Raw genomic sequence first — 113,853 nt, forward strand, 5'->3', positions numbered from 1 at the left:
GCCGCCCCACGCCACCCAGCGGCCCAGCGCCAGGCGCTTGCCGGAGGGATGCCACGCGATCTGGGTGGGCAGCAGCCCATGCGGCATGTGCTCCGCGATGAGCTTCCAGGTCTTCGCATCCCAGATGGACAGGCGGCCCTCTTCCCGCAGCGCCACGCGGGAGCCGTCCGGGCTCCAGTGGACGTAGACGTTCTCGAACCAGCCTTCCTCCCACTTCTTCGGGAGCGGCTCGCCCGGGCTCCAGGGCCTCAGCTCCCAGCGCTTGCTCGAAGGGTTCCGCACAGGGAGCGCGGCCTGCCGCAGCTGGGGATGGAAGACGCCCCAGATGAGGCGCCCCTCCGCGGGCAGCGGCAGCTTCACGCCCTGCGCCGGCCAGTGGAAGTCTTCCGGGCTCTTGCCGTGAGGCTTCCGGGCGGTGAACTCCTTCCAGGAGCACCGCACGGGCCCTCCCTCCGTGGGAGCCCACACGCGCGTGCTCCCGTCGACGCTGGCGGTGGCGACGTGCTTCCCATCCGGGCTCCAGCCCGCCTGGAGGATGAGGCCGGAGTGTCCCCCGAGCCACGCGAGCTGCCGGCTGCTGGCGATGTCCCAGACGCAGGCCGCATCCCCGCCCCAGGTCAGCGCCAGCTCCGGCTGCTTCGGGTTGGGAAGGATCTGCTGCATCGCCCCCTCTCCCTCCACGCGAAGCACCGTCATCAACCGCCCCAAGGCGTCCCAGACGTGCAGCTCGCCCCGGTCGGGCAGCGTGCCCAGCAGCTGGCCGTTCCGGGTCCACGCCACCTGGCCAACGCCCAGCCCGTGCGTCTCGAGCACGAGCGGCTCGGAGCCCGCGCCCGGGCGGAGGATGCGCGCCCCCTGCGTCCCACCCACCAGCAGCGCGCTCGCGTCCGGGCTCCAGGCGAGCACCCTCGCCCCTGGGAACGGGAAGCTTTGGAGCTTCTCCAGGCCCGCCTTGCCGACCTTCCAGACGTGGACCTCGTCACGGCCCACCGTGGCGAAGCGCAGTCCCGCAGGCTCCGGCGCCCAGGCCGCCTTCTCGACGTGGCCGACCCCTTCGAGCCCCGCCGCCATCCCATACTGGGACGCCTTCTTCCCCAAGGGGAACGCCGCCGCGGAGCGGTTCTCCTCCGGGCCATACGTATGGCCGGCCGCGAGCAGATGCGCGCCCGTCGGAGAGAACGCGAGCCCCCACTGATCCCACGTCCCCACGCTCCCGTGGTTCCGCGGGGTGAGCCCTTCGGGCGAGGTCTCCCAGAGGATGAGGCCGGAGTCGCTCCCGCTGCTGGCCAGCAGGCGCCCATCCGGGGACCACGCCAGGTGGCTGACCTGGGGATCGCTCCCTCCGGGATGGGCATCGACGGTGCAGAGCGGCTCCTGCCGCGTCACGTCGTACAGCACCAGCGAGCCGTCCTTGTACCCCACCGCGATGCGCTGGCCCTCCAGGCTCCAGGCGAGCGCCGTCGCGGCGACCTTGGAGTCGAAGCGGCGCACCAGCAGGCCCCGGTGATCGAGCACCGCTCTCAGGAGCCGATCCGTCTCGCTGGAGCGATCGAGCCGCGCGATCTCCAGCGCGAGCAGCCGCAGAAGCTCGGGATCGCCCTTGCCTCGCAGGCGCTCGAGCTCCAGCTGCAGCCGGCGGACCTGGGCATCCACCAGGGCCTTGCGCAGCACATCCTTGCGCTCGCGCAGGGCGTTATCGAGCCAGATGGCATACGCCGCCTCCACCTCCGCGGTCTCCACCTGCTCCAGCGACACGCGGCTGGCGGCGCCCTTGAACCCCTCCATGACCCTGCCCGCGGAGGTCAGCGTGGAGGACTGGGGCACACCCGCGGCGATGAGGTGCTCGAGGGCGAGCCGGGCCCGCGCCTGCGCCTCCTCCCGCGTTCCCGCCGTGGCGACGACCTGGAACGAGGTGATGTCCTTGCGCTGCTGGAGGAAGTCCACGAGCTCGGCGAGCACGGTGCGCTGGCACAGGGGCTCGATCCCGGTCTCCGTGAAGAACACCAGCTCGTTCAGGTCGACGCGGCGCTGCTCCTCGCGCCACTGCACGAGCGAGACGGGGTTGTTCAGGCGCGAGCGCCACAGCGCCCGCACCTCGAGCAGGGCCTGGCCGAGCTCGAGGCTGTCCTCGGCCTCGTCGACGATCTCGCGAGCCCGGTCGAGGCCGAACATGGTGGCGGAGTTGTACTTGGGGCTGTAGACGACCACCTGATCCGCCTGGGAGATCTGGGACTCGCCAGCCGCGCGGCCGATCAGCGTGAGCATCCGGAAGGAGTCCTCCACGCGCAGCCGAGGATCCACCTGGTTCCAGAAGGAGCGCATCAGCGGGAAGCGCGAGAAGCGGCGACCGCGAGGCCTCAGCCGGGGGATCGGGTTGGAGGCGATGAGCAGGTCCGCGCCCTCGGCCCGGAGGACGTTCACCGGCACGTTGGCCACGAAGCCGCCGTCCAGCAGGCGCCGGTTGCCCAGGAGCGTGGGGCCCATGACGGGCGGGAAGGAGCCGCTGGCGCGGATGCCATAGCCGATGGTGCCCTGGCGCACGTCCCACTCCACGCCCGCATCCGAGTCCACCACGACGGGGAACAGGGGCACCTCGAGCTGGTCCAGCTTCACCGGGCCGAGGATGGCATCCAGCCACCACTGGACGCCCAGGCTCGACACGACGGCGAGCGGGAAGGCGGCGGCCACCAGGGGCCAGTAGGTCTGCATCAGCTCCAGCCCTCGGGTGCCGGCGGCGCTGTAGAAGGCGCCCACCACCGTGCCGAAGCTGGAGCCGGACACCATGTCCACGGGGATGCGCTGCGAGGGGTCCACCTGCGTGCCGTGCTCGCCCTTCGTGATGGAGCCCTCGAGCATCCGCGCCAGCAGGGCCAGGTGCACGTAGCCGAAGGCGCCTCCACCGCCGAGCGCCAGGCCGATGCGGCGGTCGGTGACGGCCCGCGCCCAGCGATCGAACGTCTCGCGCAGCTCCGGCTGCTCGTCCGACAGCTCGCCCATGGGGCCCACGCCCTCGTTCCAGTCGGCTGGGAAGCGGACGCGGGCGGTGCCCATGGGCCAGGTGGGCCGCTGCTCGACGGGCCGCATCAGCTGGCCCAGGTGGCTGCGCATGGCCCTGGCCATCTCTCGCGCGCTCGCGGCGACCTGCCGGGCCGCCTTCACCCGCTCCGCGATGGAGCGTCGGCGCGTCACCTCGCGAAGAGACGTCCCGAGCCCCACGGGAACCTCGGGAGAGAGGATGCCCGTCGGGACGAGCTGCACCCGATCCGGCAGGGTGTTGGTGGGGGGAAAGCCCTCGGGTGCGCTGGCCAGGTACACCAGCTTGAGCGGCTCGTCGGGCCAGGGGGCCAGCTCCTGGGCGAGGATGTCGAGCACCTGCCTGCGCTCCGACGCCGGGAGCTCCGACACATCCACCAGCGTCACGTTGGTGCTCCCGGCGAGCCTGTCTCCCGCCCGTCTCCAGGCGAAGGCCTCGGGCCGCGGCAGCAGCCGTGAGCCCTGGGACTCGCCAGGGGACACCAGCGGACGGGAGAGCTCGGCCACCCAGCCATTCACGGTCCCCGTGGGCCGCCGGAAGCTCGGAGGCTCCCGGAGATCCACCTCCCTCTTCGTGACGCGAAGCACGAGCACGTGCTCCTGGAGGTGCACGGCGAGCCGCTCCGCGAGGCGCTCGCCCAGCAGCCGCAGCGCGAGCGGCTCCCGGCTGTCGAGCACGAGGATCTGGTGGGCCGCTGGCGGCGCCGGTGGCGGTGACAGCTCGGGGTTGCCCCGGTAGACGGAGCGTCGGAAGTCCGGATCCTTCTGGAGGAGCTGCCGGAAGTGCGTGCCGTCGATGCGGACGACGACGGTGCGCGAGCCCTTCCTGTCCAGCACCGCATCGCCCGCCATGGGCTTGCCCAGCAGGTAGTGCTTGTGCCCGATGGCCGCGGAGCCTCGCAGCACCGCGAGGCACTCTCCGGAGCGCAGGATCTGGCAGGTGCCCGAGAGCAGCAGGTAGAAGTCGGTGGGCACCCTGCCCCGCTGCATCAGCGTCTGGGCGTCCCCGTCCACGACGGAGGCGCTCTCGACGAGCCGGAAGAGGAACTGCCCGGGGACGTTCGCGAACCGAGGCTCCTCTCCCAGCGCGAGGACGATGTCCTCCGCCAGCAGCCCGGCCCGGTGCACCCGGCCCAGCCACTCCAGGAGGGGCCGCGGCACCTTGCCGAAGTCCCGCTCGCGCAGCTCGAGGAATTGCGTGGGAGCCACCACGAGCGCCGCGGAGCTTCCCGCCGGAGCGCGGGGATCGAGCCACCTGGCCACGGCCTCCAGGCCGTGAACACTGCCCATGCCGAGGTCCTGCGCGTTCCCGGGCAGCAGCCGCCCCTGCCGCCGCACCTGCACGAGGCCCGAGACGAGGAAGCGCACCGCGGGCGCGCGGGTCTCCAGCGCGGTGCCCGCCTCGACGTCGGACGGCACCAGCCGCTCCGCGAGCGCCTGGAGCGCGGCCTCGCTGCCCTGCTCCCGAAGAAAGCCCGCCAGCGCCGGCGCGGCCTTGAGGACATCCACCTTCCCCGCCACATCGAACAGCGACATCTCACGCCTCCGTGAATGAGGAAGCGCAGTAAAGCAGGTTTTTCCGGTAGGATGCCCGCCATGACCCGCCAGACACCCGTGCTCCTGGGATGCGCCGCACTGCTCACCTTGAGCGCCTGCGCTTCGACCCGATCGGCACAGCCAGACGAGACCCCTGCCCCCGCTCCCCAGCCCGCCCCGGAGGCTCCCGCCACGCCCGGCACCCAGCCCGTGGCGACACCGGGCGCCACGCTCCAGGTGACCGGAGCGGTGCGCTACCGCGAGCGGATCGCCCTGTCGCCCGAGGCCGTCGTGCAGGTCGAGGTGGTGGAGCTGATGCCCGACGGCACCGCGGGCACCGTGCTCGGAGAGCAGACCCTGCGCAACGCCGGGCAGGTCCCCATCGCCTTCTCGGTGGCCATCCCCCAGGAGCGGATCCGCCCCGAGGCCACCTACGGCGTGCGCGCCCGCATCACGGATGCGGGGCGCAGCTTCTCCACGCCCGCGCCCGTCCCGGCCATCACCCAGGGCAGCGTGAGCAGCGACGTGCAGGTCCTCCTGCGCGTGGGCGGCTGAGCCGAGCGCGTCACCTCGAGAAGGCTCAGGCGGCGGGCGAGCCGAAGCGCGCTCGGAAGGTCCGCAGGTTGGGCCCGTCGCCAGCGCGCTCGTAGACGGCGAACACCACCCGGTCGAAGGCTCCGGGCAGCGCGCTCAGCGCCGCGGCGAAGGCGTCGGCCGCGTCCGTGGGATCGTTGCCGAACGCGCCGCAGCCCCACGCTCCGAGCACGAGGGTACGGTGGCCCCGCTCCGCGGCGACCCGCAGCACCTTGAGCGCCCGGGAATGCAGCACCTCTCGGATGCGAGGCCGAAGGCCGGGCTCCCTGCGGAGGAGCTGGCCCGCGTTCGGCGCTGGAGCGGTGACGATGGAGACGTGGAAGGGTCGCTCCAGAAACCGCAGCTTCTCATCCCGGAAGAAGGGCACGCGCGGCGAGTAGATGAGGTGATCCGTATACAGGAGCGACCGCTCCTCCCGGTTCACCGTGTAGTAGTCCGGCTGGGTGATGAGGCAGGTGTAGAGCGCCGAGCACCGAGCGAGATCCTCCTCCTGGGCCTTCGCTCCGCGGAGGAAGCCGCCCCCTGGGTTGCGCGCGGAGGCGAAGTTGAGCGCGAGCACGTCCTCCACGCCCTCCTTCTCGATGAGCCTGCGGCTCGCATGTCCCGTCTTCTCGGAGGTCACCTCGACGCGCAAGGCACTCCCCGTGGAAGCAGGGGGCGCCAGCCGCTCGAAGTCCGAAGGCCGGTAGAGGACGGTGCCTGACACCGCGTGCTCCACCGACTCCTTCAGGGAGACCGTCCGCCCCGAGGGGGCCACGTACTCTCCCTGTTCCACGATGCGTACCGTCTCCTGCGCGACTCCCGCCATCGACATGACTGCGTCCCTTCTGGATGACACCCCGCGAGCACGTCCCGCGAGGGCTTGGTGTCACCTCAACACGAAGGTTCGCATCCGCCCCTGACGGCAACGGGGAGGCAGCCAGCGCATGCCGCCTCCCCGTCCGCTCCGAGCTACTGGTTGCAGCAGAGCAGCGCGTTGGGCTGGCCAGCCGGCGTGCGGCTCACACCGGCCACGTAGCGGCCCACGCCGCACTCACCCTTGGTGCCCGCGGCGTCCCAGTTGCCGGAGTCATCCGTCTCCCGGTTGTCCGCGCTCCCGAAGGCGACCGTAGTGCAGGACGTCGCCGACACGGTGGCCGGGCAGCAGAGGATGTGGCTGAACTTGTTGTCCGTCGTCTGCGCCACGCCCGCGACGTACTCGGTGGGCGAGCACTCGGCCAGGTAGTTGCCGGGATCCCAGTCGCCAGGCTTGGTGGGCGTCGCCCCGCGATCGCTGCCATTGAGCACCGTGCGGATGGTGCACAGCGGGAAGGTCGGCGTGGGGTGCTTGTAGCGGCCCGAGTCGAGCGGATCCTTGTAGCAGATGCCCATGCGCGCCCAGCCGTTGGCCACGGACTTGGACAGGCCCATGATGCGCTCGCCGGGGGCGCACTCGCCCTTGTAGTAGCCGTAGGCCCAGTCACCCGCGGACGTGGAGCGCAGGGTGTCGCCGGTCTCGAAGGGCACGTTGAAGTAGTCGCCCTTCACCCAGCAGGCCTCGGGGTTGGTGCTGCCCATGCCGCCCGCCATGCTGCGGAACTTGTTCCAGGCCGCCGTCTTCACCAGGTACTTCTCCGTGGTGGAGTCCCACACGGAGCGCAGGCCGAAGCCCTCGACGGCGTCGTCCCGGTAGTCATACCAGATGGCGTTGGGGGTGACGTTGCTTTGCACGAGCGCATCCCCCGCGGCCGCCATGGCCGCCGCGAGTTGCAGGTACGGCGGGCTGCCGGTGGGCAGGCTGTTGACCAGCGTGCAGTTGTCCACGCCCGTGCAGGAGTTGCCCGAGACGACCTGGAAGCCGAACTCGGTGGCGAACAGCTTCGAGCCCGTGGTGCCCGTGGCGGTGTTCACCCGGTTGGCCACGGTGACCAGCCCGTTCTTCACGCTGTTCTTCCAGCCGGTGAAGCACGTGGTGTAGCCCGCGTTGATGCAGTTCACATCCATGTTGGCCGGGTTGTACGGATGGATGCCGAAGAAGTCGAACGGCCGGCTCCCCGGGAAGCCCGTGAAGGCCGCCGACGTGAAGAACGGCGTCCAGAACGGCTCGGTGGTGTACGTGTTCAGCACGCCGCCGCTGATGAGCAGCTCCGCGCGCCCGTTGCCCGTCTTCCAGTTCCACGCCTGGCGCTGCAGCCACGCGAACGCGTTGGGCGCCACGCGGAAGCGGCTCACCCCATCCGGGCAGAGGTTCTCGGTGACGTTCGGCTCGTTGCCGATCTCGTACGCGTCCGCCGCCGCCGTGCCCGTGAAGATGGTGGTCGCCAGCTCATTGAGGTGCGTCACGTAGCCGCTGGTGAACGCGTCGATCTCCGCCTGGGTCGTCCCGCCGCAGTAGCGCGCCGGCACCACCACCACCACCTTGATGTTCTTGGCGTGCGCCTTCTGCACGATGCGCCGGTAGGTGTCCGCGTCCACCCCGGGCACGTCCGCCTCGATGCGGATCCACTTCGCCCCGAGGTTGCTGAACTCGCAGATCGCCTGCTCGGAGAAGTTGCTCAGCGGCTGGTCGCCGGAGACGTAGAAGTTGCCGGTGGCAATGCCCAGGGACACCCCCGTCAGGGCACCCTGCTCGGAGGTGCCCCACTCCCCGTCCTCGCCCAAGTCCTCCTGCACGGGCCCACACGCCCCCAGGACGGCGGCCGCGACCACCGAGGCCTGCCACCATTTTCTCGTCCTGCTGAACTCTGTCTTCACTCTGCGCTCCTTGGCTCCGGGTGGAGCCTTTACGGGGGAAGGGACGGTCGGCTCACGGGGTGTGAGGGCCGCTGCCCTGGATCGCGTGCCTCCGATACCTCAGGCCGTTGTTCCCCTTGGGAAAGGAAGATGCCTGACGCAGCCCTGGCACAGCGGCACCATGGTATTCAGCAAAGCGAGACACCACAAGACCAAATCCGGGAATTTCCAGGAAGTCCACGTAAATACAGGGTTTGCGTGTTATCGCTGATGACGCGGCTTCGCGCCCCCCTCTCGGGGACAGGGCTGGGTACGCGCTGACTCAGCGAGGAGGCCGTACACGGCGGGCGCGCACGGCCTCGGCGCCTCCCAGCGAGTCGAGCACCCGGGCCAGCAGCTTGCGAGCGTCCTCGATGGCCTTGCGCCCATGGCTGCGCTCGAAGCGCCTCTCCAGCTCGGCCCGCACCGCCCGCCCCTGCTCCACCGCCGCCAGGCCACGCGCCGACAGCTTCACCCGCCGCACGCGCGCGTCTGGCGAGGGGGTGTCCTCGATGAAGCCCAGCTGCTCCAGCTCCGCCACCGTCTTCGAGGCTGCCTGCTGTGTCACCTCGAGCAGCGTGGCCAGCTCGCTGACGGAGCGCGCGCCTGCGAGCAGGTGCTGGAAGACGAAGCCGTGCGAGTGGCGCAGGCCCGTGAAGCCCGCGGCATGCAGCTCCTCGAGCGTCAGCTCGTTCACTCGCATCCCCACGAAGAGGGCCAGGTAGCCCAGATCCAACGCCTCCAGCCTCACGGCCGAGCCTTCCGTCTCACGTGCCATGCCCGAACCTCTTGCATGCACAACCACGGTTGTGCAACCTTGGTTGTGTATCAACCCGAGGAGGACGCCATGAGTTCGCCGAACGTCGAGACCGCGCTGCGCTTCGTGAAGGCCGTGGAGCAGGGAGCCACGGGCAGCACCCTGATGGAGTTCTGCCACCCGGATGTCTCCCAGCACGAGTACCCCAACCGGCTCTTCCCGAACGGGGCCCATCGGGACGCCCAGGCGCTGCGCGCGTCCTCGGAGCGCGGGCAGCAGGTGCTCTCCTCGCAGCGCTACGAGGTCCGCAACGCCGTGGCCGCGGGGGACCATGTGGCGCTCGAGATCGACTGGACGGGCACGCTCGCCATCGCCCTGGGAAACAAGCCGGCGGGCAGCACGCTGCACGCGATGATCGGCCAGTTCATCACCTTCCGAGACGGCCGCATCGCGTCGATCCGCAACTACGACTGCTACGATCCGTTCTGAGGGCTCCGGCCGCGAGGCCCGCTCCGCGTTGTACTCGAGTCGGAGACGTCCGTCCGCCAGAATACAATCGCGCCGAAATGTTCCGCTCTGAGTGTCCGCCGCATTTCCATCTCCTTACAATGCGAGGCACGGAGGGGGGGCCGTACAGGTGGCGCCATTCCATACCACCGCCTCTGGGACATCGAGAGACCTACACCTCCTCCCTGGAGCGGAGCCATGAGCACGTTGCATGAGCCGGTACTGCCCGCGAACGAGCGCCTGTGGCAGGCACTGAGCGGGGTCCAGACAGCCTTCCTCCAAGAACAGCCAGCGCCGCGGCTCCTCGATCCGCTGCTGTCGGCGCTGCTGGAGCTGACCGGCAGCCAGAGCGGCTTCATCGCCGAGGTGGTGCGCGGTCCCCAGGGGAAGGCGTCGGTGCAGCCTCTCACGCTGACGAACCTGCACTGGGCGTCGGGTCCGCGGGAGCTGTACACGGGCGAGGCCTCTCGGGGCCTGAGGTTCTCCGCGCTTCAGAGCCTCGTTGGCGCCGTGCTGCTGACCGGTCAGCCCGTGGTGTCCAACCACCGGCTCACGGAGGAGGCGCCGGGAGGCCCCTCGGAGGAGCCCTGGGCGCTGCGCTCCTTCGTGGGCCTGCCCATCCACGCGGGCCAGGAGCTGGTGGGCATGGTGGGGCTGGCCAACCGCCCGGGGGGCTATGACGACGCCGTGCGCGCCTTCCTCCAGCCGTGCCTGGCCACGTGCGGCGTGCTGCTGGTGGGGCTGCGCTGCGAGCGACGCAGGCGCCACGCCGAGGAGGATCAGCTGCTCTCCGAGGCGGGCTTCCGCAACCTCATGGAGCATGCTCCGGACGCCATCGTCATCCATCGCGAGGGCAGCGTGATCTTCGCCAACCCGGCGGCCGTCACGCTGCTGGGCCTCGCCAGCCCGCTGGAGCTGCTGGGCCGGCCGGTGACGGAGTGCGTCCAGCCGGGAGAGGAGGCGCTGCTCACCGAGCTGTCCACCTCCCCTGCCCCGAGAGAGGTCCGGCTGCGGCACCGCCAGGGTCGGCCGGCGGTGGGCGAGCTGGTGACGGTCTCCCTGCTGTTCGAGGGAGCGCCCGCCGTCGCGTGCATCGTCCGGGATCTCAGCGAGCGGCGGCAGGTGCACGAGCGACTGCTCACGACGGAGCGGCTGGTGTCGCTGGGCACGCTGACGGCGGGGATGGCGCACGAGATCAACAACCCGCTGGCCTACATGCTCAGCAACCTCAACTACCTGAACGACGAGCTGCATGCCCTCGTCGAGACCGGGGAGTTCCTCACGGGCGAGCGCGCCCGGGAGCTCCTGGAGGCGCTGGAGGAGACGCTCAACGGGAGCCGCCGGGTGCGGGACATCGTGCGCAACCTGCGGCTCTTCTCGCGCAGCACGCCGGACCAGCAGGGCCTGGTGGATCTCTCGGCCCTGCTCGACTCGTGCGTGAACATGGCGTGGGGAGACATCAAGCACCGCGCGCGGGTGGTGAAGGACTACGCGCCGGTGCCCCCGCTCTACGGGAACGAGTCCCAGCTGGCGCAGGTGTTCCTCCACCTGATCCTCAACGCCGTGCAGGCGCTGCCGCCCCAGGGCGGAGAGTCGGGAGAGATCCGCCTCTCCACCCGGCACGAGGAGGGGGTGCTGATGGTGTCGGTGCACGACACCGGGGAGGGCATCCCGGAAGAGGAGCTGGATCGGCTGTTCGATCCGTTCTTCACCACGAGGTCCCCGCGCCAGGGCACGGGGCTGGGCCTGTCCATCTGCCACGACATTGTCAAGACGCTGCGAGGCCACATCACGGTGGAGAGCCACCCGGGCCGCGGGAGCACCTTCCGGGTCTTCCTGCCGACCAACGTCCTCACCCAGCGCCCCACTCCTCCGGAGCCTCCAGCGCGCCATGCCGCCACGGGCTGAGCCCGAGCCGGAGCGCTGGGGCAGCCCGCCGGGGAACCGTCAGGGCAGCCGATCGTAGTCGAGCTCGGCGCCCACCGCGCCGGGGAGGAGCTCGACCTCGCGCTGCCGCATGTGATGGACGAGGGCCGGGAAGAGCTCCAGCAGGTTGTCGGAGCGCACCACGGGCGGCAGCTCGCGCTCCTCGGAGAGCAGGGCCGCCACGCTGCCCAGCCGATCCATCGCGCCGTGGCTGCCTCCCGTACCCACGCCGTTGAGGCTGGCGATGGGCGCCTGGTAGCCCACGGACATGAACGGGTGGCGATAGGACACGATGATGTCCGAGGGGTACTGCACGCTGATGGGCTCGAAGGCGGTGCGGGCCCGGAAGAAGAAGTCCGGGTAGGTGCGATCGACCGTCAGCGAGAAGAGCGCGTCGTCGCCGAAGAGGCCGTAGGGCGCCCCCTCGTTGAAGGTGACGGGGATGTCGAGCGCCGCCCAGTCCAGGTTGCTCGGCAGCACGTAGGAGTCCGTGGCGACGTCATAGCCGAAGCGCGCCACGAGGTTGCCCTCGCGCCAGACGCTCACCCAGTCCAGGCCCTGCGGAAACTCGGGCCCCGGCACCTCGCCGCGCGCGAAGACGAGATCGGCCGCCGAGCACGTGGAGGCCCGGCGCGCCACCTCGGCCACCCAGTGCGGGCGGGCGTGGATGGCCACGTAGGTGACGCGGGTGTGGAGGATGGCGATCGCGGCGGGGCCCTCCTCCTTGTCCGCGTCCTCCATGGACTCCACGGTGACGACGCCCGCGTCCTCGAGCTGATCGCGGAAGTCCACCACCGTCTCCTCCGGCTTGGGGATGCCGTCGATGCCATGGTCGCCGAAGAAGGTGAAGATGAAGGTGCGCTCGGGGTGATCGCGCTTGAACTTCTCGATGCGCTCGCTCAGGGCGACGAGCACCTCGACCATGTCATCCTCGGAGCGGATGTGGCCGATGACGTCCGTCTCCAGCAGGTAGGCGGTGAAGGTGTCCTGGACCTGGCTGCGGCCGGCCAGGGCGGCGAAGACGTTGTCGACGCCCTTGTAGTAGCCGTAGACGGGGCGATCGTAGCTCCAGAGCGCGTCCAGGTAGGCGCTCGCGTGGTAGTCGAACGCCCGGTAGTACGCGGGCGTCTGGGCATAGGTCGGCAGCGTGAAGGGCAGCTCCTCCAGCGGCGGGACGAGGTGCACCAGCAGCCCGCCCAGGGCCTTGTTGTAGACCTTGTCCTTCACCGGATCGTAGTGGCCGAACTCGTACCCGGCGAAGCGCTGGGTGTGGAAGATGCGCGTCCAGCTGGAGTCGCTGGTGGCGGGGAACATGGCGACGAAGCGCGAGAGGTTCGCGTGGGGGAAGGCGCCCCGCTCGCGCGCGCGCACGACGGCGCTGTGGGAGAGCCCATCCATGCCCAGGTACACGCGCACCACGGGGTTGAGCGACGGCTCTCCCCGAGCGGGGATGCTGTTCATCATCGCGTAGTGCTCCCAGTCACACGCGGACATGGAGAGCACCAGCAGGCAGAGCGCGAAGCGGGAGCGCCTCACAGGTAGATCCCCAGGGCGAGCAGCGGGCTGGTCTGCCGGCCATCCTCGAAGAAGCGATAGAAGTAGCCGACCTGCGCCTCGAACCAGCCCCGCCGGTAGCAGTAGGAAGCGCCGAGCATGTTGAAGTCATGGTCCCAGAAGCCCACCTCGCTAGCGTGGGCGCGGACGGAGTGGTGCTTGAAGGCCAGGAACTCGGCGACCAGGTTGGTGCCAACCACCAGGCGATTGCGGTAGGGCCCATTGTCGAACATGCCCATGACCGTGGCGGTGCCGTGGAGGTAGAGCCAGGGGAAGACCTGGTACGAGGCCGTGGTCCCCACGGGCACCACGGTGAGGAGGATGTCCCGGGTGTCCAGGCGGGAGATGTAGTTGCTCGAGGTGAAGGCCTCCCCCGACCCGGGCAGGAAGACGAGCACCTCCGCATGGGCGGCCACCGCGAGCCGCTCGGTGGCCAGCAGGCGCAGCTTCGCGTGGATGTTGGGCGCGCGGAAGACGAAGGACAGCGGATGGACGCCGAGCTGCGCCACGCCGAAGAGGCCGAACTCCGCGTTGCTGGTGCCCAGATACAGGCCCTTGTGGGGCAGCACCCGGCCGGTGTTCTCCCAGAGGGGGTAGAGCGAGGTGAGGATGGGGGGCTGCTCCTCGGCGGGCGCGGCGGATGCGCTGGCCGGAGTCGCGGCCTCGGGAGTCTGTGGAGAAGGAGGCTCCGCCCGGGAGACGCCCGTGGAGAGGAGAAGGCCCAGGATGACCAGGGATGGGTGCACGCGACGGGACGGGTTCTTCACGGCGTCGCATACAAGCGTGCGCTTTTCTCGAAGGCAATGACGGAGCGCGTCGACCCACACGGTGGCACGGCCACTGCCATGCGGGCCACGGCTCCCCTGCCCTTCATGGGCGGGAACCCAGGCCAGCAATTGATTAGTGTCTCCTTCGTGATCGGCCCATCACCGAAGACCTGTGTCGCCTGCGGGCGCCACCTTGCCGCGAGCGAGGTGTACTACCGCTTCACCCTCACCCTGCAAGGCGAGCAGGACATGCTGGACGGTCCCGGGCGAGGGAGCACCGTCGAGCTCGCCGCGATCATGAAGCAGCTCGAAGAGGGGCCGGAGGATGCGCGCGAGTTGGAGGAGCAGGTCCACTGGGAGCGCACGGGGGTCATCTGCAGTGCGTGCCGCTCCGTGGTGGTGCGCTCGCTCGAGCGACCGCCGGGGGAAGCCGGGCCGCACTGAGCCATCACGAACCGTTGGGTGTAGGCTCCCTTCTCATGAAGCGACTCCTGCTGACCGCCACGCTCGTCCTGTCCTCGGTTGCCTGGGCCGACGTCCCTCCCGCCGATACGGCCGGATGCTCGGGGAAACAGGAGAGCGCGAGCTGCCAGACCGATGCCTCCAAGGACGGCACCTGCCAGACGTCGAAGTGCTGGCGGAACGACTACAGCAACGGCCCTCCGCCGAAGTCCGTGGAGTACGACTGCCTCAAGTGTGTGGTCTCGCCTCCAGGCGCCAAGAGCGGCGGCTGCGCGGCGGCTCCGGGGGCGCCTCTCGCCCTGGCCGCGCTCCTGGCCGGGTGGTGGACTCGCAACCCGCGTCGGCGCGCATGAGCGCGGTGGAGACACTCCTCGCGCCCGCGGATGCGCTGCGCGCGAGGCTGTATCGACTCCTCGCCCCGTGGGCCGGGCCTCTCTTCGCGGACCGGGAGCGCCGCGTGGCATGGCTCGGAGTGGTGTACGTGGCCCTGGCGTTCCTGGTCACCCTCACCGCGCCGCTCTGGAGCCTGGCGCTCGGTCCGCTGTTATTGGGCGTGCCCCACCTGGTCTCGGACGTGCGGTACCTCGTCGTGCGCCCGGGGCTGCACCGCAGGAGGCTCCTCGCCGGGCTGTGCGCGGTGCCCCTGCTGGCGATCGGTCTCGGCGCGGGACCTGCGTTCGGCCTGCTCGCGATGCTGGTCGCCATCCTGGGAGCGCGAGGCTCGTGGCTGCGCAAGGGGCCGATGCTCGTGGGCTGGGCGGTGCTCAGTGGAGTGGCCCTCGGCTTCGGGGCGGGCTTCCAGCTGGCCTTCGCCCACCTGCACAACGTGATCGCCGTGGCGCTCTGGTGGTGGGCCTGGAGAGCCCGGCATGGGCGGGCGTGGGCCGTGCCGCTGCTGGCCTTTCTCGGGACGGTGGCGCTGCTGCTGGGAGCCGCGGAGCCGGTGCTGACGGCGCTGGGAGCCTGGACGGCGCCCGGGACAGGCTCCTCCTTCACGGAGCACGCGCAGGTCCTGGCGCCGGGAAGCGGGCCTGTGCTGGCACTGCGGCTGGTGCTGGCGTTCGCGTTCCTGCAGTCGGTCCATTACGGCGTGTGGCTGCGGCTGGTTCCAGAGGATGACCGGACCCGCGCGGCACCCAGGCCCTGGCGAGCTTCGTGGCGAGCCCTGGAGACGGACTTCGGCGTGGTGCCGCTGGTGCTGTTCACGACGCTGGCGCTCGGGATCGCGGCGTGGGGAGCGGTGGATCTCGCGCAAGCCCGCATGGGCTATTTGCGGCTGGCGGGGTTCCACGGCTACCTCGAGCTTGCGGTCGGAGCGCTCTGGCTCATCGAGGGGCGGCGGGTGTGAAGGCCTGGCTGATTGCCTTCGCCTTCACGCAGGTGGTCGAGGTGCCCATCTACCTGCGGGCCGGCGCTGGCTGGCGAGCGGCCATCCTCGCCAGCACCTTCACGCATCCGGTGGTGTGGTTCGGGTTCCCGGCACTGCGCGTGCTGGGCCTGGGCTACTGGGGGACGGTGCTCCTGGTGGAGTGCTTCGCGATCGGCGCCGAGGCCCTCTGGCTCACCACGCGCGGCGTGCGGCGCGCACTCCTGTGGAGCCTGGTGGCCAACGGCGCGAGCGTCGCCCTGGGCCTGCTGTCACGAGCGGTCCTCGGCTGGCCCTGAACCGGTACCGAACTGGTATGACAAGCAGACCAGTTCGGACAGATTGTCCGCGGAGAGGGGGGCCGCTCGGTCCCCTGCCCTGCCAACCGGCCCCCGAGCGAAGGCCGCCCCGGCGCGAAGTGGGCGACACACGCTCGCCTCCTCCGTGGAATTCGTGACAAGTCCGTGCTACCGAGCGCCCGTGACCGCGAAAGATTCTGTGTCCCCTTCTTGCCCACCCGCGTGTCCAAGCAGGAAGAGATGAGCCAGGGGCTGAGCGCCGCGGAGCTCGAGGAGCTCTACGACCGGTACGCCCCTGGCATGTACCGGAGGGCCCTGGGCATGCTCCAGCGGGAAGCGGACGCGTGGGATGCCGTCCAGGAGACGTTCATCCGCATCATCCAGAACGCCCCGGCGTTCCGGCGAGAAGCCCGGCCGATGACCTACATCTACCGGGTGACGACCAACGTCTGCCTCAACATGCTGCGCTCCCGGAGCCTGCGGGACGTCTCCGAGCAGGACGAAGGCCCCGAGCCCGAGGTGGACGCGCTCGCGCCCTCCGAGTGCCGCGACTTCCTGCTCAAGCTCTCGAGGGATCTCGACGAGCGCAGCCTCACCGTGGCGGCCCTCTACTACGTCGACGGGCTCTCCCAGGAGGAGATCGCCCAGGTGCTGGGGCTCTCCCGGAAGACGATCGTCCGAGAGGTGAAGCACATCACCACCCTGGCGCAGACCATCGGCGAGCCGCGCCGGCTGAAGGGAGCCTTGGAATGAGCGACCACCTTTCGGCGCTCGCCCTGGATGAGGTGGCCGTCGGGGGCCCTCGCCCGCCGCACCTGGAGTCCTGTGTCGCCTGCCAGGGTCGCCTGGAGCGCCTGCGGACGCATGCCGACGCCACCCGTGCGGACCCACGCTTCCTCCGGGTCCGCAACCAGGTGCGCTCTGAGCAGGCCCGGACCAAGGAGTCGCGGGCTCCTCGCTGGCGCCTCGGCTGGGTGGTCGTACCGGCCCTGGCCGCGGCCGTGGCCGTGCTGGTGGTCCGGCGTCCCACCGGCGAGCCGTGGACGATCGGTGACGGCCCGCCCGGAGTCCGGGTGAAGGGCCAGCCCGCGGTGGAGCTGATCCGGCTGGCCGATGGAGCGGTGAACCCCGTCCTGAGCGAGGGCGATCAGGTCGAGCTGAAGCTCCGGGGCGGTGGCCACCGGTTCGCGCTCGTCGTCTCGGTGGACGGCAGCGGCCAGCCCGAGCAGCTCTGGCCCGGCTCGGGCAATACGAGCGGAGCGCTGAGCGAGGCCCAGACGACACCGCGCTTCCAGGTCACCGAGGGTGACTTCGTGGTGCACGCCTTCTACTCGGACCGGCCGCTCGGGCTGGACGAGGTCCGCGGCTGGCTCCCGGCACCGAAGCAGCTTCCCGCCGGGGTGACACACACCTCGGTATCCCTGAAGGTGGGGACACGGAGATGATCGGGCCCCTCCTGCTGGCGCTCCTGGCGGCCAGCCCGCCACCCGACGCCTCCCCTCGAAGGTTCGCCATCGCCGTCGGCGCCAACCAGGGGATCGGTCGCGACACGCCGCTGCGGTACGCGGAGCGGGATGCCCGCTCGGTGCTGAGCGTGCTGGGCGAGGCCGGCGGAGTGCGGCCGGGAGACAGCCTGCTCCTGCTCGGGATCACCGCCAACGAGCTCCTCGCCGAGCTCGCGCGCTTTGGCGAGCGCCTCCGGACTCAGGCACGCCCGGGCGACCAGCTCTTCGTCTACGTCTCGAGCCACGCGGAGGCGGACGCGCTGCACCTGTCCGGAACACGCCTGCCCATGCGCGAGGTGGTCCGGTTCGTGGAGCAGGCCCCCGTGGGCGTCGCGCTGCTGGTGGTGGACTCGTGCCAGTCCGGGCAGGCGGCGCGGCTCAAGGGGCTCAAGCCGCTCCCGGACATCCGCATGAGCGTGGAGCAGCCGCAGATCGCTGGCCGCGTCATCATCACCGCGTCCGCCGCGGACGAGTCCGCCCAGGAGTCGGATGCGCTCGCGGGCTCCATCTTCACCCACCACCTGGTCGCGGCGCTTCGCGGGGCGGCGGACCTGTCGGGCGATGGCCGCATCACCCTGGCCGAGGCCTACGCCTACTCCTACGCGCGGACCATCGAGTCCTCGCTCCTGTCTCACGCGGGCGTGCAGCACCCCCACTTCCGCTTCGATCTCCAGGGACAGGGAGAGCTCGTCCTCACCTCCCCCGCCACGGCCTCCTCGCTGCTGACGCTCGCCATCCCCGAGCCGGGAGACTGGACGGTGACCACGCCGTCCGGAGAGCCCTTCCTGGGACTGGTGCGCAAGGGCGAGGGCGTGGCGACGCTGGCCCTGCCCGCGGGCAACTACCTGCTGACGACCCGCAAGGAGCGCAGCGCCCTGACAGCGCGGGTGCAGGTGCCGCCCGCGGGCCGCGTCGAGGTGACGCGGGACCAGCTCGTGCCGAGCCGGCTGGTGTCCCACTCGCTCAAGGGCTCCTCCTCCGAGCGGTGGATGCTGCACCTGGGGCCCTCCTTCGGCCGTCCCCTCGTCCCTACCTTCGGGCCGATGGTGGGAGGCATCACCCAGCTCCAGTACGCCTGGCTGGGTGACACGGTGAATGTGGCCACGGCCGCGCTGGGCCTGAAGCACGGACGGCACGAGCAGGATGCACTCCAGCAGAACGACTTCGAGCTGCGGCTGGGCGTGGGCCGACTGATGAGCCCCCCGGACGGCCTCCAGCTTCAGCTCACCGCGGAGCTGGGAGGCTTCCTCGCCCGGCAGTGGGAGCCGGAAACCGGGAACGCCAGCCTCGGGTTCCAGCCGTATGCCGGGCTCGGCAGCGGCGTGTGGGTGCCACTCGTGGGCCCGCTCCAGTTGACCTTCCTGGGCAATGCCGGCGCCGCCTGGGTCCGGACGCTGTCCGGGAGGAACCTCGCCTGGACCTACGGAGGAAGCGTGGGAATGGGGCTGGTGCGATGAATCGGCCCCAGCCTCCAATGACCCGCCGCCGCGCCCCGCTCCTCATGGGAGCCCTGTTGTTGCTCGCGTGCGAGCCGCTTCGGGTGGATCCCCCTGAGCCGCCCCCGCCGCCGCCTTCTGAACTCACCATCACTCTGGACACGACCGATGCGGCCTTCTGCCCGGCGGGTCGGAAAGTGACGCTCTCCGCCACCGTGACGGGAGCGACACCGGACGAGGTCTCCCTCTACGCAGACACGCTCCCGGTCAAGACGCTCTCGGCGCCATACAGCTACACCCTGAACTGCGACACCTACCAGGAAGGGAGGTTCTCCTTCTGGATGAAGGCCACCCTCGGCGACCAGTCCTTCGTGAGCCTCTCCAGAACCGTGACCGTGGACCGGACTCCCCCACAGATCAACAACCTGAATCCACAGACGCGCTTCCCTTCCATGAACGAGCCGCTGGAGTTCGTCTTCTCGGAGGCCATGGATCCGAAGTCGCTCCAGGGCGCCCCCATCCGAGTGCTCGACGAGAACGGCACACCGGTCCCCAGCCAGGTGAGCCTGTCGCAGGACGGACTCCACCTCCGGCTCATCCCGAACGCACCACTGGCGCTCCCGAAGACCCTGACGCCCGAGCTGCCCCCCTTGATGCTCACCGATCGGGCCGGCAATCCGCTCCCCGCCAACGCCTGGATCCCGCAGAGCGTCACCTACTGGCCCTTCACTCGCGCGGGCGCTGCCCTCAGCGGGGAGATGATTGAAGAGGCGGACTTCGCCCTCGACCACTGGAAGACCCGTCGTGTCCTGACCTGGACCGAGACCCACGCGTGGAGGGATCAGCCGCGGCTCGTGGTCGCGCGTTGGACGGAGGCGGGCTGGAAGGAGCTTCCAACGCCGCGGCAGGAGGACGAGGACAGCAAAGCCCCTTTCTCGCCCAGGGTCGCCATGGACAGGACCGGCCGGATCGTCCTCGCCTGGGCTGAAGGGGCGCCGGACGCTTTCGTCTACGTGAAGCGCTACGACGGAACGAGCTGGCAATCCCTGGGCACTCCGAGTTCCGTGAAGGGAGGAGAAGTGTCGGGGCTCGTCATGACGCTCGAGTCCGACGGAGATCCGGTCCTCGCCTGGGCGGACCAGAACGATACCATCAACGTGGCTCGCTGGGAGCACACCGGCTGGAACACCTTGGGAGGGCCGTTCGAGGCCAACCCGGGGCCAGGCACCCCCGCGCGGTTCCCGGCGATCGCCGCTGAAGCCGACCAGGTGATGGTGGCCTGGTCCGAGATTCCGATCGGGCAGGACCAGCCGCATGTCATTGTCTGGGAATACCTGAACCACGGCTGGGCCCCGGTGGGAATCCCGCTCCTGGTAGACGCTACGTCGGGTTGCTCCGCGACGGGGATTGCTCTCGTGCTGAAGAACAGCCTGCCCCTCGTGGCCTGGACCGAGGAGCCAGAGAAGTCCCTGCGCTCCGCCATCTACTTCTCGCGCATGGAACCCAGCATCGGATGGACCCCGCCGGAGGCTGTGCTGAAACCGACGGAGGGCTATTCCGCGAGCGCACCCAGGCTCGTGCTGGGCACGGATGAAGCTCCCTGGGTCGCCTGGCAGCGCCAGGACGGGCCGTCCATCTCCGAGCACATCCTCTATCGAAAGAGAAGCGAGAGCGGCTGGGGACCCGAGCAGGTCGCCATCGGAGGCGGCCTCGTCAACTTCCAGTTGGACGCGCAGGACATCCCCTGGGTCGCCGTGAGGAGGCGCGTGCCTCCAGAGGGATTGATGCTGACGCGCCCACAGTGAGCTTGCCGTCCCACTCCCGGGTAAGCTCCCATGGCATGACTCCAGCGGGGTCCCACGGAGAAAGGCAGGGAGAGGGTTATGAAGGAGCTCGTGGTCGGCATCGGCAACAGCGTGCACGACGGCGCCATCGCGCTCTGCACGAACGAGGGGGTGTTCGCCGAAGCCTTCGAGCGGCACATGCAGGTGAAGCGAGCGCTCGGCTGCAATGGCCTGTTCTCGTCGTGGCGACCGCTCCGAGCGGCCTTGAACCGCGTCGGCATCAGCCCCGCCTCCCTTCAGCGCGCCTCGATCCGGACCACCTGGAACTACAACGACGAGGACTTCGCCGCCATGCGTCGCCCGATAGCGCATGAGGGCTCCGACGATGGCTACCTGGCGATGATCACCAGCACCTCCGCCTGGGACTCCGCGATCGCGGTGCAGCTCGGCTGGCTCCTGCGGGGCGAGTTCCCTCATGTCCACCCGTCACTCGGGGAGGTGCTGCCCTCCGGACCAGGCTCGCTGCTGCGCTTCGCCGTGCCTCGCACCGCGCCGGTCGAGATCGACCGGAGCTCCGTGCCGCATCACCTGGCGCACGCCGCCCACGCGGTCTACACCTCGCCGTTCGACCGCTGCGTGGCGCTCGTCATCGACGGCGCGGACGAGCGCACGAGCATCGACGTGTTCTCGTTCGCCGACGACACCTTCCGGCCCATCTCGTCGACGGGCTCCGAGCACAGCCTCGGCCACCTCTACGGCGTCGTCACCCAGCAGTGTGGCTTCCAGTACTGGGAAGGCGAGGAGTGGAAGGTGATGGGCATGGCGGCGCACGGAGAGCGTGTGCCGGAGCTGTACCGGTTCTTCCATGATCGCACCCACGTGGACGGGCTCCAGGTGAAGCTCTCCCTGGGCATGTCGTGGCTCGACGAGCTGCTCGCGCTGCTTCGTCCCGGGAGCGGCAAGACGGGCGTGCTCCAGGCGGCGAACCTGGCGCGCTCGTTCCAGGACTACTTCGCCGACACCGTCGTGGCGCTCGTGAAGAACGTGCATGCCCTGGGGATCTCCGACAACCTGGCCTACGCTGGCGGCTGCGCCCTCAACTCGGCGGCGAACGGACGCATCGTGCGCGAGACGGGGTTCCGCCGGCTCCACGTGCCCAGCGCCCCGGCCGACGACGGCAACGCGCTCGGCGCCGCGCTGTACGAGCGCCATTCGGTGCGGCGCATCCCTCGGACGCCGACGATTGCCTCACCCTACCTGGGCAGCACGATCGATCTCGAGGAGCTGGAGCGCGCGCTGTCGTTCGCGACGTTCGACGCCGTCCGCATCGACGACGAGCAGGAGCTGTGCGACCGCACGGCCGCCGCCCTCGCGCGAGGCGAGATCGTCGGCTGGGTGCAGGGGCGTGCCGAGTTCGGGCCGCGTGCCCTCGGGAACCGATCGATCCTGGCCGACCCCCGGCGCGGCGACATGCGCGACATCATCAACGAGCGGGTGAAGTTCCGCGAGCAGTACCGTCCGCTCGCGCCGGCGATCCTGCACGAGCACGGCGAGCGGTTCTTCCAGGGCTACGAGGAGAGCCCGTACATGGAGCGGGCGCTCCCCTTCCGCGACGAGGTGAAGGCGCTGGTCCCCGCGGTGGTGCACCTGGACGGCACCGGGCGGCTGCAGTCCGTCACGAGGGAGCGCAACGCCCTCTTCCACGGGCTGCTCAGCGCGTTCGAGCGCCAGACGGGCATTCCGATGCTCGTCAACACCTCCTACAACGTCATGGGCAAGCCGATCTCCCACAGCGCGAACGATGTGTTGACGGTCTTCGCCACGACGGGCCTCCACCTCCTCGTCGTGGGGCCTTGGATGATCCGCAAGCGCTCCTGACACCGCGACGACTGCGTGGACCGGTCCCTCCCTGCGGCTGCCTCGGCCGGTACATCTCGCGTGGGCCTCGTGATGGGCGCCAACGCGGTGATGATGGGCTCGGTTCCCAGCTCAGGGCGTATACAACTCCGCCGTCGTGGTCTCGCCAATGCCCACCCCCGCGGCGAGCACCTTGCCGTTGGGCAGCAGCGTCGCCGTGTGCCACGCGCGAGCAGAGGCCATGGTGTCCGTCGAACTCCACGTGCCGGCGACCGGGTCGTAAACCTCCGCCGTCGCCAGCCCGATGGTGCTGTTACTGCCTCCCGCGATGAGCACCTTGCCGTCGGGCAGGAGTGTCGCGGTGTGAGCAAGGCGGCGTTGGGTCATGAGGCCCGCCGCGCTCCACGTCCCGAAGGCCGGGTCATACACCTCCGCGGTCATGAGGGCGTCGTCGCTGACTCCGCCGGTGATGAGCACCCTGCCGTCGGGCAGTCGTGTCGCCCGATGGTAGGCGCGAGGTTCGCTCATGGCGCCTGTCGTGCTCCAGGTACCCGAGGATGGATCATAGAGCTCCGCTGTCGCGAGATCGCCCGTCCCGTTGCGCCCTCCCGTGACGAGCACCTTGCCGTCGAGCAGGAGCGTCTCCGTGTGCACGGAGCGCTGCTGGGCCATGGCGCCCGTCATGCTCCAGGTGCCCGAGGACGGGTCGTAGAGCTCCGCCGTCGCGAGGTCGCCAGTTCCGCTGGATCCCCCGACGACGAGCACCCTGCCGTCGGGCAGCAGTGTCGCCGTGTGCATGTAGTGAGGTGAAGCCATGGCACCAGTCATGCTCCAGATACTGGTCGCCGGGTCGTACACCTCCGCGCTCGCAAGGAAGTTGCCGCCAGATCCCCCCGCGACGAGCACCCTGCCGTCAGGCAGCAGTGTCGCCGTGTGACTTTCACGACTGGAGTTCAGGGAACCTGTCGCGGACCAGGTGTCGGTCGCCGGGTCGTACAACTCCGCGGTCCCGAGCAGGTTGAACCCCATTCCTCCCGCGGCGAGCACCCTTCCGTTGGGCAGGAGCGTCGCCGTGTGCAGCCAACGACCCGAGACCATGGGGCCCGTCGTCGTCCAACCCGTGAAGGAACACGCCGGAAGCCCCATCACCTCGAAGCCTCGCGTGGCAGTGAGGCCGAAGAGATTCGTGACGGTGACGGTCACGACAGGGGGCGTGCCGGCGATGGCGCAGGACGGGGCCCTCCAGGTGATGCGGCTGTGCGTGGAGTCGCCGGTCGGCGTGCCCAACGTGCCGGCAGTGGTCTCCCAGGAGAAGGTGAGCGCGGAGCCCTGCGGGTCGCTGGCGGCCATCTCGTAGGTGAGCACATCGCCTGGATTGGCGGTGTCCGAGGAGCGGTAGGTGCGGAGGATGACGGGCGCGAGGTGCTGGACGGGGGGCGTGTTGCTGACACACAGGGCGACAGTGCCCGTGTTGTGCCCTCCGTGCCCGTCGGACACGGAGATGCTCAGCCGGCAGTTGTTGCAGGCCTCGGCCGGCGCGAGCGAGGGCGTGAATTGAGCGATGCTGGAACTTGCGTTGCTCCAGGTGCCTGCGCACGAGGCGCTCCAGGAGTAGGAGAGGCCGTCCCCGTCTGAATCCGAAGCCGTGACGGACACCGACGTCGGCTGCCCGACGACGAGCTGCGTGGGCGAGGCCACGAGCAAGGTCACTTCAGGGGTGCTGTTGAAGGAGATGGACAGCTCGGCCTCACCCTCGCTCTCGGGCAGAACATTGACGACCAGCAGGGCGCTGGAGGCCAGGCCACGTGAATCCGTCACCGTGAGTGTCAGCGTTTGAATCCCGGTGGAGGCCGGCGCCGTCCACGAGGTGAAGCGCCCGGAGGTCGAGGAGAAGGTGCCCGCGGTGGCGCTCCACGCGTAGCCAAGCGTGTCATCGGGGTTCGGGTCATGCGCGGAGGCGTGGAGGGAGACGGTGCCACCGGCCGCCACGGTGCTGGGGGAGGCTGTGACGAAGTCGATGATTGGCGCTTCGTTCTCGAAGGGCGGAGGTGGGTTGATTTGCTGGAGGGTGATGGCGACGAGGGTCGTCTGGTTGGCGAAGATGGAGACGCCGGAGGCGGAGCCCAAGAAGATCAGGGTGCCGGAAGCGTCATAGGCCCGAGCGGCGAAAGCTCGGTCGGTGCCGGCGGGGATGTTGCCGATGGTGCCGCCCCACACGCCATTCGTGGCAGCGAGGTCAACCCACACGGAAGGAATGTCCGGTCCACCCGAGGCGACCGCGACGCGGGCGATGGTGGATGAGAGAGATTGTGGCACCGATACGGCGAACCGCGCCGTCCCCGTGTCCCCGGACGTGGCTCCACAACCCGCGAACAGCGCCGCCGCGAGCGTCAGCACCAGCTGAATGCCTGCTCTTTTCATGAATGTCCCCCTCTTGCCGCGAGTGTGAGCCTCGCGAAGCAGTCGCAGCGCATGAGAGAACTTCGAGCAGGGCGCGAGAACGTCCCACCGGCGAGTGCCCTTCCTGCTGGCGATGAAGACGATCATCCAGGATGGCAGGCATCACCGTCCATGACCCGGGCAGGCGGCTCGCCGTCATCTACTGGACCGCGCCCGCCTCCTCCGCGCCTGTTCTCACGTGAGATGTCGCGCTCTGGGTTGACTCTTGCGCCGGGGTTTCCGAGCTCCCAGGGCGTCCGTCGAAGGTCATGGAGCCTCCCCGCAGGGCGGTTGTTGGGTCGGACGGAGCCCTCCACCTTGTGCCGGAAAATGCATGCCTGGGGTGCACCCAGCCATGTGGAGGAACCGGCCATGGGAGATCGAGTACGCATCGCCACGTTCAACCTGGAGAACTTCGACGAGAAGCCCGGGTCGAAGCCCCCGCTTGCCGAGCGTATCGCGTTGATGCGCCCCCAGTTGCTGCGGGTGGACGCTGACATCCTGTGCCTCCAGGAGGTGCACGGGCAGATGGTGGACGGGCACCTGGAGCTGCGTGCCCTGGAGCGCCTCCTCCATGACACGCGGTACGCCGGCTACCACCAGGTCTCCACCCACGTCCCTGGGGGCACTGGGCCGATGACGCAGCGCAACCTCGTCATCCTCTCGCGCTTCGAGATCCTCGAATACGCGCAACACCTCAATGATCTGGTGCCCGCCCCGCTCTACCGGATGGTGACGGCTGACCCTCCGGAGCAGAACGCGGCGGAGATCCGCTGGGAGCGCCCCCTGCTGCACGCCCGGGTGCGGCTGCCGGGTGGGGCCTCGCTCCACATCATCAACCTGCACCTCAAGTCACGCATCCCCACGGACATCCCCAACCAGAAGGTGAACGACTTCACCTGGAAGAGCGCCTCGGCGTGGGCGGAGGGGGCCTTCATCTCCATGATGAGGCGGGTGGGGCAAGCCCTGGAGGCGCGCCGCCTCGTGGACCAACTCTTCGACGCGGACGAGAGCGCCCTCATCGCCGTCTGCGGCGACCTCAACGCGGACTCCGACGAGGTGCCCGTCGAGGCGCTACGCGGGGACGTGGAGAACACGAGCAACCCCAAGCTGGTCAGGCGCGTGCTCGTCTCGTGCGAGCGCAGCGTCCCCGAGCCCGCTCGCTACTCGCTGCTGCACCGGGGCAAAGGCCAGATGTTCGACCACATCCTCGCTTCGCGCGCGCTGCTTGCGGCCTACCAGCACACGGAGATCCACAACGAGTTGCTGCACGACGAGTCCATTGCCTTCGCCACCGACGAGCTGTACCCCGAGTCGGACCACTCACCCGTCATCGCTGAGTTCCAGATGATGGGCGCATAGGCGGGGGCCTGTTTCGAGTGGGCTTGCCCCGGTTTGGTGGACACGGGGGTTATGCTGCCAACTTAGCAGGTAGGGCGGTCCGCTCATACTCCCAAGGACTCAAGTAGCCCAGGCCCGAGTGCCGCCGGCGTCGGTTGTAGAAGACCTCGATGTACTCGAAGAGCGCCGAGCGGGCTTGGTGCCGGGTGGTGAAGTCGGTGAGGTAGACCGGCTCCATCTTCAGGGTGCTGAAGAAGCTCTCCACGACGGCGTTGTCCCAGCAGTTGCCCTTCCTGGACATGCTGCACTGGATGCCTCGGCAAGCCAGTGCCTGCCGGTACTCGGCGCTGGCATACTGGCTACCGCGATCGGAGTGGTGGATGAGCCCTTGGGGCGGCTGTCGCCCCTCCAGAGCCATCTCGAGGGCTCCGAGCACCAGCTGGGTGTCGATGTGCTCGCTCATGGACCAGCCGACCACCCTGCGTGAGAACAAGTCGAGCACCACGGCCAGGTACAGCCAGCCTTCGCCCGTCCACACGTAGGTGATGTCCGTGGCCCAGGTGCTGTTGGGCTGGTCGGGGGAGAAGTCGCGCTCCAGCACGTTGGGAGCCACCGGGTTTTCGTGGTTGGAATCGGGGGTGCGCACCGCGCGACGCTTCCTGCGGGCCGCCAGCTGCTGCTTCTTCATCAGCCGAGCCACCCGCTTGCGGCTCACCTTGCGGCCCCGGGCTCGCATCTCCGCATGCACCCGGGGGCTGCCGTAGGTGCCTCGGCTCTCCTGGTGCACCTTCGCCACCTCCTCGGCCAGCTGCTGGTCCTCCTGCTGGCGTGCGGACTCCGGGCGCTGTTTCCAGGCGTAGAAACCCGAACGGGACACTCCCAGCTGCTCGCACATGAACTCGATGGGGAAGTGGGCCTTCTGCGCGTCGATGAACTCGAACCTCACTTCGAGTCCTTCGCGAAGAAGGCCGCTGCTTTTTTTAGGAAGTCGCGCTCCATTAGCAGCTGCCGGTTCTCTCGCCGCAGCTGCACCAACTCCTCCCGCTCGGCCTGGCTGAGCGCTCCGGGGGCTGCCTTGCCCTCGGCTGCCTCAGCCTGATTCACCCAGTTCCTCAGCGCCGACTCGGTCAAGTCCAGGTCCTTGGCCACCTGGGGCAATGACTTCGTCCCCTCACGCACCAGCCGGACTGCCTCCGCCCTGAACTCCGGCGTGAAACTCCGTCTCTTCCTTCGTTCCATGGACACATCCTCTCGTCTTTCCACTCATCAGGGGTGTCCACAAAATCGGGGCAGGCTCACTTCGAGTCCTTCGCGAAGAAGGCCGCCGCTTTTTTTAGGAAGTCACGCTCCATCAGCAACTGCCGGTTCTCTCGCCGCAGCTGCAGCAACTCCTCCCTCTCGGCCTGGCTGAGCGCTCCGGGGGCTGCCTTGCCCTCAGCCACGTCAGCCTGCTTCACCCACAGCCTCAGGGCCGACTCGGTCAGGTCCAGATCCTTGGCCACCTGGGGCAGTGACTTCGTCCCCTCTCTCACCAGCCGGATTGCCTCCGCCCTGAACTCGGGCGTGAAGCTCCGTCTCTTCCTTCGTTCCATGGGACACATCCTCTCGTGTTTCGACTCATCAGGGGTGTCCACAAAATCGGGGCAGGCTCACGTTCGGCCAGGCCGCGAAGGCAACTGTAGGGCGATCGCGGTCGGCGCGGGCCGCACGCCGGATCCCGACTGGATGAAGGGGCGCTCCGGGGGATGGGAGAACGAGATGCTCGTCGCGTACCTGTTGCCCACGGGCCAGGTCGCGGCCTACAGCGTACCGCTCGTTGGGGGCGCGTTTCTCTGGGGGGTAAGGTCTACCGCTGAGCCGCGGTCGAGAAAGCGTCTCGCAGTCAAGTCGTGACGAAGCTAACGGCCCGGTGGGGCTTCCTGAGCTGGTCTGCGGTGCCCCTGCGCGCGCGCAGAACCTGCTAGCGTTCGCCCAATTCAGGAGGTCACCCACCTTTGAGCCAACCTGCTAGATTGGCCCTTGTGCTCGCGGTCTTGTGGGGAGCTGCGGCACGGGGAGAGACGCCTTTGAGCGGTCGTGCGAAGCGAGAGCGGCCCGTCGCGGTCGTCGGCAACCCCGACGAGCCCCTGCCCGAGATCCGCGTCGCCCCGGATTCGCTCACGCTCCTATGGTTTCCCGCCGACATCCAGCCGACGACGCTGACGGTCGACGAGTCGCGGATCCGGGTGCTGGACACGGGCAAGCGCTCGATCATCGTCCAAGCTGCCGCCGACTTCCGGGCCGACGAGCGGCACGAGATCGCGGTCTTCTTCGCTGACGGGCAGGCGCCCGCTCGGGCGGCGTTCGTGCTCGTGATGGACCCGGCCGAAGTCGACTCGCGGATCGACGTGCAGCGCCCCGAGCCGCCGACCGGCCCCTGTCCGGCCGACGTGCAGCGCGCCGACCCCCGGCCCGAAGACTTCGTCTTGCTCGGCTACGTGAGCGACCGGGGCGTTCAGACCACCGTCATCGGGAAGGCGATCGACAGCGAGCAGGGTTTCTCTTCTGACCCGGGTGTTTCTTATCGCGGGAACGGGTGGGTGCTTGCCGACTTGTGGATCCTCAACCTGCCCGGTCGGCCCCCGTGGACACCGCGCGACGTGGTGCTGAGAGGCAAGGGGGGCACCGTCCTGCACGGGCGCGTCGTGACGAATGCGCAAGGCGCGGTTGCTCCCGGGGACACAGTGCGCGTGCTCGGCGTCTTCAAGGAACCGCCCGCGAGTGCTGGGCTTGTCGTCGCCCTGGAAGTGCTCGGGGATGACGGTCGCAGCTTCGTGATTCCGCGTGTGACGCTTCCGATGGAGGGCAAGCAATGACCGCACCTCTGATCAGGCTGCCGTCAGGCGCCGTTATCGACGGCTGGCGCGTCTTAAAGGAACTCGGCAGCGGTGGTTTTGCGGTCGTCTACCACGTACAGAAGAATGGGCAGGATCGCGCGCTCAAGGTGGCGCTGCACCGTGACGCAAGCGGGGACGACAAACAGACCCATGCCCGCGTGATGCGTGAGCTGACGGTTCTCCTCATGCTGGATCATCCGAACATCATCCGGCATCGCGGCTACGGGTACGCCGAAAGCGGGAACGTTTATCTCGCGCTCGACTACGTCGACGGTTGGACGCTCGCCGAGTGGAAAGAGCGAAAGCACCCTACTTTTCACGAAGTCCTGCGCGTCTTCGTGAAGATCGCCGACGCGCTCGTCTACATGCACAGCCGGGGCATCCTTCACCGAGACTTGAAGCTCGTGAACGTGCTGATCCGGAAGAGTGACGGCGAGCCGATCATTATCGACTTTAGCTGTGCGACCTACACGCAAGCGGCAGACCTAACCGATAGCGGGCACCTTCCCCCGGGAACCGATCGGTTCCGAGCACCCGAGCAATTCAAGTTCCTGCGCGAGCACAAAGAAGAGCACCGGGGGCGCTATGCCTTCCAGGTCGCCGACGAGATTTTCGCGGTCGGAGCGATGCTCTACGAGCTGCTAACGGATCCCCGACCGACGGAAGCGCGCACGCGCGAGTCGCTCAATAACCCGGCCGCGATGCCTCCACCTGCCCGGGGGCTCAATCCGCGCGTTCCTGAACCGCTCAGCGACCTAGCCGAAAGCATCCTTTCGCGCGACCCCAAGCGGCGACCCGTCGACACCGAAGCGCTTCGGCGCGAGATCGCCGAGCTGCTCGCGGATCCGGGGGCTGATTACCAAGCGCCCGCGCATGTCCCGTCAGAGCAGCGTCAACCCGAGATGCTCGACGGTGCTGCGCCTGCCGAGCTGCACGCTCGACGTCGGAAGGGATGGAGGATCGCGGCGGGCGCGGTGGGTGCTGTCGTGCTCGCCGCTGTCGCAGCTCTCTGGATGCTTCCCGGTGCGCCGACGCTTCCAGCCGCCGCCCCCTCGCTGCCGCCCGTCACGCCTGCCCCTGATATGTCACCCGCCCCCGCGCCTGTCGCAGGGACAGGTCCGGCACTCGCCCCCGAACAAAAGGAAGGTGACCTCTTGAAGACACAGCCCACCGAACCCACGAAGCAAGCACGCAGCTCGCGCGAGCGCGGGCAGAAGACCTCGCCAAGCGCGGAAGTGTGCAAGGGGCTGTCGCTTGCCGCTGCCGTCGCTCTCGGATGCACCGGCGTTCCCGTCAGGCCCGAGCCCTTCACCTGCCCCGAAGGGTCTCAGAGTGCGATGCGTGAGCTGCACTGGCGCGACGGTGATCGATTCCGCCTTGTGCTGGACGACCGACACGACCCCGAAGCGCTCGGCGTTTGGTTCCGGCCGGGCGACACGATTGTCGCGGTCGTGCCACCGGATGCGCGTGATCAGCGGACAGCTCCCCCGGGGACACGATTTCTCGGGGGGAAGGTCTACGTCATGCCCGACAAGACCGACAGCGGCAAACCGGGCCGGATCGTCGTGAGGTTTGAGCGCGCGAAGCTGCCGCGACAGGACGAGGTTCCCGTGTGCGTCGTCGTGGACACGACGGCCGACGAGCTGAAAGACGGGGCCGGTAAGACCTCCAATCGTGACGTTGGGAAAGCGGTCGATTACTGGCCGTGAGTCCCGCCGCAAAGCGACGTGTCAGGTAGGCGGTCAATTTTCGCGGGGCAGGCGAGGGACGACCTCCGACTTCGTAGGGCGTTCCAACCGGCCCCTTGCACTGAGTAACTGGGACTTGTCTCGCGCTGGCATGGTGCCTGCGCAAGCGAGAGGAGGATCGAGCATGGCAGCAATCGAGTTCAGGCTCCCCAAGGGGGCAATTCTGTTCACCGACGGGGACGGCACTGCTTACGAATTCCGCGAAGACTTGGGCGAGGCGCATCACGGCCTAAGTCTGTTTCAGATGCGGCGTCGCTCGCCGGAAGGTCACCCGCGGGGGAAGGTGTTGGTCAAGGCGGTCGGGAATCCGCGTGGAGGGGTTAAGGAGGGCGCGCGCTTCGTCAAGGCGAGGGCGAAGCTTGAAGAGCAAGTGCGGCTTGCGAAGTACCTTGATCACCCGGGCATCCTGCGCGTTCACTGTCTGCACAAGACGAATGCGGCTTGGTACGTCATCACCGACCATCCGACCGGGGAGGATCTCGATTATCTGATGGGGCTCGCGACCGAAGTCGATCAGTGGTTCTCGCCCGAATTCGCGCTGTACGTCGGCGCGGCGGTCGCGAGCGCCCTTGATCATGCGCACACGGCGAAGGATGCGAAGGGAAACCCCTTGGGCATCGTCCACCGGGCGATCGACTTGGGGCACGTCTTCGTCAACTGGGAGGGCCGGGTTCAGGTCTCCGACTTCGGTCTCGCGTTCTCCCACCTGCCGAACCGCGTCGTCTCGACCCGTCGCCGCCCGCAAGGGGATGCCTAAAAAGGACCAAACCGGAGACGGAAACGACATGAGCAAGACGTGGATCGGCAAGTGGAAGCGAGGCGTATAGGCGGGATAGAGGCCATGTTGCGGGTGAGGGCAGGAGCGGAGGTGCCGAGGAGGAGCGCTGACAGGCGCCGCCCGAGCAGTGAGCCAAGCGGGTGGACAGGCCGCGCAGCCCCTTGAGGTACACGACTGCCCAGGCCGCCCTCCCATGGGGTGCGCGGAAGGGGACTGGCCTTTTGGCTCTGGGGAGGCGTCAGCCTCAACACCCCGCGGCCTGGGTTGATTCTTGCGCCGGGGCCAGGCGCACACCTGCCGTGGGCAAGCCCAGGTGCTCCAGTATCGCTCGCACTCCCCTGCCTGCCTTCACGTACGCCAAGACCCGCCTCCTGCCTCCACACCTCACGCAGGCGAACACCTCGAAGTCGAACGTCCTCTTCAGCAACTCTGCCCAATCCACTCGCGGCCTCCTCTCCTTCATCCCCTCCTTTCTCACCGCTGCCTCACTTCCCGCTCTCGCCTCCTCTGCTGGGGGGACCAGAAATGGCCGCAGTTTGGCGCCTACGTGTGGACAACCATTCCATCGCAATGGAACTGGCCCGCGATAGATAGAGACCATGACTCCGCTCAGACTTGTCGTCGTCCTGGCCCTTCTGCTCTCGGCGGGCTGCGAACCCGTCGCTTGGAGGATCAAGGCCTTCCCGGTGAAGAGCAACCAGGTGCCGCGCCTCGATCAGACCGTGGTGCTGGAACTGCCACCATGCGGGACGGTCGTCCAGGCCAGGCTCGGGGATGGAACCCCTCTCTGGGTGTCCCGAGAACTCGATGACACTGTGACGGTCATCTCCGCGATCGATCCCCACAGCCTCGAGACTCGACGGATCTCCTTGGTGGAATGGAGCCCGACAGTCCGGCGCTTCAATGGCAGCTTCATCTGGGATGAGCGAGGTCGCGTCGTGGGCAATTCCGGGTGGGACTCGTGCGTGTGGGATTGTCCGCCCGAATCGTCACTGCCCAATTGGGCACCCAACCTGGACACGTTCCAGTTCGTGAGGCTGGAAGGAGAACCCGAGCGCATCCGGGTCATCCAGCGCGTGTCAGGAGGCTGGCGGGGCATTCCCAGGAAACCCCTCCCCTCCTGGTCGAAAGAACCGTGGGAGCGGATCAACCAGATTTCATTGCAGGAGGCGCTGAGGCAGCCAGAAGGCACCGTCGTGAGAGTGGATGCGGATGTCGTCCTCGTCAGTGGCGAAGTGCCGCAGGTCTGCAAGCGCGGCGAATACAATGAGCGCGAGTGCTGTCCGAAGGGCTCTCCCCGGCTCTACGACGTGGACGGAGCCCCCATGGACAAGGAGGGCCCCGGAGTCGATTCATACGGGCCGGGCCTGCTCCGGCGATATCGAGACGGCTTCGTCCAGTACATCCTGGGAGCCCCACTCGTTGGAGCGCACGCTACTGGCTACATGCGGATCCCGAAGCCGCGGGGCTGGGAGACCTGGAACTTCAACGCGCCCCCGCCGCGAGCTCCCTGTGACCCAGGCTTCTCCTCACTCGACGAATAGGTCAGCTCAGGGGGCCCAGGAGCAGCGCTTCATCTCCAGCAGACACACGCCTGCCCAGCCCAGGCCGCCTTCCCTGGCGGGGCGCGACCGGGCAGCGGGAAGGACGTGAGCGGCGCTGCGAGCTACTCCGAGTACTCCTGCTTGGCGACGAGGCGCCAGTTGCGGTTGTAGCAGGTGATGCCGCGCTCGGCCAGCCGTGCTCGGTAGTCCTCGCTGGCGTACTGACTGCCCCTGTCGGAGTGGTGCAGCGCAGGGGCCGCCCGCCCCGTGAGCGCCATGTCGAGCGCGGCGAGGACCAGTTGCCGGTCGATTCTCTGACTCATGCTCCAGCCCACGACGCGGCGGCTGAACAAGTCGAGCACGACGGCCAGGTAGAGCCAGCCCTCGGCCGTCCAGACGTAGGTGATGTCGCCCGCCCAGGTGCAATCGGGCCCGGGAGGTAGGAAGTCGCGAGCCACCACGTTGGGCGCGACCGGATGGGCGTGCTTGCTGTCGGTGGTCCGCACGAAGGGGCGTCTTCTGCGTGCCGCCAGGCCCTCCTGCCGCATGAGGCGAGCGACCCGCTTCTCGGAGACGCGGCGGCCCCGTGCACGCAGTTCCGCATGGACCCGCGGGCTGCCGTAGGTGCCGCGGCTCTCGCGGTGCACGGCAGCCACCTCCGCCAGATCTCGGCTCTCTGCTCCGCAGAAAAGCCTCGACGCCTTCTCGGCATTCACTCCTCCAATCGACGAGCAGCCCCTGTTGCATCGACCGATTGAGTGTGCCGCCGCATTTTTTAGCAGCTCCTTCTCCATCTCGAGCTGGCGCACGCGCTTGCGCAGCTGGGACAACTCCGCCCGCTCCTCGCTGGTGAGCGCTCCCGGCTTGCCCTGGCCTCGGTCCGCCCTGGCCTGCTCCACCCACCTGCGAAAGGTCGTCTCGCTCAGGTCCAAGTCTTTCGCCACTTCCGCGACGGACTTGCCCTCCTCCAGCACCAGCTTCACCGCCCCGGCTTTGAACTCCGGGCTGAAGCTACGCCGCTGCCTCCTCTGCTTCTTCGCACTCTCCGACATCGAACACCCTTCCATCACATCGGGGGTGTCCACGGAAGCGGGGGACTCTCACCTGGCCCACCGGGACGGCGCGGTAGACGGCGCCGTGGGCGCCCTGGCCTCCCCAGGCCACGACACGCCAGCGCCCCACCACCGTGCCGGCCGGCAGCAGGGCAGGGTGCAGCACGGGGACGGATGCGCGCTCCATGGCAGGGACTCGTGAGGTGGAGCAGACGCTCCTGGAGACGCGTGCAGCCTATGCCACGGACAGGCTCACGTCAGGCGTGCTGTCTGCAGGATGGCCAAGTGCTGGCGGGGCACCTGGGGATCCAGGTCAGGAGCCGCGCGCGGGCGGTGCCCTTGGGGCGGGTTGCGCATGCGAACTGCTGACTGATAGCGGGGTTCGATGCTGTGCCAGTCACCCTTGCTTTCTTTCCGTATCCGTCCGATGAGCACCGTCGGTCGCTGGAGAGATGGGGTGAGGCATACGCCCAGCATCTGCTCGAGCTGTGCAGGGAGCACGGCCTCCACCACGCCGTGCCCGGCGCCTTCAACCAGCTCTGCGAGGCGGCCGTGAAGGCGGGACACGTCCACGATGACTTTGCCATCCTCCATCAGTTTATGAGGTAGGCTGGTGGGCAGGGAGCGGCTCCAGCCTGGACGGGGCCAGGGTGTTCACCTGCGTTGCGGACCAGGTGGACGAAGGCCTCCTTCCAGCACGCCGCTGGGGATGTCACCGCGCGAGGTACTCCAGAAGGTAGGGGCCGGTCACGCGAATCACGATCTCTCCCCGCGCATCGCTCTCCGTCAGACGGCGCCCCCACCACGCGATGGCCGCATCCACGTCGGCGTAGGAGACGACGTCAACTTCGGCGGCATACGGCGCATGGCAGCCGGGCTTGCCGAGGACGGCGAGGCCTTCCGTTCCCTTCTTTCCAATCAGCACGGCCCAGTTGCTCCGCCGTTCAATGTCCGCGGGCTGCCCCGGGAGGAAGGGCTCGAAGTCGCGAGAACCCTGCCCCGTGAGCACGATGAGACGCCGGTGCTCATCCTTCGCCCCCTTGCACCAGTCCACCGTATAGCCCTCGTGCTGACCAAACCGCGTCTGAATGTCCTCGGGCGTGCCCAGATGCTGCCACACGTCGATCCGGAGGGTTCCAGCGTAGTCTCCCTCCGTCAGCCATTGCCCCAGGTACGCGATGAGCGGGTCCACGGTCCGGAAGCTCGGTGTCGCGAGGTACTCTCTTCCCTGGGGAGCACAGAATGAGTAAGGGCTCCGGTCGCAGCGTTGGAAGAGCCACCCCTGCGCCACCATGAAGTCGTAGTTGAGCCCCTGGATACGCTCCGCCTGGGAGTCGGGCAACCGGGGGTCATCCGGGTACATCATGATGGGAGTGATGATGCGCAGGGTCGGAGCGCCTGGGAGCAGCATGCCGTCGCCACGCTGCGTTCGCTGCGTCACGATGATGGGCCTGGTGCCATGCCCGGTGAGCCAGATGGTTCCCTGATGGCCCTGGTGGACAGCGGCATGATCGAGGTCCACCCTCACCGAATACCCGTCGTACCGGCCACTGGTCGTGCGGATATCCTCGCGCAGCCCCAGCTTTGGCAGGGGATGCGCGGAGCCAAGAGAAGCACAGGCACTCAACACCATGCTGACGATGAAGCCCACCGCGAGGAAAAGTCGTCCCATGTCGGTGAAGTGTTCCGCCTGTCTCTTCTCAAGGCAAATCCCGGTTGTTCAGCAGCTCCCCCAAGCGGAGGACGCGAGAGCGGGGAGTGAGGCAGCGGCCAGGAAGGAGCGGATGAAGGAGAGGACGCCGCGAGTGGATTGGGCAGAGTTGCTGAAGAGGATGTTCGACTTCGACGTGTTCGCCTGCGTGAGGTGTGGAGGCAGGCGGCGGGTGTTGGCGTACGTGAAGGCAGGGGGGGAGTGCGAGCGATACTGGAGCACCTGGGCTTGCCCACGGCAGGTGTGAGCCTGACCCCGGCGCAAGAGTCAACCCAGGCCGCGGGGTGTTGAGGCTGACGCCTCCCCAGAGCCGAAAGGCCCAGTCCCCTCCCGCGCACCCCTATGGGAGGGCGGCCTGGGCAGGCGTGTACCTCAAGGGGCTGCGCGGCCTGTCCACCGACCGGGCTCACTGCTCGGGCGGCCCCTGTCAGCGGTCCTCCTCGGCACCTCCGCTCCTGCCCTCACCCTCAACCGGCCTCCTATTCGCCCTATGCGCTGAGGCTCGATGTGACGCTCATGGGTCACTTGCACTCCAAAGGGAGTGCGCTCAGGGCTGGCCGATCACGGTCCATCGCTCGGTGTTCACGTCGAAGCAAGCCCCACCCCAGCCGGCGGGGATCCTGGCGCAGAGGAGCTTTCCCGTTCCGCCATGGATCCACTCGACAGGGCCGCCGACGTCCTTCCAGCCCGCCAACGTTCCGTCCCGGTTCATGTACACCCTGCCGTTCGCTCCGAGCCCGAAGAGGATGTCGCCCACCATGGCAAAGGTCTTGCCCGGGCCACCGACATGCGTCCACGCAAAGGGGCGCCCCTCGAACCCCTACCGCGGGGCGCTCTCCTTCTACGTCCTGTCGATCGCCGGACCCGTCATGGCCGCCACGCTCCTGCCGAGGGACGGCACGCTGGACTGGCACTTCATGTTCGGCGGCTTCGGCCTGGCAGCGGTGCCGCTGACGATCGGCACGGCGTTGCTCCGGCACGACACGAAGCTGCGCGAGCAGTACGAGAAGGCCGCGAACAACGTGGCCACCCTCGAGAGGTACGAGCTCGCCCTGGACTACGCCCGGATCGGCGCGCAGCCCAGCTACGACGCGACGCTGCAGCAGGTCATCACCCAGCTGCTCACGCTGCCGCCGGCCACTCCAGGCGCTGCCGCTGCGGCTCCGGGAGGGAAGGAGGATGGGGGCGAGGCAACCAGCGCCGCCGTCGCGACGAAGCTCATCGAGACCGCCGCCGGACTCCTCGGGCAGAAGAAGTGAAGTAGCGAGCCGTCGCCTCGGTGCGTCACCGACTTCGATATCGCCAGATCTGCCCCAGGAGGAGTTGCCGTGGGGGACGAGGACGTGCCCGGATTCCCTGCCGAGTTGACGTCCGATTTCTAAAGCCAACGTGGCTTGCTAGGTTGGGTGGCGGGGAGAGCCATGGCGACGGCCCGCAGACGCAGACCTGGACAGGTGAGCGATCGTTTGGCGAGCGCGCCGAAGGCTGCCGCCCATGAACAGGGCCGGAGATCCTATGCGCCGCAGACGCTAGCCCGGATCGGTCACACCGGGTACGGACGTAGGAAGGATGCCGCAACGTAGCCCAGCGGAGGAGCCGCGCGATGGCTTGCGCCGGTTCTGATGTCGGCAACAGGCAAGACACGGCCCTCTCCGGCCGGAGTGAGGCCCGCAGGAGGTTGTCAAAGAGCAGCGGACGTCAGGAGGAGGCGGCGGGTACGGTGAGCAGTTGCTGGGCGATGCGCGCGAAGATCTCGCGTACCGGGGCGGCGGCGCTCAGCGAGAGGACGACGCGGCGGACGCTCACGCGGACGATGGCGGCAAGTTTCAGCAGCTTCAGCCGAAGGGTACCAGCCTGGGCGCACTCGAGTTCGGTGCGTATAGGCGGGATAGAGGCCATGTTGCGGGTGAGGGCAGGAGCGGAGGTGCCGAGGAGGAGCGCTGACAGGCGCCGCCCGAGCAGTGAGCCAAGCGGGTGGACAGGCCGCGCAGCCCCTTGAGGTACACGACTGCCCAGGCCGCCCTCCCATGGGGTGCGCGGAAGGGGACTGGCCTTTTGGCTCTGGGGAGGCGTCAGCCTCAACACCCCGCGGCCTGGGTTGATTCTTGCGCCGGGGCCAGGCGCACACCTGCCGTGGGCAAGCCCAGGTGCTCCAGTATCGCTCGCACTCCCCTGCCTGCCTTCACGTACGCCAAGACCCGCCTCCTGCCTCCACACCTCACGCAGGCGAACACCTCGAAGTCGAACGTCCTCTTCAGCAACTCTGCCCAATCCACTCGCGGCCTCCTCTCCTTCATCCCCTCCTTTCTCACCGCTGCCTCACTTCCCGCTCTCGCCTCCTCTGCTGGGGGGACCAGAAATGGCCGCAGTTTGGCGCCTGGCGCAAAGACGCCGTGGAACCTCGTGAGGTTTGCCCGAGGCGGAGGCACCAGGGACGCCACACGCCGTAACAGTTCCAGCCCGGTGAAGAGCAGGTGCGTGGCGCCGTCCGGCAGCGGGCGCTTCATGCGATAGGCGATGCGACCGTCCTCCGCTCGTGACAAACGCTCCAGCGCCAGTGCGCCACGCGCCCCGTAGCGGCATAGCCGCTCCAGTCCCTGCCTGTCGTTGGCATGCAAATGCGTGTTGGCGTGCAAGGAGAATCCCTCCATCAAGGCGCATCGGGGCTGCTTGCTGGGAGGGGGCCGGACGTCCACCTCCGTCCAGCGCAGCCGTTGCTGCAGGGAGTGCGCCTGGTACGCCTGCAGCGCGTCCTCGGGGCCTTGCGCGGGCAGGGCTCCTCTTTTCTCCAGCAGGCGCAGCACCCGGTGGCGTACCCCCCTCAGCAGCCGCTCCACCTCGCCTTGCGTGGGCGGCGGCAACGGCTCGAAGCGCACGCCGCTCTCCCGCGGCACGAAGACGCCGTCCGGCACCAGCGAGTGGAAGTGCGGAGTCACCTGCAAGGCGGAGCCGAAGAACGGGATGAACGACACGGCCCCGACCTGCCCACCCCGCAGGCCCTGCCGCCGTGCCCTTCGGCGCTGCAGGGCAAACACCGCGCGTAGGAAGACGGTGAGGACGTCCGAGAGCAGTCCCACGTCCTTGAGCAGCACCCACCGGATCCGGTGCGGAAAGGACAGCGTCCACTGCCGGTAGGGCACGTGCGGCAGCACCTGCTCCACCAGATGCACCGCCGTCACATGCGCCCGCTTCGCGTTGCAGGACGGGCACACCCCTCGTCCCTTGCACGAGAAGGCGACGAGCAGCTCGTCCTTGCAACTCTCGCAGCGCACCCGCGCGAAGCCGTGCGCCAGCACTCCGCATTCCAGGTACCTGGCGAAGTCCCGCTCCACGTACCGGGGCAGGCCGCGCCCTACCTCGCTGGCTTCCGCCAGCAATGTGGCCAGGTTCTCCCGCACCGCCTCGTACAGCACCGTCCTCTCCGGCTGCCTTCGCCGGTACGCCCACCCGTGCGTTCTCACCAGCCCCTCCCCAGCCACACCTCGCCAGGGCACACGCTACCGTCCGCCTCCCACGGGCCCCGTGGAGCCCCTGCCTGCTTGTGGGGATCGGGGCCTATGAGAACAAGCTACAGCAGACCCGCACTGGAGGCGGCAGGTTCGATTCCCGTCGCCTCTACCCCGAGAAGACCAGCAATCTTGGCCTTCTTCCCGGGCGGGATTCCGTGCAGGCTGAGCCGTCACCGCCTCGAACGAGGGAGTCGACCGATGCAACTGCCACCCATCATTTACGGAACGGCGTGGAAGAAGGAGCGCACGGAGATGCTCGTTGCGCAGGCTTTGCGCGCGGGCTTCCGTGGCATCGACACGGCATGCCAGCCGAAGCACTACCACGAGCCCGGCGTCGGCGCGGCGCTCGCGTCCTGGCTGCAGGAGGGCATGCGCCGCGAGGACGTCTACGTACAGACCAAGTTCACGTCCCTCTCCGGCCACGACCCTCAGCGGATTCCGTATGACCCGCGGGCGAGCCTGCCCGAGCAGGTGGCGCAATCCTTCGCCACGTCGCTGCGCAATCTCCAGACGAGTTACGTGGACGCGCTGATCCTCCATTCGCCGCTTCCCCGTGAGGAGCAGACGATGCAGGTCTGGCGCGCGATGGAATCGCTGATGGACTCGGGTGGCGCGCACCGCATCGGCATCAGCAACTGTTACAGCCTCGGCGCTCTCGAGCGCCTCCATGGCGCCAGCCGCATCAAGCCGGCCATCGTGCAGAACCGCTTCTATGCGGAGACCGGGTACGACCGGGACATTCGCGAGTTCTGCACGCGCCACGGCATCGCGTACCAGAGCTTCTGGACGCTGACGGCCAATCCGCATCTGCTCGCCGATGACACGGTGCGCCGGCTGTCGCTCCAGTACGGCCGGACACCGGCGCAGATCCTGTTCCGTTACCTGACGCAGATCGGCGTCACGCCGCTCACCGGTACCACGTCGAAAACGCACATGGGCGAGGATCTCGCCATCTTCGAGATCGAGCTGACCGCGAGCGAGCTCAGGGCCGTTTCGGCATTGCTCTGATCGGAGGCGTCGCGGGCGAGCTAGCGGGTGGTCTTTTCGGCCGGGTGGAGCTGACCGCGGATGTCTCCGTAGTAGGTCTGCCCCGTCGTGTGGAGGTTGAAGTACAGCTCGCCCGCCTGGGCCAGCTGGGCCATCCCCGCCACCGTCAGCACCTTGGTCGGCTTCACTCCGGACAGCGACGGGCTCGGAATGATGCACCCCATGGTGAAGGCGCCGATCACGCTGCCGTGGCCGTGCTCCGTCGTCTTGACGATGTGCTCGTTGCGGATCTCCACCGAGAACATACCGTCGGCGATGTTGCTCTTGAGGTCGGTGGCGATGGAGAAGTCGACGAGGATCGGCCCGAGGATGCCCGGCTTGCCGCAGTGGATGTGGAACATGTTGATCTCGGCCGTGTTGACGCCTTCAATCTTCACGTCGACCCAGGCGCGGCTCAGATCCTTGCTGAAGCGCAGCTGCCCGTGGCCGCGATGGCCTGCCGCCTCGCGCTCCGCCCGGCTCAGCGACGGTGTCTGCGAGCGGAACTGCTTCGGCACCGACGACGGCGTGTTCGCCTCCTCGTCGCCTTCCTGGTGCGGCGTCAGCCACGACTCGAACACCATCCCCACCTCCGTCCCCTTCGATGGGTCGAGCGCTGGCGCCGCGGGCGCCGGCGAGGTAGCCGGCCTGGCCGTCGCGGGGGGAGCGGCTGACTCCGGCGGCGGCTTCGCCCAAGCCATGCCGCTGCTTCCGATCAGTGCCGCACACAAGAACGCATTCCGCACGATACGCATGGGGCCTCCTGTCTGCTCCGTTGCTGATCTTCGACCCTATCAGTGTGGAGACACTGCCGAAAGCAACTGCCAGGGCGACGAGGGCTCACGGACGAGCACCTACTGCACCGTGAATGACTCTGAAACCCCTTCATAAGGGTGGACTGCCCCGGTCCATCCCGACTTCCAGTGGCCCTTGTGACGGATGCGGTAGGTCCCAGCCTCGGCGTTCCTCGTGTCCCAGGTGATCGTGATCCTGGAGTAGGAGATGCCGCTCCGTTCCCACCGGTACGTCGTCTCCGGGTCCCAGTCCCACGCGATCGCGACCCACGCGCCGTTCACCCGTCTCTCCACTGTCAGAAACGACCCCTGCGTCTGGAGATCGTTGTTCGGGTGCCCGCCCCAGTACTGCACGACCACCATGCTCCCCTTCGCATAGCTCGCGGCCGGCTGGGTGATCACGCTCCCGAAGTCCTGGTCGAGCGGCTTGTCGTCCAGCATCACCTTCGGAGTCAGATCGATCGTCTGCTCCGTCACGTCCTCGGGCGTGGGGCCGGCCGCGACCTCGGCACCACCGGCGATCGCCTGGCTGAGCTTGCGGTACTCCTGCTGAAAGCCGGCCAATTCGTTCGGACCGAACTGCGTGCAGGCTCCCTCGTACCACTGCCGCGCGTACTCCTCCCGCGTGGCCAGGTATGACGCGTACGAGTTGGAGAGCCCGGCGATGACCGCCGTGTCGACGCCAACGCTCGCAAGCTCCGTCTTCACCGTGTCCTTCAAGCGGCGACCCGACATGGTGGTCACCTCGGCGGGCACGGCGACGATGGCCAGGTTCCCTATCTTCAGCACCTGGAGGGGCATGATCTGCGGCGTCATGGTCGGCCCCAGGATGTTGGGACGCGCCACGCCGGTCGGGATCAGCACCGGCTTCTCCGCATGGCACTGCTGGTATGCCGCATCGTGGGTTGCCGGCCACACCAGGGCGAAGGCGCCGCCCAGGATTTTGAAGAGCGCCGCCTTGCCGGCGTCCTCGCTCCACTGCACGCTGTCGACGGTGGTCCCGTTCGGGAAGAGCGGCACGGGGCTCGGATTGTCGTACGGGCTGCCGGCCGAGAAGGACGCCCCCATGCCGGCCGCGCAGGTCAGGGCTCCCGCGGACGCGACGTAGAGCGTCCGCATGTCCACCCACTCGTGGCGGAAGTCCACCGAGCCGGTCAGCTCCCTCGTCGCGCCGTTGTAGAGCTCCCTGGCTTTGCCGTACTGCTTGAGGACGGCGTTCTCCAGGCTTCGATTCTTCTCGAAGGTCAGATCCGGGGGAGCCTGGCCGAACCCGATGTTCGGCGTCACATCGCCGGCACTCGACTGGGCGAACGCCGCCACGAACGTCCTGGCTGCCAGGTAATCGGTCCCCTTGTCCTTCTCGAAGAGGTACGACGCCCAGCCCTTGTTGTCGCCGCTGATCAGCGTGTTCTCGGGGCCGATGCTGTCCGGGTGCAGCGCGTACCAGTTCACCATGCCGATCTCCTCACCATCGAGGCCGACGAGCTTCAGCAGCGTCATGGTCTTGTCCGTGTTGCTGTCGTACCGGGCCCGCTCCGCCGCGGGGTTGCTGTCGTAGGGTTCCACCGCGCGGTTCCCGCCGCAGCCCTCGAGGGTTCCTTCGTTGACGAGGATCCTGCCGGGCTTCACGTTCTCATGGGCGCGCAGGATGGACTGGTAGATGCCATCCACGATCGCGTTGAAGTTCTGTCTCACGAACCCGTTGGTGGTCGCGTCATACAGGAAGTACCCCGAGTAACCTCCGGGACCGCTGTGGGTGTGCGTCGCCGACAGGAGGATGTTCTTCGTGCTGTAGTACCTGGCGAGCTCCGCATGGGCCGCGATCTTCTCGCTCACCTTCACCTTGACCATCTGGAAGATGTGGCCCAGGTCGGCGCTGACGAAGACGACCCGCCTGTCACCATCGCCGATGACGAAGGCCCGTGAGCGCAGCCGCATGTGGATGCCAGCGGTCTTCTGCTCCGCTACGGCGAAGCCCATCATCCCGATCTCTCCGGCCGGACCGGTGATGTCGTAGATGCCGCTTCCGATGAGGAAGACGCTGCCTCCGGATCGGGCGGTGATGCCGCTGACCTCGTTGCCCTGGTTGTACCGGTTGTAGCTCGTCCCTTCCGAGGACGCCCCGTCGTTCCGGGCGCCGTCCAGGCACCCGGCGGCGCAGACGACGTACCCCCAGAGCAACAAGGAAAGCGTCCGATGGACTCTGGCGATGGTGGTGCGCACGACCCTCCTCCCAGGTGCGGCACGCGAAATAGTCCCAGAAAAAAGGGTCTGCGTGTCCAACAGGACGTCACGAGAAATGCGTGCACTCGGGACTGCAACGGCGATCCGGAGTGCATCCTGGACTGTGACAGCTTCAACGAGTGTCAGTACGGCTGTTATTGAGTACCTCTGCTGATTGTTGTCACGAATTGCTGTCCCCCTCACCCATAAGGAATGAACATGTTCAAGAAGGCAATGACTGGTCTCGTCGTGGCGCTGGTGCTCTCTCCCGTCGCGGCGCTGGCGAACTCCGCGCGCTCCAACTGCACCCCTGGTGACACGCGCCAGTGCCCGCGCACCACGGACCCGTACTGCTACCAGGAGTGCACCGCCTTCGGGAACTGGACGACCTCGTGCTGGTGCGACTACCCGGCGCAGGAGGACCAGGAGCAGGCCTCCCGCGGTGGCGAGGCCTCCAAGCGCCTGTGCAGCGAGCTGAAGCCGGCTCCCGAGCAGACGCAGACCCAGTCGAAGTAATCGCCGCTGAGTCAGCGTTGAACGTCACGGCGATCCGGCAGGGGGAAATCCGGGTCGCCGTGGCGGTCTTTTCGCTCACCGCACTCCCTATGGCCTATGGCGTCAGGGTGATGATGGCGAGCTCCGGTCGGCACATGAAGCGGATGTCCAGGATGGGTCGGGTTCGACCTGGGGGCTTCCGGGCGGAGGGCTCGAGGCTCACGGCCTGGAAGGCAGCAGATCCCTGCCCGCCGGGCAAGGGCTCAGCGCCACGCCCCGCGAGCCGCTGCCTCGGCGGCATACGTCTCGAAAGACTTGGGCTCTCGACCGGTGAGCCGTCGTACGACGTCGGTCGGCTTCCCGTCCCCCTGCTCTCTCAGCGCGGTGAACGCCTTGACCTCGTTCAGCGTCTGCTCCCGGGGGAGCCCCAGCGCGCCCATCGCCGCCAGGTAGTCCTCGGCCCTCCCCAGGAAGCGGACGGCCCGGCCCGACGCCCGGCTGATGATCTCGACGGCCTCCGCGAAGGACAGCGCCCGAGGCCCGGTGACTTCGTAGCTCTGCCCGGCATGGCCGTCCCCGGTGAGCACCGCCGCGGCCACGGCCGCGATGTCGTCGGCGTCCACGAAGGTCTGGCGGAGATTGCCCAGGGGAACCGCGACCTCTCCCGCCATCACCGCATCTCGGAACACGCCCTCGTCGAAGTTCTGGTTGAACCAGTCCGGGCGCACGATCGTCCAGTCCACACCGGACTCCCGCACCATCCGCTCGGCCCCCATCAGCCGCTCGTCGCCCATGGGCTCGATGGCCCGGCTGGACAGCAGCACGATGTGCTTGATGCCCTGCTCCACCGCGCACCGGACGAACGACGGGTCCAGGGGCAGCTCGTGCGGCATCATCAGGTACATCCGCCCGGCGCCAGCCACCGCGGGCTTCCAGGTCCCTGGCTCCGACCAGTCGAACCGAACCTCTCCCTTCCGGGAGGCGGCCCGGACCTTGACGCCCGCCGCGCGCAGCAGGCCCGTCAGCCTCCGACCGGTCGTTCCCGTGGCTCCGAGTACGAGGATCTCATTCTTCGCCAAGTGCGCCGTCACGCATGCACCCCCGACAGAGATGTGGATCTGCAGCTGTTCGCTCGAGAAACAGCGGGGCCGCTGGATATGCTCGAACCGAGCCGCTGACAAGCTGCTTGTTCCGCATCCGTGCAGGCGTCAATGCTGAGCCCGGAGCGAGCCATCGTCCCGCATCAGCGGTGCCTCTCGCGCATCTGAATCCACATGCCTCAATTTCTCTCCCACTTCGTTGACTCCACCCCCGGAGATCCCCTCCGCGACCGACGCCCTCGCCAGGTTCACGGCGCGCTCTGGTCGAAGGTCGAGCCGACGCCCGTCTCCGCGCCGCGGATGGTCGCCTGGTCACCCGAGGTGGCAGGGATGCTCGGGCTCGATGAAGCCACGATGCGGTCCGCCGAGACGACCCAGGTGCTGGCCGGCAACGCGCTCTGGCCGGGCATGGTGCCGTACGCCGCCAACTACGGAGGGCACCAGTTCGGCCACTGGGCCGGGCAGCTCGGGGACGGCCGCGCCATCGTCCTGGGCGAGCTGGTGGCTCCGGACGGGTCGCGCCATGAGCTGCAGCTGAAGGGCGCCGGGCCCACGCCCTACTCCCGCCGCGCCGATGGGCGCGCGGTGCTGCGCTCGTCCATCCGTGAGTTCCTGTGCAGCGAGGCCATGCACCACCTGGGCGTGCCCACCACCCGTGCGCTGTCGCTGGTCGCCACGGGCGACTCCGTCATCCGGGACATGTTCTATGACGGCAACCCCCAGGCCGAGCCGGGCGCCATCGTTTGCCGCGTCGCGCCGACCTTCCTCCGCTTCGGCAACTTCGAGCTCTGCACGAGCCGCGATGACCTGGCGCTGCTGAAGCTGCTCGCCGACGACACGGTGAAGCGCTTCTTCCCGGAGCTCGGCGCTCCGGCGAAGGAGACGTACGCGGCCTTCTATCGCGAGGTGGCCCGGCGCACCGCCCAGCTCATCGCGCACTGGCAGGCGGTGGGCTTCGTACACGGCGTGATGAACACCGACAACATGTCGATCCTCGGCCTCACGATCGACTACGGCCCCTACGGCTGGATCGACGACTTCGATCCGGGTTGGACTCCCAACACGACCGATGCGGACCAGCGGCGCTACCGGTTCGGCAACCAGCCCACGATCGGGCTGTGGAACATCGAGCGGCTGGGCATCGCGCTGATGCCCCTCTTCGAGGATGACGAGTCCCTGGTCACCGCCGGGCTGCTCGAGTACCAGCGCACCTTCGAGCAGGAGGCCACGCGCCGCTTCGCCGCGAAGCTCGGGCTGTCCTCCGTCCAGAGCGAGGAGGACGTCGCGCTCATCAACGGCTGCTTCGCGTGGCTGGCGGCGGAGGAGACGGACATGACCCTCTTCTTCCGCGGCCTGGCCCAGGTCGTGACGACGGAGACGGCTCCCGCCGAGCTGCCCCAGGTGGTGCGAGAGGCCTTCTACGGCGAAGTCCCGGACTCCCATGTGGCCCGGGGCGTCGAGTGGCTCCAGGCCTGGTGGCATCGCACGCGGCGCGAGGACGCTCCCCCGGCGGAGCTGGCGCGGCGCATGAACGCGGTGAATCCGAAGTACGTCCTGCGCAACTGGCTCGCGCAGCAGGCCATCGACGCCGCTCACGCGGGCGATGACTCCGAGGTGCACACGCTCCTGGACGTGATGCGCAGGCCGTTCGACGAGCAGCCTGGACGGGAGCGGTTCGCGGCGAAGCGCCCGGACTGGGCCCGCTCAAAGCCGGGATGCTCGGCGCTCTCTTGCAGCTCGTAGGCGGCGCGGCTCCTGTATTCCTGGAGGTAGCCGGACAGAGGCTGCCTCCCTGCTGACCAGTCGCCCCTCCCACCGAGGCCCAGGCCCTGGGAAGGGCTGGCCCCGCTCCCTTCCCTGCTCCACCTTGAATGGTGCTCCCCACGAGGGCAGCCCTCGGCTCGGGAGCGTCCAACCTTCACAGGAGCGACATCATGGCGAGTCTTGGGAGTCTGCTTGGAGGCCTCATCCAGCCCCGACGCCGCAACTACGGCATGTGGAACCGCGGCTATGGACGGAGCCGCAGCCACTGGGGGCGCGGCTATGGACGTGCCCAGTCCTCTGGCGTCTTTGGCAGCCCGATAGGCCGAATGGCGATGGGAGGCCTGGCCGTCTGGCTGGCGCGCGGATTCATGAACAGGCGCGCCATCCACGATTGACCCTCACGAGACGGAGGGCGCTTACAGCAGCCGCGCCAGCTCCGTCACGTGCTCGTCGTGCTGGCCCGCCTGGGCGAGCGCCTCCGCCAGCAGCCGCACGTAGTCGCGATTCGCGCCGCTGGGGCCGTGGGCGGAGCGCACCACCGCGGCGATCTGCTCCAGCGTCTCCGGCCCCACGTAGTGAGGGTTGGAGGGGCCGGCGACGTAGACCAGGGCCTCCAGGAACGGAGGCTCACGCGTCTCCAGGATCACCGGGTGCCGCTCGTAGCCACCCTGCTCGCGGAAGTCGAGGTGGGTCAGCACCTCCTCCACGCGCTCGGTGGCGATCCGGTACGCCATGCCCCAGCAGCGCGCGCCAGGCTCCGGCACCAGCGTCACCACCCGTCCCGGGGCCTCCGGCACACCGCGGTGATCCGTCGAACTCTGCCAGAAGCGGCGCGACCAGCCCCTCAGCCACGCCTCACGGCGCTCCTCGTACGGAAAGGAGGGGCGGAAGATGAGCGAGCCGTAGCCGAAGATCCACATGACAGGGGCCATTCTAGGTCGCACCAGTCCGAACTGGTCTGCCTGTCATACCAGTTCGCTACCGGTCCGCTAGCCGACCAGGTAGCGCTGGAGGGTCGGGCCGATCCACGCCATGAGGGTGGCTCGATCCATCGCCACGATGGGCGGCAGGCCCAGCACGTAGCGGCATAGCGCCACGCCGAGCACCTGCGTGGCCGCCAGCCCGGCCCGCGTGGCGGCCTCCGCGGGCGCGTGGCCCATGGCGGCGACGGCGGGCGCCAGCTGCTCGGCGAAGATCTGCCGCATCCGCTCGGCCGCCGCCGGGTTCGTGACGCCCGCGCGCAGCAGCGCCGTCAGCGTCTCGTCGCCCTCCCACCGATCGAGGAAGTGTCCGATGATCGCGGCGCCGACTCCGTCCCGAGGCACCTCTTTCAGGTCCGGCAGGCGCAGATCGAACTCGGCCGCCGCGGCGAACAGCCGCTCCTTGCTCCCGTAGTAGCGCATCACCATCGACGCATCGATGCCGGCGTCCGCCGCGATGGCCCGGATCGTCGCCCGCTCGTACCCGTCCGCCGCGAACCGCTCGCGCGCTGCCCGCAGGATCGCTGCCCGCGTCGCATCCGAGCGTCGCGGTCGAGTCTCCTCACCCATGCCAACGAGCGTATGCCAACAAGCGTTGACTTTACAGGCGCACGTCTCTAGGTTTTGCCAACAATTGTTGGCCAAGAGGCGTTGGCTCGAGGTGCGCCCATGATTCCCGCTCGTACGGATGTCCTCGTCGTCGGTGCCGGGCCCGTCGGCCTGGCGACCGCTGCCACGCTCGCCGGGCATCAGGTCGACGTGACGGTCCTCGACGCCCAGCCAGAGGCGGCCAACACCTCTCGGGCCGCCGTGGTCCACGCGCACACCCTCGAGGTCCTCGAGTCTATCGGTGCCGCCGAGCCGCTCGCCGCCGCCGGAATCCACGCGTCGCGCTTCACCATCCGCGATCGCGATCGCACGCTCGTGCCGGTGCGCTTCGATGATCTGCCGACGCGCTACCCGTACGCCCTCATGGTGCCGCAGTCGACCACCGAGGCCATCCTGCTCGAGCGGCTCCAGGCTCGCGGTGGCCGGGTGCTGCGGCCGCACACGGTGGTCGCTCTGAAGAGGGATGGAGCGGGCACCCTCGTCACCCTCGCGGGCGGCGAGTCCATCCGCGCTCGCTACGTGGTGGCCGCGGACGGCATGCACAGCACCGTCCGCAAGCTCGCCGGGATCGGCTTCGGCAGGGACACGAACGCCGGCGAGTCCTTCACCCTCGCCGACATCCGGCTCGACAGCGACCTGCCGCGAGACGAGGTGATCCTCTACTTCTCCCGCTCGGGCATGCTCGTGTGGGCGCCGCTGCCGGACGGCTCGGTCCGGGTGGTGGCCGCCGTCGATGAGGCGCCGGAGCACCCGACGGTGGAATTCGTGCAGGCGCTGCTCGACACCCGGGGCCCGGTCAGCTCTCGCACGCGCGTCACGGAGGTCGTCTGGGGCTCCCGGTTCCGGGTCCATCACCGCGTCGCCGACTCGTTCCGGTCCGGGCCGGTGCTGCTCGCCGGAGACGCGGGGCACGTGCACAGCCCCGCTGGCGGTCAGGGCATGAACCTCGGCCTCAAGGATGCCGTGGCGCTCGGTGAGGCGCTCGCCGCCGCGCTGTCCGGGGCCGGCGAGGAGCGCCTCGATGCGTATGCCGCGGCCCGACGCCCGGTGGCGGTCGACGTGGTCCGGTTCGCCTCGGTGCTGACCCGGCTCGCGACCACGCCGGGGCTGCTGCGGCCCGTGCGGAACCTGGCCCTCGGCGCCCTGTCCCGCGTCCCCACCTTCCGCCGCCGCCTGGCCTGGCGGCTGTCCGGGCTCGTCTACCGCTGAGCGTCGCTCGAAGCCGGAGGGACTTCAGGGGCAGCCACACCACGCGCGGGCGAGCTGCTCCGGCGTGCCCGGACCGGGCTGGTAGACGTACGGCCCCGCCGAGAGGTAGTGGCACACGGGCTCCGAGGCCGTGTCGTAGCTCGCCGGGCCGGTGCCCACGCGCAGGTGCCGGACCGCGAACTCCGAGCAGGCCTCACACGCCGCGGCATGCGCGTCCACGCCCAGCGTGGTGTCCGTGGCCCTCGCCCTGAGCGCCCCGAGCCCCTCCGCCGCGAACGCCCGGCACCAGTCCCCCGCGTGGCCCTGATGGAACACTCGCGCCAGCGCCTGGGCCCGCGTCTTCGCCTCGGGCGCCGCGTCCGCCGTCCCGGGCCACGGCAGGGCCGGGTCCACGTACGACGCCAGCACCCCGCCGCTCGCGTACACCCCGTTGGGCCGAGCCCCGAGGAAGGTGCCGAACCGGCCCTCCGCCAGCTCCGTGCCCTCGGGACGCTCCTTCGCCATCAGCCGCGTGAGCGAGACGACGCGCTGCAGCCCCAGGCGGAACTCGTTCTTCAGCCGCGCCGGCACCGGCACCTCGCCCGTCTCGCGCGCCACCGTGGGCACCATCCAGCCCACCACCCGCGAGTCCACGTCGAGCCGCACCTGCTTGCCCAGGAGGCGGAACTGGATCGCCGCTCCTTCCAGCAGCGCCCGGTTCGTCACCCGCTGGCCGAAGCACTCCGGCCCCGTCGGGTCCACCGAGCGCAGGCCCTCGGCCACCGGCGCCAGCGGCCCGTGGTTCTCCCCCGCCGCCGCGTACACCGCGCGCATGCCGGAGGTCGCGCAGGACAGCAGGCGCTCGGACTGAGGCGCGTACGTGTCGCCCGAGCCCAGCGGTGGCAGCACCTCCAGGTAGTCGTCTCCAATGGCCGGGAAGCGCTCTCCGCTGGGGGTGACGAACTCGACCGCCGGGTGCGGCGCGCAGAGCGCGTCGTTGACGTCGTAGCTCGTCCACTCCGGCACCCGCTGCAGCACCCCGCGAGCCCCATGCAGCAGCCCCGACGCGAGCGCGACGAGCACCGCCCGGTCACGCTGATCCCCCGTGTCGCTCGGGAAGTCCGCCAGCTCCGGCGAGCCCCACCGCTGCCACATGTGCCCCACGCTCCAGGCGTCCTGCAGGTAGTGGTGGGCCACCGCCTCCAGCGACAGCGCCTCGGCCTCGCACCCACGCAGGTAGGTGCCGAAGCGCCCGGCCGCCGCGCCCAGCGCGTCCTTCATCGCCTTGCACTCCCGGGCCCGCGCGAGCGCCAACGCGTGGTAGTGCGCATAGAAGCGCCCGCCCTGGGGCAGGAAGTGGTTCGAGTTCACCGGCCCCATATGCGAGGCGAAGTCATGGCACAGCGTCGCGTCCGGCCCCGCGCCCGGCAGCGGACACGTCTCGTGGCCGGTGGCCCAGTCCCAGAGCGCGTACGAGAAGTCCGGCAGCTGCGCCAGCTCGCCCGGCGTGAAGGCGCGCACCTGCACGCGCACGGCCTCGGCGAAGGGGACCGGCTGCAGCGAGAGGAGCTGCTGACCGTCCACCGAGACCGGAGCATCCGAGGTGAACACGCGCAGCCGCACCGTGGCGGAGGACTCGGCCGGCAGCCCTGCCTTCTCGCGCGTCAGCTCCCAGAGCCGGCGGTGCTCGTCCAGCGTCCCCACCCAGCGGTGGCGCGCCGTGTTGGGGCCGGCCGGCGGCGAGCAGTAGGAGGCGGAGCCTTGCGGGTACTCGCTGGGCTCCTTCGTCGGGTCCGGCCGCTCGTAGCAGACGGACTCCCACGCGGCGGCGGGCCGCGACACCAGCGTCATCAGCACCAGGGCGGACAGGAGGAAGCGACGCATCACTTGCCCTCCAGCAGCGCGCGGACGCCAGGGAAGCAGTCCGGCTCGAGGAAGAAGACCTTTTCAAAGGAGGCGATCGGCTCCTGGCCCTGGTCGCGCGCCTTCACATACGCGTCGACACACGCGGACGGGCAGCACTCATCCTCGTCCCAGGGCTTGGACGTGGTGCACCGGGGGACCGAGTCCATGCACTCGTCCAGCGAGCGCGCCCCGGGCTCGAAGCAGTAGGTGACCAGGTCCGTGCACGCCCCCAGCGCGGTGAGGGCATCATCGCCGCGGGGATCGAGCTGAAGGCCTCCCAGGGGCGACTTGATGACGTCGAGGTTCACGTCGCCCTTCTTCGGCAGCGGGACGTTCGGCAGATCCACCTTCGGCAGATCCGGAAAATCGATCTTCACCTTCTCGCACGCGACGCCCACTGGGAGCATCGTCACGAGCAGCAGCGCACGGATTCCGCGGAGCAAGCTCACTTCCCCTTTCGGCCAGGGAGCCGACGGACTCCCCTCCTCCGAGTCACGCACACGACTGGAAGCGGGAGCAAGGGCCCGGGCCTGGTGGTTCGACTTCCAGGCGCGGTGGAGATAGGCTCGCCTGTCGCTGAAACGACCGGAAGGTCCAAGGACGGCTCCCATTCCACCGAAAATCAGTCCAGAGCTTCAGCAGCGCATCACTGAAGCCAAGGCGCTTCTCACCGTCGCGGAGCAGGAGCTGGAGGTGGCCCTCGGAGAGCTCGAGTCCTCGGAGCGCGCCGACAAGAAGATGATCAGCCAGCGGCTCGAGCGTGCCTTCGAGAAGGTCACCGGCGGCAGGCGCAACCTGGAGCTGGTCCTGCAGGAAGGCAGCTGAAGCCTTCCGCATGACACTGCGGGTGGACTCCGGTCGCGAGTCACGACACCAGGGGCCGCGGGCTCACGGGCCGTCGTGGCCGTGCAGGCCGTGCTTCTTCAGCAGCTTGCGGAGATAGACCCGGTCGATGCCGGCCTCTCGCGAGGCGCGCGAGACGTTGCCCTCGCACCGCTCGAGCAGGCCCTTGAGGTAGTCCCGCTCGAAGCCCTCGATGAGCCGCTCCTTGGCTTCCTTGAAGGGCAGATCCAGCTCGAGCATCGCGTTCGGGGCACCGGCGGCGCTCGCGGCGCTGGGCTGGCGCGGCTTGCCGGCGGGGGCGGGGCCCATGTCCGGCAGGGCCTCCTCTCCCAGGTTCACCACGCGCTCCACCACGTTGCGCAGCTCGCGCACGTTGCCCGGCCACGGGTACTGCGCCAGCAGCGCGCGCGTCTGCTCCGACAGCGCGCTCGGCGGCCGGCCCATCCGCTCCAGCACCGTGTCCACCAGCAGGGGAATGTCGTCGGGCCGCTCGCGCAGGGGCGGCAGCGTCACCCGCAGCACCGCGAGCCGGTGGAACAGGTCCTCGCGGAACCGGCCCGCCTTCACCGCGCCCTCCAGATCCACGTGCGTGGCCGCCACCACCCGCACGTCCACCGTCCGGTAGTCGTTGGCCCCCACCCGCTTCACCTGGCGGCGCTCCAGCACACGCAGCAGGCGAGGCTGGATGTCCGGCGGCAGCTCTCCCACCTCATCCAGGAAGACGGTGCCCCCGTTGGCCCGCTCGAAGGCTCCCGCACGATCCGTGTGCGCCCCGGTGAAGGCGCCCTTCACGTGCCCGAACAGCTCCGACTCGATCAGCGAGGGGGCAATGCCAGCCAGGTCCACGATGACGAAGGGCCCCTGCGACCGCTTGCTGGCCACGTGGATGCCCTCGGCGCAGCCCTCCTTGCCCGTGCCCGTCTCTCCCTGGATGAGCACGTCCGCGTCCCCAGAGGCCAGGCGCTCCAGCACGGTGAACGCCTCGCGCATCTTCCGGCTGCCACCCACCAGCGCGCCGAACCGGGTGCTCGAGGAGGGCGGAATGACGCGCTCGCGCGAGTCCTCCGGGACGATCTTCAGCTCGGTGGTCCCCAGCTTGAGTACGGCTCCAGGGCGGAGCTCCAGCTCCGTGAAGCGCATCCCCTCGCAGAACGAGCCGTTGCGCGAGCCCATGTCCCGCGCCAGCACCCCCTTCTCGCCGACCTCCAGGGAGAGGTGCTGCCGGGAGACCGCGCGATCCTTCAGGATGAAGTCACACGCGGGAGCGGTGCCGAGCACGTACTTCCCGGCCACCAGGGCATGGCTCCTGCCCGCGTCCGGCCCCGAGAGGAACACCAGCTTGACCCGCACCGAGCCCGTCCGATGGACCGGGATGCTGGCGGTCTCGAACTGTTCGGAGTCCTCATCCTCTTCATGGGGTGCCACGGCGGGGGACCATAGCACTCTCCTTCCGGCGCGCGCAGGGCAAGATGGGGGTGGCCATGACGGATCCCACGCCTCCCGCACCGGGAGCGAAAAGCGACGATGAGCTGGAGGAGTACGATCTCCCCTTCTTCCAACGGCTCGCCCTGCAGCTGCAGGGGCAGGTCTTCGCCTTCATCATCCGCTTCACCGACCTGCTGCTGCTGCTCTGGCGCCCCCGGCTGCTGCGGCCCTACCTGGCCATCTGGTGGCAGGAGCTCATCCACACGCCTTACAGGGCCCGGCGCACCTTCGAGGTGGTCCGCGCGCTGAAGGCCACCGGCCAGCGCTTCCGCGAGCTCATCTATGGAGAGACGCCGCTCCTCACCGCCATCCCCATCTTCAAGCGGGCAGGCGTGGGCCCCGGGAGCCGGCTGGTGGACCTGGGCGCGGGCCGCGGGCGGGTGCTGATCGCTGCCAGGTGGCTGGGCGCCGAGGCGCGCGGGGTGGAGCTGATCGCCGACCACGTGACGCGCGTGGCACCGAGGCTCCAGGCCGCGGGCATCACCCTCACCGTGGGAGACATGACCCGCGAGGAGCTGGGAGACGCCACCCACCTGTTCACCAACTGGCTGGCGCTCACGCCGGAGACGAAGGCCCGGCTGATCGAGCGCTTCCGCACCTGCCGCCCCGGGACTCGAATCATCACCGTGACGCGGCCCATCGAGGCCGAGGGCTTCGTCCGCCTCTCCCGCCACTGGCGGCTCTTCACGTGGGGCGTCGAGGTGGTGTGGGTCCACGAGTACCGGCCCGAGGCGGCTCCACCGGCCTGAGAGGCTCGGGTCCGCCTACAGGCCAGGCAGCCGGACGAGCGCCGTGCCGGGCGCCCGTCGTCGCGCCCACCGACAGGTGCCATCTACGAGGCAGCCATGGAGATCGGCACAAAGCGCATGCTCGGGGAGATCCTCCTGGAACGCGGGGTGGTCAACCGCGCCCAGCTCCGCCTGGGGCTCGTGCACCACCACGAGGCCCGGATTCCTCTGGGCCGCGCGCTCATCCGAGAGCAGGTCTGCACCGAGTCAGAGCTGCTGGAGGCGCTCTCCACCCAGCTGGGCATCGACGCCGTCGATCTGGATCGCGAGCGACTGGACCGCTCGCTCGCCCGGCTCATCCCCTCCCGGATCGCCCGGCAGTACCGCGTCGTCCCGCTCCGGCTGGAGCAGAAGGATCGGGAGATCCTCCACGTCGCCCTGCCTGCTCCCGCCTCGATCGAGGCGCTGGATGCCGTGCGCGCCACCTCGGGAAAGCCCCGGGTGGAGCCGCACCTGGCCTCGGATCCCTCCCTGTCCCGCGCGCTCAACGAGCTGTACGGCATCCGGGAGCCCATCGAGAAGTTCTCCACCCCCCACCTGTCCGAGTCGGCTCCCGAGGAGGCCCCGCTGCTGCTCTACGGCTGGCCCCCCGTCACCGTCGTCCTGCTCTCGCGGATCCTCTCCCGGCACGGCTTCACGGCGAGGGTGGCCACCCCGCTGGAGGTGCTGCACACGAGCGCCTCGGATGTCGTGCTCGCGCCCATGCAGGCCATGGAGGGGCTGCTCATGGGCGAGGTCCGCATCGCTGGCGCGCTGATCGTCCACGGCGCCTCGGAGGACGAGGGCTTCGAGCGCGCCCACAAACTGGGAGCGAAGGGCTTCCTCGTCAATCCGCTGGATGAGGAGTTCCTGCTGCGCGCCATCCGCCGCCTGCGCCCCTCCGCCTCTCGGCGCATGGGCGTCCCCCGCGGCATCTCGGATGAGGAGCACGAAGGCACGCAGCAGTGAGAAGAGCCGCACCCAGGGTCTCCGAAGGCTCGCTATTCCCAGCGCTCTCACGCTCCGCCCCTCGGTCATCAGCCCCGCGTCCCGAGGGGGACGTGCCTTGCCCTCGTCCGCGCGCGTGCGGACCGTTGGTGCAAACACCTGCCCCCTGAAAGGAGCCGGCCTCATGGACGCGCTCGCAATGCTGAAGCAGCAGCACCAGGAAGTGGATGAGCTGTTCGCTCGCCTCCAGCAGGCCGACGAGGAGGAGCGCATCACCCTCCTGGGGCAGATCTCGGAGAAGCTCACCATCCACGCCGAGATCGAGGAGCGGCACTTCTATCCCTTCGCTCGCCGCATGGGCATCCAGGACATGGTGGACCGCTCGCTGCAGGAGCACGCCGAGGTCCGGATGCTGATCTCGGAGATCCTCCAGCTCAAGCGGCACGATCCGCGCATCATGCAGGACGCGATGACGCTCATGACGTCCGTGCAGTCGCACGTGAAGGAGGAGGAGGAGACGCTCTTCCCGCGCCTGGCGGGCCTGGCCTCGGCGGAGGACCTGCGCAACGTGGGCATGGAGATGCGGCGCACCATGGATGAGCTGTCCCAGCAGGAGCTGCTCAAGATGGCCGAGCACGAGGGCAGCAACCTGATGCCCGAGTAGGCGGGCAGCAGCGTCACGGAGCCCTCCCCGAGCCGGCGAGGGAGAGGGCTCTCGGCCGTCCGGGCGGGCTCGGCTTCTCAAGCGCGCGCCCGCGCTCCACCTTCCCTGCGGGAACCGTCCAGCCGCAGGAGTCCGCCATGAAGCACCCTGCCTCGCCGCGTGTCGTCGCTCTCGTGGGTCCTCAGGGAGCAGGCAAGACGACGCTGTTGGAGTCCCTGCTGCGCGTCACGGGCGCGGGGCCGCTGCGCCCTCCAGGCGGAGATGGCGCAGCGAGCGGACGCGCCATGACGCTGGAGATGGCGGCGGCCACCACGGAGTTCATGGGCGAGCGCTGGACGTTCATCGACTGCCCGGGCGCCCCCGAGTTCCTCCAGGAGGCCCGACACGCCCTGATGATCTGCGACGCGGCCCTGGTGGTGTGTGACATGGGGCCCGAGCGCGCGGCGGCCCTGTCCCCGCTCTTCCAGTTCCTGGATGCGCGCCAGATCCCCCACCTGCTCTTCCTCAATGCGCTCCACGAGAGCGGTCCGTCGCTGCGAGCCCTGCTCGACTCCCTGCAGGTCGTCTCCGCCCGTCCGCTGGTGCTCCGGGAGATCCCGCTCCGAGAGGGAGATCGGATGGTGGGCATCGTGGATCTCGTGAGCGAGCGGGCCTGGGGCACGACGGCCGAGCAGGAGGCCGCGCTCATCCCCCTGCCAGAGACCGACCGCCCCCTGGAGGAGGCCGCGCGCCGCCAGATGCTCGAGCGGCTGGCGGACCAGGATGACGCGCTCCTGGAGCAGCTCATCGAGGAAGTGGTGCCGCCGCCCGGCGTGCTCTACGAGCAGATGGCCCGAGCGCTGCGCGAGGATCGGCTGGTGCCCGTCTTCATCGGCTCGGCCGAGCGGGGGCTGGGGCTCTTGCGGCTGCTCAAGGGGCTGCGCCACGAAGTCCCCGGCGTCGAGGAGACACGCACCCGCCTGGGGCTCTCCGCCAGCGGTGGCTCGCTGGTCCAGCCCTTCAAGATCTGGCACCTGCCGCACGTGGGGAAGCAGTCGCTGGCTCGCGTGTGGCGAGGCACGGTGGTGGACGGGGGCACGCTGTGCGGAGGCCGCGTGAGCGGTGTGCTCCAGCCTCATGGAGCGAAGCACACCCCCGTGGGCACGGCGCACGAGGGGGAGGTGGCGATCATCGGCCGGCTGGATGCGGCGCACTGTGGAGATCGCGTGGAGATGGACGGAGCCCGGCGCACGACGGGCTGGCCCGTGGCGCCCCCGCCGATGCACCAGGTGGCGATCACCGCCGAGAAGCGCACGGACGACGTGAAGCTGCCGGGCGCGCTCGCTCGACTGGTGGAGGAGGATACCTCCCTCTCGGTGGATCAGGAGCCGGACACCCAGCGGCTGCTGCTGGGGGGCCAGGGTGAGCTGCACCTGCGCGAGGCGCTCGAGCGGCTGAACACCCGCCTCCGGGTGCCAGTGGTGGTGCACCCGGTGCCCATCCCCTATCGGGAGACGGTGCGTCGGCGTGGCACGCACCATGCCCGGTACAAGCGGCAGTCCGGCGGACACGGGCAGTTCGGCGACGTGGTGGTGGAGGTACGGCCGCTGCCGCGCGGGCAGGGCTTCTCCTTTGACTCAGCCGTGGTGGGCGGCGCCGTGCCCCGGCAGTACATCCCCGCCGTCGAGGAGGGGGTGCTGGAGGGGCTGCGCCGGGGGCCGCTCGGCTTCCCGGTGGTGGACGTGGCCGTCACGCTCACCGGGGGCACCTACCACTCGGTGGACAGCTCGGATCAGGCCTTCCGCACCGCCGCGCGGCTGGCGCTGGCGGAGGTGCTGCCCAAGCTGGAGCCGGTGCTCCTGGAGCCCATCCTCCGGGTGGAGCTCCACGTCCCCCGCGACGCGATGCCTCGAGCGCAGCGGCTCGTCACCGGCCGGCGGGGACAGCTCCTGGGCTTCGACGCCGACCTGGAGCTGCCCGGCTGGGAGATCCTCACGGCGTACATGCCCCAGGCGGAGCTGAAGGGCTTCATCGTGGAGCTGCGCTCGGCGTCCGCCGGGCTCGGCTCCTACGTGGCCCACCATGACCACTACGCGGAGCTGATGGGCCGCCAGGCCGAGCGCGTCGTGAGCCACCAGCCGATGGCGGAGCGGTAGCCTCCGCGAGCACACCTCGCCACACCCACGGCGTGGGCCTCCGAACACCCGCGCCGTGTCCCACCCTGGCGTGGGAGCCGCGCACCGGGGCATGATCGCCCGGGTGCCCGGTACTCACGCGGAGGTACACTCATGACTCGGTGGATGGTGGCAGCGCTCCTCACGCTCTCGGTCCCCGCGCTGGCCCAGACGGAGGCCGCCCAGCGCTCGAAGCAGCGGGAAGCCCCTCAGCGGGTGACGGAGCTGACCTTCGGCGAGGGGGATCTCATCGACGCGGAGGCAGAGGGACCGGACCACGAGCTGATCGACACGCTGCCCCGGTTGCAGCACTCGAGCCTCATCCGCGTGCGGGCCGACTTCGATGCCGAGGTGATGCGCTCGGCCGCGCAGCTGTAGCCCCGTCAGGCTCAGGCGCCGAGCGCTTCCGAGATCAGCTCGGCCGTCCGGCTGCCCGAGAAGTTCTGCTGGCCCGTGATGAGGTTGCCGTCACGGATGGCGAACTCCCGCCAGAGGCCCGCCTGGATGTAGTTGGCGCCGAGCCGCCGCAGCTCGTCCTCGATGCGCCACGGCATCAGGTGCTTGCCGCGAGGCAGCAGGTTCATGCTCCACACCGCGTTGTCCGCGAAGTCCTCCTCCACGTTGGCGAAGCCCGTCACCGTCTTGCCCTTCACCAGCAGTTCCCCGTTGCTCAGGCGGGCGTAGCGCAGCACGGCCACGCCGTGGCACAGCGCGGCGGCGATCTTCCCCGCCTCGTAGAACTCCACGAACTTCTTGTGCAGGTCCGTGGCCCCCTCGAAGGAGAACATGGGCGCCTGGCCGCCAGCCACCACGATGGCGTCGAACTTCGACACGTCGATCTCGGCCACCTTCCGCGTCTCCTGGACGAGCTTCGCCAGCGCCGGGGTGGAGATGAACCCCATGCTGATGAGATCGCTCGCGGAGTAGCCACTGGCATCCCGCGGATCGCTCATCCCGTCTCCCTCGCACCGGCCGCCGTTGGGGCTGAAGAGCTCGACCTCGTAGCCCTTCTCCGTGAAGGCGAAGTACGGGTGCGTGAGCTCGCTCCACCAGAAGCCCACGGGCCAGCCGGTGGTGACCGAGGTCGCCGGGTTGGCGATCACGATGGCGACGCGCTTCTTCTGCTTCGGGTTGACGACGTTCGGATTCTTCAGGCTCATGGTCGTTCCTCCACGCTCGGTGAGCGGTTCGAAGTGCGGAGAGAACTATTCGCCCGGGCACCCGCTACCGACAACGCAAGGCGCCGAAACAACACGTTTCGCCGGATGAAACTACGAGCGCTGGCGCGGAGGGCGCTTGCGTGACTCGCCGCTCGTGGGATCCGTGGGATCGAGCCGGGTCCGCGGATTCGGATGCACGTCGCTGGCGATCTCCTGCGAGACGCGCAGGAGCACGTCCCGGAGCCAGCGGTGGGCCTCGTCTCCGTCCAGGCGGGGATGCCAGACGAGTTGGAGCGCATACGGCCGCAGCGGCAGCGGCGACTCGAGGATGCGCAGGCCGAGCCGCGGCGCCATCAGCCGGGCGATCCGCTCGGAGATTGTCAGCACATAGTCCGTCTCGGAGACGAGCATCAGCCCCGTCATGAAGTACGGCACCGCGCGCACCACGCGCCGCTCCTGGCCTCGCTCGCGCAGCACGTCGTCGATGTAGCCGCCGGGCTTTCCTCGCGGCGCCACCTGCACGTGCTCGAGCTGGAGGAACTGGTCGAGGCTCAGCCGCTGCTTCACCGTCGGATGATCCTTGCGGACGACGCAGACGAAGCGGTCGGTGATGAGCTGCCGGATCCGCATCTCCGGCGGAAGCTCCCCATAGATGCCGATGGACAGATCCGCGGCCCCCTCGCGCAGCGGGGCCGAGTCATCCGTGGTGATGGGGACGAAGCGGAGGGCGACACTCGGCGCCTCGGCGTGGACCACCCGGTCCAGCGCGGGCCCGAGCAGCGTGAGGACGTAGTCGCTGGTGTAGACGACGAAGGTGCGCTCGAGCTCCCGCGCCGCGAACGGGCGCTCCGCCTCGAGCGCCCGCGCGGCCTCTTCCACCAGGCTCCTCACCCTCGGCCGGAGGGCCTCGGCCCGCGGGGTGAGCACCATGGAGCGCCCGGCGCGGACGAGCAGCGGATCCCCCAGCCGCTCGCGGATCCGTGCCAGCGCGTGGCTCATGCCTGGCGTCGAGAGCCCGAGGCGCCGCGCCGCCTTGGTGACGCTGCCCTCCTGAAGGAGCGCATCCAGCGTCGCGAGCAGACTGAGGTCCGAAGGTTCCATCCCCCCTCAATAGAGCACAGCCCCTCGCCGCCCATGCGCCTTGCCGCCCAGGCAGAGCCCTATACGGGTAAACCGCTATTACATGTTTATCTCGTTTCCGATAGTTTCACTCGGCGTTCCAGGGGCGGTGAGGCCCGGGGACTGCCGAGGAGACACCGCGTGAAGAGTCTGAATCCGAAGACGTGGGCGGCCCTGCTGGGGGCCACGATGCTGAGCCTGACGAGCGGCTGCGGCTCCTCCGCCTCGGAGCCCGAGGAGCCCACGCCCTCGGCCCCCGTCGTGGAGGAGCAGTCGGAGAACCTCCACCCCGAGCGCCGAGGCATCGGCGCCCTGCCCCTCCCGGCGCGCCAGGGCCCCTCGGCGATGCTCGTCCCGGTGGACCCGCGGCGTTCACTGGTGGTGACGGATCAGATCATCCTCGCCAGGTTCCCCTTCAAGGATGTGATGGACAAGCTGGTCCTCACCAGCGGCGTGCCGACGACGTCGCTGGACGTCTTCCACCAGTGGTGGGACACGGCGCGGGTGGCACCCGGCCTGGGCCTGGGCCCCAACTGCAACAGCCCGGGCGTGGCCAACATGAATGGCTTCCCGTACGCCTGCCCGCGCGCCGAGGGCATCCAGGCCACGGTGGATCCGTTCTTCAACCCCACCTCGAACCCGGACTCCTACCTTCCCATCGGCCTGTTCAACCGCTTCGATCTGGCGCCCGCCAACGGCTCCAACTGTGGCGAGTACCGCATTGCCTTCGCCAAGCGCTCGGGCATCTCGGGCGGAATCAACCGCAACCTCATCATCTTCGAGGCGATGCTGCCCAACCCCTCGCCGGCCCTGGGGCTCGAGGGGTGCCGCCCCGTGGCGGACTTCTGGAGCAACCTCACCGCGCAGCCGAGCGCGAGCACGCGAGCCGCCATGCTGCGCGACTTCTACTTCAACGGCCTGCCGAACCCCAACGGCCCGACGAACTTCATGCCGGTGCTCCACATCGACAACCTGGGCAACCGCCCTCGCGAGTCCGGGCAGGTGCGCTCCAACCAGTTCATGCAGAACAACTGGAACCTGCGCGAGTTCAAGATCCAGCGTGAGTGCGGCACGACCGGCTGCGCGCTCCGCTTCATCCCCGTCACGGTGAAGACCAACCCGGGCGGCACGCTGTTCAACCCGCTCTCCGCGCACCCGCTGGCGCCGGGCTTCCAGAGCGTGGACTTCATCTCGCAGGTGCCCAGCCTGGCCGTCAACGACATCAACCTGTTCAACATGGTGCTCCCGGACAACCGCAACAGCGGCCAGAGCGACGCGCAGAGCCCCACGGAGAACCACTACGTGAACCAGTTCGGCACGGGGCCGAGCGCCTTCCGGACGAACATCCAGAGCTCGCTGAGCACCATCCCCAGCACCCTCACGCCGGACCAGGTGGTGGCGCGGGCCATGGCGCTGTCGTGCGCGGGCTGCCACCAGCTCAGCGTCGGGCGGGACCTGGGCGGCGGCATCACCTGGCCGTTCTCGCTGCGCTTCGTCCACGTCTCCGAGCAGACGGAGCCGGGCCCGGACGGCCCGCGTCACCAGATCTCTCCGGCGCTCATCAACGTCTTCATCCCGCACCGCAAGGCCGTCCTCGAGACGTTCCTCAACTCCTCGTGCGGCGACGCGGTGTGTGCCGCCTGGGAGACGCACGCCTCCTGCAGCGCGGACTGCCCGTAGCACTCCCGCGGGGCGCCCCACGGTGCGAGGCCGTGGGGCACCTCAGCTCGCCGGGGCGACCTTCCAGTAGCGCCGGCCGTCGGGCGAGCGGTCCACCCGCTTCGCGTCGTAGAGATCGCGGCGGAGCAGCGCCCAGTCATTGAAGTCTGGGTGACCGGTGTGGAGGTGGATGGTAGGTTGCGCCGCCGTGCCGCGCATCACGTTCACGTCCTCCCTCCAGCGCCATGTCTCGTGTCCCACGGAGTCGGTGAGCGGAGCCACCGTTCGCGAGGCCCTCGAGGCGTACTTTGCCCGCCATCCCCAGGTGCGCGGCTACGTGCTCGACGAACAGGATGCGCTGCGCCATCACGTCGTCGTCTTCGTGAACGGCAGCCAGCTCCGCGATCGCTCGAACCAGGGAGAGGCGATCGGCGAGGCGGCGGAGATCTACGTCATGCAGGCGCTCTCAGGGGGTTGACCATGTCGGACCGCATCTTCGTCGCCACACGCAAGGGGCTCTTCGAGCTTCGCCGCTCCAACGGTCGCTGGAGCATCGCCCACGCCTCCTTCCTGGGAGACGCGGTCTCGCTGGTGGCCGGGTCGCCTTCGGAGGGGACCGTCTACGCCGCGCTCGGCCTGGGCCACTTCGGCGTGAAGCTGCGCGCCTCCTCCGACGGAGGCCAGCGCTGGGAGGAGCTGCCCGCCCCCGCCTTCCCGAAGAAGCCGGAGGGCCTGGAGGAGACGCTCCCGGATGGCAAGCCGTGGCCCTGGCGCGTGGAGCAGATCTGGGCGCTCGAGGCGGCGCACGGCGCGCTCTGGTGCGGCACCGTCGGCGGAGGCCTCTTCTGCTCCCAGGATCGCGGGCGCTCCTGGGAGCTGGTGCGTGGCCTCTGGGAGCATCCGCTGCGCAAGAAGTGGTTCGGCGGCGGCACGGACCTGCCCGGCATCCACTCCATCTGCCCGCACCCGAAGAACGCGAACGAGCTCGTCATCGGCGTCTCGTGCGGCGGCGTCTGGCGCACGCAGGACGGCGGCCAGCGCTGGGAGGTGAGCCAGGGCATGTTTGCCGAGTACATGCCTCCGGAGCTGCGCGAGGACCCCGCGATCCAGGATCCGCACCGCCTGGCGCGCTGCGCCGCGCAGCCGGACCGCATCTGGTCCCAGCACCACAACGGCGTCTTCCGCTCGGACGACGCGGGCAACCGGTGGGTGAACATCGCCGAGAGCGCGCCGAGCGTCTTCGGGTTCGCCATGGCGGTCCACCCGAAGAACCCGGACGTCGCCTGGCGCGTGCCGGCCATCAAGGACGAGCAGCGGGTGCCCGTGGATGCCCGCGTCGTCGTCTCGCGCACGCGCGACGCCGGCAAGAGCTGGGAGGTGCTGCGCGAGGGGCTGCCCCAGGAGCACGCGTACGATCTCACGCTGCGGCACGCCCTGGACGTGGACGCCACCGGAGACCGGCTGGCGTTCGGCAGCACGACGGGCTCGCTCTGGGTGTCCGAGAACGGCGGGGACTCCTGGGCGCACATCTCCGCGCACCTGCCCCCCGTCTACGCGGTCCGCTTCGCTTGACGGGCTGGCCGGTTCCCTTCACTCCCTGTTCCAGGCGCGGCCCTGGCTCTCGAGCAGGCTCCGGGCCTCGGCCGGCCCCCACGTCCCGGCGGCGTAGTTGGGCTCGGCCTTCGTCGCGCCCCAGGCCTCCAGGACGGGCATGACCAGCTCCCAGCTCCGCTCCACCATGTCCCGTCGCGTGTAGAGCGTGGAGTTCCCCAGCAGGCCCTCCAGCAGCAGCGGCTCGTAGGCCTCGGGCAGGCGCTCGCCGAAGCCCTGGGCGTACAGGAAGCTCAGGTCCACCTCGCGCATGCGCAACCCGCGCCCGGGCACCTTGGTGTTGATGCGCAGCGCCAGCCCCTCCTCGGGCTGGATGCGGATCACCAGCCGGTTGCCCTCCGTCTGCTCCTGTCCGTCCAGCCCTGGGAAGTGGAAGGGCCCTGGCTTGAACCGCACCACCACCTCCGTCACCCGCTCCTTCAGGCGCTTGCCGGAGCGGACATAGAAGGGCACTCCCGCCCAGCGCATGCTGTCAAAGCGCATCGTCAGCAGGGCGTAGGTCTCCACGCCGGAGTCGGCCGCCACGCCCCGCTCCTGCCGATAGCCGGGCACGAGGCTCCCGCCCGACTGCCCCGGACCGTACTGCCCCCGGACACACTCGGTGCGGATGCGCTCGGGCGAGAAGGCGCGCGCCGTCTGCAGGGCCTCCACCTTGGCGCTGCGCACGGACTCCGGGGACAAGTCCTGGGGCGGCTCCATGGCCAGCAGCGAGAGCACCTGAAAGACGTGCCCCTGGATCATGTCTCGCACCGCGCCCGACTGCTCGTAGGAGCCGCCACGCCCCTCCATCCCCAGCGCCTCCGCGTTGGTGATCTGCACGTGGTCGATGTGCTGGCGGTTCCACAGCGGCTCGAACAGCCCGTTGGCGAAGCGCAGCACGAGCAGGTTCTGGACCATCTCCTTCCCCAGGTAGTGGTCCATCCGGTAGATGCTCGACTCGTCGAAGTGGCGGTGCAGGCGCGCGTTGAGCTGCCGGGCGCTGGAGAGATCCGTGCCGAAGGGCTTCTCGACGATGATGCGGACCCAGCTGCCGCTCCGAGCGCGAGCCAGCCCGGCCGCTCCGAGGTGGTCCACCACCGGGCCGAACAGCTTCGGCGCCACCGAGAGATAGAAGAGGCGATTGCCCCGCGTCCCCCACTCCCGGTCCACCTGGCTCAGGCGCTCGCCGAGACGCGTGTAGTCCTCGGCACGGGAGAGATCCATCGCCACGTAGTCGAGCCGCCGGGCGAAGGCCTGCCAGGCGGTGCCATCCTGCTCGCCCAGCGACTGCTCGAGGCTGGACCGGATGCTCGCCTGGAAGCCCTCCCGGCCTAGCGGAGAGAGCGAGGCGCCCACCAGGGCGAAGCTCTCGGGCAGCAAGCCTCGCTGGTAGAGCTGGAAGAGAGCCGGCAGGAGCTTGCGCCGAGCCAGGTCCCCCGAGGCCCCGAACAGGACGAAGACACAGGGCTCGGGGGCAGCCTCGGCGGTGGCTCCGGTTGAATTCCACTGCTCCCCTCTTGCGGTTGCGGTCTGCGACATCGCGGCACCCTGAAAGTTGTCTCTCTGGGTTCGAGCCACGATCGGGACTTTGTGACCGCGCATCACAAAGTCCTCCATGCCTCTCTACCGCGCCGATTCCAAGGCCCGCGTCGACGTGTCCGACGCGTCCAGCCTGGACACCCGCCACAAGCCCCAGCGCCGCACCACGAGGCCGCCGTCCGAAGTGCCTAACGTGTCCAGACTGGACAGGCACCACGAGGCCCCAGTTCCCCGAGGCCCGCGTCTGCCCCGCGTGGATGCACCACAAACCCCAACGCTCACCACGAGGCCCGTGTCGACTGGCCAGCCTGCAGGCTCGCCACACGTCCCAAGTGCTCACCACGAGTCCCAGCGCTCACCACGTCGCCATGTTGCACCTATGTCGCAGGAGCCTGCGGAATGGGATGGAACAGGACGGGACGACACGGGAGGCGGCGGGATATCGACTCCGAATCATGCCTGGCAGTTGCGAGGTAAGGGCGCGATTCCGCTGGGAGTTTCGCACCGTTCGGAGGGGGTCGATTCCCGCCGCCTCCCCTTGGGAAGGATGACCACGGCACGGGGGCTACGGACTTGACGGTATGGGGCGGGTGGCACAGGGTCCAGCGATGCTCCGACGCATCCCTATCCCCTCCCGGGTCAGCAAGAGCGCGACAGCTGTGAAGATACGTGGAGTCCCGCGCCCCGCCTTTTGCCGTGGCCCACTTCGAGTCCCTGGCCGAGGCCGAGGCCTGGCTCCACAGCCACCCGCATCCACCGGATCCCGCCAGGGTCTTGATTGGGAACGCCTTTCACGACGTGGTTCATGATCGGGTGACGAACATCCGCCGTCTGCCGCGGAACCTGGACTCAAGCCGGCAGATCGGTGACCTCGACTACGAGTGGGGCGTGAGCGACGGCACCTGAGCCCCAGAGCATCCTTCCGGAGGCATGCCTCTCGCCCTACCCCGGGTGGCTGCTCGACGAGGCGGAAAGGCTCTCCGAGCGCTTCGACGCTCGAAAGGCAGCCCACGCGCCTGTCGACCAGAGTGCCCAGGCGACCAGGACCGGCTGGAAGAAGAGCCGGATGAACCGCGCCCTGTCGGTGTCGAGCCCGAACGCGCTGATGCCATTGGCGTACTGCGAGATGTTGCCCGGAAAGATGGCGACGAAGAACGCCGCCACCACCCACCCGACTTGCGTGCGCCAGCGGCGCGCGAAGATGAGCGCCGCGCCGAGCACCAGCTCCACCACGCCCGACGCGAGGACGACGAAGTCGGCGTCCAGGGGGACCCACTTCGGAACCTGGGCCAGGAACTCGGTGCGGGCCCACGTCAGGTGGCCCGCTCCCGCGAACAGCAAGGAGGCTCCCAGCCAGATGCGTGCAATCGTCTTCAGGAGACTGGGGCGCTCCACAGGAACGTCTCGAGACATGATGTCCTCCAGGGGAATGTCGTGGATGCCTGCCGGCAGACAGTGCTCACTCGCGGTGACAATATTGCGCCCAATCTAATTGCGTTCAACGCATTTTGACTCGGAGTGAGGGCGTCCCCTGGAGTTCCTCCTCTCGCCTTTCCGTGGTTCTCAGGCGCTCGCGGGCTTCACCTCGAAGGTCATCCCCGCCCGGCGCAGCCGCTCCACCAGCTTCATCCCCATGCTGGAGGCGGGGGTGAGCACTCCTCCCTCCGAGGCAATCGAGTCGAAGGCCAGGCACAGCGCCGACTCGGCCAGCATCCGCGCCGTCGCCGCGTACCCCGGGTCTCCCTGGGCCGCCACCCTCCCCTCCAGCTTCACCCTGCCTCCCCCCTGCGCCTTGCCCTCGCCCAGCAGGAGGATGTCGAAGCAGCCCCGCTCGCGATCCTCCGCCGAGGGGCCCGTGCCAGGAGCTGGCAGCACATGCTTCTCGAGCTGGCGCCGCACCGCCGGCACGCTCGCGGCCACGAAGAAGGCCCCCACGCCCCCCGCCATGCTCAACGCGGTCAGCAGTCCCTTGGGGCCACGCGAGAAGCTCGCGGCCTCGGAGTAGAGGAAGTCCTGGCCCCATGGATGGCCGAGCAGCGCGTTGGAGCGCCGCACCACTCGCGTGTTGACGGGCGCCATGAAGAAGGGGCCCGTCCATCGGCCCAGCTCCTTGCTGTAGTGCACGCCCATCTGGTCCCGCTCCTCGGGCCGGCCGCGCCTCGGCTCCGGGTCCAGTCCGTGCGGATTGCTCAGCACGCGGCGCAACGAGGGGTCCGCCCGCACGTCCTCCATCACCTGCAGCGCGCTCGCGACGGTGCCTCCACTGATCCCTCCGCGCATCTTCGTCACGAACAGTCGGATGCGATCACAGTGGCTCGCGTGGTGCTCGCGCATGAACTCCTGGAGCATGAGCACGCCCAGGTCCGACGGGATGGAGTCGAAGCCGCAGGTGTGCACGATGCGCGCGCCGCTCTCCCGCGCCCCGGCATGGTGGGCGTCGATCATCTTGCGCATCCACTGCACCTCGCCCGTCAGATCGCAGTAGTCGGTGCCGTTGCGCACGCAGGCGGCCACCAGCTCGCTGCCATGGCGCGCATAGGGCCCCACGGTGGTCACGATGACACGCGTCCTGGACACCATGGCATCCAGCGAGGCCGCGTCCTTCGCGTCCGCCAGCAGCAGCGGCAGCTCGGCGCAGGCGGCGTTGAGCCCTACGAGCGAACCGCGAATCTGCTCGAGCTTCCCTCGGTCACGACCCGCCAGCGCCCAGCGGGCACCATGCTTGTCCTGGGTACGGGCGAGGTACTCGGCGACGAGGCGACCGGTGAACCCGGTAGCGCCCCAGACGATGACGTCAAACTCGGTTTTCGATGGTTTGGACATGGGCGGAAGGCACGGTTTGCCCGGAAATGACGCCCAGCGTCAACGCCGACCTGCACCGCCTCGAGGTAGTCCTCGTCCGTCACCAGCAGAACGGAGATGCCGCTTCTTCGCGCCATCGCGACACGCCTCAGATGGCGTCGAGATCGATGTCGCAGCCGATCTGCTCGCCCAGGGCCGCCAGCTCCTCACGCATCTTGCGGGCGCTCGTGCCCTGCGGGAGGGTGACGACCCCCTCGAGCACGAAGAGCGGCGTCCCCGCGAAGGGCGCCGACTCGATCCGCGTCTCCAGTTCCTCGACATTGACGGAGTGCTGGCGCAGCAGCCCTGTCACACGCGCGGCGATGCCTGGCTGATCGTTGCTGTAGACCTTCAGCCGGTACGGGATGCTGCCGGGAGCTCGGGAGCCGGCGGCGCCCGCCTCATACATCTCCAGGCGCAGCCCCAGCCCGGCGCCTTCGCTCTCGAGCTTGCTGCGGAGCGAGGCGAGCGCCTCGGCGGAGCCCACGATGAGCGCCAGCAGGGCGAAGTGGCCGCGAAGATTGACCATGCGGCTGTCGGCGAGGCTGCCGCCGACGTCATACACGTGACGGGTGAGCTCGGCGACGAGCCCAGGGCGATCAGGACCCACTGCGGTAACGATGAGCTGAGGCATGGCCGGACCATAACAACCTGCCTCGGCGGCGTGAACGCGCATGCTTCGCGGAGGGGCTCGACCTGTCGGAAGCGGACGTTCCGTCGTGCCCCCCGCTCCACGTCAGGCCACGCCGTAGTCCGGCAAGGCGATGGCGTCGGAGGGAGGCGTCAGCAACCGGCCGAGGACTCGGCGCACCCCGGGCGCGGAGGCGAGGCGCAGCAGGGTGTGGCTCATGGCAATGCCCGCCCGCGTCTTCGGCGTGGCGATCCTCGGTGCCAGCGAGGGGACATTCTGGGCCCGCGCGAGTTAGCTAACTTAGTTAGTAACCAGCTTGGATATAGTCACCGTTAGCTCGGGCGCAACGGAATCCACTCAGCGGGCGGCGGAGCAACCCGCCGCTCCGAGCCCCTCCCCTCTCAAGCCCGAGGCGGAATGGGGGCCCGGTACCGTCGCCCCCAGAAGACGAAGAGCGAGAGCGCGACGAGCAGGAAGTTGAAGGGGGTATTCGCGGCCTCTCCGCGCGAGAAGTGGAAGATGATCGCGGGGAGCTGGAGCGCCGCGCAGCCCAGCGCGGCCAGCACCGTCAAGCCCGGCTTGATGCGCGTGAGCGCGGGCAGGACGATGCCGAGCCCTCCGCACAGATCGCTCACCGCCGTCGCGTACAGGAACGCCTCCGGCACCTGTCCCGCCCACGGGATCATCTCGGCGAGCCGAGGGATCGGCGTCAGGAGCTTCCAGACGCCCGTGCCGGCGAAGACGAGCCCCAGGAGCGCCTGGACGACCCACAGGCCGATGGAAAGAGCTTGGGTGGGCCGCATGCCGTCACTGACCCGAGTCGTCATGGTATTCCTCGTGGTGTCTTGGTTACTTTGATGTGCCTGGTCACGGAAGGTGACCATGACTCTCTCGCATACCGTACGAACACCGGACAAGGAGGCACATTGAAGTCACTAGGGAACGGAAAGATGACCAGGAGCTACGACGACGACTGCGTCGCGACGCGTGAGATCCTCAGCCTCGTCGGGGACAAGTGGAGCGTGATGGTCATCGTCAACCTGGGCGAAGGCGCGATGCGCTTCAGCGATCTCAAGCGCGCCATCGAGGGGATCTCCCAGCGCATGCTGACCCTCACGCTGCGCGGCCTCGAGCGTGACGGGCTGGTGACGCGGACCGTCCTTCCGACGACTCCGCCGCGCGTGGACTATGAGCTCACGCGGCTCGGACGAACACTGCTCGAGCCAGTGACCGCGCTCGCCACCTGGGCGCAACACCACAGGCCGGAGATCCAGCGCGCCCGCGAGGCATTCCAACGCATGGCCAGGGCGAAGTGAGCGCGCTCACTTCCAACCTGCACTCCTGCCCCCAGCTCAGGGAGCGACCTAAGTACTTCCCCCAATTCCCTGGCATGAATGGATGGCTTTAACGTCTGCCCTTGCACGCCAACCACATCATTTCGAATGTGGGCGTGCCGAAAGGACAGATGATGAAAGGGTTGCAGACAGCGTTGAGGGCGGTGGCTCTGGTGGTCTCCGGACTCGTGGTGGCCGGCTGCGGAGGAGCGGAGAGCGAGGCGACGCCGGGAAGCGAGGCGGCCCCTGGGGCGAAGCCCAGCGCGCTCGAGGCGATCAGAAGCGGGAAATGGATGAAGAGCCCTCGGGGAGTCTCCGCCCAGCGCTCTGGAGACAGCGAGCCCCGCTCCGCGATGGCCGTCCTTTTCAACACCACCTACCACGAAACTATCGAGGTTTGTACGGTCGTCAGCGGCGTACCGTATTGCGAGAACGTCGAAGGATACCCTGACACGTACTTCGACCATTCTGGCACCGTCACGGTGTTGACCCGCACGCGCTATGGAGATGGGTCCTACTTCGCGTCGTTTGGTGGCTCGTCCGTCTCCATGGACGGCGTTGCCAGCACCTGGGAGACGGGTTATCCCGGGCCGACCGTGTGGCGCCACTTCACCCTGTCGAACGTGACAGCACCCGGCGAATTCCTGTCGCAGGGCCAGTCCACCAACACCAACATCTACCGGGACCTCTGCTACATCTGGTGATCTGAAGCCTCGTGTGAACCGCGCCCCTCCATGCGGGGGGGCGCACCACGAGCCCGCCAGCTCCGCTCGCTTCGAGGCTGCTTGCAGCTTCAGCGAAAAGGTGCAGCTCAGGGGAATAAGGAAAATCTCCTGCATAGCCCAGCCTCCGCACGTCTCCTTCATTTCGCGCAGGGAGCGTCGGAGGCTTCCGCACTCAGCGTCGCCTCCTTCACGCCCTGCTCAGCGGCAGCGCAAGAGTGCTGCCGCTCCTTTTGAACGCAGCGAAGTCAGTGAAAGGAACCCGGGCTGATGAAAACGTCGACGATCAAGCGCTTCTCCCCCCTCCCCGCCTCCCTGCTCCTGTCCCTCTTCCTCGCGCAGAGCGCCGCGGCCCAGAGCGCCGAAGGGCCCTTCTTCGGCAAGCAGGCCCTGATCAACTACTGGGCGACGGCGAGCCAGGGCTCGACCTGGGCGACTCGGGTCTACCTGAACGGGTATCAAACCTTCTTCGCCTCGGGATTTGGTCCCGCCAGCGAGCACTTCTACTTCCAGTGCCAGGACGGCTTGATCCGGAGCAACTGCAACTCGCTCACCGGACCCTTCTTCCCCACGTACACCGCGCAGGACTCCATCAACAGCTTCGTTGGGGCCAGCAACACCCCCTACACCTTCATCTACCAGGACGGATCGCTCATCCAAGTTGGCTTCGGTCCGGCCTTCGGGCGCTTCTACTTGAAGACCTGCTACGCGGACCGCAACTACGTCGTCCTGGACTCGGCCTGGACGGTCTACGGCTCCATCAGCGGCATTGCCTGTCTGCCTCGGCTGTAAGCCCGCGGGCCCCGCTCGGCTGGGAGCAGGGTGCCCGGCTGGTGCCGGCGGTCTCCGGCACTCCGTCGCTCCATGTGCTCAGCCAAGCTCCAGCGCGGTAGGCTCGCCGCGACTCGACTTCTCGATGAGGCTCTGACGGATGAATGGTGCGAAGCGGCCGTACGTGATCTGCCACATGGTCCCCTCCATCGACGGGCGGATTGTCCCCACGCGCTGGAAGCTACCGCCGGGCACCCTGGCCGAGTACGACCAAACGGCCCAGACCTTTGACGCCGACGCGTGGATGGTCGGCCGGATCTCCATGGAACCCTACGCCGGGAAGACGAAGGTCCCGGCGCGCAAGGTGTCCACCCCCATTCCCAGAACGGACTTCATCGCGAGGCGCGATGCGGAGTCCTACGCCATCGCCCTGGACCCCTCCGGCAAGCTCACCTGGAGGTCGAGCTCCATCGACGAGGAGCATGTGATCACCGTCCTCACCGAGCAGGTCTCGGACGACTACCTGGCCTTCCTTCAGTCCAAGGGCGTCTCCTACCTGTTCGGCGGCAAGACGGACCTGAACCTGAAGCGGGTGCTCGCGAAGCTCCGGAAGGAGTTCGGCATCCAGAAGCTGCTCCTCGAGGGCGGAGGGAAGATCAACGGCTCGTTCCTCGCCGCGGACCTCATCGACGAGCTGAGCGTGCTGGTGGCGCCCATCGCGGACGGGGCCATCGGCACCCCGTCGCTCTTCGATGCGAGAGAGGGAAAGGGACCCGTTCGCCCCCTCAAGCTGGTCTCCTTCGAGAAGCGCAAAGGCGACCTGGTGTGGCTGCGCTACAAGCTGAAGCGCTGACGCTCAGCGGGGCTCCAGGGCCGAGAAGTCAGGGTTCGGCCAGATCTCTCCGGTGACGAGCTCGGTGCGAGTGCGGATCTGGGGCTTCTGCCCCAGCAGCTTCCCGAACCATCCAGGTTCGATCGTCTCGTTGGTCTGCCGCCGGGCGTTGTAGTGCAGCGTCCAGTTCCCATCCTCTCCCTTGATGCCGAAGACGGAGATCGCGCTCACCCCCGAGCCCTCCTTCAGGTACTTGCTCGGATCGAACACCACCTTGTTCTCCGGGGGGATGTGGCCGCCCGCCACAGCCTGATCGGAGATCTTCTTGTAGGCCTCCGTGTACACGGCGAGCTGGTCCGCGTGCTTCACGCTCGAGCGCAGGGTGTCGCTGTCGTAGTTGGCGTGCATCACCGTGGGGCCGTCGCCGGGGCCTCCCACGATGAGGGCGCATCCGTTCATGGGAGCCGTGACGAAGAGGCGCGTGTTCTCGGAGGCCTGCCCCAGGTTCATCAGCTCGCCCTTGCCGCTCTTCCAACCCAGGAAGACACCCGCCTGCTCGTTGGGCGCGAGCGGCTCCCGGGGATCGAGCGGGGACTTGTTGAAGCTCACGTCCTGCGCCACTCCCGGTTGCTGGGAGAACTTCACCTCGTTCACCTTGGTGTTGAAGCGGGTGAGCTCGAACTTCTCGCCGTGGCCCAGATCGAGCTCCGCCTTGGTGTCCCCGACATAGGCCTGGCTCGAGAAGTTGGGCATTCGCAGCCAGGTCGCTCCGGCGAGCGCGACGGGATTCTGCCAGCCGGGCGTGTTGGCGGAGCCCGTGCTGCCCGTGGCGGCCCGGGTCTGGGGGGTGTTCGGGGTGGTGCCGCTCGGGGACATCGTGCGGTGAGGCGTGTTCTCGGAGCCGATCCTCATGATGACAGAGACCTCGTGGGGTGAGGGACGATGACGGGGCGGCAGCCTAGATCAGCCCCAATCCCGGTGAGCCTGGAAGAGTTGGGAAGCGCGGGAGACGGGCACCGGTTCAGGGCTCGCCACTGCCGGAGGTGCTTACGGCAGTCCGACCGTTCGGCCCGACGCAATTCCGAACGGTCCCTTACGACAGTCCGACCGGTCGGACCGATGTAAATCCGACCGAACTCTTACGACAGTCCGACCGGTCGGACCGATGTAAATCCGACCGAACTCTTACGACAGTCCGACCGTTCGGCCCGACGCGGTACGCCTCTGCTCCCCCAGCCCGGTAGGGACGAGTAGGCTCCTTCCGCAGACCCTTCTCCACTCAAACCGCAGGCCATGACCTCACCGTCCCACCTCGCATGCTCTCCCGCCCTGCTCCCTCCGGGCACAGTGGTGGGCACATGGCGCGTGCAGGCCTGGGCCGGCTGCGGCGTGCATGGCGCTGTCTACCGGGCGGTTCCCCTGCTGCGTCCGCTCGCCGCTCCGGTGGCCCTCAAGCTCGCCTTGCATCCTGGAGACCCTCGCTTCGCCCGCGAGGCGGAGCTCCTCTCCCGCTGCCTCCACCCCAGCATCCCTTGCCTGCTGGACCAGGGCTCCTGGCGCTCTCCCTCCGGAGCTCTTCATCCCTTCCTCGTCATGCAGTGGGTCGACGGCCTCTCCTTGTATGATCAGGCCCGACTCCACCCTCCCGCTCCAACCCAGGTGCGGCGCTGGCTGGCCCAGGTGGCCCAGGCCCTGGCTGTCCTCCATGCCCAGGGTGCCCTCCACCGAGACCTCAAGGGCGACAACATCCGGGTGAGTTACGCTGACGGCAGGGCCATGCTCCTGGACTTCGGCACGGGCCTCTATCCGGGTGCCGCGCCCCTCACTCCAGCCCTGGCATTTCCAGGAACTCCCGTCTACCGCTCCCCGGAGTCCTGGCTCTTCGAGGTACGGAACTACGGCTCCTCCACGGCCCGCTACGCTCCCTCTGCCGCCGATGACCTCTATGCCCTGGGCGTCACGGCCTGCCGGCTCCTCAGCGATGAGTACCCGCAGCCCCCCGAGCCCTTCCGAGACGAGCACGGCACCTGGCACCTGCGGGACTTGCCCCTTCCCCCCACCCTCCTGCGCCATCCCCACGTCGATCCCTCTTTGCGCGCCATCACGCTGCGCCTGCTCTCGGTGCACCCTGAGCAACGGGGGACCGCGGCGCAACTGGCGGAGGAGCTGGAACAGACCCTCCGCCCCTTTCGGTCAGGCCGTTCCAGACATCTGACGGAGACCACCAGGATGCGGGCGCTCCCGTGGCCTGACTGGCGCTGGGTGGCTGTGGCAGCAGCTGGCATGGCGGCAGCCGTGTGGGGCTGGTGGTCCCTTCCAGGCAAGCCCCTGGAGGAGACTGCCGTTGCACAGGTGCAACATTCGGAGGCTGCGTCAGCGGATGTTGGGACAGCAGGGTTGGGCGATGCCGCAACGACCGTGGCCTCGGAGCTACCACCCTCGGCAGCCACTGAGGAGGCGATGAGCGCGAGCCCACTACCCCAGCCCGTTCCCGGTCAGGTGCGGACGGATGAGAAGGGCCGCTGCCCTCGCAAGGGACTGGTGGCGCTCAACGGAGCGTGCTGGGCGGAGACCACTGGTGATCCTGAGGTATGCCAGACCCTCGGCGGTCAGCTGTTCAAGGACACCTGCTATCTGCCTTTCATCCCTCCCGAGCGCAGGCATCCTCCGACGTCAGGCCCCAAGCAAAATCCATGACGGGCGCCCCAACTCGAGGGGAGCACCGGGACCGAGGAGATATGCACGCGTTCGTACTGGACAACGCCATCGACGATCGGGAGGCGGACCTCTGGCTGGACACCGTCAAGCGGGGTGCCCTTGCGACTGCTGAGCAAGGTCGGCGGTCGGTGGGAGGCGGAGCTGGCCCTCGACTCCGAGTGACGTGAGCTGCGCTAGTTCCTCCGGGAGTACCACGTCATGAGCGGCGTCGCCGAGACGCCATGCAGGACCGCGGAGATGGCCACCGCGGCGAGGACGAAGCGCGTCAGCCGCTCTCCCAGCGTGGGCTCCATGCCGTGCGTGAGGGCGTAGAACAGGTAGTACAGCGAGCCAATCCCCCGGATACCGAACCAGGCGATGAGCGCGCGCTGTCGGGTGGAGATACCCGTGCCCATGGTGAGGAGCGCTACCGAGACGGGGCGTACCCCGAACAGCAGCAGACACGTCAGGGCTATTCCTTCCCACGCGAAGCCCACGGTGGCCAGCATGATGCCGACCATGAGCATGAGGGCCACCTCGCCCATCCGCTCGAGCTGCTCGGTGAAGCCCAGCACCGCCTGGGTCATGTAGGCCGAAGCCGTCTCCGGGTGAACGGCCACCTCCTCGGCCCGCCCCGAGACGGCCATGGCCATGACGTCCTCGGGGGCTCGCGCTCCAGAGGTGCGCGCCTCCATGCGCCGCAAGGAGAGGCCCGCGGCAAACACGGCGAGGAACCCATAGGCGTGGACCCAGAGGGACACGCCATACGCCAGCGCGATGAGGCCCAGCGCGAGAAAGTCGTCCAGGCCCACCGCCTCCTTGTGCACCCGTCGCAGGAACACCACCAGTCTGCCCACCGCCCCGCCCAGCCCCCAGCCAATGAGCAGCCCTCCCGTCACCGCCCACAGGACATCCACGGCCACCCACCGCCACGCGTTCGTGCCGAGCGCATGATGGCCCAGCAGCCCCAGCCCGAGCATGACGAAGGGAAAGGCCGTGCCATCGTTGAGCCCCGCCTCGCCCGTGAGCCCAAAGCGGAGCCGGTCCGTGTCCGTGGAGTGCGTCACCTGGACCTCCGAGGCGAGGACAGGATCCGTGGGAGCCAACACCGCTCCCAGCAGGACGGCGGCCCCCAACGGCAGGCCCAGGAAGAGGCCTCCCAGGGTGAGCAGCGCCACGGTCAACGCCATGGCGCCAAACGCCAGGCGCAGAGGCAGCCGCCACGCCCTGTCCCGAAGCGGAAGCCGCAGCTTCAGCCCCGCCGCGAAGAGCGAGATGATGACGGCCGCCTCCGACACGCGCTCCAGCAGGTGCATGTGCTTCAACGGGGCGAGCGAGGCGGCGCCCAGGCGGCCCAGCCCATACCCCGCCACCAGGTACACCAACGACGAGGACAAGGGCAGCCGCTTGAGAAGCGCGCCCGAGAGGGCCATGAAGATGAGGAGGACGCCGACGACGACAAACCACAAGTTGGCCATGTTCGGCTCCACCCTCCTCCGCCCAGCCTCACCCAGCAATCGGCTTGAGCCCTCGCTCCTTCTCGAAAGTGCACCTGCGGACGCCTTCCCGGTCTGTCAGCCCAGGGCGCTGACATGTCACGCCCCGGCGGCGACACGTCAGGACCTGGCTCCAGGGAGTGGGTTTCTAGACTTGCGCAGCGGGGTTCACCGTGGCTCGGAAGTTGAAGATGATCGCCCCGGTGGAAGTCCCCACGGCCGCGTAGAGGCGCGAGCTTCACAGCGCCTCGGCCCCCTACCCCGAGGAAGCAACATGATGCGCAAAGGCGTGCTCCTGGCTGTCTTGACCCTCCCGATGCTGGGCTGTGGTACCGCCCGGGCAGATGAACCCTGGACGCTGAGGACGATCGCGGATGCCCGCAGTGGCATTGCCTCGCCCGTGGACCTGGGCGCGCCCGGTGACTCGCCGGGTGACATGTTCGTCTTCGATCAGCCGCTGCTGAACGAGGCCGGGCAGAACATCGGGGAGCCGGCACGGGCGCCTACCTGGGCGTGAGAGGCGTGCTGATCACCACCCCCAATGGGGATAGGACCTTCACCCAGGTGATCACGCTGCTCCGGCCGAACGACTGAGCCGCCCGCTGGACTACGGAATGCGCAGCTGGACCAGCACCGTCTGGAACGGCGAGCTGATCCGAGTCACGTCGTAGTCCACCGTCCCTCGGTTCTGCACGGCGACCCAGAGGCTGTTGCCATCCAGATCGGACAGGAAGGGCTGGGCCTTGTTGCCAGCCAGATCCCCCGCATAGGTGAAGAGGTAGCCCTGGTCTCGCAGGCTGCCGTACTGCAGTCCTCCCCGGAAGGTGTTCGTGAGGAAGACGGGACCCGAGGGACCGGGGAAGATGGAGCCGGGGCCGTACTGCAGCTCGGGTCGGACCACGGCGCTCGCCGAGATCAGCCGCAGATCCAGGCCGTGCTCGGCGTGGAAGTAGGCCGGGCTCTGCTGCCCTCGCACGGGCCCGCCGCCGAAGTCCAGGACGCCCTGGAACGAGCTCCACGAGGAGTCGAGCTGGTTCCCACGGAGGACGAAGTGCTGGAGCTGGCCGTTGGCCACCTCTCGCGTCCCAGTGGGCGCTCCGGCGGTGAAGGTGAAGAGCTTCGTCAGGGCACTCACGGCGGCGTTGCCAGAGTCCAGGGTGATGTTCGTGGAGCCCGCGAGCGCCTGAGTGTCGAGCCCGCGCAGCACCACGTTTCCCGTCGGCTGGCGGTAGACGAACAGGGACAGCTCCGGCACGCCCACCGCGCCAAAGCCGCTCCCGTTGTAGAGGACGGCCCCCGCGGCCTCGTCATCCCCCACGGCCCCGGCGGACACGGCGGTGCCCTGAGGCAGCTGCGCCAGACGCTCCAGCCGCAGGAAGCTCCCGTTGGCGTAGTGGGCCAGGACGAGCGCGGGCGCCGTCTGGCTGCCCGCGGGGCCGCTGGGGAAGCTCAGGCCCCGGTTGTCGAAGAAGAGCGCGGAGGCCGTGCCATCGGCCCTGAGCCCCACCGCGTCCGGCACCGCGGGCAGCGGCGCGGCCCAGACGCGGCCGTCAGTCTCCCGCACGGCGAGCAGCTCGGTCGCCGTGCCCACGTTGACGACCTGGCCCGCGAAGGGAAACCTGCCGTTGGTGGTGGAGGCCGCGACCGCCAGCCGGCCCTCCCGCGCCACCAGGCGCCTCACCGTGGTGCTGCCATCCTCGGCCCCCACGCGGAGCACGGAGGCCACCGGCGACTGCCGGAACTTGACGGTGAACTGAGGGGCCTGTGCCAGGCCAGGGAAGACGTCGTACCAGCAGTAGCCGTACAGCGCGTGGATGTTCGTGGGGCACGGGAAGGCGTCGAGCGCGCTCTGGCCGTCCGGCTCGAAGAAGAGCTGGTAGCGCGCGCCCTGGGGCACGTCCACGGTGCAGGTAGAGGTGCAGTCGATGGTGCCATCCCCCGAACGGACCCGGCCTCCACCCCGGCCTTCGATCGTGACGGTGAGCTTCGTCTTCTCGCGGACGATCTCATCCTCGCGCGGCCGGATGAAGAGGCGATTGCCCATGAAGGTGGCGGCGATGGTTCCCTCCGGCCCCATGGCGGCCGCGAACTGGTGGAAGGGCTCGGGACTGTTGCCGGGCCCGAAGGAGCTCTCGACGGTGATCAGCTCCGAGCGCAGGCTGCCGTCGCGCCCCACCTCGGTCAGCGCGAGCGCCGGCCGCGCTGCCTTGTCCAGCGCATGCACGACACGCCAGGGGCCCTCCGGCCGGGTGATGAGGCGGGGGTAGGCCATGGGCCCCGCCTCATGCGAAGTCCACGTCCTGCCGTCGTACAAGGCATAGAGGCCCCGGCCTCCGACGACACGCCCGCCGACCCCATCCGCGTTGTCGCCGATCTCGTCGTACACATAGGCCACGTGGACCTGGCCACTCGTGTCCACCGCCACGCCTCCGCCAAAGCCGGTGGCCATGGCCAGGGGTAGATCGATCAGCTCGAAGCCTCCCGCGCGCTCGTAGGCGAGCTTGTGGTTCGCCTCCAGCAGCAGCACCAGCCGGCCGGCCGGATCCACCGTGGCGTCCGCCATCTGTCCTTGCAGCGGCCCTCCAGTGGTGAGGAGGGTCGGCACCAGGCTCCAGGAGCCCGTGTCGCGGGAGTACAGCTCGATGACGCCGTTCGTCCGGCTGACGAGGATGAGCGGCTGCCCCCGGCGCATCAGCACCCGCATCTGATGAATGGGGTGGCCCTGCCCGGCCACCTGCTCCTCGCTCCAGGTGCCGCGCAGCTCGCGCGTCCGGTAGAACAGGAGGAAGTCCTCCGGGAGGTTCGACGAGAGCGACTGATAGGCAAGGTGGACGAAGTCTCCCTCCGAGGCCATCGCGGACGAGCGGAAGGCGGGCAGCTGGGTCAGCGTCGGCCCGCAGGCGCTCGCGAAGTGGCTGTAGGTAGGCACGGGCAGCCTGCCAACGGCGCAGGGCGGCTCCTTGCCATTGACGGAGCTGGCCGCGTGGACGCCGCCTCGCACGTCGACCACCATCGAGGTGGCGCTGGAGAAGTAGGCATTGCAGAACTGCCCCGGCACTTCGAAGTAGCCGTGGGACAGGGCCGCCGGGCACCTCGCGGACCACGAGAAGGCACGGCTGCCCGAGGCGGCATTGGCCGACTGGAGCGTCAACGTGCGCTGCCGCGTGAGGGCGAGGATGCGCGTCCGGAACTGCGTGCCGGCCGTCGCGCTCGCGTCGCGGATGACCGTCTGCAGCACCTCCCCGTCCTCCACCGTGAACGTGGCGAGCTGGACAGGCTCCGCCAGGAATCCTCGCGAGCCCCGGTAGACAGCGGAGATGTCCCCGGTGGCCTCGGCGGCCGTGACGGGGAGCTCTCGGGGCGCATCCGCACGTGGGACGAAGCCGAAGACGGTCAGCGTCCCGTCCGGCTCGGTCACCGTCCACCAGCCATACAGATCCGAAGCCTGGGCATCGGAAGGCTCCACTTCCTCGCCGCCGTTGCAGTCGCAGGCAGTGCCCACCAGGGCAGCGATGAAGACAAACAGAAAGGCTCTCATGAGTGAGGCTGAGCCTAGCTCAACCGCCGGACGAAGACCCCAGACGGAATACTCCTCGAGTGGAAGCGCCTTGGCCGCGCGCGCCCCGTAGGGTGCCTTCCCACGCATGGACGGCGCGCACATGAAAGAGAATGGCCAGTCTGGACAGGCCGCGGTGGAGTCGGCGCTGACCCTGCCGCTGGTGGTGTTCCTCATCCTGGGCACGATGCAGCTGTTCCTCGCGTTCCACGCGCGAGTCCTGGCGCACTACGCCGTCTTCCAGGCCACCCGGGCCGGCAGCATCTCTCACGGGGACTGCACCCGGATGCAGGACACGGCGGTGCTGGCCCTGCTGCCCTCGTTCCGCTCCTTCCTGGGCAAGGGCACCTCTGGAGGAGGCCCCGCGGAGAAGCTGGCCAACGCCTTCGGCGAGTACAAGCGCAACGGGTACCGCTTCCTTCCCTCCCAGGATGCGGGCCACAACGGCAGCATCGTCTGGATCCTCCGTGAGCTGGTCGACGAGCATTCCGTGCCCGCGCCCGTCCCCTCGCCCCAGGATCGCGCCTTCGACAGCCCAGACCACCTCATGCGCCTGGAGACGCGGATGATCTACTGGTTCCCCCTGAAGGTGCCCTTCGCCAACTGGGTGATCAGCCGCATGTTCCTCGCGCGCCTGGGCCTGGAGGAGTACCACAAGGCCAACCCCCTCCTGCTGGCGGAGAAGGACGCCAACTGGGAGCGCTCGAGGAAAGACTCCTTCCGCCTGTCGGACGCCGTGGCCTCGGAGCTGAAGCGCCGAGACAAGCGCGAGCAGTACGTCCTCCCCATCGAGACCACCTTCACCATGCGGATGATGACTCCGGCCAAGGCCAGTCGCTTCGCATCGATGAACTGCCCCTGGTGACCCATGCGCGCTCGCTCCCCCCGCAGAGGGCAGACGCTGGTGCTGTTCGCCCTTACCGTGCTGCTCGTCTCGCTCATGGTGGTGATGACGCTGTCATTCTCCGTCAAGGTGCGTGAGCGCATCGAGCTCCAGACGGTGGCGGACACCACGGCCTTCACCAACGCGGTGGCCACCGCGCGCACCTTCAACAACATCGCCGTGCTCAACCGCGCGCAGATCGCCCACGGCGTGGCGCAGCTGGGCGCCCAGAGCATCATCAGCTGGACCACGTTCTACCGCTCGGCCATCAACGCGGCGAAGAAGGCCTTCAAGGACTCCGAGGAGCCCTACCAGACCAACAAGGACATCGGCTGCTGGTGCAAGGAGACGCACTGCCCGCCGATGTGCCAGTGCGGCAAAAAGGGTCTCGAGGATCTGAAGAAGCTCCAGGACGATCTGCAGAAGGAGGACGACCGCGTCGACAAGCTCTTCGAGAGCATGGACGCGGCGGCTGGGCGCGAGGTGTTCTTCATGCAGCTGGCCATGATGGCCATGTACGCCGAGCAGCAGGAGGTCTTCCTCCGCCTGGAGAACAAGCTGGAGGATCAGGGCTTCGCCCAACGCATCCTCGACCGGATCTCCGAAGGTGGAAACCGGGCCGAGTGGAGCGCTCCCCCTGGAGCCGGCTCCGTCTCCAAGGATGAGGTGAACGGCGGAGCGTTGTGCTTGGACGATGGCGCGGTGTGTACCCCGTTGCCCCTCACGGTGGCCCACTCCGTCAACGCCGCCATGGGCAGCCGGGGCTGGCGCTTCACCACGAAGCGCACCGACTACGAGGCGCACATGACCAAGCTGAAGACGGTCATTCCCCCGCCGGACACCATCACCCTCACTGGAACCGGCACCTCCTACTTCACCGAGGACGGCCCGGGCGGGATGTTTCCACCGTATGCGCCCGCCGCCAGCGCCGAGGATGAGGGCACCGTCCGCACGGAGTACAACCACCAGGCCCACGGCGGCAACGCTCCCTGCCCGCTCGTCATGTCCGCCTCCGTGGGGCCCGATGAGACCAAGGTCGAGCTGAAGGCAGGCCCGTCGCCCGTGCACAAGTGGATGGATGGCAAGGATTCGAGCCCCTCCTCCCACTTGCTCACCTTCTGCCTCGGGGGCCCTTCCAGTTGCCCCGGTGTGTGGCCCGCCTTCCTCGACTACAACGTGGTCCAGGTGGCCAGAAGCGGGAACAACTTCGGCCAGCCCAAGAACGTTGCCGTCATCATGCGGGACTCCAGCCGGCAAGGCGCGGACCCGTGGAACGAGCGCTACCGCAGTCCGTTCCCAAGCCAACGCCCCAAGACATTCGACGCCTCCCTGGCCGCGCCCAAACGGAGCCTTGCCGTCGGGCTCTCCACGGGCGTCGCCTACTACCACCGAGGCACCCTCATCGACGCCTCCATCCCCGTCCTCACCGGCGACCACTGGAGCGAACCGCCCAACCTCCTCAATCCCTACTGGCGCGCCACGCTCGTCTCGATGGATGTGGACAAGGACGGCCCGAAGGATGCGCTCAAGGCGCTGAACCTCGCGGGTGCCGGCGTGCACGCCGAGGCGTTCCAGGCCCTGCTCCAGCAGGGCTACGGAGGCTACTGATGCACTCCGCGCGCATGCTGCGAGGCGCTCGTGGCCAGGCCATGGTGGAGACCGCCCTGGGCATCACCGTCATGGTCAGCATCATCGCCTTCGGCATCTTCCTGTCCGAGGTGGGCTTCCTCTCGCTCAAGGTGCAGGAGGCCGCTGTCTCCGCCTTGTGGGACGGGACCGCGGGAAAGATGCACAACATCCCCATCTCCTATTCGGAGGCGAAGGGCTCCATGCGCAGGGCCGCGGCCGATGCCCAGGGGCGCTATGCGGACTTCAACGGCCTGACCAGCGTCACCTCGGGCGGCAACATCACCCAGGTCTTCACCCGCGGCGCCAACCTCACCGTCTCCTGTGACATGGGCCGCGGCCCGGAGTTCCGCAGCTCCGTCCCGCTGCTGTCCCTCATCTACCGCGACAACGAGGGCACCGTCTGTTCCGCGAGCGCGGAGCTCACCGCCATTCGCTTCCCGCGCTCCTTCCTGGACCGTGGCAGGAGTGCGCTCTACACGAAGCGGAACCTGGAGAACTCGGGCGCCTTCCTCCGCGTGTGCGCCACCGGGCGGGCCGTGGGTGGCGCGTGCCTGGGGGGCTACTCGATGCTGGTGGATGACTGGGGCCTGGCCGGGCGGATGGAGTCGGTGCCCTGCAACATGATCGCCCAGGATGTGCCCGTCCCTTGCCTGAACGCTCCTTTCTATCTGGCGGTTCGCGGCGTCTATGAGCCCTCGGTGCTGCCCATCCCCAAGAGCTCCTACGAGCTGGCCGAGGCCGTGCTGGGCAGGCCTCCGCCCATCAACGAGCAGCAGTTCTGGATGAGCGCCACCAACGAGGAGACGAACTTCATCCAGATCCCTCTCATCACGGGCAAGAAGGGCATCGAGGCCTGGCCTACCTCTCCGGGCTCGATGATCGGCATCTCCACCTTCCCCTACGGCATTTCCTACGTGCAGCGCCTGGGCAACGGGAACTGCTTCCTTGGAAAGGACTGCGACTGATGAGGCTCGATCGGGTGCGCTTCCTCTCGAGCGTCGGGTTGGCGCTCGGCCTGTTGCTGGCCGCGCCGGTGGCCCTGGCGGACCAGGAGCAGTGCGAGACCCAGTGCACCAGCTCCGCCAGCGCCGAGATGCAGCGCTGTCTGGATCGCTGCCCCGCCGCGAGCGACTCATCCGGGGCGAAAGGCTTCCAGTCCTGCGCCCGGCGCTGCACGGGCCGGTTCGACGCGGCGATGAGCAGCTGCACCAGGCGCTGCCCCGACAACAAGAGAACCCCTGCGGCCAAGGCCAGGAAGAAGAAGAAGCGGAGCGCCGAGTAGCGCCGCTCCGGAGAGGTGACGATGTGGAGGCTCAGCACGAAGTGGAACTGGATGGCTCTCGTGGCGCTGCTATGGGCGAGTGAAGCAGCCGCGCAGCGCCTGCCCTTCACCTGGGACGTGCCCAGGACGGTGGGCGTGGTGGACGTGCCTGGGGAGATGAAGGCCGGTGGCATCCCGGTGAAGCTCCGCGCGGTGCGCAGCACCGAGAAGCCCCAGGTGTTGCTCCAGCACATCGTCCGCCGCTTCGAAGCGTGGGGCTTCTACATCCCTCCCATCGAGACCCAGGCCCAGCCCTTCCGCGAGCCGCAGATCACCGCCTTGGATCTCGAACGGCTCATCTCCTATACCGCCATCTTCCAGCCCAACCCGGACGGCACCACCACCGTCTATCTGGGCGAAGCCAATCTCTCGCAGCCTCCAGCGAAGCTGTCTCCCATTGCTCCCGTGTATCCGGGTGCCAGGGATGTACTGAGCACGGACGTGGAGGTGGCGCGTTCCCTCTCGTATGCCGTCGCCGCGACGCCCGAGCAGGTGCAGGACTTCTACCGCGCGGAGCTGAGCCAGCAGGGCTATGCGGAGACGGAGCCTCAGGTGTACCGCCTCGGAGCGGACGAGCTGCAGGTGATGGTGCGCGCGCCCAAGCCGGGCCAGTCCGCCGTGGTGGTGCTGCACCGCACCGTGCCCGCGAATGAAGCCCCCAACACTCCGTAGCCCGCGCCCCCAGGCAGGTACTGCTACCTCGGGCTGAACCTGCCTACGATGGGACTTCCTCCGTGAGGTCAGACCGTGAGCGGGAAGATTCCTGGCGTGGATGCGGCCCTCCTGGGGTTCGATGCCCGGGAGATGTTCATGGCTCCCGGCGCGGCCTGGGATGATGCGCGCCGTGGCACCTACCTTCTTCGGACCGACGTGCGAAAGCCGCTGTCCGTCGACACGGCGGTCTGGCCCAGTCTCTTCGGTGAGGACCATTCCGACTGGAGGGGTCCCCATGTCGGGCTCTGGGACGACCTCCAGCGGATGCAGCGCTCACTCGGGCCCCTGGCCGCCCAGGCACACTGGACGATCGCCATCAGCCAGGTGTCGGTGACCGGGCTCCCTCTGCCATCCGAGGGCGAGGACTGGGAGCTCCTCGGCTTCGACATCGCCGATGCCGGGCTCCTCAGCGGCCTGTCGAACTGCGGCTACGAGCAGGCCACGGTGGCGGAGCTGCGCGCCTCCTGGGCCCCCCTCCTCAACGAGCACCACCTGTTCACCGAGGTGAACCAGGCCCTCGCCTTCAGGGAATTGACCGACAGGCGCGTGCCGGAGCACGCCCCCTTCTTCGTCTGCGCGATCTGCGTGACGAGCAGGCTCCCCACTTCCCGTTCCCAGATTCGTCCCTAGCTTGCCCGCACGCATCGTCCGGGCACCTTCGCCCGTGACGGAACGCCTACACGAGGAGACCAACGTGAAGAGGAAGGCATTGTGGGCCGTGGTCCTGGGGACGCTGCTGGCTGGAACGGCATGCCACCGCGAGACCCGTGAGGACGCCAAGGACAAGGCCGAGAACACGGGCGAGAAGATCGAGGAAGGCGCCAAGGACGCCGCCGAGGGCGCGGGCGACACGATCGAGAAGGCTGGCGACAAGATCGAGGACGCTACCGACAAGTAGCGCCCTGCCCTTCCATCACCCAGGAAGTGCTGCCCTCCCTGGCGAGCCTCACGCACGACCGCTGAGGGGCGCCAGCGAGGGCAGCTCCCAGCCATCCGCGAGGCTGTGCGGTCCGGAGATCGCTCGGAAGACCCGCCGCTTGCGGGCGCGGAAGAGATCCTCGTAGAGCCGCAGGAAGATGTACGCGCCCAGCTCGAGCCCCTGCTCCACCTGGTAGGCCACGCGCGGTTCCGCCGAGGCGCGCGGCTCGACGCACCGGTAGAACCCCTCCGCGTGGTCCAGATCGAGCACCTCGTGCGTCGGGTAGTGCGTCAGCTCCTCCGCTCGGAGCCAGCCTCGCTCCACAATCCCGCGCCCGATGCGCGCCGAGATGCCGGAGAAGAGGTCCTCGATGACTCCGAGCATGGCGAGCGCCGTCGGCACATCATCGTGCGCGCAGACTCCCAGGAGCGTCGAGTTGAACGCACGCACCTCGGGCCACTGAGCACGCCGATCGAGCTCCGCCCGGCTGACACCCAGCCGCTCGAGCAGGGTCAGGAACGTGTGCTCGTGGCTGCCGGAGAGCTCCCCACCGCCGTGCTCGTCGCGCACGTTCTCGAGCAGGATGAGCCGCTGCTCCGCGCGCGGCAGCCGCGCCGCCAGCACCGCCATGGGACGGGAGAAGTAGACGACAGCGTGGAGGAACTGGATCTGCGTCTCGACAAAGTCCTCCCGCTCGAAGGAGCCATCGCCCAGGGCGCGCAGGTACGGACTCTCGAAGGGCGCCAGCCGCGCCTTCAGCCTCTGGAGGTAGTCACGCATGCTTCAGATCTCGGAGGTGGGCATGTGCACCCACGTGACGGAGGCCGGCCGCAGAGAGAGCCTCAGCGAGTAGACCGTGCAGACGGCCCCCGGGGTGACGCCCTGGGCGGACAGCCAGGAGAGGTGCTCGCTCAGGCGCTCGTCGATCGCGAAGCAGGCGCTGCCGGGCAGGCCGCGACGCACCATCTCCTCTCCGCACCGCCGGAGGTAGGCGCCCCACGAGGGCTGCCACGCCTGGGGCCCCAGCGGCAGGTGGACGAGCGGCCAGGGCTGCCCCGTGGAGACGAGCCGCAGATCCTTGCGCCCCGCCGTAGAGCGGAGCCCTGGCCCCTCCACGCTCCCAGCCGGGCCCAGCACCATCCCTGGAGAGCGCGGCGGCGGAGGCGCTCCGTCGAGCTCCAGCCGTGCCAGGGCCTCGGGTGAGGCGAAGTAGAGCTGCAGCCGCACGCCCGCGTTGCTCAGCTTGAAGGGGTGCACGCCCTGGGCCGTGCGCATCACGTCTCCCTGGGCTCCGCGCATCGCGGCCCCGTAGAAGAAGCGCGTCTGCCGCAGTTCCCGCGCGCGAATCACTTCCCCCAGTCCGGTCTGGATGAGCCGGCGCGAGAGCCCCTGGCCGCGCTCATCGGCGGCCACCTTGAGATCGCAGAGGTAGAGCGCGCGGACCTCACGGCCGCCCACGGAGACATCCCGCATCACCCCCGCGATGGAGCCGATCACGCGCTCCCCGCGCAGTGCCAGGAGGAAGCGGGCCTCGCCCAGGCCCGAGAAGAACGGGTGGTACTCCGGGCCGTGATCGATGAAGAAGTGATCCGCGCCATCGCCAATGGGATAGAGGATCGACTGCTCCAGGCGCCGCAGCTCCGGCACATAGGGAGCAATCCCGTTCGCGTCGGTCACCACGAAGCGGACACGGCTCATCGCGGCTCTACCTTGGTGCCGACCTCGAAGCGCTCGTAGAAGAGGCTGCGATCCCGCGCGAGGAAGCTCGCGCTCAGCGCGTCGTCGAAGACGAAGCCGGGCTCGAAGAAGCGGCGCAGAGGGCGTTGATTGTTCAGCTGACGCAGGAGGATGCGTGCTCCCGGCTTCGCATCGCGCACCAACCGCTCCGCCCAGGTCGCGACGAGTGAGTCGTCCGACCAGTCGAAGATGTTCGACAGGTGGATGAGCTCGAAGCGCTCGAGGAGAGGCACGTCCAGCAGCGGGCCTTCGAGCAGGGACACCGGCAGCGCCCGCCCCGCGTGGACATAGGTGGGGGCATCCTCCGGCCGATAGCACCCGAGCAGCACGTGCTGGAGGAAGGGATTCCGGGGACCATCGGCCCGCGCCAGCCCGCGCTCGAAGGCACGCTGGAAGTAGCCGGGATAGGAACCGGGCTTTGCGTGCTGCGTGGCCGCGGGGCCGAACATCGCGTGGAGGAAGCCATCCACGAAGGTGACGGCGAACGCCGCGGGCCAGTAGGGCGAGGCCCACCAGCGCTCGAGGAGCGCGCGCCGGTCCGCGGGCGGCGTGTCCGGCGCGAAGAAGCGCTGGAGCTCCTCCTCCGTCAGCACGAACTCGAGCAGGAAGCCGCGGAGCGTGCGGAAGAGCCCCTCGAAGGCACCGCACTGGTTCAGCCCGGCGCGGGAGGCGTCCCCCACGTTCAGCCGGCTCAGCTCGCCCCGCTCCACGGCTGCCGCCTTGGCCTGCAGGTGTGCGAGCTGGTCGGGGTTGAAGTCGAAGGCCACCACATCGAGGTGGGGAAACTCATGCTTCAAGGAGAGCGCGGTGCAGCCGCCCGAGGCGACGATCAGCACGGAGCGGGCTCCGGTGGCGCGCACGAGCTGTGCTTCCAGCTCGGGATCCTCGCGGACAACCGCGAACTTGAGCCGACTCAACTTCCGTTCCTCCCCACTGCGGCGTAATCACGTCCCGCTATAGCATGGGGCACCCTCGACGAAAGAGGGAGCGCGTGCCACGCTGGCCGCGAGAACTCCACCATGCGCGCCATTTCACTGCCGGCGGAAAAGCTGAACGAGCTGCAGCGGATCGAGCATCGGCACCTGACCCGGCTGGTCGTGTTCGCGCTCCTCTATCTGGGCTCGGCCACCGCGCTGACGCTGCTGGCGCAGCAGCTGACGGGGGCGCTCGGATGGCTCGCGCGCGCCCCACTCTACCTGCTCGCGGCGGCCTCGCTGCACGGCATCAGCCTCTTCACTCACGAGGCCGTGCATGGAGCACTCTCTCGCCATCTCGGATGGAACCGGGCGCTCGGCGCGGTGTGCGCCTGGCCCGTGCTGCAGAACTTCGCCGCGTACAAGGTGCTGCACCTGCGGCACCATGCCGATCTGGGCGGCGGCTACGATCCGGATCACTACACGAACTACACGCGGCGCCCGTGGCTCGTCTTCTTGATGAACTGGGGCAGGCTCCTGCTCGGCTATCCCGCCTACATCACGATGATCCCCATCCTGGGGTGGCGGCAGGGCAATGCCTCGGAGCGCGGGTGGATCGCCTTCGAGGTGGCCGCGGTCTTCGGACTCGGGGCCCTGGCCGTCGCCGCGCCGCTGCCACGTGGAGCGCTGCTCCATGGCTGGGTCATCCCGATGATCATCATCAACACCCTGGTGAACATCCGGGGCATGAGCCAGCACACGCTCCTTCCCGAGCCCGACCACCCGATCCGGGGCAGCCGCACGATCCTCACCAACCCCGTGACGACCTTCTTCATGTGCAACGAGAACTACCATCTCGAGCACCACCTCTTCCCTCGGGTGCCCTGGTACAACCTGCCGCGGCTCCATGCGCTGCTGAAGGAGGAGCTGACCGCGCAGGGGGCGCCCTTCATCCCCTCGTACTTCGCCTTCGTACGACAGTGGGTGCTGCACTCGCTGGGACACCGGGAGCAGGCGCGAGATCTGTCCGCCCATGGCTGAGCCGTCGCGGCTCTGGGCGCACGAGGTGGCTCAAGGGCTCCTCACCCTGGGCCTGCTCGTGTGGCTCGGAGCTGGCGCCGGACCGCTCCATCCGGCGACGGGGATGGTCGCGGGCATCGCCCTCTTCCAGATCGTGATCCTCGTGGTGCTCCGGCGCTCGACCTGGGTGCTCCTGCAGAAGGTTCGGCTCGCGAGCGCCTACGTCGTGGGCCTGGCGCTGTTCAGTGCCCCCCGGCTCGCGGTGCCCGCGCTGGGGCTGCCGACCCGTGATGGGCTGCTGCTGGAGCTGGATCGCGCGCTGTGGGGTGCGACTCCCGCCGTGCTGCTCGAGCCCCTCGCCCGACCCTGGCTCACCGAGCTCATGAGCGCGTGCTACTTCTCGTACCACCTCTACTTCCACGGCGCGCTCGCCTACGCCCTCTGGCAGCCACTCGAGAAGGGGCGGCGGCTCTTCGAGTGGATGTTCACCGCGCTCCCGGCGGGCATCGCCGGCTACCTGCTGGTGCCCGCCGTGGGCCCCCTGAAGGCGATGACGGAGAGCTTCGCGGTGCCCCTCACCGGGGGCCCCATCACGGCCTGGAACGACTGGGTCGTGCGGAGCGGGAGCGCCGTCTACGACGTCTTCCCCAGCCTCCACGTGCTGATGACCTGCGTGCTGCTCGAGCACGATCGGCGAGAGCATCCGCGCCGCTTCCGGTGGATGCTCCCCGTGGCGGTGGGGCTCGTCCTGTCGACGGTGTACCTGCGCTACCACTACGCCATCGATCTGCTGGCGGGCTTCGTCTGGTTCCTGGCCGTGCGGCTCGGGTGGACCTGGCGCGCGCGAACTCGCAGCGAACTGGTATGACAGGCAGACCAGTTCGGACCAGGTTCGACCGGCAGGCGCCCGCGCGCTGTCGCCCTGGAGACACCAGCGGCACGCGCTGCCCTGCCCTTCCGGGTGTGCTGAGCGGCCTGCCTCTCGCCCAGGCCCACGCGGCGCCTCAGAGCCCCTTCAGCCGCGCCACCTTGAGGATCCCCGCGATGCTCATGCTGTCGGTGATCTCGTCGTTCATCACCATCCGCACAGCCTCCTGCAGGGACACCCGCTTCACGGTGATGTCTTCCGTCTCCTCCAGGGCGAGCGAGCCCGCCGTCAGCTCCTCCGCGAGGAAGATGAAGCCCTCCTCGCTCGTCACCGAGTTCGACGTGTGGATGCGGCAGAGGTGGGTCCAGCGGGCGGCGGTGAAGCCCGTCTCCTCCTTCAGCTCTCGCCGGGCGGACTCCAGCACGTCGGTTCCCTTCGGAGCGCCACCTTCGGGGATCTCCCAGGAGTAGGCGTCCAGCGGGTAGCGGAACTGCCCGACGAGGTAGGTGTAGCCCTCCGCGTCCACGGGGACGATTCCCACCGCGGTGTTCTTGAAGCTCACCACGCCGTAGATGCCTGGCGAGCCGGAGGGGTTGATGACCTGGTCCTCCCTCACGCGGATCCACGGGTTGTCGTACACCTGCCGTGAGGACAGGGTCTTCCAGGGGTTCTTGTGCTCGTCCATCGGGCTCAATGTGCCTTTCGAGTCCTGCGCGCCTGGGTGCCCTTCTTCGCCCTGGGGGCCTTGCGAGGCTCGGCCTTCGCCTGGGGCTCGGCGCTGGCGGGCGGCGCCTCGCCCTTCCTGGACCGGGCCTCCCGCTCCGCCAGGATCACCCGCCGGGCCTGGAGATCCCCCAGGCACCGGGCGCCCACGCGGCGAGTGAGCGTGCGGTTCACCGTGAAGCTCACGGCCACGCTCACCACCGGCAGCACGCGCATGAGCAGGCCCTTGGAGAGCTTGAAGAGGACCAGCCCGGCCAGGACGTTCACCAGCAGCTTGGAGACCTCGCGAGGGGTGTAGTTCCACATGGCCACGCCCTGGGCTCGGGCGATGTCGGCCAGGAAGTTGCTGCCCGTGCGGGTGTCATACGTGCCCACCGAGGCCATGAGGAAGGCGAGCTGCCGCTCCTCGGGGCGGGAGATGTCGAAGCCGTGGAGGTGGCTGAGCACCAGGGCCATCTCCACCTCGAACTTGAGCCCCAGGGCCATGTCCGCGAGCGTCCCGCCCACCGAGGCCACCAGCGTCCCCAGGCCCGGAACCAGCGAGGGCGCCGAGGCCAGGCCGCCAGCGATGGCCGTGCGCCGGGAGAAGTGGCTGATCACGCTCTCGGCCGCGGCAGCGAGGGTCGCGTCCTCACCGTCCAGCTGCTGCTCGCGGGCAAGGCGCAGGTGCTCCTGGGACAGCGCGATGAGGCTGTCCGTGCTCGCGATGATGCGCTCCACGGCGGTGAGCAGCTTGCGTCCCTGCGACTGCGCCTCGGCGTCGGTCATGGCTCTCTCTGAAGCTCCGTGTGCCGGGCAGGGCCCGGGTTGCCAGCAGACGCTGGTCGACCTGCTTCGACCCTGTCAAGCCGAGCCCTACCTCACAGCGCCGCGGCCTTCACCAGGCGCACGACGGTGCCCGTGCTTCCGAGGCGTACCCCGCGGAGCTCCGCCGTCTCCTCATCGCACTCGACCCGGAGCGTGCCGATGAGCCCGGTCTTCTTCCGGCTGGCCTTGAGGAGGAAGCGGCCTCTGGGATCGGTGCTCTCTCTCAGGGTCAGCTCATCGCTCTCGAAGACGACGGAGGCGTCCGCCGCGGGCTCTCCCCACGAGTTCAGGACGAGGCCTCGCGTCTCCACTCCCGAGTCCGGAAGCGTGAGCCGCACCTGGGAGACCTTTCCCGCCCGGACGGTGACGGTGCGCCCCGGAGCCTCGTCGAACAGGTCGACATAGCTCGCCGAGAGCCGATAGGTCCCCGGCAGGAGCTTCAAGGAGAACCGGCCCGAGTCGTCCGGAAAGGCCATCTCGGGGTTCGAATGCTCGCCGAGCGTGGCGATGACCATGGACTGATGGCGCGGGGGACCACCGCCGGGGCGCTGAGCCACTCCCCGCACCTCTCCGCGAGCCACCGGGAAGGCGAAGTCCGCGCGAGCCACCTCTCCCTCTCGGAGGGTGAGCTCGCGGGAGAACGACGGGGTTCCGATGGCATGCCGGGCTTCGAGCCGATAGCTCCCCGGCGGCAGCATCTTGAAGAGGTAGTGGCCCTTCTCGTCCGAGGTGCGCCCCAGCCACTGCGGCTCGAGCTCGGACCTGCCCAGCGGCACCGCCTGGACATGCACCTCCTCCAAGGGTCGGCCCAGGGCGTCCGTCATGTTCCCCTCCAGCGTGGCCCACCGCTCCAGCGCGAACTCCACCGTGAGCCGCTGGCCCGGCTCGACGAGCAGCTCTCCGCGAGTGAGCTCGGGCTGCCCGGGCCGGCTCAAGCGGAGCGAGTACCTGCCAGGCAGCAAGCCCTCCAGGAGGAAGCCACCGCTGGCGTCCAGCCGGGACCTGTGGCGCCAGCCCGAGTCAGCGTGGTGCGCCTCGACGAGTGCGTCGACGAGGGGCTCCTGGCTGGAGCGCAGGAAGGCCTTCCCGGACAGGCTCCCCGCGGGCCGCACCCGGATGAGGAGCCCACGGGCCCGGCCGCCTCGGGCGACCGTCACCTTGCCCTCGTACAGCCCCGCCACCCCGGAGGCCTTCGCGCCGAGACTGTAGGCGCCCGAGTCGACGTCGACGCAGAAGCGCCCCTGGGCATCCGTCCGAGGCAGAGGGTCCGCCGCGAGGCCACCGAGATGGCGCGTCCAGAGCTCGGCTCCGGGGACGGGGGCGCCGGCGCTGTCGACGACCTGTCCCTCCAGGCGTCCGGTGCGCTCGAGCTCGAGGGTCAGGTGCTCGGGTCTGGGGACCTGGACCGAGGTGTACTTCCTCGAGTGTCCTGGCGCGCTGACGATGAGCCCATAGAGCCGCGGAGACAGCTCGCCCACCTGAAAGGCACCCTGCGCGTCGCTGCTCACCGACGCCTCGGCGACGCTCTCGACATTGACGATGAAGCGCCCCTCGTTGGCGACGAACGTCAGCTCGGCTCCGGCGATCGGCTGCCCCGAGTCCTTGTCCAGGACGTGCCCGCTCAGGACAGGGCCGCGCCGCGGCCTGGAGTCCACGGGCGAGGCGAGCAGCGCCGCCGGGCTGGCGAGCAGGAGCCCGACGAGAAAGAGCCGGAGCCGCCTGGACACGGCGCTCAAGGCGAGGGCACGCCTTCCTTCCTGGCACTGAAGTTCAGCACGTGGACGGCGTTGAAGAGGCCGAACTCCACCTCACGCTGGTAGCTCACCTCGATGCGCACATCGTCGGTGATCTTGCTGCGCTCGATTTCGATCTGCTCGTCCGTCAGCCCCAGCCCCGGGACGACATGCTCCACGCCCCAGCTGTCCGTCTCCACATGGGTGCCCATCCGGCCGGTACGCGAGCGGATCTCCGCGCGGAGCTGCCCGTCATTGCCCGTCTGGGCCGCGAGGTTGAAGGCGGCGTCCACCGCCTCCACCACGTCCATGTGGTCCACGTAGAAGGGCACGACCTTCACCGCGACATAGAGGGCCGCGATGACGGCCACCGCGACCACGAGGGAGAACAGGTTCTTGACTGCTTTTGGCACGGTGCCCCGCCTCACGATGGCCCGCGAAGCGGGTTCAACCCTCCGCGTCGCCGGGCCTGCCCCCCATTCTAGCGCAATCAGAAGGAGATGAACTGCCCTCGGATGCGCCGGTTGTCCGTGGTCGTGCTCGGCTCCGCGTCATGGCGGGAGAAGACCAGGAAGGACTGCTGGCCGCCGCCCGACGCCAGCGCCACATGAGGCTCCGTCTCACGAACGTTGTAGGACACCGAGAAACCATTCGGTGTGACGACCGTGCCCGTGCTCGTCACCTGGGTGGCGAAGACGTCCCAGAAGCTGTCCCAGCGGTAGTCCGGCCAGGCGGCCACGTAGTTCGTGCCGTCGTAGGCGACCTTGGGCACGTACTGCTGCACGGGATCCGTGCACAGCGCGAGCCCTGCCGCGTCCAGGAGCGCGCCCCCACCGGAGACACGCGCTCCGTAGATGTCGTGGTTGCTGCCCGAGCGGTAGTCCGCCCACGCCACGAAGTAGTCCGTCCCATTCGAGGCGACGTCCGGCTCGTACTGCTCCCGCACCGCGGTGGAGATGGCGATGGCACTGGTATCCAGCACCGCGCCCGCGGTCGACACCCGCCTGCCCAGGACATCCCAGCTCGTGGTGCCCTGGCTCTCGGCCCAGACGACGAGGTAGTTGCTCCCGTTCGAGGCCACCCGCGGCGTGTAGTGGTCCGCGGAGCTGGTGGCGATGGCGATGCCGCTGGTATCCAGCACCGCGCCCGCGCTCGTCACCCGAGCGCCGTGGACGTTGGCCGGGCCGCCCACGTCCTTGCGCCACACCACGAAGTAGTCCGTCCCGTTGGAGGCGATGTCCGGCGCGTTCTGGAAGGCGGGATCCGTCGAGATGGAGATCCCGCTCGGATCCACGACGGCGCTGGAGCTGGCCCCGGAGCCGAGGACCCGCGCACCGTAGATGTCCCAGTTGATGTTGCGGAAGTCCCTCCACGTGACGAAGTAGTCCGTCCCGTTGGAGGCCACCGCCGGCGTGCCTCGCTCCCGGTCAGCCAGCCCGATCACCAGCGGAGGGACGTCGATCGCTCCGCCCTCACGCGTCACCCGCGCGCCGTAGATGGCCGAGGAGGCGCCCGCGATGTCCGTCCAGACGACCAGGTAGTTGTTCCCATTGGAGGCGATGTCCGGCTCCACCTGGTACAGCGGGGGCCAGAAGTACTCCAGCACGGGGAAGTTACCGGCGTCGGAGATCCCTCCGGACGAGGTGACCCAGACGCCGTAGAGCTCCTTCTCTCTCGTCGTATCCCCATAGCCCTCCCAGACGGCGAGATAGCCCGAGCCGGCCGGCGCCAGGTCTGCGTACCTGAAGGCGCCTCCGAGCGATGAGAGCTCGAGCGCGGGAACATCCAGCACCGCGCTCGAGCCGGACGCCGAGGCGGAGATGCGGCTCCCCTTGATCTGGAACCGCGAGACCGAGGTGTCCCACGAAGACCAGGCCACGAAGTAGTCCGAGCCGTTCGAGCTCGCGACCGGATCCCTCTCCTCCTGGGTGGACGTCGCCGTGATGGCGAGGCCAGTAGCATCCACCACGGTACCGGAGCTCGTCACGCGTGCCCCATAGACATCCAAGCTCACACCGCTGCGGAAGTCCAACCAGGTGACCAGGAAGTCCGTTCCATTGGAGGCGACGGTGGCGTGATGCTGGGCCTGGTTCTGGGAAAAGCTGCTCGACAGCGCGAAGCCCGTTCCATCCAACACCGCGCCCGCGCTCGACACTCGCGTGGCATACACACGCGAGGAGCCACTCCGCTCGTCCTGCCAGGCCACGAGATAGTCGGTGCCATTCGAGGCCACCGAGGGGGCTGTCTCGATGTAGGCCGGATCCGTCGCGATGGAGATCTCCCCAGAGCCCAGCGGTACCCCCATGCTCGACACCCGCCTGGCAAAGACGTCCCCCTCGACCTGGAGATTGGAACCCCGGGCCCACACCACGAGGTAGTCCGTCCCGTTGGAGGCCACATCGGTCCAGATGTCCTGACCCGAGGGCGCGCCGAGGGGAACCCCTCCTGGATTGGACACGGCACCGGAGGCCGTGACCCTCGTCCCCCGCACCGTCCAGTTGTAGAAGCTCTGCTCCCAGGCCACGTAGAAGTCCGTCCCGTTGGAAGCCACGACGGGATTCGTCTTGTTACCGGGTCCATTGCTCACGACGAAGCCCGAGGGATCGAGGACGGCTCCCGTGCTCGAGACGCGCGTCCCGTAGAGCCGGACCAGCGCCCCGCGCGAGTCCCGCCAGACGAGGAGGTAGTTCGTCCCGTTGAAGGCCAGCGAGGGATGGGTCCGATGGAAGTTGTCTTCGTACGCCAGCCGGCCATCGATGATCATCTCGGTGGAGACGAGGGGATCGAGCACCGCGGGGTATGCGGACGCGGCGAGCACCTCCGAGGGCACCCGCAGCTGGATCTGACCGTTGGCGTACTCGGCGCGGACCGGCGTGCGGCGCCCCTCCGCATCCACCCAGGTGCCATGGCCGTACCACACGCCAGAGCCCGTCCGGGCGTCCGCGAAGTGCAGGCCCCTCTCGGAGGAGCCCTTGTAGGCCAGGCCCTCCACGGGAATGTCGACCCGAAGCTCGCCCTCGCCGGCCGGCGGAGCCTCGAAGCTCCAGGACTGCTCGACGCCCTGCTCGTTGTTGCGCAGGTGCTCGACCACGGAGCCGTGCGCGAAGGCCAGGTGTCCATCCTTCTCCACCAGGCCACGAGGGGCCTCCACGCTCAGGCGCTGCTGCCCCCGCGACACCCTGGCCGTGCGCAGGACGATCGGCGTCCCCGTCTTCACCTCCACCGTGGGAGGCGGCCTCGCCGCCAGAGAGGCTCCGGGCTGCTCCGGCTCCTCCAGCTCCGAACTCCAGCGGGTATGGACCGGCGTCAGGGTGTGGCCCCGAGGCGTTGCCCTCACCTCATAGGAGGAGTGCCCGCCCTCCCAGCCGCCCTGCTCCGGCCGATAGGAGAAGTGCGCCTGCCGGATGATGGCATTCACATCGAATGGCACCTCTGCGGTACCGCCCTCGGAGAGCTGAGGCTTCGAGGCCTCACCGGGGGGACTCTCCTTCGCCTTGCAGGCAATGCCAGACGCGCCCAGCACCACCAGCACCATCAACAGATTGTTCTGTCGCAACCGTACAGCGGACATGTTCGTCTCCTTCGCGGGCGCGGACTGTATTGGATCTCACATTGCGCGGTTCGTTGAAATGATAGGTGCGGGCGGATCCCTCTCACCCACGGAGCCCACACCATGCCCTCGTCACCGCCCAGAGCACCGGGCCTCTCCATCCTGCTCGTCCTCTTGGCCCTCTGCGCCGCGTGGCCTCTCCAGGCCGAGGCCCAGACACCGGTGGGGCCCGTGAGCTGCCCCCTGCTCCCCACGGGGAACAACATCGCCCCCGAAGCAGAGATCACCGTCTCGTCGGTCTACACCGATGGCAATGGAGTCGCTCACCACGGCTGCAAGGCCGTGGACGGGATCATCGGGCTCGAGGGCACCGGCCAGTGGGCCTCCGACGGCTATTCGCTGCCGTGGATCAAGCTGGAGTGGGCCACGGCTCGCACCATCGACTCCATCGATCTCTACGATCTGGTGAACACGTGGGGCAACATCATCGAGGGCCAGCTGACGTTCAGCGACGGCTCGACGATCAGCGTCACCAACATCCCCGCGGACGGGGCGCTGAAGGCCATCATCTTCGACGCGAAGACGGTGACGTGGGTGACGTTCTCGGCCACCGTCATCGGCGGCGGCTTCAACGGCCTGTCGGAGATCGCCATCGGCGAGGTGCGCCCCACCACTCCGTCCTACCCCTACAGCGAGAAGGTCAACCTGGTGTTCTGGCCGGGCACCCGGATGACCACCAGCACGCCGTACAACGTGGGTGCCCACCAGCTCGACACGAAGTTCGGCGCCAACGAGCACAACTACTGGAGCTTCCCGGACGCCGCGTGGATCCAGCTCGATCTGGGCGTGGGCAACGAGCAGCGCGTCCACCAGGTGCGCCTGCGCTCCCGAAACCGCAACCTGCGCGCCGGGGGCTACAAGATCTGGGTCGGCGACGATCCGACCAATGCGGTCAACACGCTGGTGGCCGATGTGACGAACAACACCCGGGCCATCGCCACCGAGACGTTCCCGGAGGTGCGGGGGCGCTTCGTGCGGGTGCAGGTGTTCGCGCCCCCCGGCGATGTGGCCGCGTGGCTCGATGGGCTGTCGGTCTACTCGACCGACGCCAAGCCGCTGACCCGTCACTACCCCATCAGCGAGGAGGGCTCCGGAGGGGCCAGGCTCGAGCCGCTCGCGGGCTGGGGCTGGTACCACTCCCGGCGCGCCCCGGGTAACCTGCTCTCGGAGGATCCGGTGGCCACGACGCCGGAGCCGGACCGCGACGACAGCAACACCGAGCTCGATCTGGACTACGAGGGCGCCGCGTTCCGCATCCAGCTCTCGGGCACCTACGCCCTGGAGCGGCTGCGCCTCGGCTACAGCCGCGAGGGCTACACGCCCTCCGCGCTCAAGGTCGAGCTCTCCGTGGATGACCTCCACTACCACACCGTCTTCAACGGCAGCCTGCCCTCGACGGACTACGCGCCCTCGCTGACGTGGAGCACCGCCAACGGCAATGGCGATGCGCGGTACGTGCGCGTCACGCTGCCGCAGGCCGCCTCGCCGGGGCACATCAAGGTGCTGACGCGGCTGGAGCTGTTCGGCGTGCCGGTGAGCTCGCCCACGATCATCCCGGATGAGCTTCCGCCGAACCACACGCAGGTGGGGACCATCGACGACAGCCTCGGTGGCTATCTCAGCGCGGCGATCTACGACGACGTCGGCAGGCTCGTGCGCACGCTGAAGAACCGGGAGCCCGTGGCGGCGGGCAACGGGCGGCCGCTCTACTGGGATGGCAAGGACGACTACGGCAACCCGCAGCCCAAGGGCCCCTACAAGTGGAAGGCGGTCGTCAGCCGGGCGAGCTCGTACGATGACGGGAGCGTGGGCAACACGGGCAACCCCTCCCATGGGCTCACCAACGCGCCGCACCTGGCCCTGGGGCTCGCGTACGATCCCTCGGGCCACCTCTACAGCGTCAGCTCGTGGTCCGAGCCGGAGATGGAGCTGCGCCGCTACAAGCCCGACGCCACTCCGCTGTGGGGAGTGCCCGCCAAGCTCAGCACCGCCGTCGCCGCGGACAGCGACTTCGCCTACGTGGCCCAGTGGAAGCAGGTGTCCAACGACATGGCCAACGTGATCCGGCGCTACCGCGCCAGCGATGGCCTGCTCATGGGGTTCACGGGTGTGACCGACGGAGAGATCGCCATCAACCCGGCCGCGCCCAACCCCAAGCCGGGGACGCGGCGCCGGGCGACGACGGAGGAGGATCGCTGGTTCGCGGGAGTGAACGGGGTGTCCGTCGACGCCACGCGCGTGTGGGTGAGCAACTACCGCGAGAATCGCGTCGAGAGCTACGACAAGGTCACGGGCACGTTCATCGGCTCGTTCGCCGTGGTCCAGCCCCTGGGGATCGCGGCGGACGCCAGCGGTGACGTGTGGGTGGCCCACCTGGGCAGCCGCGTGACGAAGTACCGCGCGGGGCTGCCGACCGATGCGGACTGGGGCACGCCCCTCCAGGCCATCCACTTCCTGTCCGATCCGTATGCCATCTCCCTGGGCGTCGGAGGCACCCGGCTGTTGCTGACCGAGCACGGCACCGGCCGCGTGCGGGAGTACGACGCCATCACGGGCGCCTGGGTCTTGGATCGCGGAGGCCAGGCCACCCCTGGCCCGATGCAGGCGGACCGCTTCCGGCTGAGCTCGCGCTCGGGGCTCGCGGTGGACGCGGTGGGCCAGTACGTCGTCGCGGACATCGGCAACCACCGCCTGCAGTGGTTCAACGCCAATGGGACGCTGCGGCTGTCGATGAGCAGCGAGTTCATCTCCGCGCCGTTCGTCGACGATGCGCTGGGGACGCCGAATGTCGTCCTCAGCGGGCCGCGCCAGTACACCCGCAACCCGGTCACCGGCACATGGAGGTACAGCCACAACTGGACGCCCACCGACAACGCCTTCGTCGACCCGGCCTCCAAGCGGCGCCGGCTGGAGATCCAGACACCCCAGGGCCCCATCCAGCGCGACTTCCTGTTCTACACGGCGGATGGGTGGCGAGGCGGCGTGTCCGTCTACCTGCTCGAGCCGGGAGACACCGGGATGCGCCGCGCCGCCGCCATCGGCCCTGGCTGGACGGGGCCGGACGACAACACCCTGCCCGGCCAGGGCTGCTTCGAGTGGGCGGACAGCTCGGGCGATGGAGTGGTGGACACGGCCACCGAGGTCACCTTCCGCTCCTTCCCTTCCCAGTGCGTCGCGGCGAACTACCACGTGTGGGTCGCCGAGAACGGGGATCTGTGGCTGGCGGGGACCGCGCCCGAGGAGGGCGCCGTGGTCATCCCGGTGAGCGGCTTCGACGCGCACTACAACCCGATCTACCGCTTCGCGGACCGGTACACCGTGCTGCCCGCGGACACGTCCGCCACGGGGTACGCGGAGGCGCTCATCCGCTCTATCCCGGGCGGCACCTCGTTCCTCACGCTCGGCTCGACGGCCGAGAGCCGGGCGCAGGGGCTCCATGGTGGCATCACGAACAACTATGTCGCCACGCTCCACCAAGGGGATGGCTCGGAGAGGGTCCGCGTCAGGCTCCACGAGGAGTGGGGAGCCTTCAGCGCCGCCGTCGACGGAGAGTACTGGTACATCGGCAACTCGCGCGGTGATCAGCACTGGGTGAACATGTACGACGACGACGGGCTGCTGATCGCGACGATGCGCCCCGAGGAGCCGAGCGGCTGGGGGGCCGGCTGGATCGACCACGCCTCGGGCATGGCGGCCATGAAGGGGCCGTACCAGGGTATGCACACCGTCTATGCCGAGGATGTCTACTGGGGCCGCATGATCCGCTACGTCACGCAGATCAACCCGGGCGACCTCAGCCGCAGCGGCGACACCTTCACCTGGTGATCGGAGGGGGCACTGCGCCTACGTCCCGCGGGGTACAGCCTTCCCCCGCGGGCTCCGGTATCGCTGTCTCTGCCTGACAGGGCTCCCCGCTTTGGGGAGCCCGCTGGAGAGACCGCATGCGCAAACCAATCCCCAAGGACGTGCCGGACGAGGTGAAGGTCGTCCTTGCCCACCTGAAGCACGAACCCGAGTCCTTCGAGGAGGATCGCAAGCTGCTGCTGGCGGAGCTCGACTCGCTCGCCGCCTCCGCCCAGGGGACGCTCCAGCCGTTGGTGGAGCGGATGCGCGTGGTGATCCAGTCCACCCGGCCGGGGGCGGCCTTCGAGCCCCATCTCGCCCGCGAGTTCTCCGCGGCGCTCGAGAGCTACCTGAAGGATCCCACCACTCCCAAGCTGCTGCCCGCGCTCATCGCCGACTGCCTCATGTTCCTGAGGGACCACATCGAGGCCACGGGCATGGGTCCGCTGCTGGGAGCAGTCGAAGAGGTCTCCCTCTCGCTGGCGACGCCCGAGGCTCGGGCGCGGCAGCAGGAGGAGCTGCAGAAGCGCATCAAGTTCGGAACCACCCGGGCCTGACCGGAGAAAGGCACATCACCATGTACATCAATAATCGCGGAAACCCCTCCCTGCCGTACCAGAACTCCTACGGCGCTTCCTCGAAGCATGGCACGGGCTTCGCCAGCTTCTCCTTCAGCGGGTCCATCTTCTCCACCTCGGTGCTGGGGCAGCTGAACCAGGCCTGTGGTCGCCAGCCCCAGAACCCCTGCCTCAACATGCTGGGCGACCTCCTCTGCTGCCTCCAGATGCTGCAGTGCTTCCAGAGCTGCTGCGGACAGGGGCCTGGCACCCCTGGCACCCCTGGCACTCCTGGCACTCCACCGCAGCAGCCCTCGAAGTGCCCTCCCACCAATCCCCCCGGCACGCAGAAGGGGCAGATGTGGGACGTCTTCTTCGACAGGAAGTCCGGCACGACGACGCAGCAGCAGTCTCCCATCGTCCTGGATCTCAACGGGAACGGGCAGGCCGACATCACCGGCAGCAACATCAAGGGGAACGGCAAGCTGGAGGGGAACACGGTCAAGGGCTTCGACCTGAACCTGCAGGATCGCCAGTGGTCGACCAAGAGCCACAATCGGCGCCCGGGGGATGGGGCTCCGCAGCTGCCCGCGGGCACGACGGCCCAGGTGTTCGACAAGGACGGCAAGCTGGTCAAGACGCTGAGCGCGGAGCAGCTCAAGAAGCTGCAGGCGAACAAGAAGACCTGGGACGCCAATGGCGGCGACATGGGCTTGAAGCTCGGCAGCGGCATGCGCGCCGAGTTCCGCGACCCGAACGGCAAGCTGGTGAGCGAGCTCAAGCGCGACGGTACGAACGGCAACAAGCCCCTGTACTTCTGGGGCAACCAGAACGAGAACGAGTGGACCAAGGCGTGGGACGCGCAGAAGGGCGGCGACGGCATGCTCGTGTGGGACACGGATGGTGACGGGAAGATCACCAGCGGCAAGGAGCTGTTCGGCCACGTGGACCTGAACGGGAAGAACACGTTCGCGAACGGCTACGAGAAGCTGTCCCACTACTTCGACAAGGACGGTGACGGCACGGTGAAGGGCTCGGAGCTGAAGGGCCTGAAGATCTGGGAGGACCGCAACGGCGACGGCATCACCCAGCAGGGCGAGCTGGTCGAGCTGGAGAAGCACGGCATCACCAAGCTCAGCACGCGCCACAACCCGGCGGACATGAGCTCGTCGTACACCAAGAACACCGCCGCCCCGGCGGAGGCGCCCCCGAGCGTGAGCCAGCCGGAGCCGGCCTCGATGCCGGCCATGCAGCAGGTCTGGCAGATCTTCCAGCTGATCCAGGTGCTGCGGCAGATGACGATGAGCGGCTACGGCCTGGCCTGAGCCTCCACGAGCGCCCCGCCCTCCCATCAGGAGCCCACCATGTTCAAGCCCGAAGACATCCCGCCGGAGCTGCCCCAGGAAGTCAAAACGCTGCTGAGCACGCTCAAGCCCGAGCCACCGGCGCTGCTCGAGCGCCGCCAGCGGCTGCTGGCCACGATCGAAGCCCAGCTCCCCTCCACCAAGGGAGCATTCCGGCAGGTGCTGGAGGCGGTACGGGCCATGTTCCTGGCGATGCAGCCGCAGGTGCCCTTCCAGGCCCGGCTCGCCGAGAACTTCGCGCGAGCCCTCAAGCTCTACGCGAAGGAGCTGGGTACCGGGAGTCCGCCTCCCCTGCTCACAGACTGCATGAGCTACCTGCAGGAGCGGGTGGAGAGCATGGGCCTGGGCTCCATGCTGGAGACGGTCCGGGCGGCCTCCACCCAACCCGGGCCGGGCGGGCGCGCCCAGGGCTAGAACTGCCCAGCCAGGGAGGCCCCCTGTGAGCGAACCGTCAGCGAACTGGTCTGCTTGTCATACCAGTTCGCCCAGCGGCCGCCCGACAGGGCCGGTCCCGGAGGCTTTGACGCACTCCGGGACCACTGGGCCTTCCAGCTATCCCACTGCCTCAGCCGGATGCCTCCGCGCCCTGCTCACTTCGTCGCGGAGCGGCGCCCCGGACGCAGCGAGGCCAGGCCCAGGAGCAGGAGCCCCCAGCCCATCCCCGCTCCGGCTCCCGGGCTCGAGCAGCCGCAGCCTTCGTCGTCCCCGCTCTCGTCCGTCTCCAGCCGGACCGTCACGGTGAAGCTGCACTGCGCCGCGTTGCCCGAGACGTCCGTGGCCCTCACCGTCACCTGGGTCTCGCCCGTGGCAAAGAGAGTGCCCGAGGGATGGCTGTAGGTCAGCGTCACCGCGCCGCTCGCATCGCTCGCCGTGGCAGCCGGGTACTCCACGTTCGTGCCCTGCGCATCGAAGGTGATTGCCGTCACATTGCTCGGGCAGGTCACCGTGGGCGGCGTCTTGTCGACCTCGGCCCGCGTCGGCAGAGGGACGGCGCGCGGCTCGCGGCCCGAGGCAGCGTCCCCGGCGTGGAAGAAGAGCTGGCCTCCCACCACCACGAAGCCCGTGGGGCTCGAGGACACAGCGCCAGGCGCCAGATCCCCATAGCGGTAGGGGCCCCCCTGGCCGTCCATCACCCAGAGCTCCACCCCGCCGGTCTCCTCCATTCCCGCGAAGACCGCCATCCCTCGATCGCTCAGCGTCACCACCTCGAACGGGGCATTGAACTCGTCGTCACTGGGGTTGATGCGGATGCCGCTGCGAGGGCCCGGCCAGAGGTCCGCCACCCGCTGCGTGCCGGCCTCGGTGCCGTCGGTCCTCCACAGCTCGAAGCCGTGCGCGTCGTCGCGGGCGGTGAACAGCACCTGGTTGCCCATCGGCGTGAAGCCGACCCCGAACGACGGCTGGCTCCCGGCCGCGATGTCCTTGAGCACCCGGGTGCCTGCCTCCGTGCCGTCACTCACCCAGGGCTCGAAGCCATGGGTCGCATCGTAGGCCATGAAGTAGAGCCTGCCGTTCGCCCAGACGGGGTTGAACACCTCATCCAGCCCGTTGCGCACCAGCACCGTGCCAGCCGCCGTGCCGTCGCTCTTCCACAGGCCCTCGCCCTCGGCCGTCTCATTGGCCATGAAGTACAGGCTGTTGCCACCGACGAGGAGCTGCTCCACGTCCGCGTCCGTCACCTTCACCGTGCCGGCCGACGTGCCGTCCGACTTCCACAGCGCCTCGTTGAAGTCCGCGTCCGAGGCAGAGAAGTACAGGGCACCATTGAACGCCACGAGCTCCTGCGGGTAGCTGTCACTCCCACCGGGGACCAGATCCCGCACCATCACCGTGCCGGTCTCGGTGCCGTCGCTCTTCCACAGCTCCCGCCCGTTCGTCCCGTCGTCCGCGCTGAAGTAGAGGGTGCCCCCCAGGTCCATCATGCTGGAGGGAGAGCCGTTCGCGTCGCCCGGACCGATGTCCTTCACCAGCGCCGTGCCACCGGGGGTGCCGTCACTCTTCCACAGCTCGTAGCCATGGGTGTCATCCGCCGCGACGAAGAAGAACGTCGAGCCCACGCCCCGGGCGTCGTCCACCTGGGCGGTGAAGCCGCCCCGGAGCCGGACGGTGCCCGCAGGCGTCCCGTCACTCGCCCACACCGCGTGGCCATTCTCCTCCTCGGCCTGGAAGAAGACCTTGTTCCCCGCCACCCCGAGCTGGAGCGCGGTGACCTGGGAGCCCTTCGTCCCGGTCCGCACGCTCCCCAGCTCCGTCGTCCCCGCGGCGGTCCCATCCGTGCGGAACGTCGCGAGCTTCCCTCCATTCGAGTCCGGCATCTCGACGAGCGCCGTCGTGCCCAGGGAGACCACGGGCTTGGTGGAGAAGAAGGCGCTCCACGCCTCGGGGCGTTCCGCGAGCAGCACCGTGCCCGCGTCGGTTCCGTCGCTGCTCCAGAGGCCGGTCCGTCCCTCCCCCGGCGCCGCCAGCAGGAGCAGGCGCCCGTTCAGCTCGCCCAGCAGCCCCGGATTGCCGCTCTCCGAACCCGGGAACAGATCCTTCACCCGGCTCGTCCCCGTGACCGTTCCATCGCTCTTCCAGAGCTCGCGTCCCTCATTGTCCTGGGCGGAGAAGAACAGCGTCCCGCCCACGGCCCGCATCGAGCTCGGGGTCCGGGTCAGCAGCTGCAGCGTGCTCGCCTGCGTCCCGTCCGTCCGCCAGAGATTGGGGCCGCCCTGGAAGAAGAGCCGATTCCCCACGGCCGTCAGCTGGGAGACGGACCCGTTGAAGGAGTTGCCGACCATGACTGTCCCCGCGGCCGTCCCGTCCGTCTTCCACAGCTCCCGATTGAACTCGCCGGCGGCGAAGTAGATCTCCTGCCCCACCCGCACGAGCGCTCCCGCGACGCCTCCATTGGCGTCGGGGTGCAGGTCCTTCACGAGCTGGGTGCCAGCCGCCGTCCCGTCCGTCTTCCACAGCACCGCGCCCTGAGCGCTGTCCTCGAACACGAAGTACACCGAGCTGCCCAGCGGTACGAGCCCGGAGTCGAAGAAGTCCACCGTGGACGGCAGCAGGTTGCGCAGGGAGACGGTCCCCGCCTCGGTGCCGTCGCTCTTCCAGATGGACTCGTGATGCTGGAAGTAGAGCGCTCCTCCCGCGCTCACCATGGACGAGAAGGCTTCGTCGTCGGGCTCCTCCAGGTTGGAGATGGACTTGACCACCACGGTGCCCGCCGTCGTGCCGTCCGTCTTCATCAGGGCGCTCAGCCCGAACTCGATCTCGGCGCCGAAGTAGATGGCTCCGTTGAACGCGGTGTAGCCCTTCGCGGCCGAGGACCACGGCCCCGGAGCGAGCTCCTTCAGGAGCGTGGTGCCCGCCGCGGTACCGTCCGTGATCCACAGCTCCTGCCCGGTGAGCTCATCCTCCAGCGTGGCGAGCGTCCAGCCCGAGGGCAGGGTTCTCGCCATGGCGGAGCTCCAGCCGAGCTCGGGGAAGCCGACAGGCCGCGTGTGGATGTCCTTGAGCAGCGCGGGGCCCTGCACGGTGGTTGGGAGCGGGGCATCCATCCGCCGCGAGGCGGCGACCAGCGACTCTGCCTCCTGCGCGGGAGACTGGGAGCAACCGCTCAGCCCTGCCATGGCTCCCGCGACGATCATCGCCGAGAGCGGGTTCTTCCTCTTCATGGACATCCTTGTTCCTCAACTGGGGGCGACGAAGCCCCCCGGGGCAGCCCCCCTCCCAGCCCCGGAGAGTGAAACCTCAGAGCATGGCCCGCCCGGAGCTCCGGGACAGGCGCTCGGTGAGCAGCTCCCGAACGAGCGCTGTCTCCTCCAGCCTAGGCGGAGTTGAACCACCGAGGGGGTGCGTTGAGACATGCCTGGGTGATTCCAGCGTGCCTGAAGAGAAACAGCCTCCTGGATGCACAGGGGAGGCTGCGTCTCGCGGACACATCAGGGCCTGTCATGCGTGGATGTCACCATGCTCACGGCGCACCGATGAGCCCCTCGGGCTGGCCGTCCTCGGAGGCGCCCACCTCCGGCGCGGAGCCGACGAAGGGCAGGCCCACGCTCACGCAGCGATCCCCGGTGTTCTCGCTGGAGCTGGCGGCACCACCTTGATGCGTTGGGCGCGGTGTCGCCGGCCCAGGGGGCGCTGTCCTTGCCGCGCTGGACGCTGCGGCCGTCGTCACGCGTTCGCGGGGGTGAGCAGGCAGTCCTCCGGGAGGACGTGGAGCGGAGTGCAGTCCCTGGCGGCGTCCTCGTCCGGGCGCACGGGGTTGGCGCAGGCATTCTCCACGGAGTTGTAGACGAGCTGGTGCATGGCCCTGCGCAGCGGGGAGATGTTCTCCGAGGAGGCGTGGACGAGGTTGCTGTGCATGAAGAGCACCGAGCCGGGCGGGCCCTGCAGGGCGATCAGGCCTTCAGCGTTGTAGAGGTCCGTCACCTGCTCGGGGCTCACGGTGAGCTGGCGGTAGCCCTCCATGACCGGGCCGTCATCACACGTCATCATTCCCAGTCGGTGGGAGCGAGGGATCATCAAGATGGGACCGTTGTAGGCGGTCACCTCGTCGATGAAGACGGCGACGACGACGGCGCGAGGCCCGGGCATGCCATCGCGCACGTGCCAGGTGGGAAAGTCCTGGTGCCAGGGGAAGCCTTGCGCTGGCGCGGCCAGGCCGAACTTGGGGATGAAGCGAGACTGGTGCAGGTACACCCTGCCGCGCAGAAGCTGCTCCGAGGGAGTGAGCAAGCGCGGGTGTCGAGCCAGCCGGCGGATCCGCTCGCAGTAGAAGTGCGTGCCATGAATGCGCCGCACGTGGCCGGAGGCCTCGTCCCGGCGCAGGCCGGAGAAGTTCTGCACGGCGAGCAGCTCCGGGATGATCTCATCGAGGGCAGCCACCTCCCGGGCGGAGAAGAGCCGCTCGAGGAAGAGAAAGCCCTCACGCTCATACTGCTCCAACTGCGCCTGCGTCAGTTCCATGGGTGTGTCCTGCCGCGGACAGTCTACCCCACCCCCGCTCCCTCAGGGTTGCTCCGAGGCGGGCTGGCGAGGCTGGACGATGACTGCGCGGAGGCACTCCCCGTCGCGGTCGAACGCACTCTCACCGCAGGGAGGAGCAGCTTTCAGGATCGACCAGCAGACACCGAGCACTTCCCGCTCGAAGCGGGGTTCGCACGGCGGCTTCTTCTGTCCAGGATAAGGCGTCTTCGGGAAAGGCATGCCAACAGGCGAGTACGGGGTGACTTCTCGGGGGATCACAGCCACCGAGGACAGCGCCTCATCCGCCACACCGGCATCAGCAGACTCGGCAACGGGCGAGTGCCGCTGCTCCAGTAGGAAGGAACCGGGCTCCAACTGGGAGGGTGGCTCCGGCTTCACCGCTACCAGCACCACCAGCCCGCTCACCACGGCGGCGACGGAAGCTGTGAGCCACCAGGGGACGACAAGCTCCGGCGGAGGGCCCGGCTTGGATGCACGCTCCGTCTTTGCTGCGGAAGGCGTGGGAACAATGGGCCTGGAGGCATCCTTCTCGCCGGCCGCTGTCAAGAAGCCGACGGCCAGCGCCTCTGCAGGTGGGCGCGAGACACGCTCCTCGGAGAGCGCTGACAGGACGAGCCGCTCGAGGCCCCTGCTCACCGTGGCCAGGTCGCTGGGCGGAAGCACCCGGCGCTGCGGGCCGGATCCCTCCTCAGGAGCCGGCGGATACGTCTGGGTGCACATCCGGTAGGCCGTCACCCCCAGCGCGTAGATGTCGTCCTCAGGGCTGGCTTCATAAGGCTCGCTCGTCTTGCGGTGCGCCCAGCCCCAGCGGTGGGCCTCAGGGGTGCGGTAGCTCCTGGTGCCCGGAGGCAAGACTGAGTCCGTCAGCTCCTTCGCCCCGGCGTAGGTGCCGCAGCCCCAGTCCAGGAGGACGGCGCGTCCCTCGGCCGTGACGAGCACGTTGTCGCCCTTGACGTCCCGATGCAGGCCATCGGCGGCATGCGCCACCGCGAGGGCTCGCGCCAGCTGCGCCAGCACCCGCAGCACCTCTGCCGACGTGCGCGTCTGTTGCCGGGCCCACTGGTACAGGGGCACACCCTGGACCCACTCCATGACGACATAGGGAAACAGCAACCCCTCCTCCCCCGTCCACCAACCCCGATCCTCGAGGCGAGGCACCGAGGGGTGCACCACACGCTGGAGCAGGGCCACCTCGCGGGTGAAGCGCGGATCTTCGGGGTGCAGCGCCAGCTTCAGCGCAAAGCTACCAGCGTCGGGGTGGCCAGCACGTTCGACTCGAAAGATGAGCCCGAAGGAGCCCCTGTCATGCCGCTCCCGGACGTCCCAGGGACCTATCCCCACACCAGGGACGATGGTGGGATGCGGACGAGTGTCGCGAAGAGTCATGGCTGCCCTCCAAGGTCGGCAGCGAATGACCCTACCTCGCATGGTGGGTCAGGCGCCAGATGCGGCGCATTGCCGTCAGAGTCCGCGCCACCTGAAACGGGCACAGGGCCCGAGTCCCCCGTGTCCGGTCCACCCTCCTGTCGGGCGAGCTCGGTCCGAACTGGTCTGCTTGTCATACCAGTTCGCTACCGGTCCGCGCACAGGGCTCCTCCCTCCTGTGCCTTCACTTCTCCGCGGTCACCAGGATGCGGATTGCGGTGATCGCGGACTCGACATCGGGCGGATCGCCGGTGATGGCATCGCGATAGAGGAACGACTCGCCGATGCGGACGATCACGTAGGCCAGCGCGTCCAGCTCCATCGCCGGCCGGATGTGGCCCTCCTGCACTCCGAACTCCAGCGCCGAGCGGATGCTCGCGGCACAGCGCTGCTCCACCGTGCTGCTCTTCGACATCAGCACGCGCATCGCGTACTCGGCGTCCTGCTGGACGAACCGCCGCAGCGGCTCGTCCGCCATGATCCGGTGAAGGAGCCGCTGGATGATGTCGGCGACGAGCGTGGGCCCCTCCCCCTGCGCCTCGCTCCGAGCCAGGGCCAGCACGGCCTCGAACTGGCTGGAGATCACCTCTCCATAGAGCAGCTCGCGCGTACCCACCCATCGGAACACCGTGGCGCGACTGACGCCCAGCTCCTGCGCCATGCGCCCGATGTCGAAGCGCTCGCCCCGGTTCCACCAGTCCATCGCCAGCGTGAACAGATCCTGGGGCGTGGCCCGCGTGGGCGCGTCCAGCCGCTGAGCCAGCGGCGTGGCCCTGGCGCTCGGCTGCGGCCGCTCGGCGTGACGCTCCAGGAGCTCGGAGCGCTGGGCGGTGGCCCGACGCTTCACGGCCCGCGAGCGCTTCATGGGGCGGTCCCCAGCATCCTCGTCCGCCGCCGCTTCGCACCCGCGATCAGCACGCGCTGATAGAGAGCGGGCAGCGCTCGCTGCATGAGATCGATGATCCTGGCGTCCGTGCCAATGAGCTGACGCCGCCGGTTCTTGAGGATGGCGGACAGGATGTCCTCCGCGGCCCGCTCCGGCGTCGTCGCGAAGAGCTTCTCGAACTCCGCCGCCGAGTTCTCATCCACCCAGCCATGGCGAATGGTGGTCCGCGAGCTCCGGGCGATGTTGGTCTTGATGCCGCCCGGGTGCACGCACGTGACGCCGATGGGGCTGCCCTCCACCTCCAGCTCCTGGCGCAGCGCCTCCGTGAAGCCCTTCACCGCGAACTTCGCGGCGTTGTAGGCCCCCTGCGTCGGCACGCTGATGAGGCCGAAGACGCTGGAGACGTTGACGATGTGGCCCTCGCTCCCGGCCCGCAGGTGCGGCAGGAAGGCCTTGGTGCCATGCACCACGCCCCAGAAGTTGATGTTCATGAGCCACTCGAAGTCCTCGTACCGGGTGTCTTCGATGGTGGCGCCCAGGGCCACGCCCGCGTTGTTGATGACGATGTGGACGGCGCCCAGCTCCCGCACCACCTCGTCGGCCCAGGCGTGCACCGCCGCCCGCTCCGCGACGTCCACCCGGGTTGCCCGCACCTGGACGCCCCGGGCCCGGCACGCCTCCGCCGTCTCCGAGAGCCCCTGCTCGTTCACATCCGAGATGGCCACATGGCAGCCCTGCCGCGCGAGCAGCACCGCCGTCGCCCGGCCAATCCCCGAGCCCGCCCCCGTGATCGCCGCGACCCTGCCCTTCACCGACTTCATGCCCGAACCTCGCTTCGCGCCGGCTCACTCGCGGGCGCGTCCAACATGCGTCTCAGCGTCGAGGAGATCTCCACCACCGCGTCGTGGCAGGCCTGGCTCACGCCACACATGTTGGCGAAGGCGTGCACCAGCCCATCGAAGCGGCGCAGCGTGGCCGGCGTCCCCGCCTTCTGGAGCGCCGCGACATACGCCTCGCCCTCATCGCGCAGCGGATCGAACCCCGCCGTGACCACCAGCGCGGGGGGCAGCCGGGACAGCTCGCGACTCACCAGCGGAGAGATCTTCGGATCCGAGAAGTCCACCCGACCGCCGCTGTAGTGCTGCTGGAACCACTGGATGTCCGCCCGGGTGAGGAAGAAGCCCTCCGCGAAGTGCCGCATCGACGGCCAGTCCACGGTGCGGTCCAACGCCGGATAGAGCAGGAACTGCAGCGAGGGAGCGCGAAGGCCCTCTCGAACGCAGAGCTGCGACACCGCGGCGGCCAGGTTGCCGCCCGCGCTGTCCCCTCCGATGGCCACCCGCGCCGGGTCCGCGCCCAGCGCCTCGGCGTTCGCGCACGCCCAGAGAAAGGCGGCCTTCGCATCCTCCAGCGCCGCGGGAAAGGGGTGCTCGGGAGCAAGCCGGTACTCGATGGACAGGATGTGCACATCGGCATGGCGGCACAGCATCCGGCAGGTGCCATCGTGCGTGTCCAGATCGCACAGGACGAAGCCGCCCCCGTGCAGGAACACGAGCAGCGGCCGCCCTGCCCCCTTCGCCGGAGCGTAGTGGCGAGCCTTGACGGGGCCGTGCGGCGTCTCCACCACGAGATCCCGCACCGTGCCCACCTCGACGGGCTCCCCGGCGTGCACCATCGCCTCGCGGCGCATGCGGCGGCGCCCCACGTCCGGGGACAGCGAGGACATGGACACGGCTCCCAGGCGCTCACGCAGCGAGAGCAGCAGCTGCATCTCGGGGTGAAGCCGCAGTCCGTCCCGCGTCACCTGCTCCTTGCCGGACAGGAGGAGCTGGAGGCGCGGCGGCAGGCGCAGCAGGGTCCGCGCGAAGCGGTGCTCGAGCCGCTCCCGGAACGTCAAAGGTCCGTCATGCATGAGCCACCTCCCGGGGCCGCTCCCGGCTCGCCGTGTCCGCGAGAGCTCGGCGAGCCATGGAGACGTAATCCGCGGGATCGAAGTGCTCCACGCGGTACTTGAACGTGAAGGTGAACCCCGGCCACAGCGTGGAGTTCCGCCCGGTGGCGTCCAGGTACCAGCTCGAGCACCCACCCTGCGTCCACACCGTGCCGCGCATCCGTTGATCCACGTCCTGGACGAAGCGCTCCTGGACCTCGGGCACCGGCTCCACCGCGGCCAGCTGGCGCGCGTCCAGGTAGCGCAGCGCGCCCAGCGTGTGCTCGATCTGGCTCTCGATCATCAGGATCACCGACGTGTGGCCCAGCCCCGTGTTGGGCCCCTGGAGCATGAAGAAGTTGGGGAACCCGCTCACCGTCGTGCCCAGGTGGGCCTTCATGGTGCCGCCCCACGTCTCCGCCAGCGTGCGCCCGTCCCTCCCCCGGATGTGGTGCGTCATGGGCAGGTCCGTCACCTGGAAGCCGGTGCCGCAGATGAGCGCGTCCACCGCGTGCTCGGTGCCATCCGCGGTGATGACGGAGCGCTCTCGCACCTCGCGGATCGGCTCGGTGATGACCGTGACATTCGGCTGCGTGAGGGCCGGGAGGTAGTCGTCCGACAAGAGGATGCGCTTGCAGCCCATCGTGTAGCTCGGGATGAGCTTCGCGCGCAGCGCCGGATCGGGCACCGACCGCTCCAGGTGCCGCAGCGCCTGCCGCTGGACGAGCCGCATCAGCCACGGGTACATGAACCCGATCGCCAGCAGCTCGCCGCTCAAATAGATGAGCCACCGGGCCAGCAGCTGCGCGCCGGGCAGCTTCCGGTACAGCCGCCTCCTCCGCTCGCTGATCGCCTGGTCTCCTCGCGGCAGGATCCACGGCGGGGTGCGCTGGAAGAGGACCAGCTTGCCGACCTTCTTCTGGATCTCCGGGACGAACTGGATGGCGGAGGCCCCGGTGCCGATCACGGCCACCTCGCGGCCAGACAGCTCGTATGCGGAGTCCCACCGCGCCGAGTGCATCAGCTTGCCCTGGAACTTCTCCAGGCCCGGCAGCTTCGGCATGGCCGGCTCGCTCAGGGCGCCCATGGCGAAGACGAAGGCATCCGCGGTGAAGGGCCCCTGCGACGTCTCGAGGTACCAGCGCTGCAGCCCGTCCTCCCACCGCGCCTCCTGGACCGAGTGCCCGAACCGGATGTGCGGCCGGATGCCGAACCGGTCGGCGCAGTCCCGCAGGTACTCGCGGATCTCCGCCTGGGGTGAGTAGGAGCGGGACCAGCCCGGGTTCGGCGCGAACGAGAACGAATAGAGGTGGGACTGCACGTCGCACGCGCAGCCCGGGTACGTGTTGTCGCGCCAGACACCGCCCACGTCCTCGGCGCGCTCGAGGATGACGAAGTCCTGGATGCCTCGCTGCTTGAGCCGGATGGCCATCCCGAGCCCCGCGAAGCCGCTGCCCGCGATGGCGACGTGAAAGTGCGGTGGTTTCCGAAGGGACACGCGAGCCTCGCTTGAACGGGCCGGCAATATGGCGCGCGATGCGTCGACTTTCAAGGATGACGCATCCACGACACGACACACCGCGAGCCGTCTCAGCGGACGAGCGAGGGCTCAGGCGCTCGGAGGGAGGTGGCTCAGACGCGCTCGAACCGCCTGGCCGAGCGCAGCTTCGCCTTCATGGCTTCCGTGTCGCGATCTCGCGGCGGCGCGGTGGTCACCAGCGAGTCGATCAACCGCCGGGCGACCTCGGTGACCTCCTCGACCGCCCGGTTGAAGGCGGCCTCGTTCAGCTTGGAGGGCGCGTTGAACCCGCTCAGCTTGCGCACGAACTGCAGGGAGGCCGCGCGGACCTCGTCATCGGTCGCGGGGGGCTCGAAGTTGAAGAGCGTCTTGATGTTCCGGCACATGGGCAGACCTCCAAGGTGATGGAAGTCTAACCCCACCGTGGCCGCGCGGCGTCAGTCCGGGAAGA

101 protein-coding genes and 2 pseudogenes (2 of these 103 only partly in view) are annotated in these 113,853 nt (G+C 68.7%); 52 read left to right on the plus strand and 51 right to left on the minus strand.

What is annotated here, in order from left to right; genetic code table 11:
• On the minus strand, window positions 1–4,569 hold the 5' portion of the coding sequence (locus tag KY572_RS04980) for a patatin-like phospholipase family protein (protein WP_224241009.1). 660 nt of this gene lie to the left of the window's left edge; 4,569 of the gene's 5,229 nt are visible here — the first part of the coding sequence; it begins with the start codon at window positions 4,567–4,569; its stop codon lies off the left edge, out of view.
• Between the two features lie 60 nt (window positions 4,570–4,629).
• Between KY572_RS04980 and KY572_RS04985 the strand changes: the two genes are divergently transcribed.
• Window positions 4,630–5,124, plus strand: coding sequence for a YbaY family lipoprotein (locus tag KY572_RS04985; protein ID WP_224241010.1), 495 nt, complete (start codon window positions 4,630–4,632; stop codon window positions 5,122–5,124).
• A gap of 25 nt (window positions 5,125–5,149) precedes the next feature.
• On the opposite strand, the gene KY572_RS04990 is transcribed toward KY572_RS04985, so the two are convergent.
• The 3 genes from KY572_RS04990 to KY572_RS05000 form a co-directional block, all read right to left on the minus strand.
• Entirely contained in the window at window positions 5,150–5,977 is an 828-nt protein-coding gene (locus KY572_RS04990; protein ID WP_224241011.1) for a TIGR02452 family protein, read from the minus strand.
• A gap of 137 nt (window positions 5,978–6,114) precedes the next feature.
• On the minus strand, window positions 6,115–7,815 hold the full coding sequence (locus tag KY572_RS04995) for a hypothetical protein (RefSeq protein ID WP_224241012.1): 1,701 nt from the start codon (window positions 7,813–7,815) through the stop codon (window positions 6,115–6,117).
• 382 nt (window positions 7,816–8,197) lie between these two features.
• Window positions 8,198–8,692, minus strand: a complete 495-nt coding sequence (locus KY572_RS05000; RefSeq protein WP_224241013.1) for a MarR family winged helix-turn-helix transcriptional regulator — start codon at window positions 8,690–8,692, stop codon at window positions 8,198–8,200.
• 69 nt (window positions 8,693–8,761) lie between these two features.
• On the opposite strand from KY572_RS05000, the gene KY572_RS05005 reads away from it, so the two are divergent.
• Window positions 8,762–9,160 (plus strand): nuclear transport factor 2 family protein, encoded by a 399-nt coding sequence (locus KY572_RS05005; RefSeq protein WP_224241014.1) that lies wholly within the window; start codon window positions 8,762–8,764, stop codon window positions 9,158–9,160.
• Window positions 9,161–9,376: 216 nt separating this feature from the next.
• Window positions 9,377–11,086, plus strand: coding sequence for an ATP-binding protein (locus KY572_RS05010; RefSeq protein ID WP_224241015.1), 1,710 nt, complete (start codon window positions 9,377–9,379; stop codon window positions 11,084–11,086).
• Between the two features lie 39 nt (window positions 11,087–11,125).
• Here the strand turns inward: KY572_RS05010 and KY572_RS05015 are convergent, their stop codons facing one another.
• Together KY572_RS05015 and KY572_RS05020 are read right to left on the minus strand one after the other, a co-directional pair.
• Window positions 11,126–12,640 carry a hypothetical protein gene (locus KY572_RS05015; protein ID WP_224241016.1) on the minus strand — a complete coding sequence of 505 codons (1,515 nt, stop codon included), beginning with the start codon at window positions 12,638–12,640 and terminating at the stop codon, window positions 11,126–11,128.
• Window positions 12,637–13,425 carry a hypothetical protein gene (locus tag KY572_RS05020; RefSeq protein WP_224241017.1) on the minus strand — a complete coding sequence of 263 codons (789 nt, stop codon included), beginning with the start codon at window positions 13,423–13,425 and terminating at the stop codon, window positions 12,637–12,639. Before KY572_RS05020 ends, KY572_RS05015 begins: the two co-directional genes overlap by 4 nt.
• A 36-nt stretch (window positions 13,426–13,461) precedes the next feature.
• Here KY572_RS05020 and KY572_RS05025 point away from each other — a divergent pair, with 36 nt between their 5' ends.
• From KY572_RS05025 to KY572_RS05065, 9 genes are all read left to right on the plus strand, one after another.
• A complete protein-coding gene (locus KY572_RS05025; RefSeq protein ID WP_224241018.1) occupies window positions 13,462–13,869 on the plus strand; it encodes a hypothetical protein in 408 nt (135 codons plus the stop codon).
• Window positions 13,870–13,904: 35 nt separating this feature from the next.
• Complete coding sequence (locus KY572_RS05030) at window positions 13,905–14,240, plus strand: hypothetical protein (RefSeq protein ID WP_224241019.1); 336 nt, start codon at window positions 13,905–13,907, stop codon at window positions 14,238–14,240.
• 5 nt (window positions 14,241–14,245) lie between these two features.
• Window positions 14,246–15,235 (plus strand): hypothetical protein, encoded by a 990-nt coding sequence (locus KY572_RS05035; protein ID WP_224241020.1) that lies wholly within the window; start codon window positions 14,246–14,248, stop codon window positions 15,233–15,235.
• Window positions 15,232–15,552, plus strand: a complete 321-nt coding sequence (locus KY572_RS05040) for a hypothetical protein (RefSeq protein WP_224241021.1) — start codon at window positions 15,232–15,234, stop codon at window positions 15,550–15,552. The genes KY572_RS05035 and KY572_RS05040 overlap by 4 nt, the downstream gene beginning before the upstream one ends.
• A gap of 240 nt (window positions 15,553–15,792) precedes the next feature.
• Entirely contained in the window at window positions 15,793–16,305 is a 513-nt protein-coding gene (locus KY572_RS05045) for an RNA polymerase sigma factor (protein ID WP_224241022.1), read from the plus strand.
• The gene (locus KY572_RS05050) at window positions 16,302–16,997 is read left to right on the plus strand and encodes a hypothetical protein (protein WP_224241023.1); all 696 of its coding nucleotides are present in this window, start codon (window positions 16,302–16,304) and stop codon (window positions 16,995–16,997) included. Before KY572_RS05045 ends, KY572_RS05050 begins: the two co-directional genes overlap by 4 nt.
• Window positions 16,994–18,514: a caspase family protein gene (locus KY572_RS05055; protein ID WP_224241024.1), complete on the plus strand. Its 1,521-nt coding sequence runs from the start codon at window positions 16,994–16,996 to the stop codon at window positions 18,512–18,514. The genes KY572_RS05050 and KY572_RS05055 overlap by 4 nt, the downstream gene beginning before the upstream one ends.
• Before the next feature lie 17 nt (window positions 18,515–18,531).
• Window positions 18,532–20,298 (plus strand): Ig-like domain-containing protein, encoded by a 1,767-nt coding sequence (locus KY572_RS05060; protein ID WP_224241025.1) that lies wholly within the window; start codon window positions 18,532–18,534, stop codon window positions 20,296–20,298.
• Window positions 20,299–20,376: 78 nt separating this feature from the next.
• Entirely contained in the window at window positions 20,377–22,155 is a 1,779-nt protein-coding gene (locus KY572_RS05065; protein ID WP_224241026.1) for a carbamoyltransferase family protein, read from the plus strand.
• Window positions 22,156–22,266: 111 nt separating this feature from the next.
• Here the strand turns inward: KY572_RS05065 and KY572_RS05070 are convergent, their stop codons facing one another.
• Entirely contained in the window at window positions 22,267–24,555 is a 2,289-nt protein-coding gene (locus tag KY572_RS05070) for a Kelch repeat-containing protein (protein ID WP_224241027.1), read from the minus strand.
• A gap of 390 nt (window positions 24,556–24,945) precedes the next feature.
• Here KY572_RS05070 and KY572_RS05075 point away from each other — a divergent pair, with 390 nt between their 5' ends.
• On the plus strand, window positions 24,946–25,935 hold the full coding sequence (locus KY572_RS05075; protein ID WP_224241028.1) for an endonuclease/exonuclease/phosphatase family protein: 990 nt from the start codon (window positions 24,946–24,948) through the stop codon (window positions 25,933–25,935).
• Between the two features lie 49 nt (window positions 25,936–25,984).
• Here the strand turns inward: KY572_RS05075 and KY572_RS05080 are convergent.
• Together KY572_RS05080 and KY572_RS05085 are read right to left on the minus strand one after the other, a co-directional pair.
• Window positions 25,985–27,153, minus strand: a protein-coding gene (locus KY572_RS05080; RefSeq protein WP_407659888.1) for an IS3 family transposase whose coding sequence is annotated in 2 segments (ribosomal slippage) — window positions 25,985–26,886 and window positions 26,886–27,153 — 1,170 coding nt in all. Because the reading frame shifts where the segments join, the coding sequence is not laid out codon by codon here.
• Window positions 27,154–27,210: 57 nt separating this feature from the next.
• Window positions 27,211–27,506, minus strand: a pseudogene (locus KY572_RS05085) (transposase); the annotation flags it as partial.
• Window positions 27,507–27,908: 402 nt separating this feature from the next.
• On the opposite strand from KY572_RS05085, the gene KY572_RS05090 reads away from it, so the two are divergent.
• From KY572_RS05090 to KY572_RS05105, 4 genes are all read left to right on the plus strand, one after another.
• The gene (locus KY572_RS05090; RefSeq protein WP_224241030.1) at window positions 27,909–28,769 is read left to right on the plus strand and encodes a DUF2381 family protein; all 861 of its coding nucleotides are present in this window, start codon (window positions 27,909–27,911) and stop codon (window positions 28,767–28,769) included.
• Window positions 28,766–30,499 carry a serine/threonine protein kinase gene (locus tag KY572_RS05095; protein WP_224241031.1) on the plus strand — a complete coding sequence of 578 codons (1,734 nt, stop codon included), beginning with the start codon at window positions 28,766–28,768 and terminating at the stop codon, window positions 30,497–30,499. The genes KY572_RS05090 and KY572_RS05095 overlap by 4 nt, the downstream gene beginning before the upstream one ends.
• 163 nt (window positions 30,500–30,662) lie before the next feature.
• A complete protein-coding gene (locus KY572_RS05100) occupies window positions 30,663–31,295 on the plus strand; it encodes a protein kinase (protein WP_407659890.1) in 633 nt (210 codons plus the stop codon).
• Window positions 31,296–31,915: 620 nt separating this feature from the next.
• On the plus strand, window positions 31,916–32,860 hold the full coding sequence (locus KY572_RS05105) for a hypothetical protein (RefSeq protein ID WP_224241032.1): 945 nt from the start codon (window positions 31,916–31,918) through the stop codon (window positions 32,858–32,860).
• Window positions 32,861–33,030: 170 nt separating this feature from the next.
• Here the strand turns inward: KY572_RS05105 and KY572_RS48320 are convergent.
• Both KY572_RS48320 and KY572_RS05115 read right to left on the minus strand, forming a co-directional pair.
• A pseudogene (locus tag KY572_RS48320) lies at window positions 33,031–33,912 on the minus strand (IS3 family transposase); the annotation flags it as partial.
• On the minus strand, window positions 33,872–34,099 hold the full coding sequence (locus tag KY572_RS05115; RefSeq protein ID WP_224241522.1) for a hypothetical protein: 228 nt from the start codon (window positions 34,097–34,099) through the stop codon (window positions 33,872–33,874). The pseudogene KY572_RS48320 and the gene KY572_RS05115, both read right to left, overlap by 41 nt.
• Window positions 34,100–34,428: 329 nt before the next feature.
• On the opposite strand from KY572_RS05115, the gene KY572_RS48060 reads away from it, so the two are divergent.
• Window positions 34,429–34,521: a hypothetical protein gene (locus KY572_RS48060; RefSeq protein ID WP_407659899.1), complete on the plus strand. Its 93-nt coding sequence runs from the start codon at window positions 34,429–34,431 to the stop codon at window positions 34,519–34,521.
• Between the two features lie 103 nt (window positions 34,522–34,624).
• Here KY572_RS48060 and KY572_RS05125 read toward each other — a convergent pair whose 3' ends face one another.
• Window positions 34,625–35,584 (minus strand): hypothetical protein, encoded by a 960-nt coding sequence (locus KY572_RS05125; protein ID WP_224241034.1) that lies wholly within the window; start codon window positions 35,582–35,584, stop codon window positions 34,625–34,627.
• 586 nt (window positions 35,585–36,170) lie between these two features.
• On the minus strand, window positions 36,171–36,383 hold the full coding sequence (locus KY572_RS05130) for a hypothetical protein (protein WP_224241035.1): 213 nt from the start codon (window positions 36,381–36,383) through the stop codon (window positions 36,171–36,173).
• Between KY572_RS05130 and KY572_RS05135 the strand changes: the two genes are divergently transcribed.
• Window positions 36,382–36,882 (plus strand): hypothetical protein, encoded by a 501-nt coding sequence (locus KY572_RS05135; protein ID WP_224241036.1) that lies wholly within the window; start codon window positions 36,382–36,384, stop codon window positions 36,880–36,882. The genes KY572_RS05130 and KY572_RS05135 overlap by 2 nt on opposite strands.
• Window positions 36,883–37,321: 439 nt before the next feature.
• Here the strand turns inward: KY572_RS05135 and KY572_RS47035 are convergent, their stop codons facing one another.
• Together KY572_RS47035 and KY572_RS05145 are read right to left on the minus strand one after the other, a co-directional pair.
• Entirely contained in the window at window positions 37,322–37,522 is a 201-nt protein-coding gene (locus KY572_RS47035) for a transposase (protein WP_263451368.1), read from the minus strand.
• Between the two features lie 179 nt (window positions 37,523–37,701).
• Complete coding sequence (locus tag KY572_RS05145; protein ID WP_224241038.1) at window positions 37,702–39,084, minus strand: transposase; 1,383 nt, start codon at window positions 39,082–39,084, stop codon at window positions 37,702–37,704.
• A gap of 246 nt (window positions 39,085–39,330) precedes the next feature.
• Between KY572_RS05145 and KY572_RS05150 the strand changes: the two genes are divergently transcribed.
• Window positions 39,331–40,140, plus strand: coding sequence for an aldo/keto reductase family protein (locus KY572_RS05150; RefSeq protein WP_224241039.1), 810 nt, complete (start codon window positions 39,331–39,333; stop codon window positions 40,138–40,140).
• A gap of 20 nt (window positions 40,141–40,160) precedes the next feature.
• On the opposite strand, the gene KY572_RS05155 is transcribed toward KY572_RS05150, so the two are convergent.
• A complete protein-coding gene (locus KY572_RS05155) occupies window positions 40,161–40,859 on the minus strand; it encodes a CHRD domain-containing protein (RefSeq protein ID WP_224241040.1) in 699 nt (232 codons plus the stop codon).
• Between the two features lie 153 nt (window positions 40,860–41,012).
• Window positions 41,013–43,175 carry a neutral/alkaline ceramidase gene (locus tag KY572_RS05160; protein WP_224241041.1) on the minus strand — a complete coding sequence of 721 codons (2,163 nt, stop codon included), beginning with the start codon at window positions 43,173–43,175 and terminating at the stop codon, window positions 41,013–41,015.
• Window positions 43,176–43,394: 219 nt separating this feature from the next.
• On the opposite strand from KY572_RS05160, the gene KY572_RS05165 reads away from it, so the two are divergent.
• Entirely contained in the window at window positions 43,395–43,691 is a 297-nt protein-coding gene (locus KY572_RS05165) for a hypothetical protein (RefSeq protein ID WP_224241042.1), read from the plus strand.
• Window positions 43,692–43,933: 242 nt separating this feature from the next.
• On the opposite strand, the gene KY572_RS05170 is transcribed toward KY572_RS05165, so the two are convergent.
• On the minus strand, window positions 43,934–44,761 hold the full coding sequence (locus KY572_RS05170) for an NmrA family NAD(P)-binding protein (RefSeq protein WP_224241043.1): 828 nt from the start codon (window positions 44,759–44,761) through the stop codon (window positions 43,934–43,936).
• A 183-nt stretch (window positions 44,762–44,944) separates the two neighbouring features.
• Here KY572_RS05170 and KY572_RS05175 point away from each other — a divergent pair, with 183 nt between their 5' ends.
• On the plus strand, window positions 44,945–46,513 hold the full coding sequence (locus tag KY572_RS05175; RefSeq protein ID WP_224241044.1) for a protein adenylyltransferase SelO: 1,569 nt from the start codon (window positions 44,945–44,947) through the stop codon (window positions 46,511–46,513).
• Between the two features lie 437 nt (window positions 46,514–46,950).
• Here the strand turns inward: KY572_RS05175 and KY572_RS05180 are convergent, their stop codons facing one another.
• The gene (locus tag KY572_RS05180) at window positions 46,951–47,466 is read right to left on the minus strand and encodes a gamma-glutamylcyclotransferase (protein WP_224241045.1); all 516 of its coding nucleotides are present in this window, start codon (window positions 47,464–47,466) and stop codon (window positions 46,951–46,953) included.
• A 57-nt stretch (window positions 47,467–47,523) separates the two neighbouring features.
• Window positions 47,524–48,084 (minus strand): TetR/AcrR family transcriptional regulator, encoded by a 561-nt coding sequence (locus KY572_RS05185; RefSeq protein ID WP_224241046.1) that lies wholly within the window; start codon window positions 48,082–48,084, stop codon window positions 47,524–47,526.
• Between the two features lie 99 nt (window positions 48,085–48,183).
• Here KY572_RS05185 and KY572_RS05190 point away from each other — a divergent pair, with 99 nt between their 5' ends.
• A complete protein-coding gene (locus KY572_RS05190) occupies window positions 48,184–49,332 on the plus strand; it encodes an FAD-dependent oxidoreductase (RefSeq protein ID WP_224241047.1) in 1,149 nt (382 codons plus the stop codon).
• A 24-nt stretch (window positions 49,333–49,356) separates the two neighbouring features.
• Here KY572_RS05190 and KY572_RS05195 read toward each other — a convergent pair whose 3' ends face one another.
• Window positions 49,357–51,195 (minus strand): hypothetical protein, encoded by a 1,839-nt coding sequence (locus KY572_RS05195; RefSeq protein ID WP_224241048.1) that lies wholly within the window; start codon window positions 51,193–51,195, stop codon window positions 49,357–49,359.
• Window positions 51,195–51,659 carry a hypothetical protein gene (locus KY572_RS05200; protein ID WP_224241061.1) on the minus strand — a complete coding sequence of 155 codons (465 nt, stop codon included), beginning with the start codon at window positions 51,657–51,659 and terminating at the stop codon, window positions 51,195–51,197. The genes KY572_RS05195 and KY572_RS05200 overlap by 1 nt, the downstream gene beginning before the upstream one ends.
• Before the next feature lie 250 nt (window positions 51,660–51,909).
• Between KY572_RS05200 and KY572_RS47040 the strand changes: the two genes are divergently transcribed.
• Window positions 51,910–52,041 (plus strand): hypothetical protein, encoded by a 132-nt coding sequence (locus KY572_RS47040; RefSeq protein WP_263451370.1) that lies wholly within the window; start codon window positions 51,910–51,912, stop codon window positions 52,039–52,041.
• 63 nt (window positions 52,042–52,104) lie between these two features.
• Here the strand turns inward: KY572_RS47040 and KY572_RS05205 are convergent, their stop codons facing one another.
• Entirely contained in the window at window positions 52,105–53,484 is a 1,380-nt protein-coding gene (locus tag KY572_RS05205) for a sigma 54-interacting transcriptional regulator (protein WP_224241062.1), read from the minus strand.
• A gap of 56 nt (window positions 53,485–53,540) precedes the next feature.
• On the opposite strand from KY572_RS05205, the gene KY572_RS05210 reads away from it, so the two are divergent.
• The 5 genes from KY572_RS05210 to KY572_RS05230 all read left to right on the plus strand — a co-directional run bounded on the left by KY572_RS05210 (window position 53,541) and on the right by KY572_RS05230 (window position 58,454).
• Entirely contained in the window at window positions 53,541–54,293 is a 753-nt protein-coding gene (locus KY572_RS05210; protein WP_224241063.1) for a class I SAM-dependent methyltransferase, read from the plus strand.
• A 96-nt stretch (window positions 54,294–54,389) separates the two neighbouring features.
• Window positions 54,390–55,280 (plus strand): GspE/PulE/PilB domain-containing protein, encoded by an 891-nt coding sequence (locus tag KY572_RS05215; protein ID WP_224241064.1) that lies wholly within the window; start codon window positions 54,390–54,392, stop codon window positions 55,278–55,280.
• Between the two features lie 163 nt (window positions 55,281–55,443).
• Entirely contained in the window at window positions 55,444–55,923 is a 480-nt protein-coding gene (locus tag KY572_RS05220) for a hemerythrin domain-containing protein (RefSeq protein WP_224241066.1), read from the plus strand.
• 137 nt (window positions 55,924–56,060) lie between these two features.
• Window positions 56,061–58,058: an elongation factor G gene (locus KY572_RS05225; protein ID WP_224241069.1), complete on the plus strand. Its 1,998-nt coding sequence runs from the start codon at window positions 56,061–56,063 to the stop codon at window positions 58,056–58,058.
• Between the two features lie 132 nt (window positions 58,059–58,190).
• Window positions 58,191–58,454: a hypothetical protein gene (locus KY572_RS05230; RefSeq protein ID WP_224241071.1), complete on the plus strand. Its 264-nt coding sequence runs from the start codon at window positions 58,191–58,193 to the stop codon at window positions 58,452–58,454.
• A gap of 11 nt (window positions 58,455–58,465) precedes the next feature.
• Here the strand turns inward: KY572_RS05230 and KY572_RS05235 are convergent, their stop codons facing one another.
• Window positions 58,466–59,236 carry a type 1 glutamine amidotransferase domain-containing protein gene (locus KY572_RS05235; protein WP_224241073.1) on the minus strand — a complete coding sequence of 257 codons (771 nt, stop codon included), beginning with the start codon at window positions 59,234–59,236 and terminating at the stop codon, window positions 58,466–58,468.
• Between the two features lie 111 nt (window positions 59,237–59,347).
• On the minus strand, window positions 59,348–60,337 hold the full coding sequence (locus KY572_RS05240) for a LysR family transcriptional regulator (protein ID WP_224241074.1): 990 nt from the start codon (window positions 60,335–60,337) through the stop codon (window positions 59,348–59,350).
• A gap of 159 nt (window positions 60,338–60,496) precedes the next feature.
• On the opposite strand from KY572_RS05240, the gene KY572_RS05245 reads away from it, so the two are divergent.
• Window positions 60,497–62,035: a hypothetical protein gene (locus KY572_RS05245; protein ID WP_224241076.1), complete on the plus strand. Its 1,539-nt coding sequence runs from the start codon at window positions 60,497–60,499 to the stop codon at window positions 62,033–62,035.
• Between the two features lie 42 nt (window positions 62,036–62,077).
• Here the strand turns inward: KY572_RS05245 and KY572_RS05250 are convergent, their stop codons facing one another.
• A complete protein-coding gene (locus tag KY572_RS05250) occupies window positions 62,078–62,296 on the minus strand; it encodes a DUF2087 domain-containing protein (protein ID WP_224241077.1) in 219 nt (72 codons plus the stop codon).
• On the opposite strand from KY572_RS05250, the gene KY572_RS05255 reads away from it, so the two are divergent.
• Together KY572_RS05255 and KY572_RS05260 are read left to right on the plus strand one after the other, a co-directional pair.
• Window positions 62,283–62,492: a MoaD/ThiS family protein gene (locus KY572_RS05255; RefSeq protein WP_317987814.1), complete on the plus strand. Its 210-nt coding sequence runs from the start codon at window positions 62,283–62,285 to the stop codon at window positions 62,490–62,492. The genes KY572_RS05250 and KY572_RS05255 overlap by 14 nt on opposite strands.
• A 2-nt stretch (window positions 62,493–62,494) precedes the next feature.
• Window positions 62,495–63,586 (plus strand): WD40/YVTN/BNR-like repeat-containing protein, encoded by a 1,092-nt coding sequence (locus KY572_RS05260; RefSeq protein WP_224241081.1) that lies wholly within the window; start codon window positions 62,495–62,497, stop codon window positions 63,584–63,586.
• Between the two features lie 18 nt (window positions 63,587–63,604).
• Here the strand turns inward: KY572_RS05260 and zwf are convergent, their stop codons facing one another.
• The gene (gene zwf / locus KY572_RS05265; RefSeq protein WP_224241083.1) at window positions 63,605–65,143 is read right to left on the minus strand and encodes a glucose-6-phosphate dehydrogenase; all 1,539 of its coding nucleotides are present in this window, start codon (window positions 65,141–65,143) and stop codon (window positions 63,605–63,607) included.
• A 669-nt stretch (window positions 65,144–65,812) separates the two neighbouring features.
• On the opposite strand from zwf, the gene KY572_RS05270 reads away from it, so the two are divergent.
• Window positions 65,813–66,049: a hypothetical protein gene (locus tag KY572_RS05270; protein ID WP_224241085.1), complete on the plus strand. Its 237-nt coding sequence runs from the start codon at window positions 65,813–65,815 to the stop codon at window positions 66,047–66,049.
• 36 nt (window positions 66,050–66,085) lie between these two features.
• Here the strand turns inward: KY572_RS05270 and KY572_RS05275 are convergent, their stop codons facing one another.
• The 4 genes from KY572_RS05275 to KY572_RS05290 all read right to left on the minus strand — a co-directional run bounded on the left by KY572_RS05275 (window position 66,086) and on the right by KY572_RS05290 (window position 69,442).
• On the minus strand, window positions 66,086–66,556 hold the full coding sequence (locus KY572_RS05275; protein ID WP_224241087.1) for a DoxX family protein: 471 nt from the start codon (window positions 66,554–66,556) through the stop codon (window positions 66,086–66,088).
• 150 nt (window positions 66,557–66,706) lie between these two features.
• Window positions 66,707–67,966, minus strand: coding sequence for a saccharopine dehydrogenase family protein (locus tag KY572_RS05280; RefSeq protein WP_224241089.1), 1,260 nt, complete (start codon window positions 67,964–67,966; stop codon window positions 66,707–66,709).
• Between the two features lie 127 nt (window positions 67,967–68,093).
• Window positions 68,094–68,660: a glycine cleavage system protein R gene (locus KY572_RS05285; protein ID WP_224241091.1), complete on the minus strand. Its 567-nt coding sequence runs from the start codon at window positions 68,658–68,660 to the stop codon at window positions 68,094–68,096.
• 356 nt (window positions 68,661–69,016) lie between these two features.
• Entirely contained in the window at window positions 69,017–69,442 is a 426-nt protein-coding gene (locus tag KY572_RS05290) for a DoxX family protein (RefSeq protein ID WP_224241092.1), read from the minus strand.
• A 123-nt stretch (window positions 69,443–69,565) separates the two neighbouring features.
• On the opposite strand from KY572_RS05290, the gene KY572_RS05295 reads away from it, so the two are divergent.
• The 4 genes from KY572_RS05295 to KY572_RS05310 all read left to right on the plus strand — a co-directional run bounded on the left by KY572_RS05295 (window position 69,566) and on the right by KY572_RS05310 (window position 72,295).
• On the plus strand, window positions 69,566–69,931 hold the full coding sequence (locus tag KY572_RS05295; protein ID WP_224241093.1) for a winged helix-turn-helix transcriptional regulator: 366 nt from the start codon (window positions 69,566–69,568) through the stop codon (window positions 69,929–69,931).
• 101 nt (window positions 69,932–70,032) lie between these two features.
• The gene (locus KY572_RS05300; RefSeq protein ID WP_224241094.1) at window positions 70,033–70,653 is read left to right on the plus strand and encodes a hypothetical protein; all 621 of its coding nucleotides are present in this window, start codon (window positions 70,033–70,035) and stop codon (window positions 70,651–70,653) included.
• A 288-nt stretch (window positions 70,654–70,941) separates the two neighbouring features.
• Window positions 70,942–71,463 (plus strand): hypothetical protein, encoded by a 522-nt coding sequence (locus tag KY572_RS05305; RefSeq protein WP_224241095.1) that lies wholly within the window; start codon window positions 70,942–70,944, stop codon window positions 71,461–71,463.
• A 139-nt stretch (window positions 71,464–71,602) separates the two neighbouring features.
• Window positions 71,603–72,295, plus strand: coding sequence for a RibD family protein (locus KY572_RS05310; RefSeq protein WP_224241096.1), 693 nt, complete (start codon window positions 71,603–71,605; stop codon window positions 72,293–72,295).
• 3 nt (window positions 72,296–72,298) lie between these two features.
• Here the strand turns inward: KY572_RS05310 and KY572_RS05315 are convergent, their stop codons facing one another.
• Entirely contained in the window at window positions 72,299–73,186 is an 888-nt protein-coding gene (locus KY572_RS05315; protein ID WP_224241097.1) for a hypothetical protein, read from the minus strand.
• Window positions 73,187–73,567: 381 nt separating this feature from the next.
• On the opposite strand from KY572_RS05315, the gene KY572_RS05320 reads away from it, so the two are divergent.
• Entirely contained in the window at window positions 73,568–74,971 is a 1,404-nt protein-coding gene (locus KY572_RS05320; protein ID WP_224241098.1) for a serine/threonine-protein kinase, read from the plus strand.
• Between the two features lie 194 nt (window positions 74,972–75,165).
• Here KY572_RS05320 and KY572_RS05325 read toward each other — a convergent pair whose 3' ends face one another.
• The gene (locus KY572_RS05325) at window positions 75,166–76,449 is read right to left on the minus strand and encodes a cation:proton antiporter (RefSeq protein ID WP_224241100.1); all 1,284 of its coding nucleotides are present in this window, start codon (window positions 76,447–76,449) and stop codon (window positions 75,166–75,168) included.
• Between the two features lie 292 nt (window positions 76,450–76,741).
• Between KY572_RS05325 and KY572_RS05330 the strand changes: the two genes are divergently transcribed.
• Window positions 76,742–76,984, plus strand: coding sequence for a hypothetical protein (locus KY572_RS05330; protein WP_224241101.1), 243 nt, complete (start codon window positions 76,742–76,744; stop codon window positions 76,982–76,984).
• A 90-nt stretch (window positions 76,985–77,074) separates the two neighbouring features.
• Here KY572_RS05330 and KY572_RS05335 read toward each other — a convergent pair whose 3' ends face one another.
• Window positions 77,075–80,005, minus strand: coding sequence for a hypothetical protein (locus KY572_RS05335; protein WP_224241102.1), 2,931 nt, complete (start codon window positions 80,003–80,005; stop codon window positions 77,075–77,077).
• A 121-nt stretch (window positions 80,006–80,126) separates the two neighbouring features.
• On the opposite strand from KY572_RS05335, the gene KY572_RS05340 reads away from it, so the two are divergent.
• The 7 genes from KY572_RS05340 to KY572_RS05370 all read left to right on the plus strand — a co-directional run bounded on the left by KY572_RS05340 (window position 80,127) and on the right by KY572_RS05370 (window position 85,468).
• The gene (locus KY572_RS05340) at window positions 80,127–80,888 is read left to right on the plus strand and encodes a TadE family protein (RefSeq protein WP_224241103.1); all 762 of its coding nucleotides are present in this window, start codon (window positions 80,127–80,129) and stop codon (window positions 80,886–80,888) included.
• 3 nt (window positions 80,889–80,891) lie between these two features.
• The gene (locus KY572_RS05345; RefSeq protein WP_224241104.1) at window positions 80,892–82,514 is read left to right on the plus strand and encodes a pilus assembly protein; all 1,623 of its coding nucleotides are present in this window, start codon (window positions 80,892–80,894) and stop codon (window positions 82,512–82,514) included.
• Window positions 82,514–83,500 (plus strand): pilus assembly protein, encoded by a 987-nt coding sequence (locus KY572_RS05350; RefSeq protein ID WP_224241105.1) that lies wholly within the window; start codon window positions 82,514–82,516, stop codon window positions 83,498–83,500. Before KY572_RS05345 ends, KY572_RS05350 begins: the two co-directional genes overlap by 1 nt.
• On the plus strand, window positions 83,500–83,817 hold the full coding sequence (locus tag KY572_RS05355; RefSeq protein ID WP_224241106.1) for a hypothetical protein: 318 nt from the start codon (window positions 83,500–83,502) through the stop codon (window positions 83,815–83,817). Before KY572_RS05350 ends, KY572_RS05355 begins: the two co-directional genes overlap by 1 nt.
• Before the next feature lie 21 nt (window positions 83,818–83,838).
• On the plus strand, window positions 83,839–84,528 hold the full coding sequence (locus KY572_RS05360; protein ID WP_224241107.1) for a hypothetical protein: 690 nt from the start codon (window positions 83,839–83,841) through the stop codon (window positions 84,526–84,528).
• A gap of 75 nt (window positions 84,529–84,603) precedes the next feature.
• Entirely contained in the window at window positions 84,604–85,200 is a 597-nt protein-coding gene (locus tag KY572_RS05365; RefSeq protein ID WP_224241108.1) for a hypothetical protein, read from the plus strand.
• A 64-nt stretch (window positions 85,201–85,264) separates the two neighbouring features.
• Window positions 85,265–85,468, plus strand: a complete 204-nt coding sequence (locus KY572_RS05370; RefSeq protein ID WP_224241109.1) for a YtxH domain-containing protein — start codon at window positions 85,265–85,267, stop codon at window positions 85,466–85,468.
• 48 nt (window positions 85,469–85,516) lie between these two features.
• Here the strand turns inward: KY572_RS05370 and KY572_RS05375 are convergent, their stop codons facing one another.
• From KY572_RS05375 to KY572_RS05385, 3 genes are read right to left on the minus strand one after another with little or no spacing between them, the layout of a single operon-like run.
• Entirely contained in the window at window positions 85,517–86,269 is a 753-nt protein-coding gene (locus KY572_RS05375; RefSeq protein WP_224241110.1) for a TenA family transcriptional regulator, read from the minus strand.
• A gap of 3 nt (window positions 86,270–86,272) precedes the next feature.
• Window positions 86,273–87,187, minus strand: coding sequence for a GNAT family N-acetyltransferase (locus KY572_RS05380; RefSeq protein WP_224241112.1), 915 nt, complete (start codon window positions 87,185–87,187; stop codon window positions 86,273–86,275).
• A complete protein-coding gene (locus KY572_RS05385) occupies window positions 87,184–88,143 on the minus strand; it encodes a DUF3419 family protein (RefSeq protein WP_224241114.1) in 960 nt (319 codons plus the stop codon). Before KY572_RS05385 ends, KY572_RS05380 begins: the two co-directional genes overlap by 4 nt.
• A gap of 102 nt (window positions 88,144–88,245) precedes the next feature.
• Here KY572_RS05385 and KY572_RS05390 point away from each other — a divergent pair, with 102 nt between their 5' ends.
• Window positions 88,246–89,181 carry a fatty acid desaturase family protein gene (locus KY572_RS05390; RefSeq protein ID WP_224241116.1) on the plus strand — a complete coding sequence of 312 codons (936 nt, stop codon included), beginning with the start codon at window positions 88,246–88,248 and terminating at the stop codon, window positions 89,179–89,181.
• A complete protein-coding gene (locus KY572_RS05395; RefSeq protein ID WP_224241118.1) occupies window positions 89,174–90,028 on the plus strand; it encodes a phosphatase PAP2 family protein in 855 nt (284 codons plus the stop codon). The genes KY572_RS05390 and KY572_RS05395 overlap by 8 nt, the downstream gene beginning before the upstream one ends.
• A gap of 136 nt (window positions 90,029–90,164) precedes the next feature.
• Here the strand turns inward: KY572_RS05395 and KY572_RS05400 are convergent, their stop codons facing one another.
• The 5 genes from KY572_RS05400 to KY572_RS05420 form a co-directional block, all read right to left on the minus strand.
• A complete protein-coding gene (locus KY572_RS05400; RefSeq protein WP_224241120.1) occupies window positions 90,165–90,713 on the minus strand; it encodes an NUDIX domain-containing protein in 549 nt (182 codons plus the stop codon).
• A 5-nt stretch (window positions 90,714–90,718) separates the two neighbouring features.
• Window positions 90,719–91,519, minus strand: coding sequence for a hypothetical protein (locus KY572_RS05405; protein ID WP_224241122.1), 801 nt, complete (start codon window positions 91,517–91,519; stop codon window positions 90,719–90,721).
• Between the two features lie 92 nt (window positions 91,520–91,611).
• Window positions 91,612–93,285, minus strand: coding sequence for a carboxypeptidase regulatory-like domain-containing protein (locus tag KY572_RS05410; protein ID WP_224241505.1), 1,674 nt, complete (start codon window positions 93,283–93,285; stop codon window positions 91,612–91,614).
• A 5-nt stretch (window positions 93,286–93,290) separates the two neighbouring features.
• A complete protein-coding gene (locus KY572_RS05415) occupies window positions 93,291–93,704 on the minus strand; it encodes a hypothetical protein (protein WP_224241124.1) in 414 nt (137 codons plus the stop codon).
• A gap of 77 nt (window positions 93,705–93,781) precedes the next feature.
• Window positions 93,782–96,862 (minus strand): RHS repeat domain-containing protein, encoded by a 3,081-nt coding sequence (locus KY572_RS05420; RefSeq protein WP_224241126.1) that lies wholly within the window; start codon window positions 96,860–96,862, stop codon window positions 93,782–93,784.
• A gap of 102 nt (window positions 96,863–96,964) precedes the next feature.
• Here KY572_RS05420 and KY572_RS05425 point away from each other — a divergent pair, with 102 nt between their 5' ends.
• The 4 genes from KY572_RS05425 to KY572_RS05440 all read left to right on the plus strand — a co-directional run bounded on the left by KY572_RS05425 (window position 96,965) and on the right by KY572_RS05440 (window position 103,079).
• The gene (locus KY572_RS05425; RefSeq protein ID WP_224241128.1) at window positions 96,965–100,726 is read left to right on the plus strand and encodes a DUF7402 domain-containing protein; all 3,762 of its coding nucleotides are present in this window, start codon (window positions 96,965–96,967) and stop codon (window positions 100,724–100,726) included.
• 116 nt (window positions 100,727–100,842) lie between these two features.
• Window positions 100,843–101,301 carry a hypothetical protein gene (locus tag KY572_RS05430; protein ID WP_224241129.1) on the plus strand — a complete coding sequence of 153 codons (459 nt, stop codon included), beginning with the start codon at window positions 100,843–100,845 and terminating at the stop codon, window positions 101,299–101,301.
• A gap of 20 nt (window positions 101,302–101,321) precedes the next feature.
• Window positions 101,322–102,626 (plus strand): EF-hand domain-containing protein, encoded by a 1,305-nt coding sequence (locus KY572_RS05435; RefSeq protein WP_224241130.1) that lies wholly within the window; start codon window positions 101,322–101,324, stop codon window positions 102,624–102,626.
• Between the two features lie 39 nt (window positions 102,627–102,665).
• Window positions 102,666–103,079 carry a hypothetical protein gene (locus KY572_RS05440; RefSeq protein WP_224241131.1) on the plus strand — a complete coding sequence of 138 codons (414 nt, stop codon included), beginning with the start codon at window positions 102,666–102,668 and terminating at the stop codon, window positions 103,077–103,079.
• A 176-nt stretch (window positions 103,080–103,255) separates the two neighbouring features.
• Here the strand turns inward: KY572_RS05440 and KY572_RS05445 are convergent, their stop codons facing one another.
• From KY572_RS05445 to KY572_RS05485, 9 genes are all read right to left on the minus strand, one after another.
• Entirely contained in the window at window positions 103,256–106,324 is a 3,069-nt protein-coding gene (locus KY572_RS05445; RefSeq protein ID WP_224241132.1) for an ELWxxDGT repeat protein, read from the minus strand.
• A gap of 502 nt (window positions 106,325–106,826) precedes the next feature.
• On the minus strand, window positions 106,827–107,621 hold the full coding sequence (locus tag KY572_RS05450) for a phytanoyl-CoA dioxygenase family protein (RefSeq protein ID WP_224241133.1): 795 nt from the start codon (window positions 107,619–107,621) through the stop codon (window positions 106,827–106,829).
• Window positions 107,622–107,663: 42 nt separating this feature from the next.
• Complete coding sequence (locus KY572_RS05455; protein ID WP_224241134.1) at window positions 107,664–109,028, minus strand: serine/threonine protein kinase; 1,365 nt, start codon at window positions 109,026–109,028, stop codon at window positions 107,664–107,666.
• 223 nt (window positions 109,029–109,251) lie between these two features.
• Window positions 109,252–109,932, minus strand: coding sequence for a QsdR family transcriptional regulator (locus KY572_RS05460; RefSeq protein ID WP_224241135.1), 681 nt, complete (start codon window positions 109,930–109,932; stop codon window positions 109,252–109,254).
• Complete coding sequence (locus KY572_RS05465) at window positions 109,929–110,774, minus strand: SDR family NAD(P)-dependent oxidoreductase (protein ID WP_224241136.1); 846 nt, start codon at window positions 110,772–110,774, stop codon at window positions 109,929–109,931. The genes KY572_RS05460 and KY572_RS05465 overlap by 4 nt, the downstream gene beginning before the upstream one ends.
• Window positions 110,771–111,865 (minus strand): alpha/beta hydrolase, encoded by a 1,095-nt coding sequence (locus KY572_RS05470; RefSeq protein ID WP_224241138.1) that lies wholly within the window; start codon window positions 111,863–111,865, stop codon window positions 110,771–110,773. The genes KY572_RS05465 and KY572_RS05470 overlap by 4 nt, the downstream gene beginning before the upstream one ends.
• Window positions 111,858–113,381: a flavin-containing monooxygenase gene (locus KY572_RS05475; RefSeq protein WP_224241140.1), complete on the minus strand. Its 1,524-nt coding sequence runs from the start codon at window positions 113,379–113,381 to the stop codon at window positions 111,858–111,860. The genes KY572_RS05470 and KY572_RS05475 overlap by 8 nt, the downstream gene beginning before the upstream one ends.
• A 134-nt stretch (window positions 113,382–113,515) precedes the next feature.
• On the minus strand, window positions 113,516–113,788 hold the full coding sequence (locus tag KY572_RS05480) for a DUF2277 domain-containing protein (RefSeq protein WP_224241142.1): 273 nt from the start codon (window positions 113,786–113,788) through the stop codon (window positions 113,516–113,518).
• Window positions 113,789–113,839: 51 nt separating this feature from the next.
• A protein-coding gene (locus KY572_RS05485; protein ID WP_224241143.1) for a hypothetical protein crosses the window boundary here: on the minus strand, window positions 113,840–113,853 show its 3' end. 1,393 nt of this gene lie beyond the right edge of the window; the window shows 14 of its 1,407 coding nt (coding positions 1,394–1,407); its start codon lies off the right edge, out of view — the gene reads right to left on this strand; its stop codon occupies window positions 113,840–113,842.

The organism is Hyalangium gracile, from assembly GCF_020103725.1.
Classification (GTDB): Bacteria; Myxococcota; Myxococcia; order Myxococcales; family Myxococcaceae; genus Hyalangium; species Hyalangium gracile.

Excerpts from the sequence above, each read along its gene's own strand:
- KY572_RS04985 (WP_224241010.1), top strand. The coding sequence starts at position 4,630 with ATGACCCGCCAGACACCCGTGCTCCTGGGATGCGCCGCACTGCTCACC.
- KY572_RS04990 (WP_224241011.1), bottom strand. The coding sequence starts at position 5,977 with ATGTCGATGGCGGGAGTCGCGCAGGAGACGGTACGCATCGTGGAACAG.
- KY572_RS05000 (WP_224241013.1), bottom strand. The coding sequence starts at position 8,692 with ATGGCACGTGAGACGGAAGGCTCGGCCGTGAGGCTGGAGGCGTTGGAT.
- KY572_RS05005 (WP_224241014.1), top strand. The coding sequence starts at position 8,762 with ATGAGTTCGCCGAACGTCGAGACCGCGCTGCGCTTCGTGAAGGCCGTG.
- KY572_RS05010 (WP_224241015.1), top strand. The coding sequence starts at position 9,377 with ATGAGCACGTTGCATGAGCCGGTACTGCCCGCGAACGAGCGCCTGTGG.
- KY572_RS05025 (WP_224241018.1), top strand. The coding sequence starts at position 13,462 with ATGACGGAGCGCGTCGACCCACACGGTGGCACGGCCACTGCCATGCGG.
- KY572_RS05030 (WP_224241019.1), top strand. The coding sequence starts at position 13,905 with ATGAAGCGACTCCTGCTGACCGCCACGCTCGTCCTGTCCTCGGTTGCC.
- KY572_RS05045 (WP_224241022.1), top strand. The coding sequence starts at position 15,793 with ATGAGCCAGGGGCTGAGCGCCGCGGAGCTCGAGGAGCTCTACGACCGG.
- KY572_RS05050 (WP_224241023.1), top strand. The coding sequence starts at position 16,302 with ATGAGCGACCACCTTTCGGCGCTCGCCCTGGATGAGGTGGCCGTCGGG.
- KY572_RS05055 (WP_224241024.1), top strand. The coding sequence starts at position 16,994 with ATGATCGGGCCCCTCCTGCTGGCGCTCCTGGCGGCCAGCCCGCCACCC.
- KY572_RS05060 (WP_224241025.1), top strand. The coding sequence starts at position 18,532 with ATGACCCGCCGCCGCGCCCCGCTCCTCATGGGAGCCCTGTTGTTGCTC.
- KY572_RS05065 (WP_224241026.1), top strand. The coding sequence starts at position 20,377 with ATGAAGGAGCTCGTGGTCGGCATCGGCAACAGCGTGCACGACGGCGCC.
- KY572_RS05070 (WP_224241027.1), bottom strand. The coding sequence starts at position 24,555 with ATGAAAAGAGCAGGCATTCAGCTGGTGCTGACGCTCGCGGCGGCGCTG.
- KY572_RS05075 (WP_224241028.1), top strand. The coding sequence starts at position 24,946 with ATGGGAGATCGAGTACGCATCGCCACGTTCAACCTGGAGAACTTCGAC.
- KY572_RS05095 (WP_224241031.1), top strand. The coding sequence starts at position 28,766 with ATGACCGCACCTCTGATCAGGCTGCCGTCAGGCGCCGTTATCGACGGC.
- KY572_RS05100 (WP_407659890.1), top strand. The coding sequence starts at position 30,663 with ATGGCAGCAATCGAGTTCAGGCTCCCCAAGGGGGCAATTCTGTTCACC.
- KY572_RS05105 (WP_224241032.1), top strand. The coding sequence starts at position 31,916 with ATGACTCCGCTCAGACTTGTCGTCGTCCTGGCCCTTCTGCTCTCGGCG.
- KY572_RS05115 (WP_224241522.1), bottom strand. The coding sequence starts at position 34,099 with ATGGAGCGCGCATCCGTCCCCGTGCTGCACCCTGCCCTGCTGCCGGCC.
- KY572_RS05125 (WP_224241034.1), bottom strand. The coding sequence starts at position 35,584 with ATGGGACGACTTTTCCTCGCGGTGGGCTTCATCGTCAGCATGGTGTTG.
- KY572_RS05135 (WP_224241036.1), top strand. The coding sequence starts at position 36,382 with ATGGCAAAGGTCTTGCCCGGGCCACCGACATGCGTCCACGCAAAGGGG.
- KY572_RS05130 (WP_224241035.1), bottom strand. The coding sequence starts at position 36,383 with ATGGTGGGCGACATCCTCTTCGGGCTCGGAGCGAACGGCAGGGTGTAC.
- KY572_RS47035 (WP_263451368.1), bottom strand. The coding sequence starts at position 37,522 with ATGGCCTCTATCCCGCCTATACGCACCGAACTCGAGTGCGCCCAGGCT.
- KY572_RS05150 (WP_224241039.1), top strand. The coding sequence starts at position 39,331 with ATGCAACTGCCACCCATCATTTACGGAACGGCGTGGAAGAAGGAGCGC.
- KY572_RS05155 (WP_224241040.1), bottom strand. The coding sequence starts at position 40,859 with ATGGCTTGGGCGAAGCCGCCGCCGGAGTCAGCCGCTCCCCCCGCGACG.
- KY572_RS05165 (WP_224241042.1), top strand. The coding sequence starts at position 43,395 with ATGTTCAAGAAGGCAATGACTGGTCTCGTCGTGGCGCTGGTGCTCTCT.
- KY572_RS05175 (WP_224241044.1), top strand. The coding sequence starts at position 44,945 with ATGCCTCAATTTCTCTCCCACTTCGTTGACTCCACCCCCGGAGATCCC.
- KY572_RS05180 (WP_224241045.1), bottom strand. The coding sequence starts at position 47,466 with ATGGCCCCTGTCATGTGGATCTTCGGCTACGGCTCGCTCATCTTCCGC.
- KY572_RS05185 (WP_224241046.1), bottom strand. The coding sequence starts at position 48,084 with ATGGGTGAGGAGACTCGACCGCGACGCTCGGATGCGACGCGGGCAGCG.
- KY572_RS05190 (WP_224241047.1), top strand. The coding sequence starts at position 48,184 with ATGATTCCCGCTCGTACGGATGTCCTCGTCGTCGGTGCCGGGCCCGTC.
- KY572_RS05195 (WP_224241048.1), bottom strand. The coding sequence starts at position 51,195 with ATGCGTCGCTTCCTCCTGTCCGCCCTGGTGCTGATGACGCTGGTGTCG.
- KY572_RS05210 (WP_224241063.1), top strand. The coding sequence starts at position 53,541 with ATGACGGATCCCACGCCTCCCGCACCGGGAGCGAAAAGCGACGATGAG.
- KY572_RS05215 (WP_224241064.1), top strand. The coding sequence starts at position 54,390 with ATGGAGATCGGCACAAAGCGCATGCTCGGGGAGATCCTCCTGGAACGC.
- KY572_RS05220 (WP_224241066.1), top strand. The coding sequence starts at position 55,444 with ATGGACGCGCTCGCAATGCTGAAGCAGCAGCACCAGGAAGTGGATGAG.
- KY572_RS05225 (WP_224241069.1), top strand. The coding sequence starts at position 56,061 with ATGAAGCACCCTGCCTCGCCGCGTGTCGTCGCTCTCGTGGGTCCTCAG.
- KY572_RS05230 (WP_224241071.1), top strand. The coding sequence starts at position 58,191 with ATGACTCGGTGGATGGTGGCAGCGCTCCTCACGCTCTCGGTCCCCGCG.
- KY572_RS05235 (WP_224241073.1), bottom strand. The coding sequence starts at position 59,236 with ATGAGCCTGAAGAATCCGAACGTCGTCAACCCGAAGCAGAAGAAGCGC.
- KY572_RS05240 (WP_224241074.1), bottom strand. The coding sequence starts at position 60,337 with ATGGAACCTTCGGACCTCAGTCTGCTCGCGACGCTGGATGCGCTCCTT.
- KY572_RS05260 (WP_224241081.1), top strand. The coding sequence starts at position 62,495 with ATGTCGGACCGCATCTTCGTCGCCACACGCAAGGGGCTCTTCGAGCTT.
- zwf (WP_224241083.1), bottom strand. The coding sequence starts at position 65,143 with ATGTCGCAGACCGCAACCGCAAGAGGGGAGCAGTGGAATTCAACCGGA.
- KY572_RS05275 (WP_224241087.1), bottom strand. The coding sequence starts at position 66,556 with ATGTCTCGAGACGTTCCTGTGGAGCGCCCCAGTCTCCTGAAGACGATT.
- KY572_RS05280 (WP_224241089.1), bottom strand. The coding sequence starts at position 67,966 with ATGTCCAAACCATCGAAAACCGAGTTTGACGTCATCGTCTGGGGCGCT.
- KY572_RS05285 (WP_224241091.1), bottom strand. The coding sequence starts at position 68,660 with ATGCGCGTTCACGCCGCCGAGGCAGGTTGTTATGGTCCGGCCATGCCT.
- KY572_RS05290 (WP_224241092.1), bottom strand. The coding sequence starts at position 69,442 with ATGACGACTCGGGTCAGTGACGGCATGCGGCCCACCCAAGCTCTTTCC.
- KY572_RS05295 (WP_224241093.1), top strand. The coding sequence starts at position 69,566 with ATGACCAGGAGCTACGACGACGACTGCGTCGCGACGCGTGAGATCCTC.
- KY572_RS05305 (WP_224241095.1), top strand. The coding sequence starts at position 70,942 with ATGAAAACGTCGACGATCAAGCGCTTCTCCCCCCTCCCCGCCTCCCTG.
- KY572_RS05310 (WP_224241096.1), top strand. The coding sequence starts at position 71,603 with ATGAATGGTGCGAAGCGGCCGTACGTGATCTGCCACATGGTCCCCTCC.
- KY572_RS05315 (WP_224241097.1), bottom strand. The coding sequence starts at position 73,186 with ATGAGGATCGGCTCCGAGAACACGCCTCACCGCACGATGTCCCCGAGC.
- KY572_RS05320 (WP_224241098.1), top strand. The coding sequence starts at position 73,568 with ATGACCTCACCGTCCCACCTCGCATGCTCTCCCGCCCTGCTCCCTCCG.
- KY572_RS05325 (WP_224241100.1), bottom strand. The coding sequence starts at position 76,449 with ATGGCCAACTTGTGGTTTGTCGTCGTCGGCGTCCTCCTCATCTTCATG.
- KY572_RS05330 (WP_224241101.1), top strand. The coding sequence starts at position 76,742 with ATGATGCGCAAAGGCGTGCTCCTGGCTGTCTTGACCCTCCCGATGCTG.
- KY572_RS05335 (WP_224241102.1), bottom strand. The coding sequence starts at position 80,005 with ATGAGAGCCTTTCTGTTTGTCTTCATCGCTGCCCTGGTGGGCACTGCC.
- KY572_RS05340 (WP_224241103.1), top strand. The coding sequence starts at position 80,127 with ATGAAAGAGAATGGCCAGTCTGGACAGGCCGCGGTGGAGTCGGCGCTG.
- KY572_RS05345 (WP_224241104.1), top strand. The coding sequence starts at position 80,892 with ATGCGCGCTCGCTCCCCCCGCAGAGGGCAGACGCTGGTGCTGTTCGCC.
- KY572_RS05350 (WP_224241105.1), top strand. The coding sequence starts at position 82,514 with ATGCACTCCGCGCGCATGCTGCGAGGCGCTCGTGGCCAGGCCATGGTG.
- KY572_RS05355 (WP_224241106.1), top strand. The coding sequence starts at position 83,500 with ATGAGGCTCGATCGGGTGCGCTTCCTCTCGAGCGTCGGGTTGGCGCTC.
- KY572_RS05360 (WP_224241107.1), top strand. The coding sequence starts at position 83,839 with ATGTGGAGGCTCAGCACGAAGTGGAACTGGATGGCTCTCGTGGCGCTG.
- KY572_RS05375 (WP_224241110.1), bottom strand. The coding sequence starts at position 86,269 with ATGCGTGACTACCTCCAGAGGCTGAAGGCGCGGCTGGCGCCCTTCGAG.
- KY572_RS05380 (WP_224241112.1), bottom strand. The coding sequence starts at position 87,187 with ATGAGCCGTGTCCGCTTCGTGGTGACCGACGCGAACGGGATTGCTCCC.
- KY572_RS05390 (WP_224241116.1), top strand. The coding sequence starts at position 88,246 with ATGCGCGCCATTTCACTGCCGGCGGAAAAGCTGAACGAGCTGCAGCGG.
- KY572_RS05395 (WP_224241118.1), top strand. The coding sequence starts at position 89,174 with ATGGCTGAGCCGTCGCGGCTCTGGGCGCACGAGGTGGCTCAAGGGCTC.
- KY572_RS05400 (WP_224241120.1), bottom strand. The coding sequence starts at position 90,713 with ATGGACGAGCACAAGAACCCCTGGAAGACCCTGTCCTCACGGCAGGTG.
- KY572_RS05405 (WP_224241122.1), bottom strand. The coding sequence starts at position 91,519 with ATGACCGACGCCGAGGCGCAGTCGCAGGGACGCAAGCTGCTCACCGCC.
- KY572_RS05420 (WP_224241126.1), bottom strand. The coding sequence starts at position 96,862 with ATGTCCGCTGTACGGTTGCGACAGAACAATCTGTTGATGGTGCTGGTG.
- KY572_RS05425 (WP_224241128.1), top strand. The coding sequence starts at position 96,965 with ATGCCCTCGTCACCGCCCAGAGCACCGGGCCTCTCCATCCTGCTCGTC.
- KY572_RS05430 (WP_224241129.1), top strand. The coding sequence starts at position 100,843 with ATGCGCAAACCAATCCCCAAGGACGTGCCGGACGAGGTGAAGGTCGTC.
- KY572_RS05435 (WP_224241130.1), top strand. The coding sequence starts at position 101,322 with ATGTACATCAATAATCGCGGAAACCCCTCCCTGCCGTACCAGAACTCC.
- KY572_RS05440 (WP_224241131.1), top strand. The coding sequence starts at position 102,666 with ATGTTCAAGCCCGAAGACATCCCGCCGGAGCTGCCCCAGGAAGTCAAA.
- KY572_RS05445 (WP_224241132.1), bottom strand. The coding sequence starts at position 106,324 with ATGAAGAGGAAGAACCCGCTCTCGGCGATGATCGTCGCGGGAGCCATG.
- KY572_RS05450 (WP_224241133.1), bottom strand. The coding sequence starts at position 107,621 with ATGGAACTGACGCAGGCGCAGTTGGAGCAGTATGAGCGTGAGGGCTTT.
- KY572_RS05455 (WP_224241134.1), bottom strand. The coding sequence starts at position 109,028 with ATGACTCTTCGCGACACTCGTCCGCATCCCACCATCGTCCCTGGTGTG.
- KY572_RS05460 (WP_224241135.1), bottom strand. The coding sequence starts at position 109,932 with ATGAAGCGCTCGCGGGCCGTGAAGCGTCGGGCCACCGCCCAGCGCTCC.
- KY572_RS05465 (WP_224241136.1), bottom strand. The coding sequence starts at position 110,774 with ATGAAGTCGGTGAAGGGCAGGGTCGCGGCGATCACGGGGGCGGGCTCG.
- KY572_RS05470 (WP_224241138.1), bottom strand. The coding sequence starts at position 111,865 with ATGCATGACGGACCTTTGACGTTCCGGGAGCGGCTCGAGCACCGCTTC.
- KY572_RS05480 (WP_224241142.1), bottom strand. The coding sequence starts at position 113,788 with ATGTGCCGGAACATCAAGACGCTCTTCAACTTCGAGCCCCCCGCGACC.